Source organism: Streptomyces sp. UW30 (genome assembly GCF_008042075.1).
Lineage (GTDB): Bacteria > Actinomycetota > Actinomycetes > Streptomycetales > Streptomycetaceae > Streptomyces.
In genome coordinates this window covers 186,981-272,427 of sequence record NZ_RDBN01000005.1, presented here as the reverse complement: position 1 = coordinate 272,427, position 85,447 = coordinate 186,981, and the positions used below count along the sequence as shown (strand labels likewise).

Below are 85,447 nucleotides of genomic sequence, written 5' to 3'. Positions count from 1 at the left end.
CATCACGCTCCCCTCGGCACCCTTGTCGCCCGGCCCCCGGCGGATGGCGACCTTGGTGCCGTCGGGCAGGGTGGGCCCCTCGCCCTTGTTCGGCGTGGGTGTCTGCGCCGAGCGCCGCTGCTCTTCCTCGACGACGGCGTCTACGCCCCGCCGCCACACCCCGGCCGTGACCAGCTCTTTCAACTGGGTCATCCGTCAGGTCCTTCGTCCGATGCTCGCTGTGCTCACCGTGAACTCTCGGTGCCGCGGTGACATTCTTCCTCGCCCGTCGGAACCCGATGGTTTGCTGTGCCCGTGGACCAGGACGAGAAGCACTCCGAGGCGCGGGGACGACGACTGCGGCCGAGGCCGCGGGCCGTGGTGGTGGCCGGTGCCGTCGCCCCCGCATGCGTCGCGATGGGCGCGGCACTGCTCGGTACCTCGTCACTCGGGCCGAACCTCCGCTGTCCGGAGCCCAGTTGAAAGAGCTGGTCACGGCCGGGGTGTGGCGGCGGGGCGTAGACGCCGTCGTCGAGGAAGAGCAGCGGCGCTCGGCGCAGACACCCACGCCGAACAAGGGCGAGGGGCCCACCCTGCCCGACGGCACCAAGGTCGCCATCCGCCGGGGGCCGGGCGACAAGGGTGCCGAGGGGAGCGTGATGTGGACCGTCGACACCCTGCGGACGGACGGTCTCCGTGTGGTGATCAGCGCGTACAACCCCGGCAGCCGTGGCGTTCCGGCCCGCCCTACCCCGGATCTGACGATGGAGCAGCTACGGGAGATCGCGCTCAGCCCGAAGTGGGACCGGTTCCGCTGAGCGGCTTCACCGCGGCATCTAGAAGAACTCCGACCACGGCTGGTCCCAGACCTGCTTCAGGCACAGCACCAGGAACAACAGGCCGGCAATCGCGAGCATCACGTTGCTCACCGGCCCGTTGCGCCACTGACTCGGCGTGCGCGAGGAGTTGAGGAGCCAGATCAGGGTGCCGGCGAGGAACGGCAGGAAGGCCGCGCCCAGCACGCCGTAGATGATGATCAGGCGGAAGGGTTCGTCCTGGAAGAGCAGGACGATGGGCGGGAAGGTCAGCCACAGCAGGTACGCCCGGAACGGCCAGGAGCGTTCGCGTGCGCCGGAGGCGACCTCCTCGCCCTTCTGCTCGCCCTGTCCCCGGAAGCGGGCGACGAAGTCGGCGAACATCAGGCTCACGCCGTGCCAGACGCCGATGAGGGAGGTGAAGGAGGTGGCGAAGAAGCCGATCAGGAAGAACTTGGCCGTGGCGGTGCCGTACTCCTCCTCCAGGATGTCGCTGAGCTGGAGCAGCCCCTTGTCGCCGCTCGCGATGGCGACGTTCGCCGAGTGCAGCAGCTCCGCGCCGACGAAGAGCATCGCGACCACGAAGATGCCGGTCGTGATGTAAGCGACGCGGTTGTCGAGCCGCATCACCTTCATCCAGCCGGTGTTCGTCCAGCCCTTGGCGTTGACCCAGTAGCCGTACGCGGCAAGCGTGATGGTGCCGCCGACGCCGCCGATCAGGCCGAGGGTGTTGAGGATCGAGTCCTTCTCGTCGGGCAGGACGGGCAGCAGTCCGGCGAAGGCGTCGCCGAGGTTCGGCGTGACCCGGATCGCCAGATAGACCGTCACCACGAACATGACGCCCACCAGGACCGTCATGACCTTCTCGAAGACGGCGTACTTGTTGAACCAGACGAAGACCAGGCCGACCAGACCGCAGGCGATGGCCCACCACTCCAGGTCCATCACCTCCGGGAACAGCGCCTGCAGCGGCAGTGCGCTGGACGACATCGCGGCCGCGCCGTAGACGAAGCCCCAGATCACGACGTAGACGACGAAGAACCAGGTGGTCCAGCGGCCGAGGCTCGCCCAGCCGTCGAAGAGGGTGCGGCCGGTGGACAGATGCCAGCGTCCGGCCGCCTCGGCAAGGGAGATCTTGACCAGGCAGCCGATGATCGCGGCCCACAGCAGGGTGTAGCCGAAGTTGCTGCCCGCGATGAGGGTGGCGACCAGGTCACCGGCTCCGACGCCGGTCGCGGCGACGACGATGCCAGGGCCGATGTACCGCCAACGGGACCTGTCGGGTGGGGGGTTACTGCCGGTGGATGCCTCAGTGGACGTGGGGTTACCTGTGGTGTCCGCCATGCAGATCAAGAAACCGTAAAGAGGCCGAGCCGACAAGGGGGCGGGAGCGGACCGGCTAGCCGCAGAACGATCCGCCGACGACCAGGCCCGGCGCGCACCGGCAGGTGCCGAGCTCGAACCACACGGTCTTGCCCGCCCCGTCCCGCACCTCGCACCGCAGAATCCCGTGTGCGGCGGACAAGGTGAGCCGGAACCGTCTCGCCGCCCGCCGCACGGCGTTCGTGGCGAGGTCGCTCACCAGGCGCTCGGTCATGTCCACCAAGTCGTCGAGATCCGCGAGCCCCCATACCTCCAGCTGCCGGCGCACCTCGGCGCGGGCCTCGCCGACCGCGGAGGGACGGGGGTCGTACTCGACGCTCAGATGGCCTGCCCCCAGGGGCGGTTGGGGATACGAGCCGTACAGCATGGGTCCAGAGTGACGGGTACGGGAGTACGGCCACATGGGGAGAAATACCCGATTCCATACCTGCGTCGGGGACTGCCTACCCGTACTGCAGCCGTACGCTCGCCCTCTCCCCCTCGTCGCGGACATCGACGTACGCGCACACCTGGCGGGCGAACCACAGCCCCTGCCCGGGTTCCGGTTCCACTCTCGGCGGCGGTACGAAGCCGGCCAGCGGGTCGTCGACGCGGCGGGCGACGCGCAGTTCGCAGACGCAGGCCGGGGCGTCGCCCCACAGCAGCGTGTCGTCGAGCGGGCCGAGGGCGCCAGCCGCCTCGGTGACGGCCGTGGCGAACAGTTCCACGTCCGCGGCGGGCAGTCCCTGGACGGTGCCCCAGGTGCGTACGGCGTCGGCGCTGGGGGCCGGGCCGGGGAGCCGCTCGGCGTCGGCGGGCGGCGCGGGCAGCGGTACGGCGTCGAGTTCGGCGGCGAGCCGGACCGGGTCCACGTACACGCCGGTGTCGGGGTGGGCCCGGCGGGCGGCGGCGACGATGGCGTGGCCCGCGACGCGGGAGTCGTAGGCGCACAGGGCGGTCGTGGCGAGCGGGGCGAAGAGGAGGTTGGCGAGCGCCTCGTAGCGGATCCACTCGGCGGTCTCGCGCGGCGAGCGGCCGGCGCGTCCGCCCCAGACGGGTTCCATGAGGAGATGGACACGGCCGCCGGGGCCGGCGTTCTCGGTGAGGTAACCGGCGCCCCGGGCGATCGCGTTGGCGGCGGAGCCGGTGTACCACTCGGTGTGCGGGACGAGGCCGACGTGCTTGGCGTCGGTGCCGAGGGCGTCGCGCAGGAGGTCCAGGTTGGCGGGGGCGACGATGGCCACGGGCGGGGGTTCGCCGGTTGCCGCGAGGGCCTCGGTGAGGAAGGGCAGGGCGGCGGCGAGGAACTCCTCGCCGCTGCGGAAGACCGTCATGCGGTGGTCGAAGCGGTCCTGGGGCGGGGTGGGCGGGACGGGTCGGGTGGTCATGGGTGCGGACTCCCCTCGGGTGCGAGTCGATGGTGGTGGGTCGGACGGCGGGCCGGCCGGGGGTCTCAGCTCTGCGCCGCCACCCAGGCGGCGATCTGGCTGCGGTTGCTGAAGCCGAGCTTGCGCAGGACGCGTTCGACGTGGCCCTCGGCCGTGCGGCGGGCGATGACCAGGCGGTCGGCGATCTGCTGGTTGGCGAGCCCCTGGGCGACGAGTTCGGCGACCTCGCTCTCCCGGCGGGTGAGGCGGACGCCGGTCGTCGGCCGGTCGGATCTGTGGCGGCCGTTCCCCTTGCGGGTGGCCGTGGGCGGTCGGGGCCGGGCCGTGTCGCCGACGGCGTACTCGACGGTCCGGGTGAGGTCGAGTCCGGCGCCGCGTTCGTACGCCCGCTCGTAGCCGGGTGGGCCGAGGGCCTCGCGTGCCCGGGTCTCGCTCTCGCGGCGGGCGGACTTGAGGGTCGCCGATCCCCAGCGGTCGCGGTCGATGGCGGCCCAGGTGCGGTCGGCGGCACCGAGCAGGACGGCCGCGCGCTCGTGGGCGCCCTGCTCGGTGGCGGTGCGGGCCAGGAGGTCGAGGGTGAGGGCGATGCCGATGACGTCGTGCACGGCGAGCTTGAGGCGCAGGGCCTGGCGGGCGTGGTGTTCGGCCCGGGGCCAGTCGCGCTGCACGGTGCGGGCGAGGGCGAGCATCCGCAGGACGTAGGAGTGCACCCACTCCTCACCGTGCCGTTCGCACATCCGGCGGGCCCGCTCGCAGACCTCGACGGCGCGCTCGGCCTCGCCCAGGAAGCCCAGCGCGCAGGCGAGTTCGACCTGGTCGAGGCCGTGCAGGCTGAGGTGCTGGCCGGGGACGGGGCCGCGGGCGACGCTCGCCTCGAAGTGCCCGAGCGCGGTCGGCAGGTCGTCCATGAACAGGGTGATGACGCCGATGACGTACTCGGCGTGCGCCGCCTCCGCCGCGTCGCCGAGGTCCTGGGCCAGGGCGTGGGCGTCGCGGGCGAGGGCGAGGCCCGCGGTGAGGGCGTGGGTGGCGGCGGCGAGGAGTCCGGCGATCCACAGGCCGCGGGCCCTTTCCCGGGTGGGTTCCGGGTTGGCGGCGAGGGCGCGGTCGAGCCAGTGGCGGCCCTCGCGCGCGGCGCCGCAGGCGTGCCAGTGGAACCAGAGGGTGCCGGCCAGGCGCAGGCCCGTGAGGCGTTCGTCAGGCGTGGTGAGGCTGAAGTCGAGGGCGGTGCGGAGGTTGTCCTGGTCGGCTCGCAGCCGGGCGACGATCTCGCGCTGCCCGGGTCCGAACCAGGCCCGCTCGCAGGCGGTGGCGCGGCGCAGCATCCAGTCGCGCTGGCGTCTGCGCGCGGCGGGTTCCTCGCCGGGCAGGCGGCGCAGGCGGTCCAGGCCGTAGTGGCGGAGGGTGTCGAGGAGCCGGTAGCGGATGCCGTCGGGGCCGGGCTCCCGGGACAGTACGGACTTGTCGACGAGGCCGGTGACGGCGTCGAGGACGTCGTGGTCCTGAAGCGGCGCGGCCCCTTCGCCCGGGGTCACCCGGGGCTGCGACCCGGCGCACACCGCCTCCGCCGTCTCCAGGTCGAAGCTTCCCGCCAGCACCGACAGCCGGGCCCACGCCAACTGCTCGCGGTCGGTGCACAGTTCGTGGCTCCAGTCGACCGCCGCGCGCAGGGTCTGGTGGCGGGGCAGGGCCGCGGGGCTGCCGCCGGTGAGGAGGCGGTAGCGGTCGTCGAGGCGGTCGAGGAGCTGGTCGACGTCGAGGACGCGCATCCGGACGGCGGCGAGTTCGATGGCGAGGGGAAGGCCGTCGAGGCGGCGGCACAGCCGGGCGACGGCGGCCCGGTTGGCGGCGGTCAGGCGAAAGCCTGGTACCACGGCGGCGGCCCGGTCGGAGAACAGGGCGAGCGCCGGGCAGCCCTCGGGCGAGGACAGGTCGCCGTCCGGGTCGGGGACCGGCAGGGGCCGTACGTCCAGCAGGTGTTCCTCGGTCAGGCCCAGGCGGTGGCGGCTGGTGGCGAGGATCCGTACGCCGGTCGTGCCGTGCAGCAGGGCGGCGGCGAGTTCGGCGCAGGCCTGAAGCAGGTGCTCGCAGTTGTCGACCAGCAGGAGCAGCCGACGGTCCCGCAGGTGTTCCACCAGGGCCTGGAGCGGCGGCCGCGCGGAGTGGTCGTGCAGGTCGAGCGCGTCGGCGGCGGCGAGCGGGACGAGCGCGGGGTCGTCCAGGCCGGAGAGGGGCACGAAGCGCACGCCGTCCGGGAAGGTGCGCCGTACGCCGGCCGCGATGCGTGCGGCGAGGCGGGTCTTGCCGACGCCGCCGGGCCCGGTCAGGGTGACGAGGCGGGCCCTGGCCAACAGCTCGCGGCCGACGGCGAGTTCGTCGCGCCGGTCGACGAAGCTGGTCGTCTCGACCGGCAGCTGCTGATCCCGTCGTGGCGCTGATCCGCCCATGATCAGCCGTTCCTCCGGGTGAGGTCGCAGGGAGCCGGTAAGTCCACGGCCGGGGAGGCGGTGGGTGCGCCGGTCCCCGCCGGCCGGCGCTCCCACCGCTCCCCCCTTACGCGGATCACCACACTCCCCCCGGCCCGCACCGCCCCGCACGCCTGGATCACACCGCCGGGTGGACTTACCCCGGGACCGCTCCGCCCGCAGGCCGCGCGCGTACACTACGCGGCCGATTTTCGGATGGTTCGGGCCATCGGCGAACCGGTCACCCTTGACCTGTACATGCCGCCGCCGGACGATGAACGCCACACCCGCACCACGTACGTCGCACTGAACCCCACCCCCCACAAGGAGAATTCATGCGACTTCGCATACGCGGCTCAGGCGGCCGGAGCGGCAGACGCACCGCCGCCCTCGCCACCCTGCTCGCCCTCGCCCTCGCGGCGCCGATCTCGGCGAACGTGTCCGCGAGCGCCGACAGCGCCGCCAAGGCGGCCCCCTCGGCCGACGACATCCGCCAGTACGAGGTCCGTCTGCACTCAACCGCCAAGGACCGCACGGCACTTCAGCAAGCCGGCGTGACCGTGGACGCGAGCGACGACCACGGCGTCGTCGTCTCCGGCCGGGCGGACCAGATCAAGAAACTGAAGGCGCTCGGCTACGACGTCACCCCGCTCGGCACGGTCCCCGACCGGTCCGCCAGCGAGGACGACATCCGCCTCAACGACTTCCCGTCCGGCGACTCGCGCTATCACAACTACGCGGAGATGACGAGCGAGATCAACTCGATCATCTCGGCCAACCCCTCCATCGCGAGCCAGCGTGTGATCGGCACGTCGTACCAGGGCCGGAACATCACCGCCATCAAGATCAGCGACAACGTCGGCAGCGACGAGGCCGAGCCGGAGGTGCTGTTCACCCATCACCAGCACGCCCGTGAGCACCTCACCGTCGAGATGGCGCTGTATCTGCTGCGCGAGCTGACCTCCGACTACGGCAGCGACTCCCGCGTCACCAGCATGGTGAACAACCGGGAGATCTGGATCGTGCCCGACCTCAACCCGGACGGCGGCGAGTACGACATCGCCACCGGCTCCTACCGGTCGTGGCGCAAGAACCGCCAGCCCAACTCCGGTTCGTCGGCGGTCGGCACCGACCTCAACCGGAACTGGAACTATCGCTGGGGCTGCTGCGGCGGGTCGTCGGGGTCGACGTCCTCGGAGACCTACCGGGGCACGTCCGCCGAGTCGGCGCCCGAGGTGAAGGTCGTCGCGAACTTCGTACGCAGCCGGGTCGTCGGCGGGGTCCAGCAGATCAAGGCCGGCGTCGACTTCCACACGTACAGCGAGCTGGTGTTGTGGCCGTTCGGGTACACGTACTCCGACACCACGACCGGGATGACGGCCGACGACCGCAACGCGTTCGCCGCGGTCGGGCAGAAGATGGCGGCCAGCAACGGCTATACGCCGGAGCAGTCCAGCGACCTGTACATCACCGACGGGTCGATCGACGACTGGCTGTGGGGCAACCAGAAGATCTTCTCGTACACCTTCGAGATGTACCCGCGGTCCGGGGGTGGGGGGTTCTACCCGCCCGACGAGGTGATCGAGCGGGAGACTGCCCGGAACAGGGACGCGGTGCTGCAGTTGCTGGAGAACGCCGACTGCATGTACCGGTCGATCGGGAAGGAAGCCCAGTACTGCAGCTAGTGCGTCTCCTCGAAGTAGGTGTCCAGAACCGCGTCGAGTTCTGACTCCCACTCCTTGAAGCGGCTCCTGGCCGTCGCCTCGATCTCGATCGGGTACCAGCGGCGGTCAGGAGTGTGCACCGTGACGGTGAAACGCTTCCCGAACCGCGGGGCCTCGGTCTCGATCGCGCCGATCTCGTCCCAGCGGAACTCGCACTGCTGGTCGTCCAGGGTGAGCCGAACGCCCTTGTGGTCGGCGACGATACGGGCCCGGCGATCGGCGGCCTCGAAGACGGGCCCGTCGGCCGGGGCCTCGTCCTCATCGGCCTCGTCGTCGGCGTCGTCATCGGCCTCGTCATGGGCCTCGCCGTCATCGGCCTCGTCGTCCTCGGTGGTGTCTTCACCCACCTCGTCGAGGTCGCCGACCTCCGCCTCGGGTTCGTCGGCGGTCTCGGGGACCGACTCCTCGGAGTCTCTCTCCTCGCCCGCCGGCTCCTCCTTCTTCGCGCCCTTCGGCGCCACGGACGCGGGTGAGGTGAGCCCGGGGATGAAGGCCGGGTCGAACCCGGCGCCTTCCAGGGGCTGGCTGCCTGAACCTATGCGCTGCTCCACAGCCGAGCAGTATGGTCGACAACCCTGTGTCCCGCACAACCAGCCCCCGCATCGTTATACGAAGAGGCTCAACACCCCCGCCACCACGAAGCCGGCCACCGACAGGACACTCTCCAGCACGGTCCACGTCTTCAACGTGTCCCGCTCGGTGATGCCGAAGTACTTGGCGACGATCCAGAATCCGCCGTCATTCACGTGCGAGGCGAAGATCGAGCCCGCCGAGATCGCCATGATGACGAGGGCGATGAAGGCCTGGGAGTGGTCGCCCTCGGTGAGGAGCGGGGCGACGATGCCGGCCGTCGTGACGATCGCGACCGTCGCGGAGCCCTGGGCGACCCGCAGGACCAGCGAGATCAGGTACGACAGGACGATGACGGGCAGGCCCACGTCGTTGAAGGTGTCGGAGAGGGCCTGGGCCACCCCGCTGGCCTTGAGGATGGCGCCGAAGACACCGCCCGCGCCGACCACCAGAAGGATGTTGCCGACGGGCTTGAGCGACGAGGTCGACACCGTCTCCAGGGACTTGCGGGACCAGCCGCGGCGGATGCCCAGCAGGTAGTACGCGAGCAGCAGGGCGATCGTCAGGGCCACGAACGGGTTCCCGAAGAACTCGATCACCGAGCGGGCGGTGGAGGGGTCCAGGGCGATCGAGGAGAACGTTGCGGCCAGGATCAGCACCAGCGGCGTACCGATGATGCCGAGGACCGTGCCGAGCGGGACCGGCTTCTCCTGGGGCTCGACCCCGGCCTCCCGCTGCTCGTTGATGACCGCGAGCTTCGCCTCGGCCGCCGCCTCGACCATGTCCTGCGGCACGGCGACGAAGATGCGCTTGCCGATCCACGCCGAGTACACCCACGCGGCCAGCACCGCCGGGATGCCGCAGACGACGCCCATGAGGATGACCCAGCCCAGCTCGACGTGCAGGAGGCCGGCCGCCGCGACCGGACCGGGGTGCGGGGGCAGGAAGGCGTGGGTCATCGACAGACCCGCGAGCAGCGGCAGGCAGTAGAGCAGTACGGACTTGCCGGAGCGCTTGGCGGCGGCGTACACGATCGGCGCGAGGACGAAGATGCCGACGTCGAAGAAGACCGGGATGCCGAAGATCAGGCCGGTCAGGCCCATGGCGAGCGGGGCGCGCTTCTCGCCGAAGAGGTTCAGCAGCCGGGACGCCAACACCTCGGCGCCGCCGCTGACTTCGAGGATCGCGCCGAGCATGGTGCCCAGGCCGATGATGATCGCGACATGGCCGAGGATGCCGCCCATGCCGGACTCGATGGTGGACACGGCGTCGCTTCGCTGGACCGTGCCGAAGAGTTCGGTGACGGAGAGGCCGGCCATCAGGCCGACGACTATGGAGACGGCGAGGAGCGCCACGAAGGGCTGCAGACGCGTCTTGATGATCAGGAACAGCAGGAGTGCTATGCCGATGGCGGCGACGGCGTCCCGCACGTCCGCCAGCTTCACGCTGAGGGCGGCTCGACCGGCCGGGAAGGCGGTGGCGACGGAGGCGACCTTCACGCCGGACCCGGCGACGGCCTCCTTGGCGGGGACACGTTGAAGACGTGGACCGTGCTGGAGAGTGTCCTGTCGGTGGCCGGCTTCGTGGTGGCGGGGGTGTTGAGCCTCTTCGTATAACGATGCGGCGAGAGGGAAGGATATCGGGGACAATTGGGGGTCCTCTGCGTAAGTACATACTGCTTTCGGGCAGGGGGGATCGCGGCATGGCGTCCCAGGGGTGACGGACACCATGCCGTGTGCGGCGTGCGGGAGTTGCGTCGGGCGTCAGCCGAGTACGGCCAGCGCGTCGATCTCGATGAGCAGCCCCGCCGGCAGACCGACGTAGACGGTCGTGCGGGCGGCGGGCGGCTGGGTAAGCCCCTGCTCCTCGAAGTAGGTGTTGTAGATCTCGTTCATCTCGGCGAAGTGCGCGACGTCCGTCAGATAGACGCGGATCATCATCACGTCGTCCCAGGAGGCGCCGCCCTCCTCCAGGATCGCCTTGACGTTGGCGAGGGTCTGGAGGGTCTGCGCACGCAGGGTGGGGCCGGCGGGCGTCGGGGGCTTGCCCTCCTCGGCCGGCAGGAAGCCGACCTGACCGGCGACCTGGAGGATGTTCCCCTTCTTCACACCGTGCGAGAACTTCGCGGGCGGCGTGGTGTGGGTCTTCGGGGTGAGTGCGATCTTGTCGGTCATACGGTGCCCTTCGCTGAGGTTCTGCCGGAGTACTCTCCGCTGATGTCATCGGCCGTTCGGCGCACCAGCGGGAGCAGGGTGAGAAGTTCGTCGGCGGTGACGACGACGTTCGGCGCGGAGACCGACATCGCGGCGACGACCCGGCCGTCGGCACCGCGGATCGGTGCGGCCACGCAGTTGATGGACTCCTCGTGGCCACCGAGGTCGGTGGCCCAGCCCTGTTCGCGCACCTTGCCCAGTTCCCTGAGGAAGGCGTCCGGGTTCGGCGTCGAACGGGCCGTGTACATGGGGTAGTCGAGCTTCTCGGCGAGGACGCGGCGTTCGTGCTCGGGCTGATCGGCGAGCAGCAGCTTCGCCACGGCGGCGACGGTGATGGCCACGGGTTTGCCGATCCGCGAGTACATCCGCACCGGGTAGCGGCTCTCGACCTTGTCGATGTACAGCACCTCGTCCTCCTCGTAGACGGCGAGGTGGACGGTGTGCCCGCACTGCTCGTTCAGCCGTACGAGGTGGGGGTGGGCGATCTCGCGGATGTCGAGGTTCTCCATCGCCTCCTGGGCGAGGGCGATGAGGCGGGCGCCGAGGCGGTAGCGCTGGTCGGACTGGCGGTAGACCATGCCGTGCTCGTGCAGGGTGCGCAGCAGGCGCAGCGCGGTGGACTTGTGGACGCCGAGGCGGTCGGCGACCTGGCCCAGGTCGGCGGGGCCCTCGGCGAGCAGCGGCAGGATGCTGAGTGCGCGGTCGACGGTCTGGCTCATGGCGTACGTACCTCCTCGGCGGCCCGCTCAGTGGCTTGCGTCCAGCCGGGGCCGAGTCGAAGTTTCTCCCACCCGGCGTCGTCGAGGGCGGCCAGGCGGTCGGCGGTGTCGCGGGTTGGGGGTGCGGCCAGGTCGCCGGGGGCGGTGAGGGTGGCGGCGGCCCAGAGGTGGCCGTGGCGCAGCCGGTCACGCAGGGGCAGGTCGCGGAGGGTGGCGGAGAGGAATCCGGCGGCGAAGGCGTCGCCGGCACCGGTCGCTGCCGCGACCTTGACCGATGGGGCGGGGACGAAGACGGTCGGCTGCGAGGTGCCCGGTGTTGACGCCGGGCGGGAGTGGGTCGCGCGGCCCGGCGCCTGCGGGGTGCCGCCCTTCTGTGGGACGGGCGCCGCCCTGGGCGGCACGATGGCCCGCGGCTCGGCGGACGAGTGCGACCGCGTACCCGTGGCTGTGCCCTCGAAGAGCGTCGCCCCCCGTGCCCCGTCCTTCACCACCAACAACCCCGGCTCCGGCAGCAACACCCGGATCGCCTCCGCCCCACCGGACACGCCCCAGGCCGCCTCCGCCTCGTCGGTGCCGACGAATACCACGTCGCAGGCGCGGGCCAGTTCCAGGAGTACGGACGGGCCGTCGGCGTCCCGGCGCCACAACCCCGGGCGATGGTTCACGTCGAAGGAGACCAGCGGGCGCCCCTCCCCCGGAGCCGTCAGTTCGCGCATCAGCTCCAGGCAGCCCCGCGACAGCGCGGCCGTGATCCCCGACAGATGCAGCACCCGCCCCGAACGCACCGCCCCCAGGTCCACGTTGGCCGCGGACATCGCCGACGCCGCCGAACCCGCCCGGTAGTACGCCACCTCGTGCGCGTCCGTGGCCCGGTCGCCGGCGGTGCGGAAGTACACGCCCGTCTGGCGGGCCGGGTCCCGGCGTACCGCCGAGACGTCCACGCCGTACCCCCCGATCGCCTCGACCAGATGGTCGCCGAACCCGTCGACCCCGACCCGGCTCACCCACCGCACGGCGTGCCCCGCGGCGGCGAGCCCGCACACGACGTTGGACTCCGCGCCGCCGATCCCGCGCTCGAACGACGGCACGTCGGCGAGGCGTCCGGGGCGGGAGGGCAGGAACGTGACCATGGACTCGCCGAGCGCGACGACGTCCACGCCGTCGGGGGCATTGCAAGGTCCGGTGAGGGTCACGATCGTCGTAGCTCCAGACCTTGTGGTGGATGGATCGGCGGCTCCGTTGACCCCCGGTTGGCCGAGATGTTAGACAGCGGTAAGCGATATACGCAACGGATGTTGCAGATACTGCAACATCACAGATCAGGGAGGTTCCATGAGCAACGAGGCGCTGGCCCGTCTGGCCGAGGAACGCGTCGACCACCGCTTCAAGGGCCTCCCTCCGGACGCCGACGGCTTGTCCGTGGCCGAGTTGGCCGCTCAGCGCCGCAACCTCTTCACCGACGGCTTCGCCACCCCGGTGCTCGCGCTCTCCGCCGAGCGCCTGGAGCACAACCTCGACCTCATGGAGGCGTACGCCACCCGCCACGGCCTCGCCTTCGCCCCGCACGGCAAGACCTCCATGGCGCCCCAGCTCTTCCAGCGGCAGATCGAGCACGGGGCGTGGGGCATCACGCTCGCCGTGCCGCACCAGGTGCGGGTGGCGCGGGCGTACGGTATCGAGCGGATCTTCCTCGCCAACGAGCTGGTGGACGCGGCGGCCCTGCGCTGGATCGCCGCCGAGCTGGCCGCCGACCCGGACTTCCGGCTCATCTGTTACGTCGACTCCGTGCGCGGCGTGGAGCTGATGGACGAGGCGCTGCGCGACGCCGGGGCGACCCGTCCTGTGGACGTCGTCGTCGAGCTGGCGGCCGGCGACGGTGCCCGTACGGGCGTCCGTACGGAGGCGGAGTGCGCGGCGATCGCGGACGCGGTGGCCGCCGTACCGACGCTGCGGCTGGTCGGCGTCGCCGGGTACGAGGGCGAGGTGCCGAACGCGACCCCCGAGCGGGTGCACGCCTGGCTGCGGCGGCTGGTCGCCCTCGCCGCCGAATTCGACAAGGCGGGCCGTTTCGCGGGGCTGGACGAGATCGTCGTCAGCGCGGGCGGCAGCGCGTGGTTCGACGCGGTGGCGGACGAGTTCGCCGGGATCCCCGAACTCTCCCTGCCCGTGCTGAAGTTGCTGCGCTCGGGCGCGTACGTCTCGCACGACGACGGCCACTACCGCAAGCTGACCCCCTTCAACCGGGTCCCGCAGGAGGGCGCCCTCGAACCCGCCTTCCGGCTGTGGGCCCAGGTCGTCTCCCGCCCCGCCCCCGACCAGGCCTTCGTCAACGCGGGCAAGCGCGACGCGGCCTACGACCTCGACCTGCCGTTCGCCCAGGTGGTCCGCCGGGACGGCGCCGAGCGCCCGGCCACCGGCATCTCGGTGACGGCCCTGTCCGACCAGCACGCGTGGCTGGCGACGACCGGGGAGGCGGACCTGGAGGTCGGTGACTGGGTCGGGATGGGGCTGTCCCACCCGTGCACGTCGTTCGACAAGTGGCAGCTGATCCCGGTCGCCGAGGCGGACGGGACGGTCGTCGACTACATCCGCACGTTCTTCTAGGGGGTGGCGGTCGTGGAAGAGCTGGTCATCCGGGATGCGGAGGTCGTCGACGGCAGCGGCGGTCCCTCCTACCGCGCCGACGTGGTCGTGGACGGCGGCAGGATCGTGTCGATCGTGCAGGAGGCTGCCGCGGCCGGCTGCCAACGCCCCGAGGCGCGCCGGGAGCTGGACGCGGAGGGCCTGGTCCTGTCCCCCGGCTTCGTCGACATGCACGCCCACAGCGACCTCGCGCTGCTGCGGGACCCCGACCACAGCGCGAAGGCCGCGCAGGGCGTCACCCTGGAGGTCATCGGCCAGGACGGCCTGTCGTACGCGCCCGTGGACGACCGCACGCTCGCCGAGGTCCGCCGCGCGATCACCGGCTGGAACGGCCACGGCGACGACATCGACTTCGACTGGCGGACGGTCGGCGAGTACCTGGACCGTCTCGACGCCGGTTTTGAAGGCCGGGGCATCGCGGTCAACGCGGCGTATCTCATCCCCCAGGGCACGGTCCGCGCGCTCGCCGTCGGCTGGGAGGACCGGGAGGCGACTGCCGAGGAGCTCGACCGGATGCGGCAGTTGGTCGCGCAGGGCCTGGAACAGGGCGCGGTCGGCCTGTCGTCGGGGCTGACGTACACGCCCGGCATGTACGCCAAGGACGCCGAACTGACCGAGCTGTGCCGGGTGGTGGCGCAGTACGGCGGCTACTACTGCCCGCACCACCGCTCCTACGGGGCCGGGGCCCTGGAGGCGTACGAGGAGATGGTGGCCCTGACGAGGGAGGCGGGCTGCGCGCTCCACCTGGCCCACGCCACCATGAACTTCGGCGTGAACAAGGGCCGGGCGCCCGAGCTGCTGTCCCTGCTGGACAAGGCGCTCGCCGAAGGGGCCGACATCAGCCTCGACACGTACCCCTACACGCCCGGCTGCACGACCCTCGTCGCGATGCTGCCGAGCTGGGCGAGCGAGGGCGGCCCGGAGGCGATCCTGGCCCGCCTCGCGGACGACGACACGGCCGAGCGCATCCGCCACCACATGGAGGTCGTCGGCGCGGACGGCTGCCACGGGGTGCCCATCGAGTGGGACACGATCGAGATCTCGGGCGTGAGCGACCCGGCGCTCGGGGACCACGTCGGCCGTACGGTGCGGCAGTCGGCGGACGCGCGCGGCGAGGCCCCCTGGGTGACGGCCCGGCGGCTGCTCCTCCAGGACCGGCTGGGCTCGACGATCCTGCAGCACGTGGGCCACGAGGAGAACGTGCGCACGATCATGCGGCACGGCGTCCACACGGGCGGCTCGGACGGCATCCTGCAGGGCACGAAGCCGCATCCGAGGGCGTACGGCACGTTCCCGCACTACCTCGGCCACTATGTGCGGGAGTTGGGAGTGCTGTCCCTGGAGGAGTGCGTGGCCCATCTGACCTCGCGCCCGGCGGCGCGGCTGCGGCTGCCGGACCGGGGGCTGGTCCGCGAGGGCTACCGGGCGGACCTGGTGCTGTTCGACCCGCGGACGGTGGCGGCGGGTTCGACGTTCGAGGAACCGAGGAGGCTCCCGACGGGCATTCCGTACGTCCTCGTCGACGGCCGTTTCGTGATCGAGGACGGGCGCAGGACGGACGTACTGGCGGGGCGGGCGGTCCGCAGGACGACTCGGTGACTTCGAACCGCCCGCCGCGAGGTGTTACGGCTTGGGCAGCACGCACCCACTGGCGTTCAGGTCGAGCTTGTTGTCGACGCCGAAGCAGGCGGAGATCTGGTACGTCTCCTGGGCGTAGTTGATGCCCTGGTGGACGGTCACGTTGCCGCTCTCGTCGACCTCGCACGGGTTGTTGACCGTGCAGCGCTGGCCGTCCTCGTTGCCGGTGTTGTTGACGGCGACGACCTTGTTGGTGGCCTGGTCGATGACGGGGGAGCCGGAGGTGCCGCCGATGGTGTTGCAGGCGGAGGTGTAGCGGACCGAGTCCTTGAAGGTCCAGTCGCCTTCCTTGAGGCGGTAGGCGAACCCGTCGACGTTGCAGCTGTACAGGCGCTTCCAGTAACCGGAGGCCACGGTGATGGCGGTACCGGCGACGGGGTGCGTGTCCGCCATGGTGAGGGCGTTGATGCCGTACGAGCTCTTGATCTGCCCGTACGTGGTGGTGAGCTGATAGATCGACACGTCCGTGTCGGTCATCGTCCCGTACGCGATCTTGCTGGCGCGCAGCGTGGCGACCCGGCTGCCGGAGGCGTTGAGCAGGCTGAAGGTCCTGCTGGACGCCCGGTCGACGACGACCTCGCCGGGTCCCGGCATGCCGGTCTCCAGACAGTGGCCGTTGGACATGACCAGCGCGGGGTCGTTGTCCTCCGAGTCCGAGAACCGGACGACCGAGCCGGAGCAGTTGCTGAGCGCGACGGTACCCGCGAAGTTCACGGCCTTGGCCTTGGGGGTCAGGACCTGGCCGAGGGTCTCCGTTGTGGACGCTACGGCGTCATTGACCACGGACGTGACGGAAGACGTGTCCGTGCTCTTGCCGAAGGAGTCGGCCGAGTTCACGGGAGCCGCGACCGCGGGTGCGGCGCCGGCCCCGGCTATTGCCAGGGCGAGGAGGGCGGCGCCGAGAGATTTTCTCATGTGGGGGTCCCCTCATACGAGGAAGGTGACCGGAAGATCTCCGGCCACCCGCACTTTTGTCATGCGCATTCTCACGCAGGAGGGGGGTGTGGACAAGGAGTTGATTACCGGCGAGTTCAGGCCGTAGGGGTTTCCCTATCACGGGGTTGCGGGGCACCGGCCCGTCGGCGCAGGACGTTCACGAGAGGGGGATGGGATCACCACAGTCGGCGCCGTTTCGGCCTGCCCGGCTACTTGGGACCCTTCGTGTTCCCCTGCCCCCGCCCCGGGTTGCCGCCAGGGCCGCCGCCCGGTTCCGTGGCCGTCGCCGTCGCCGTGGCCGTCGCCGTGGCCGTCGGTGTGGACGGGGCCGCGCTCGTGGCGGAGGAGGTCGGTGACGGCCCGTCGCTCTTGCCGCCCTCGCCGGCGTCATCGGACGCGGAGGCACTCGCCGACCTGTCCGGGGCTTCCTTGCGCGAGGGGCCGGTGACGTCGGGCGCGGCGGACGTGGCCGGGCCGCCGCCCGCGGAGGCGGGGTCCCCTGCCGTCGGGTTGGTGCGGTCCGGGGTGCCCTGCGGGTCGGACGACGAGCCGGACAGCCCGAAGGCGGCGATCAGCGCCGCCGCCGACACCGCCCCCACCACACCGGCGGTCACCGCGACGCGCCGCGTGAGCCGGACGCGGGGCTGGTGCCGGCCTCGGTGGCTGCGACGGCCGCCGCGTCCCGCGTCATCGCCGTCGCCGTAGTCGTAGCCGTCCTCATAGACGTAGTCGTAGCCACCACTGGCACCGGAGGCCCCGCCGCCGGCACCGCGGGCCTCATGGGCACCATCCGCCCCATCGACCACCGGAGGCAGCTCGGTCGTCTCGTCGTACGCGTTCTGCCACCCGTGGGCGGCAGCGGGGTCGACGTACTCCTCGTACACCGGGGGCGGCTCGGCCTGCGGGTGGTACACGTTCGGCGACGCCTCGGGCACGTCGGTCGACTGGATCCCGCCATGGGTGTCGTACGCACCGGGCGCACCGTTTGCGGTATTCGCCCCGTGCGTTCCGTTCTCGTGCTCGGGCGGCCTGGACATGACCGCGCATTGTAGAGACGGGAGGGGCCCACGGGACAGCTACCGCCGATAACAGCCCAAACCCGCCCGTCTCACGTGTCGGGAAACACGGCCCAAGGGGCGTTACCGGGCCGTAAGCTCCTGGACATGCAGGTGATCCAGTCGACCAAGCTCGCCAACGTCTGTTACGAGATCCGGGGCCCGGTGCTCGAGGAGGCGATGCGGCTCGAGTCGGCGGGGCATCGGATCCTCAAGCTGAACACCGGCAATCCGGCCGCGTTCGGCTTCGAGTGTCCGCCCGAGATCCTGGAGGACATCCTCCGCAACGTGTCGTCGGCCCATGGGTACGGCGACGCGAAGGGCCTGCTGGCCGCACGCCGGGCCGTCGTCATGCACAACCAGACCCTGGGCGTCGAGACCGACGTCGAGCACGTCTTCATCGGCAACGGCGTCTCCGAGCTGATCGTCATGGCGATGCAGGGGCTGCTCGACGACGGGGACGAGGTCCTGGTCCCGGCTCCTGACTATCCGCTGTGGACCGCCGCCGTGTCGCTGTCCGGCGGCACCGCCGTCCACTACCGCTGCGACGAGCAGTCCGACTGGATGCCCGACCTCGCGGACATCGAGCGCAAGGTCACCGACCGCACCAAGGCCCTCGTCATCATCAACCCCAACAACCCGACGGGGGCCGTGTACGACGAGGCGATGCTGCGCGGGCTGACGGACATCGCCCGGCGGCACAACCTCCTCGTCTGCTCCGACGAGATCTACGACAAGATCCTGTACGACGACGCCACGCACACCCCGACCGCCGCCGTCGCCCCCGACCTGCTCACCCTCACCTTCAACGGCATGTCGAAGGCCTATCGGGTGGCCGGGTACCGGGTGGGCTGGATGTCGATCTCCGGCCCGCGCGCGCACGCCGACTCCTACATCGAGGGCCTCACCATCCTCGCGAACATGCGGCTGTGCGCGAACATGCCCGGTCAGCACGGGGTCGTGGCCGCGCTCAGCGGCCGGCAGACCATCAATGACCTGGTACTTCCGGGCGGGCGACTGAAGGAGCAGATGGATGTCGCCTACGAGCTGCTGACGCAGATCCCCGGCGTGACCTGCGTGCGGCCGAAGGGCGCGCTGTATCTCTTCCCGCGCCTCGACCCCAAGGTGTTCAAGATCAAGGACGACCGGCAGATGGTCCTGGACCTGCTGCGGCGCGAGAAGATCATGGTCGTCCAGGGCTCGGGCTTCAACTGGCCGGAGCCGGATCACTTCCGGGTGGTGACCCTGCCGACGGTCACGGACCTACGGGACGCGGTGGGGCGCATCGGGCGGTTCCTCGACGGATACGGCCAGCCCTGACGCTCACACTGCGTGTACGGACGGTCCTGTTTTGTGAACCGCTCAACTTTAGACAGAATCTAAGCTAGGATGGTTTCCTGTCAGCACAGGAGGCCATCCCATGTACGAACCGATCCGAACCAAGTCGGTCCACAGCACGATGGCCGGCAACCCCACCACCGACTTCCCTCACCGCTCGCGTGAGGAGGAGCTGGACATCCAGCTCGCCGGTCACCTCGCCGCACTGCTCGCCGTCACGGACGAACTGCGTGCGACGGCGCCGTCGGAGGACCTGGACCTCGCGGCCGAGCGGCTCGCCGGGCAGGTGGCCCGGCTGCGGGACGGTCGTAGGCCGGCCCGCGCGGTTGCCTCCGGCGGTCAGCAGAAGGTGGCGGCGCTGCATCAGCGTGCGCATGCCCTTGCCGGGCGGGCGCTGGTCGTCGCCGCGTCCCGGGCCGACACGGCGGCTGCGATTCTGGCCGCCGAGCGGATGGACGCGCATGCCGCCGCGCAGGCCGAGTCGCAGGAGTTGACCGGCGTCGTGTGACACCCCCTTGAACGGCCCCGGTCCGCGTGCACCCGCAGCGACGCGCGGACCGGGCGCCACAGCACTGCGTTGGCTCGGGCCGACTTGCGCCCTCGCCATGGGAGTTGCTGTTGTGTCGCGGCTGCCGGTCCGTCGTGGCTGGTCGCGCAGTTCCCCGCGCCCCTGGAGGGGTTGACTTACCCCGTGTTGTAACGGGACCGGGGTGACACCTCCCGTTCATCCCCGTTGACCGGGAACGTTGGATTCCGGGAGCACTCTCCCCGGCGTGAGACGAATCGCTGGAATCATCCTCGCGGTGGTGCTGATCGGTGGCGTGGTGGCCGCCGTCGTCGCGGGCCGCAGCAATGGGGACAACGGCACGGCAACGAAGACCGTGCAGGCGGTGATCGGATCGGAGAAGGCCGAGTTCTTCGCCGATCCCGACGTGGTGAAGGCCCTCGCCGCCAAGGGCTACACCATCAAGGCCGAGACCTCCGGGTCCTGGGCCATGGAAGGGCTGGACCTCAAGGGCTACGACCTCGCGTTGCCGTCGAGCCAGGCGCCCGCCCGTGAACTCGCCGCGAAGTACAAGGTGACGGGGACTCTCCCCCGCCCCTTCTACTCGCCCCTCGTCGTCGTGGCGCACAAGAACGCCGCCGAGGTGCTCGCGGCGAACGGGCTCGCCACGCTGGACGAGGCCCACCGCGGGACGCTGAAGATGGCGGCCTATCTGGACGCCGCCCGCGACGACCGCACCTGGCAGCAGCTCAAGGGCGCCAAGAAGTACGGGGAGTTGACGGGCACGCTCTACCTGTCCAGTACCGACCCCGAGACCTCCAACTCCGGCGCGCTCTATCTGGCCGCCGCCTCCTATGTCGAGAACGGCGGCAAGGTCGTCGCCTCCGACGCCGAGGTCGAGCGCACCGCACCGCTGCTGCACAAGCTGGTCAGCGTGCAGGGCGCCCAGCAGTCCGGCAGTGACGCCGTGTTCCGGGACTTCGTCAGCGGTGCCGGCAACCCGCTGGTCGTGGTCTACGAGTCCCAGGTCGCCTCGCTGCTGGCTCAGGGACAGCAGCCCGACGACCTGGTCGTCCTCTACCCGGACACCACGGTCAACAGCGACCACACCGTCGTACCGCTGACCGAGAACGGCAAGGCCGTCGCCGAACTCCTCTCCTCGGACCCGAAGTTGCGCGAGCTTCAGGCCCGGCACGGGTTCCGCCCGCAGGGCGAGGCCAGCGAGTTCACCTCGGACACCACCTACCTCAAGCAGGAACTGACCGGCGTCCACCAGGCGGCCGTGCCCACCTCCAAGGTGCTGCACGAGCTGGCTCGACGGGCGCGCGGATAAGGGGGGCCACCGCACATGAGCACCAACGACGACACCTTCGTCCTCACCCCGCCCGAGCCCGTGGCCGCCGTGCCGCGCGAGAAGGCCGGCGGGCTCGTCCCGGTCGACGAAAGCGTCCGTACCGACATGGCCGACAAGGCCTCCGCCTACGTCGACGGGCTCGCGACGCTCGACGCCCGCTCCCCCGAGTTCGCCGGCAAGGTCGGGGAGATCACCGCCCTGGGGGCCGGGGAGATGCGCACCGCTGCCGCGCAGTCCAACCGGATGCTGGAGCGGACCATCCGGAGCCTGCCCGACAAGGGCGGGGACGCCCAGTCGCAGGTCGCAGGCTCGCTGGTCGAGCTGCGGCGGGTGGTGGAGGACCTGGACCCGCGGGATCTGCCCGCCTCCAAGGGGCGCAAGTTCCTCTCCAGGCTGCCCGGCGGCAACAAACTGCGCGACCACGTCGCCAAGTACGCCTCCGCGCAAGGGACCCTGAACAAGATCGTGGGGTCGCTGCGGGGCGGGCAGGACGAGCTGCGGCGGGACAACGCCGCGCTGCAGACCGAGCGGGTGCGGCTGTGGGAGACCATGGGCAAGCTCCAGGAGTACGTCGTGCTGACTCAGGCCCTGGACACGGCCGTGGAGCGGCACATCACCGAGGTCCCGGACCCGCAGCAGGCCGACAGTCTGCGCGCCGACATCCTCTTCCCGGTCCGGCAGAAGCACCAGGACCTGCTCACCCAGCTCGCGGTGTGCGCGCAGGGATACCTCGCCATGGACGTCGTACGGCGTAACAACGAGGAGCTCATCAAGGGCGTCGACCGGGCCGCGACCACGACCGTGTCGGCGCTGCGCATCTCCGTGATGCTGGCCTCCGCGCTCGACAACCAGAAGAAGGTCATCGAGCAGGTCAACGCCCTGCGCGGGACCACCGAGGACCTCATTCGCGGCAACGCCGAGATGCTCGCCACGCAGAGCGGCGAGATCCAGCGCATCGCCGCCGACCCTGCGGTGGGAGCGGAGACGCTGCGCAACGCCTTCCAGCAGATCTACCGCACCCTCGACACCATCGACAGCTACAAGGTCCAGGCGACCGAGGCCATGGCGGCGACGGTGGAGAACCTGACGGCCGAACTGCAGCACGCGAGCGGCTACCTGGAGCGCAGCCGCTCGCAGGGCGCGCTGGAGGGTGGCCTCGGATGAGAGCACGCATGCTCGCGCCGGCACTCGCCGCCCTGGCGCTTGTGACCGCCTGCACCTCGCAGAAAGCGACCGACGAGCCCGACAACGCCCCGAGACCCGGATCCCTGCGCGTCCTCGCCTCCAGCGAGCYCAGCGACATGGCCCCGGTCCTCGACCGGATAACCGACGACACCGGCATCGAGGTCCGGCCCACCTACATGGGCACCCTCGACGCCGTGGAACTGCTGGCGAAGGGCAAGGCGGACGGGCAGTACGACGCGCTGTGGCTGTCCTCCAACGACTATCTGCGGCTGCGGCCCGAGGCGGCGAAGAAGGTCGTCTCGGAGACGCCGGTGATGTCCAGCCCGGTCGCCATCGGGGTCAGGTCGACGACGCTGGGCTCGCTGGGCTGGACGCCGGACGACGTGACCTGGTCGCAGGTCGAACAGGCCGTGCAGGACGGCAAGCTGACCTACGGCATGACCGACCCGGCCCGCTCCAACTCCGGCTTCGCCACCCTCGTCTCCGTCGCCTCGGCCCTGTCCGGCGCCCAGTCCGCCCTGACGGACGCGGACGTCGACAAGGCCGCACCCCGGCTGAAGGAGTTCTTCAAGGGGCAGAAGCTGACGTCCGGTTCGTCGGGCTGGCTGGCGACGGCGTACAAGCGGCGCGGGAACGTCGACGCGCTGCTCAACTACGAGTCCGTCCTCAAGGGCATCCCGGGCCTGACCGTGATCCGCCCCAAGGACGGCGTCGTCACCGCCGACTACCCGCTCTCCTCGCTGGCGTCGACGAACACCGCGACCCGCGACGACGTCCGCCGCCTCACCGAGGCCCTGCGCACCGAGGACGCCCAGCGGATGATCACCGAGCGCACCCACCGCCGCCCGGTCGTCGCCTCCGTCGAGCCCGCGTCCGGCCTCGACACCGGCCGGCGGCGCGAACTGCCCTTCCCCGGCACCCGTTCCGTCGCCGACGGACTGCTCGACGCGTACGAGAACGAACTGCGCCGCCCGTCCCGGACGGTCTACGTCCTCGACACCTCCGGCTCGATGGAGGGCGACCGTCTTGAGCAGCTGAAGAAGGCGCTCACCGACCTCACCGGCGACTTCCGCGAACGCGAGGAGGTCACGCTGATGCCGTTCGGGTCGACCGTGAAGACCGTGGCCACGCATGTCGTGGATCCGGCCGACCCGAAGGCCGGGCTCGCGGGCATCCGCGAGGAGACCGACGCGCTCACCGCCGAGGGCGACACCGCGATCTACACCTCGCTGGAGGCGGCGTACCAGCATCTGGGCTCCGGGCGCGACACCTTCACGTCGATCGTGCTCATGACGGACGGCGAGAACACCGCGGGCGACGACTCGGCCGACTTCCACGCCTTCTACGTCGGCCTTGACCGCGAGCGGCGGGCGACGCCCGTCTTCCCCATCCTCTTCGGCGACTCCAGCAAGTCCGAGCTGGAGAACATCGCCGAACTGACCGGCGGCCGTCTCTTCGACGCCCAGGAGGGCTCACTGGACGGCGCCTTCGAGGAGATCCGTGGCTACCAATAAGTCGGCCCCGGGCAAGGCGCTGGCATACCTGGAGTCCCGCAAGAACATCGCCGGGAGCGCGTGCGGGCTGCTCGGCCTGGTGCTGACCTTCACCGGGGTGGCGGGACCGTACTGGCCCGTCGTCGTGGCCGGCCTCTACGGCGCGGGCGCGCTGATCGCCCCGCCGGAGCGGCCCGCGCTGCCCGACTTCCCGGATCCGTCGGCCCAGCTGGACGAGCTGCGCGGCGACTTCGAGAAGCTGCGCGGCTATCTGACGGACGTCGAGCTGTCGGTCACGGCGGCCACCCGGCTGCGGGAACTGACCGAGCTGCTGACCGCGTTGCTCGACCGGGGCTGGGTCGCCGAGCTGCTCGCGCACGATCCGGAGGGCGTGCACGTGCTCTCCCGGATCGTGCGGCGCGATCTGCCCGAGGCCGTCGACAGCTTCGTACGGACGCGCTGGTGGACGCGGATGTCACCGGGCACCGAGTCGCCCGAGCTGCATCTGGAGCGGCAGCTCGGGCTGTTGAAGAAGGACGCCGAGAAGCTGGCGGCGGGCCTGCGCGAGGTGGAGGCCCGCCGCCAGGAGTCCCACACCCGGTATCTGGAGGACCGGGGCGGGACGGACGGAGTCAGCGCCTGACGTAGACCGTCGCCGAGGCCGTCGACGCCTGGTGCAGGTCGTCGCCGGGCCAGCCGACCGTGTAGGTCGCGTTGCCCCGGGTGCGCGGCAGGTCGTTGATCGTGAAGGTGCCGTCGGCGGCGACCGTCACCGACGACAGCGTGCCGGTGCCGAGCCGGTCCTTGCGGCTGACCTTGAGGACCGCGCGGTCGGGCAGCGCCTTGCCCTGCGCGGTGAACGTGCCGGTGATCTCGACGCCCGTGCTCAGGGAGCCCTCCTCGGGCGCGGTGAGTGCGATCGAGGTGGGTGCCTTGCCGACGGACACCGTGGTGGTGATGTCCTCGGCGGGGCGGTGGGTCAGATCGCCGAGGTAGGAGACCGTGTAGGTGGCGTCGCCGACGAGGTCGGGCTCGTCGAGGACGGTGAAGGTGCCGTCGTCCTTGACGGTGAAGGTGCCGAGCTCATGGGTGCCGCTCGCGTCGGTGCGGGTCGCCTTGACCTTCAGGGGCTCGGCGGGCGCCGGGCCGTCCTGCTCCAGCTTGCCGCGTACGGCGAGCGGTTCGCCGGCGGCGGCCTGGGCGGGGCTGTGGGTGAGGCCGCCGGTGAAGCGGGCGTCGTACTGGACGGCCGGGGGCTGGATGATGTGCAGCCAGTACTGGGAGCCGGCCGCGTTGGTGGTGACCGCGAACAGCCGGGAGCCGTCCGCCGCCCACTCCAGGCCGCGCGCCGCGACCCGGTCTCCGTCGAGGCTGCCCTCGAAGGCGAACTCCAGCGGGGCCGTGGCGTCGGCCGGGTCGGCGGGCTGCACCAGCAGGTCGGGCGTGGAGCCGGTGGCCGAGGCGCCGCGGGCGATGTACTTGCCGTCGCCGCCGAAGGCGACCGCGCTGGCCGAGGCTCCGTCGGGCAGCGCCTGGTAGCCGTCGGCCGCGTCGGACAGGTCGCCGGTGTTCAGCAGCCGCGTCCCGGCGCTCGCGTCGGCCACGGCGACCTTGCTGCCGTCGGCGGACAGCGCCATGTCCTTGAGGTCCAGGGCGCCCTTGCCGTCGGCGTCGGCGAATCGCCGGGCCGCGTTGCGTACGAGCGAGCCGCCGCCGGCGTCGTACACCGTCAGGAACGGGTTGGTCGCCGCGGAGTTGAGCGGCTGGCCCATCAGCATCCGGTCGCCGGGGCCGGCCTCCAGCTGGAGCTTGCCGTAGTCCTGCCAGTCGGTGCGCCCGGAGGTGTTGGTGGCCGGCGCGTAGGAGTCCAGGTAGGTCAGCGTCGTGTCGCACTGCGAGGTGTAGTACGAGTACGGCGTCGTGTAGTACACCTGCCCGCCCGAGAAGGCGAGGCTGCGGCCGCAGGTGTCGGTGGAGACGTACAGGCCGTTCGAGGCGTAGGTGCTGGTGTCGTAGCGCCAGATGACCTCGCGACCGCCGACGTAGAGCGTGGAGCCGTCGGCGTTCAGTGCGAGGCCGGAGATGTGCTGGGTGGTGCTGATCGTGGTGATCCGCTCGCCCTGGAAGTTGTAGACGGCGATCTGACCGGGGTTGCTGTAACTGCCCATGTTGCTGTCGGCGATGTAGACCCGCTGGTGCGCGGAGTCCACCGCGAGCGCCGAGTACGAGGTGATCGGCAGCTTGGCCACCGCCTCGGAGGCCGCCGCGTGGGCCGCGGGTGCGGCGGCGACGGTCAGGCCGGTCCCGGCGAGTGCGGCGGCGAGCAGTGTGGCCGCGAGACGTCTGGGACGGTGTGCTGTATTCAACTGTGCCCCCCACAGGCTGAATTGAGCGTCCACTGGGATCAGTGACGCTCCTGTGAGGCATATGAAACAGTCGTGAAGATCGTGCGTTCAAGGCGGCACGACCGCAAAAGGGGCCCGATACAGGCGAGGGCCTGCCGTCGCGTTGTTCCTCCCGTCGGGGCGGACGGGAGGGTGCGACGACAGGCCCAGAGCCCCGTACGCCGTTGTACGGAACCTCGCCGGTCTGTGGTGTTCGTGGTGCTGTCACCGCGGCCGGCCGTGACGATTTGCTGGTCAGGGCACGATCGGAGCCGGCCGCGGCGTTTTGGGGGGCTGTTCTCAGCCCAGGCGCTGCACCAGCGCGTTGTACTCGTCCCACAGCTCCTTCGGCGTGTGGTCGCCGAAGGTGTTGAGGTGGTCGGGGACGAGCGCGGCCTCCTCGCGCCAGATCTCCTTGTCGACGGTGAGGAGGAAGTCGAGGTCGGACTCGGCCAGTTCGAGGCCGTTGGTGTCCAGCGCGCCCTTGGCCGGCAGGACGCCGATCGGGGTCTCGACGCCTTCGGCCTTGCCGTCGAGGCGCTCGACGATCCACTTCAGGACGCGGCTGTTCTCGCCGAAGCCGGGCCAGACGAACTTGCCCTCGTCGTTCTTGCGGAACCAGTTGACGTAGTAGATCTTCGGCAGCTTGGACTGGTCCTTGTCCTTGGCCACGTCGACCCAGTGGGCCATGTAGTCGCCCATGTTGTAGCCGCAGAAGGGCAGCATCGCGAACGGGTCGCGGCGCAGCTCGCCGACCTTGCCCTCGGCGGCGGCGGTCTTCTCGCTGGCCACGTTGGCGCCGAGGAACACGCCGTGGTTCCAGTCGAAGGACTCCGTCACCAGGGGTACGGCGGTGGCGCGGCGGCCGCCGAACAGGATCGCCGAGATCGGCACGCCCTTGGGGTCCTCCCACTCGGGCGCGATGATCGGGCACTGCGAGGCGGGGACGGTGAAGCGGGCGTTGGGGTGGGCGGCCGGGACACCGGATTCGGGCGTCCAGTCGTTGCCCTTCCAGTCGGTGAGGTGGGCCGGAGTCTCCTCCGTCATGCCCTCCCACCAGATGTCGTTGTCGTCGGTGAGGGCGACGTTGGTGAAGACCGAGTTGCCCCAGAGCGTCTTCATCGCGTTGGCGTTGGTGTGCTCACCGGTGCCGGGCGCGACGCCGAAGAAGCCGGCCTCGGGGTTGATGGCGTACAGCCGGCCGTCCTCGCCGAAGCGCATCCAGGCGATGTCGTCGCCGATCGTCTCGACCGTCCAGCCGGAGATCGTGGGCTCCAGCATGGCGAGGTTGGTCTTGCCGCAGGCGCTCGGGAAGGCGGCGGCGACGTACTTCGACTCGCCCTGCGGCGGCGTCAGTTTCAGGATCAGCATGTGCTCGGCCAGCCAGCCCTCGTCGCGGGCCATCACCGACGCGATGCGCAGGGCGTAGCACTTCTTGCCGAGCAGGGCGTTGCCGCCGTAGCCGGAGCCGTAGGACCAGATCTCGCGGCTCTCCGGGAAGTGGGAGATGTACTTGGTGCTGTTGCACGGCCAGGGCACGTCCTGCTCGCCGGCCTCCAGCGGCGCTCCGAGCGTGTGCACGGCACGCACGAAGAAGCCGTCCTCGCCGAGTTCGTCCAGGACGGCCTGGCCCATGCGGGTCATGGTGCGCATGGACACGGCGACGTAGGCGGAGTCGGTGATCTCGACGCCGATCGCGGAGAGCTTCGAGCCGAGCGGGCCCATGCAGAACGGCACGACGTACATCGTCCGGCCGCGCATCGAGCCGCGGAAGACGCCCTTCTCGCCGGCGAAGACCTCACGCATCTCGGCGGGGTCCATCCAGTGGTTCGTCGGGCCCGCGTCCTCCTCCTTCTCGGAGCAGATGAAGGTCCGGTCCTCGACGCGCGCGACGTCGGTCGGGTCGGAGGCCGCGTAGTAGGAGTTGGGGCGCTTGATCGGGTCGAGCTTCTTGAAGGTGCCCTTCGCGACGAGTTCCTCGCTCAGACGCTCGTACTCGGCCTCGGATCCGTCACACCAGACCACGCTGTCCGGCTGCGTCAGTTCTGCGATCTCGTTCACCCACGAGACCAGTTCGCGGTGGTTGGTGGGAACGACGGGGGGAGCCGCGATGTCGCGCGCCACGGTTGCTCCTAAATGAGGGGTTTCTGTCCTGAATATGCCCTTGTATGCCCCGTGGGGGCCGCGACCCGGATGCTGCGCGGGCCGATCGGCTGTTCCGATCTTCCGCGCTCATCCGGTGCCGACCGCACTCATTTGATCATCCGACGCGTCTGCGCATATGTCCAGAGGGCGTCACAGGTGAGCGGCGTGAGCATCGCCACTCATCCAGATGTTTTCGATGCGTCACCACGGCTTCACCCCGGGTGCGCCCATTCCGGGTACCCCGTGAGACGATGGCCACTTACGAGCGCCCATCTGGCCGCCCTGACGCGTAACTTACGGTTCCGTAGGTACGATGCCCCGCATGACTGCGCCCGTCCCCGACGCGCCCATGGACACGCCGGCCGCCGGCCGCGGTTCAGGCACGCCCTCGCTGCCGCACCAGATCGCGCACCACGCCCAGCACCTCACGGGCGAGATCAAGCCCAGACTCCGGGGCTGGCTGCATCTGGGCATGTTTCCGGCCGCGCTGGTCGCGGGCCTGGTGCTCACCGCCCTCGCGGACTCACCCCGGGGGCGTATCGCCTGCGGGATCTATGCCCTCACCGCCTGCCTGCTGTTCGGCGTGAGCGCGCTGTACCACCGGGGCAACTGGAGCCCGCGCATGGACGGCATCCTGCGCCGGCTGGATCACGCCAACATCTTCCTGATCATCGCGGGCACGTACACGCCACTGACGATGCTGCTGCTCCCGGGAGCCAAGGGCCAGTGGCTGCTGTGGGGCATCTGGGGCGCGGCCGCGGCGGGCATCGTCTTCCGGGTCTTCTGGGTCGGCGCCCCGCGCTGGCTCTACACCCCCTGCTACATCGCGATGGGCTGGGCGGCCGTCTTCTTCCTGCCGGACTTCATGCGCTCCGGCGGCATCGCGGTGCTGGTCCTGGTGATCGTCGGCGGTCTCCTCTACAGCGCGGGCGGCGTGATCTACGGCATCAAGCGCCCGAACCCGTCACCTCGCTGGTTCGGCTTCCACGAGGTGTTCCACTCCTTCACGCTCGCCGCGTTCGTCGTGCACTACGTGGGGATCTCGCTGGTCGCGTACCAGCACGGATAACCGCTCCAGCACAGCAAGGGCCACGGCTTCCGAGCCGTGGCCCTTTTTCGTACCTCCATGAGATTGACAGTAACTCCCTTTTGATAGTTACTCTCATTTCATGGAAACTGTCACTCCAGATCCTCGCCGTTGGTGGGCCCTGGCCGCGCTCGTCGCCAGCATGCTGACCCTCGGCTTCGACATGACGATCCTCAACGTGGCGCTGCCGACGATGGCCGCCGACCTCGGCGCCGGCACCGGCCGGCAGCAGTGGATGGCGGACGCCTACGTCGTCGTCTTCGCGGCGCTGATGCTGCCCGCGGGCCTGCTCGGCGACCGCTTCGGGCGACGGCGGATGCTGATCACCGGGCTCGGGATCTTCCTCGCCGGGTCACTGGTCGGCGCACTGGCCGGCGACGTGGACGCGGTGATCGCCGCGCGTGCCGTGATGGGCGTCGGAGCGGCCCTGGTCACCCCGCTCGCGCTCTCCGTACTGCCCTCGCTCTTCGGCCCCGACGAGCGCACCAAGGCCGTCGGCATCATCTCCGCCGCCTCGGCGCTCGGCCTGCCGCTCGGCCCGATCACCGGCGGCTGGCTGCTGAACCACTTCTGGTGGGGCTCGGTCTTCCTGGTCAACGTCCCGATGGCCGCCATAGGCATCGCCGCCTGCGTCTTCCTGCTCCCGGAGACGAAGGACCCCGCCTCCCCGAAGGTCGACACCGTCTCCACCGCTCTCACCGCGACCGGCCTCGGCGCACTGATCTACGCGATCATCGAGGCGCCCACCCGTGGCTGGGGCGACCCCCTGGTCCTCGCCATGCTCGGAGCCTCGGTCGTCCTCATCGCCGCGCTGGTGCTGCGCGAACGCCGGGTCGAGCGGCCCATGCTCGACATGACGCTGCTCGCCCACCGCGGCTTCCTCTTCAACACCGTCGCCGCGACCATGGTGATGTTCGTCCTGACCGGCCTGCTGTTCGTGCTGCCGCCGTACCTCCAGACGGTCCTCGGCCACGACGCCCTCGGCACCGGTATCCGGCTGCTGCCGATGATGGGCGGCATCCTGGTCGCCTCGCGGACGGCCCCGCCGGTCGTCACCCGGTTCGGCGCGCGGGCCACGGTGAGCGCGGGCCTGGTCGTGCTGGCCTTCGCCGCGTTCCTCGGCAGCCGTACGACGGTCGACTCCGGCTACGGCTTCACCGCGCTGTGGCTCTCCCTCACCGGCCTCGGCTTCGGCTTCTCGCTCATGCCGGCCATGAGCAACGCCCTGGGCACGCTCCCCCGCGATCGCGCCGGCAGCGGCTCCGGGCTGCTGATGACCATGCGTCAGGTCGGCGGTGCGATCGGTATCGCGCTGCTCGGCAGCCTGCTCTCTGGTGCCTTCCAGGACCGGCTCGACGTCACCGGCCTGCCCGCGCAGGCCGCCGACACCGCCCGGGAGTCCGTGGTCGCGGCGCACATCGTCGCCGAGCGGACGGGCTCCGCCGAGCTCGCGGCCTCCGCGAACAGCGCCTACGTCCATGGCATGGGCGTCGCCCTGCTGGTGTGCGGCATCGCGGCGCTCGTCGCCGCGCTGCTGGCCGCCGCGTTCCTGCCGGGCACGCCCGATGCGGAGGCCCCAGGGACCCCGGACATGGCTGCGGAGCGGGCCGATGCCCGACAATGAGCCCCATGACCCCCGCACGCCGCTCTCCCCTGACCGACCGTCCCCAGCTGGGGCTTCGTGAACGGAAGAAGATCAAGACCCGGACGGCGATCCGCGACGCGACGTACGCACTGATCAAGGAGCAGGGCTACGACGCGACCACGATCGAGCAGATCGCCGAGCGCGCCGAGGTGTCGCCGTCCACGGTCTTCCGGTACTTCCCGACCAAGGAGGACATCGTCCTCACGGACGAGTACGACGCGATCCTGCTGGACGAGCTGCGCAAGCGGCCGGCGGACGAGCCGTGGATGCAGTCCCTGCGGTACGTCATGCGGCTGGCCATCACCGCCGCGACCGAGGAGGAACCCGAGGCCATCAAGCTGCGCTCACATCTGCTGGTCCAGGTCCCCGCGGTGCGCTCCCGGATGCTGGAGAGCATGTCGGTCACCGGCCGCATGCTCTCCGAGGCCGTCGCCGAGCGCACCGGCCTGGCCCAGGACAGCTTCGAGGCGCGGGTCTTCACGATGTCCCTCATCGGCGGCCTCGCGGAGATCTCCCTGTACTGGGCCGAGAACGACTTCCGGGACGACCTGGGCGACCTCCTCGACCGCGCCCTGGACGTCATCGAGCACGGCCTGCGCACGAAAAACACCTGAGGCGCGAGCGCCGGGCCGTGCCATCCTGACCGGGTGAACGGTCCCGCGATCCACGTCGAGTTCGCCCCCGAGCTGCGCCTGTTCCTCCCCAACGGACGGCGCGAGGCCGGTGCCGCCCAGGTCACCACCGACGGTGTCTCGACCCTCGGCCATGTCGTCGAGTCCCTCGGCGTCCCGCTGACCGAGGTCGGCACCCTCGTCGCCGACGGCCACGAGATGCCGGTGTCGCACATCCCGACGGCGGGCGCGACCGTGTCCGTACGGCCCGTGGCACGCCCCCAGCGGGTGCCCGGCGCTCCCCTGCGCTTCCTGCTCGACGTCCACCTCGGCACCCTCGCCCGCCGGATGCGCCTGCTCGGCGTGGACACGGCGTACGAGTCGACGGACATCGGCGACCCGGCGCTCGCGACACGCTCCGCCACGGAGAAGCGGGTCATGCTGAGCCGGGACCGGGGGCTGCTGCGGCGGCGCGAGCTGTGGGCCGGCGGCTATGTCTACAGCACCCGCCCCGAGGACCAACTCCGCGACATCCTCGACCGGTTCCGCCCCGAGCTGCGTCCCTGGACCCGCTGCACCGCCTGCAACGGCCTGCTCAAGGAGGCCACGAAGGAAGAGGTGGCGGACCAGCTTCAGGGCGGGACGCAGCGGTCGTACGACGTCTTCGCGCAGTGCACCCAGTGCGGGCGCGCGTACTGGAAGGGCGCGCACCACGAGCAGCTGGTGGCCATCGTGGAGCGCGCCCTCGCGGACTACGGGAACTAGCGCCGGGTCACATCACCCTTCCCGCAGGCGATTGCGTCCCTGTTCGTGTCCAGCCGCAGCGGGTCGTCCCTGCCGTTGACCTTCAGAGGGCCGTAGTCGTTCTTCTTCAGCCAGTCGCAGCGGGACTTCGTCGTCGGCTTCACCGTCGGCGGGAAGTCCGTCGGGACGCACACGTTGGCGGAGCCGTAGTGGCGGTCGCAGCCGGAGACGGTCGGGCTGACCTTCTGTGACGTGCGCTTCTTGCCGGGGCCCGTGACCTTGCCCTGGAGGTTGTCGGCGAAGTCGTGGACGTGCGCGGAGGAGTCCGTGGCGCTCAGGGCCGAAGGACCTTGCAGGTGGACCCACTTGGCGACCGACGGCACGCCGTTCGCGTCCACCGCGAAGAGCATGTACCAGCCGGGCGGGGCCAGGTTGGGGTTGCTCGTCACGTTCAGGTCGACGTTGTTGCCCTCGACGGACAGGGGAAGATCCACGAACCGCTGGTTGGGGTCCGACGAATGCGTCACCGCCGCCGGGCGGATCAGCTCGGCCTTGGCGATCGGCCGGTCGACGGTGATCCGCTGCGTGTCGCCGTACGTCCACTCGGAGTCGATGACCGAAGTGATCGTCGGGCGCTCGCCCTTGAGGAGATAGGGCGGGGTGTAGATCGACACGTCGTGGTTCCAGGACCCGTTGCCCGGGTTGTCGCCGGTCGCCATCACCCGGCCGTCGGGCAGCAGGAACGCCGAGGAGTGGTAGCCGCGCTCCTCCGGGTCCGCCGCCACCGGGTCGAAGGTGCCCGTCGCCGGGTCGTAGAGCGACGACTCGTACACCGGGTCGGCCCGGTTGTGCAGCGCGCCGCCGGTCTCCAGGACCTTGCCGTCGGGCAGGAGCACCGCGGAGACGTACATCTTGCCCTGGTTGCCGGTCTGCGGGACCTTGCCGCCTCCGAGGTCGACGGTGCCCTGCGGGAGCGGCGGTCCTGCGACGTAGGACGGGCTCGGCTGCTTGAGGTCGATGACGTCGGTGAGGCGGTTCGCGTCCGGGTTGGAGTCGATGTTGCCGCCGCCGATGGTGAGGACCTTCTGGTCCTGGGCCGGGGGCAGCAGCACGCTCGCGGACTGGTCACGCTCGTCCTTGTTCTGCAGACCCGGGATCTGGGTGACCGTGTTGGCGTCGTAGTCGTAGACCGCCGAACCCGTGCCGGGGATGTTGTTGCCGAAGACGTGGCTGCCGGAGTAGAAGAGGCGGCCGTCCTGCATCAGGATCATCGACGGGTACAGGCCCCAGTACGACCAGGTCTGGTTGACCTTCCAGAGCTCCAGCCACTTCTGCTCGGCGTCCGACCACAGCTCGGCGGTCACCGAACCGGTCGAGTCCTCCTTCAGGCCGCCGAAGGAGATGACGTCACCGTTGCCGAGGACAGTGGCCGACGGGTACCAGTGGCCGTCGTTCATGTCGTTGGTCTTGCTGTACGTCTCGGTGACCGGGTCGAAGATGTACGAGTCCTTGTACCCCTCGTAGCCGTGCCCGCCCGGCACCGGATACGCCTTGTTGCCGCTCATCACGAGCACCCGCCCGTCGTCGAGCTGGACGTGCCCGGCGCAGAACATGTCCTTGGGCGTGGGGATCTGCTTGTAGGTGCCGTTCTCGGGGTCGTAGACCGCGCTGGTGAACGTGCCCGCCTCGAACATCTCCTGGCTGTTGCCGGAGCCGGCGATCAGCAGCACCTTGCCGTTGTTGAGGACGACGGAGTGCATGGAGCGGACCGGGTTCTGGGTCGGCAGCACGTCCCAGCGGCCGTTCGCGCACTCCTCGGCGGTGCCCGTGCACACCGGGTCGGGGACGGGCTCGGCGACCTGGTCCATGGAGTAGTCGTCGGTGGTGACCGAACCGGTGCCGTAGACGGAGACGCCCCAGGCGATCCGGTCGGTGCCCGCGGGAACCTCGGGCGTGCGGACCGTGGCCTCGGTCCAACTGCCCGCCATCTCCAGCGTCTTGAGGTCGGTCCAGTACTGCCAGCCCGCCGTGGCGTCGTGCCGGAACAGCGTGACCGAGGTGTCGGGGGTGGTCGACTTGTACCAGAGCCCCAGGTCGTACTGCTTGCCCGGCGTGACGACCGGCGCGCACTCGGCGGACTCGGTGATGAGCGCCTTGCGGTCGCCGTCGACGCGGCGGGTGAGCGTGACCTTCATGGCCTTGCCGCCGGAGTGCGCGTCGGCCACCGTCTCGAAGGTGAAGTCGTTGTCGCCCCAGCCGGACTTCTTCCAGCAGTAGGGCATGTCGTCGGTGCCGGCGGTCTCGAAGCCGGGGTTCTTGATGAGGTTGGCGGCGGAGGCGGACTGGGGCGAGGTGAGCAGGAGACCGGCGGTCAGGGCGCCCACCCCGACCAGTGCGGTCCTTCTTCGGTGTCTGTTGACGAGGCGCTTGTTCATGCGGCTCTCCTATGCGGTGCGACTCCCGGGCCGCCGACCGATACGGCGGCTCGGCAGATAGACCAGCGCCTCGGTACCGGCGAAGCGCAGGACGAAGGTGATGACCAGGGCCAGTGCCGTGGCGGGCAGCACGGCCAGCCCGAACTGGCCGACGAGCAGCGCGATCAGCGGGATGCGCAGCACCAGGTCGGCGTTGGCGAGCAGCGCGAACCGTACGGTCCGGTCCGCCCAGTGACGGTGCTGCCGCCGGTCGCGGAACAGCAACTTCTCGATGAGCAGGAAGTTCCAGGCCACGCCGAACTGGTTGGCGACGATCTCCGCGGGCAGATAGTGCAGGCCCATCTGCGTCATCGCCCACAGCGCGCCCAGGTTCGGTACGAAGCCCGTCAGCCCGATCAGCCCGAACACCACCATCCGGGACAGCGGGTCGGCCGTCCGCAGCCCGGCGAGGTGCCGCAGGAAACGCCGCCCCTCGGCGGCCGTGGACTTGGACTCCCCCGCGAACCGCTCCTGGAACACGAACGGCACCTCGGTGACCGCGCGCGGGCGGCTGCGGACCGCCAGCTCCAGCAGGATCTTGTAGCCGAGCGGCTTCAGCGCCTCCGCGGTGATGTCGCTGCGCCGGATCGCGAAGAAGCCGCTCATCGGGTCGCTGATGCCGTGCAGCCGCCGCGGGAAGAGGGACTTCGTCAGCCAGGTCGCCGCCCGCGACACGGCCACCCGGTAGCTGCCCGCGAGCCCGGCCCGGCTGCCGCCCTTGATGTACCGGGAGGCGACGACGAGTCCGGCGTTCGCGCGCTCGCCGGTCGCCACCAACTCCGGCACCAGGGACGGCGGATGCTGGCAGTCGCCGTCCATGACGACGATCCAGTCCGAGCCGGCCGCCTTCATGCCCTCGACGACCGCGCCGCCGAGCCCGCCGACGGGTTCGTCCCGGTGGATGACGGTGACCGGGAACGGGCAATCCTGGGCCGCCTCCCTGATGACCTGCGGGGTGTCGTCGGTGGAGTCGTCCACGAAGACGACCTCGCAGGGCAGCCGGGACGGCACCGACTCGGTGATCTGGTGCAGCAACTGCCGTACGTTCGCCGACTCGTTGAAGGTCGGTACGACGATGGTGACGGCGCCCGGCTCGGCGACCTCGGCGGCCTGCACTGCCGGATCGCCGAGCTCCTCGGGGGCGGTGTACTCGTGAGTCATCGAACGCCTCCGGAGGCTGTCTGGATCTGGCGGATCTCGATGCGGTCCTCGCCGCTGCCGAAGACGGCGACCGGCTTCGAGTGCTCGATGGCCGCCTTGACGTTGGGTAGATCGACCGCGTCCCGCCGCACCGTCGGCGAGGCGACCACGTAGTCGAGGTCCTTCCAGCCGCGCGGCATCGTCTTCGTCACGGCCGGGTCGAGGTCGGCCTTGTAGAACCAGATGACGCCGAGCCCCGGCTTGTACCCGGCGTGCACCAGGTCCAGCCACAGCGCGTCGTCGACGAGGACGCGGGTGTCCTTCGGGTCCGCCACCTCGGTGGACAGCCACTTCGAGGCCGCCTGGTAGGGCGCGTTGGCGTCGGCGGTGACGGCGGTGCGGTCACCCTCGTACCAGCTCGGTACGACATAGGCGCCGGCGGCGATCGCGAGCACGGCCGCGAGGGCGTACCGTCCGCCGGTCAGGTACCGGTGCTCGGCCTCGGAGTGCCATCGCCGCAGTACGGCGTGGGCGACGGAGGCCGTGCCTCCGGCGAGGACGAGGGCGAGGAACGGCAGCGCCTGGATGACGTACATCGCGGGCAGGTAGCCGCCCGGGCGCATGGCCACCAGGGCGAGGATCACCACCGCGAACGACGGTCCGGCCAGCGCACGGGCGGTGACCGACCAGCGCCAGGTGACCAGGAGGAGCAGGCCGCCCGCGAGGCCGCCGACGATCAGGACACGGTCGTAGTAGAGCCACGACTGGAGCACGCCCCAGGAGCCGGAGCCCTGGTCGAGGATGAAGCCCGAACCGGGTCTGGTCATCTGGTACTTGATGCCGTCCCACAGCGAGACGTGCCCGCTGCCCGGCATCAGCTCGCCCTTCAGCAGGGCGAACAGGGGGTAGGAGAGGCCGATCAGGGCGCAGGCGGTGACGGCGCCGGTCAGGGCGAACTTGCGGGTGTCGCGGTGGCTGTGCCGCCACATGGTGATCAGGACCGCGGGGAGGACGAAGAGCATCGTCTCCTTGGTCAGCACGGCCGTGGCCGCCGCGATACCGGCGCCGAAGTGGTGCCAGAGGTGGCGGCTCGGGGAGGCGGCGAGCGCGAAGGCGACCAACGTCCACATCACCGCGAGGTTGTCGAGGAAGATCTCCCGCTGGAGCACGACCGACAGGGGCGACAGCCCGAACAGGACCATGCCGAGCCCGGCCGCCCAGCGCGGCAGTGACAGCCGCCGCCCGATCACATAGACGAGGACCGCGCTGGCGGCGCTGATGACCAGCATCGCGGCGCGCATGGAGCCGACGGTCATCGACTCGGGGCTGAGCGCGGCCGGTATCCAGGTCAGCAGGGCGAGCTGGATCCAGCCGAGCGGCGGGTGGTCGTACCAGTACGTGTAGTGGGCCAGGCCCCGGCCCTCCTGGACGGCCCAGGCCTGGGCGAGGTAGGTGCCCTCGTCGTCGCTGAGGGTCGGGTAGTCGGCGATGTTCCAGCCCTGCACGACGAGGATCGCGACGAGGAGTACACCGCACAGGATCAGGTCGGGCCGGGAGGAGCGGAGGCGGAGCGGCGGGGTCGTTCGACCGGTCGAACGCTCCATGGGGACAGGCCGGCGCTGCGCGGGGACCTTCGGAGTGGTCACCGCGGGAAGGGTGGAGGTCACGCAGGGACGTCCTCTCGGAGGTCGCGGGTCACTTCGGCATCGGTGACGTCGGTGAGATGCGCGCCGACGTGCGTGGTCAACTCCCAGTCGTTCTGGCCGCGCTGCTCACGCCATACGGCGCGGACGGCGGCCCCGGCGAGGAGGACCTGATAGAAGGGGCCGCCCACGACGAGCTTCAGGTAGTGGACGAAGCGGACGCGCAGCCCGTACTGCTTGCCGAAGTCGTGCAGTCCGACGATCTCGAAGACGAAGGTGACGAGCGCGGTGACGGCCGGCAGGAAGGTGATGAAGGCGACGCTCACGGACACGTCGAGGAAGACCGCGATCGCGATGTTGAGCGGGATGATGAGCCCGGTGAAGGCCTGCATGAACGGCGTCATGAGGGTGTACCGGGCGAGCAACCGCTGGCCGAAGGTGGGCAGTTGCTTCCAGTCCTTCTTCCGGTAGACCTGGAGGAAGCCCTGGTTCCAGCGGGTGCGCTGCTTCAGCAACGACATCAGGCTGCCCGGCGTCTCCTCCTTGGTCACCATGTCGGAGTCGTAGGCGACGACGACCTTCTTGCCGACGCTGGACAGCCGCACACCCAGATCGCAGTCCTCGGCAAGGCAGTTGGGATCCCAGCCGTCGGCCTCCCGCAGCACGTCGGTGCGTACGAAGACGGTGTTGCCGCCGAGCGGGATGAACCCCTTCTGCGCGTGCAGGTGCAGCCGGGAGCGGAACCAGAAGAAGTACTCCAGGCAGTTGCGCAGGCTGTACCAGCTGGAGTGGAAGTTGATGAGCTGGACGCCGCCCTGGACCACATCCGCCTTCGTCGTCCGGAACGCGTGGTCGACGTGGGCGAGGAGCTCCGGATGGACCTGGTCCTCGGCGTCGAAGACCCCGACGACATCGCCGCGGCAGTGCGGCAGCGCCGTGTTCATGGCCTTCGGCTTGTTCTTCTTCTCGTGGGTGTCGACGACGACACGGACGCGCGGATCACGCGCCGCGGCCTTCTCGGCCACCTCCGTGGTCTCCGGGTCGTCGTGCCCGACGATGACGATGATCTCGAAGTCGGTGTGTGTGGACTCCAGCAGCCGCTGGATGGTGTGGTCCAGCACGGCCTGTTCGTGGCGCGCCGGAAGCAGCAGCGAGAACGACAGATGCTCGCCGCCGTCCGGTCTGCTGAACCGGGTGGAGGCAAGCACCTCGGGCGTACGCCACGCGTGCATCTGCCACCACAGGGTGAAAGCCGCCATCCAGAACAGGGCCAGCGAGACGACAGTTATGAAGACAGACGTCAGCAACAGATCCCCCCAGATCCCCAATGCCCCCTGCCGCGACAGTGAGTCACATCTGTCGCGGAACTGTGTAGACATTAAGGGGGATCTGTGAAGTCCGCAGGCCGTTTCGATGAAGAGCGCGTTTCATCACAACGGGCCCCGAGAGTGAGCAATTCGAACACAGGCTGCGTAACTACCCGCTGCCGGCCTCCATTTCACCTGCTCAGAGCGGTCCGCAGCCGTTCCGGATCGGTGGTCGGGGCGTCGCAGGTGAAGTTACGGCAGACGTAGGCGGCAGGTTCGCCCTGCTGCAGGGGGCGGTCAACGAGGAGCGGGAATTCGCCACTCTCCGGAGTTCCCGCGGCCACGACCGCGCCCGGCGCGGTGCCGAGAAGCGCCGTGTGGTGCAGGGCCTTTGTGGCGGGGTCGTCCATCGTCGGCCCCACGACCGCGACCTCCCGCGGCCCGTCGAGGTTGGCCTCGGCGACCGCGAGCCCCCAGCCGATGAAGCGGGGCACACGCGGACCGAGGGCCTTCACGACGCCCAACGCCTTTTCGGCGGCGGTGCGATGCGGCTCGGCACCGGTCTGCGCGGCATAGCTCAGCAGGGCGCCGGCCGCCGCGGTCCAGCCGGAGGGGGCGGCGTTGTCGGTCGGGTCCTGGGGACGGCGGATCAACTGCTCGGCGTCGGCAGCCGTGTCGTAGAGGGCACCGGACTCCTCGTCGACGAAGCGGGCGAGCACGTGGTCGAGCAGGAACCCGGCGAAGTCCAGCCAGACGCCCTCGCCGGTGACGGACGCGAGCGCGAGGAAGCCCTCGGCGACATCGGCGTAGTCCTCCAGCACACCGGCGTTCGCGCCGACCCGGCCGTCCTTGCTGGTGCGGGCGATGCGGGCGTGGTCGTCGAGGTGCAGCCGGACGAGGAGGTCGGCGGCGCCGAGGGCCGCGTCCACGAGGTCGGGGCGGTCGAAGTAGGCGCCGGTCTCGGCGAGGGCGGCGATCGCGAGACCGTTCCAGGCGGCGACGATCTTGTCGTCCCGGCCGGGGGCGGGGCGCTCACCGCGCTTGTCCAGCAGCCGCTGCCGTACGGACGCGACCTTCTCGGCGTCGAACAGACCGTCCTGTTGCGGGAGCTGCAGGACGGAGGAGCCCTGCTCGAACGTGCCCTCCTCGGTCACACCGAAGTGGCGGGCGGCGAGTTCGGCGTCGTCGTCTCCCAGGACCTCGCGCAGCTGCTCCGGCGTCCAGACGTAATACACGCCCTCGACGTGCTTGCCGGTCCCGTCGTCACTGTCGGCGTCGAGCGCGGAGGCGAACCCGCCCTCGTTGGTGCGCAGTTCACGCACCATGAAGTCGGCGGTCTCCAGCGCGACACGGCGGGCGAGCTCGGAGCCGGTGGCGCGCCAGAGGTGGGCGTAGACGCGGCACAGCAGGGCGTTGTCGTACAGCATCTTCTCGAAGTGCGGCACGACCCAGTCCCGGTCGACGGAGTAGCGCGCGAACCCGCCGGCGAGCTGGTCGTAGATCCCGCCGCGCGCCATGCGCTCACAGGTGTCCTGCGCCATCTGCAGCGCGCCCTCGGCGCCGGTCCGCGCGTGGTGCCGCAGCAGGAACTCGATCACCATGGACGGCGGGAACTTGGGCGCGCCCCCGAACCCGCCGCGCTGCGGGTCGTACTCCCGGGTGAGCCCGAGCAGCGCCTGCGCCAGCTCCTGCTCGCCGGGGGCCTCGGGTCCGCCGTAGGAGATCTCCCGCCCGGCGAGATCCCGGACGATCTTCCCGGCCACCTCGGCGACCTCGTCCCGCCGGTCGACCCAGGCGCTGCGCACGCCCTCCAGCACCTGCCGGAAGGACGGCATGCCGGAGCGGGGGGTGGGCGGGAAGTAGGTGCCGAAGTAGAAGGGCTCGGCGTCCGGGGTGAGGAACACCGTCATGGGCCAGCCGCCCTGGCCGGTGGCCGCCTGGACGGCCTCCATGTAGACGGCGTCCACGTCGGGGCGTTCCTCGCGGTCGACCTTGATGTTGACGAAGTGGGCGTTGAGGTAGTCGGCGGTCTCCTGGTCCTCGAAGGACTCGTGGGCCATGACGTGGCACCAGTGACAGCTGCTGTACCCGACGCTGAGCAGGACCGGTTTGCCGCTCTTACGGGCCTCCTCGAAGGCCTCGGCCGCCCACGGCCACCAGTCGACGGGGTTGTCGGCGTGCTGGAGGAGGTACGGGGACGTCTCATGGGCCAGTCGGTTCGGCATACCTCCATCCTGCCCGACCGGGGTGCTCCGGCAGGGGTTCCACCCGCGAGTGATCCCAGGAAGCGGCACCCTTCACCCCGGGGCGGACGATGCAGCGGGTGACGACTGACGCGACGACCTTCCGCTTCTCCTCAAGCTCCATCTCCCCGGACCGCCAGCGGTCACGCACGAGCGGTGGCAGCTTCGCCAGCCCTTGCGCTTCAACGACCCCTTCGATCCGCTGTCCGCTGTCGGTGTGCCCGCGTGCCAGGTCAGCGACCAACTGGTCGAATCCGGGTCGCGCCACGCCCGTCTTGGATGCGCTGCGCCCGTTGTCGCTGTATGCCGCGACGACGACGCAGCCGTGTTCGTGCGCGGTCCGCTCATTGATCCTCAGCTGATAGCGCACACCATGCCCATCACGCTGCCGGACGTCCTCCGACGTACGTGCATAGGACGCAACCGGAATCAACCCGCTCGGCTCTCGCGCGGCATGGTGGTTCACAAGGCCCCCGATTCGACCGTTCACCCGACAATCAAATAAACGAGCGAGCCACTTCGAAGTCACGGAAGCCGGTTCGATGATCGCGGCCCTCTCGCGCTCAGGCCTCCCCCGAAGGACACTCATAGGCAGAGGAGTTGCCGCCGGAGGGGGACTTGACATGCGGGACAGCCATCGGACTGAGGCCGAGCGGCTGTTGGCTCGGGCCGTGGAGGAGGAGGTGCGGCGCTCGGGCGGACGTACCGAGGGGCAGGTGCTGCTGTCGCGGGCGCGCGGCGCGCTGGACGCCATGGCGCAGGCGGCGGCCGAGGAGTACGAGGCGTACACCAGGGCGCTGGACGAGGCGGAGGCCGGCCGGCTCACCTTCGGGCAGCGCTTCGCACGTGAGGGCGGTGCCACGCCGCTGATGGTGGCCGGCGTCGCCGCTCTCGCGGCCGTCGTGTCCGACCTGGCGCTGGGCACCGGCACGGGCACGGCCGTCGGCGCGGGTGTGACCGTCGGTGTCGTGGGCGCCGCGGCGACGGTCGTGAAGGTGGCCGGCACGCATCTGCCCGCCGCCCATCACCGCGCGGGCGCCGTCGGCCAGCCCGGCGGCCCGCAGCAGCTGCGCCTGCAGTGGCTGACGGCGCTGGAGGTACGCGGCATCCGCCCCTTCCTCGACCAGCAGCGGGTGCTGAGCGCGTCCACCGGCCCGAAGAAGACGGGGCCGCGGCTCAGGGGCACAGACAAGAGCGCCGCCGCGCGGGGCCGCAATGTGCTGGAGCAGTCTTTCGCCCAACTCCCCGAGCCGATGGGCCCGTTCGCGGGTCGCCGGCCGGAGATGGCCCGCATCGGGCAGTGGGTGCAGGCGGCACGCGCGAGTACGGAGACCAAGCCGACGGTCGTCGTCCTGCACGGCCCGCCCGGCAGCGGCCGTACGGCACTGGCGATCCGCGCGGCCCACGAGCTGAAGGACCAGTTCCGCGGCGCGTGCGTGGTGGACCTGCGCGGCGACACCGCGGAGGAGCCGCCGCTGTCGACGAGAGACGCGCTGCTGCACCTGCTGAACCGTTTGGGCGCCCCGCGCGAGCAACTCCTGTTCCGGGAGCGTTCGTCGGCGGACCAGCAGGTCAAGCGGCTCAGCGAGCTCTACCAACAGCACCTCGCCGGCCTCCCGGTCACCGTCGTACTGGACGACGCCTCGGACGCGGCGCAGGTCCGCACCCTCGTCCCCGAACGCTCCGACAGCCTGGTCCTGGTCACCTCCCGCGAGCCCCTCGACCTGCCCGCGGATCTCGCGGCCTGGGTGCACCAGCTTCCGGTCGAGGCGCTGGACGCGGCGGGCGCGGAGGAGCTGCTGACCGCAGCGGCGCAGGATTCCTCGGGCCCCTACGACGCCGAATCCGCCGACCTGATCGGGCAGTTGTGCGGCGGCCTGCCGCTGGCGTTGCGCATCGCGGGCTCGTCGCTGGGCCCGCGCTCCCCGCGCACGCTGGCGACGGATCTGGGCGCGTACGGCCCGGTGGAACCGATCGAGCGCGTGCTGTGGCTGCGCTACACCGACCAGTCGGACGTCGCGAGGAGCCTGCTGCGCAGGCTGGCGCTCGCGGGCCGGGCGTCGCTGGGTGCGGCAGCGGCGGCGGCGCTGCTGGCCACGGACGAGGCGGAGGCGACCCGTCATCTGGTGGCGCTCGCCCAGTCGGGCCTGATCGACCACGTCCGCGGCAACCGCTACCGCCTGCACGACCTGGTCCGCGCCTTCGCCCAGGCCCGCCTCCTCGACGAGGAGGAGCCGGCGGAGCGCACGGCGGCGCAGGAGCGGCTGATCGTGAACTACGCCGGTCTTGCCGAATCGGTCCTGCGGCTGGTCGACGGCAACATGTCGACCCGCTCGGACCGCTTCAGCCCGCACGGCTTCACCTCGCTGGACGACGCGCTGCGCTGGCTGGACGACGAGTCGAGCTTCATCACGGCGGCGCTCAGGCACGCGGAGGACGCCAACCAGGCGGCCGTACTGAACCTGCTGGGCGCACTGTGCGACTACTGCCTGCTGCGCGGCGACCTCTACCGCCTCGGCGAGATCAGCGAGCTCGCGCAGGCCGTGGACAAGGGCCTGCTGGTCCGCTCGGTGCAGTGGCGGACCGGCATCGCGGCCCGCCAGCTCGGCGAACTGGACAAGGCCCGCGCGACCCTGACCTCGGTGGTCGAGCTCTACATGGAGGCGCAGCACGACGCGGGCGCGGCCCGTGCCCTGTGCTCCCTCGGCATCACCCTCCACCATCAGGGCAACCTCACCGAGGCGGCGACGAAACTCCGCGAGGCCCTCGACCTCCAGTCGGCGCCCGAGCTGGCGACGGACCGCGCCTGGACGATGCACGCGCTGGCCGCGGTGGAACGCGACCGGGGCCGGATCGCCGAGTCCCTGGACCTGCTGACCGAGTCCCTGTCGCTGCACCGGGCCGGCGAGTCACTCCACGGCGAGGCGTGGGCCCACTTCCAGCTGGGCCAGCTGGGTCTGCGGATGGGCGACGTACCGCGGGCGGAGGAGGACCTGCGGGCGGCCCTGGATCTGTACGGCCGCACGCGCGACGCCCGCGGCGAGGCCTGGGCCCTGACCCAGCTGTCCCGGGCCCGGCTGGTCGCCGGTGACCCGTCCCCGGCGGTGGACGGACTGCGCCAGGCGGCCTCCCGTCACCGCGACAACGAGGACGCGCGCGGCGAGGCGTGGTCCCTGTACTACCTGGGCCAGGCCCTGGAGGAGACGGGCAACCTGGACCTCGCGGTACGGGAGCTGGAGCGGTCGCGGACGATGTTCTCGCGGATGCGTGACGTGTACGGGCTCGCGTGCGCCCGGCACCACTCGGCGCGGGTGACGCGCGACCAGCGGGCGGCCCAGACGGGCTCCCTGCGCAACAGCGGTTTCGCCCGCCAGCTGCTGGTGGACGGTCGGGCCGACTTCCAGCGCATCGGCGTCGCGCACGGCGAGGCGTGGACCTGCCTGGAGCTGGCGGTGGTGGACGCCGGGAACACCCGCACCCAGCAGGCGCTGGCGCTGTGCGACGACGCGGTGGGGCTGTTCGCGTCCTACGGCGACCGGCGCGGCGAGGACTGGGCCCGCTTCCTGCGCTGCACCCTGCTGCCGTACGCGGCCCCCGGCGGTGTGGACGTCGGCACGGCGGTGGCGCAGGAGGAGCTGGCCCAGCTGTCCCGCACCGGCCATCCGCTGCGGGACGCGAAGCTGGACGACTACGTCGAGGCGTACCAGCTCCTGCTCGAACGCGGCGTGAACCTGGAGGCGGGATGGCAGGCCTGGCGGCTCGGCATGGTGCCGAACCGCCACGCACGCGAGGTCATGGGGGTGGCGGCGGCCGCCCGGCACTGACGTGTGCCGGGCCCCCGGGGACCTTCGCCCTCAGCCCTGCTGCGGCTTCGCCGCGCCGGTCGCCTCGGCGGAGTCCCCGGAGTCTGCCTTCGGATCCGGGGCCTCCATGAACTCGACCCTGTTCATGTGGCGGTTCATGGACTTCATCAGGCCCCACACCGCCAGTGCCATCACCGCGAAGACGATGAAACCGAGGACGCCGGGGGTGACCTTGTCCTCGTCCACCTCCTTGGCGAGGGTGGCGAGCTGTGTCATTGCCAGGCTTGCGCTTGCGCTCATGTCAGGCATTGTCGCGGATGCCCGCAAAGAGGTCGTCCTCGGGGAGGGAGGTATCGACGAGGGACTTCGCGAGCTCGTACTCCTCGGTCGGCCAGACCTTCTTCTGCAGCTCCATCGGGACGCGGAACCAGCCCCCGTCCGGGTCGATCTGCGTGGCGTGGGCGATCAGGGCCTTGTCGCGGATCTCATAGAAGTCGGCGCACGGAACATGCGTGGTGATCGTGCGCGCGACGCGCTCGAACTCGTCCCAGCGCTTGAGCCAGTCCCCGTACGGCGACTCCAGGCCGCGGTCCAGCATCGCGTGGTGCAGCGCCTCGGTGCGGGGGCGGTTGAAGCCCTGGTTGTAGTAGAGCTTCTGCGACTGGTACGCGGGGCCGAACTCGGCCTCGGGGTACTTCTCGGTGTCCGCCGCGCCCTCGAAGGCCACCATCGAGATCTTGTGGGTCATGATGTGGTCGGGGTGCGGGTAGCCGCCGTTCTCGTCGTAGGTGGTGATCACCTGGGGACGGAAGCGACGGATCTGCTTCACCAGCTCACCGGCCGCCTTGTCGACGTCCTCCAGGGCGAAACAGCCCTCCGGCAGCGGCGGCAGCGGGTCGCCCTCGGGCAGGCCGGAGTCGACGAAGCCGAGCCACTCCTGCTTCACCCCGAGGATCTCGCGGGCCTCGTCCATCTCCTTCTTGCGTACCTCGTGGATGTGCTCCTCGATGTACTTGTCGCCCTGGAGCTTCGGATTGAGGATGGAGCCGCGCTCCCCGCCCGTGCAGGTCACGACCAGCACGTCCACCCCCTCGGACACGTACTTCGCCATGGTGGCCGCGCCCTTGCTCGACTCGTCGTCGGGGTGGGCGTGCACGGCCATCAGTCGCAGCTGGTCAGTCAAGACTCAATCCTCATAGTCGGCGCCCCGGTGTGCCCCGGTGCGATCGGCGGCTTCTATAGTGACCGAATCGAGGGGCGGATAATTCCGCGGTACGGCCCCCAGGCCCCTCTTTCGGGACATCGGTCCCGCCCGGCGGAGAGGACGATCATGAGCACGGCGAGCACGCGCCTGCCCGAGGGCCGCTACGGCCGCTCCTCGGACGCACGCGCCGACCGCACGCTCAAGGTCGTCGGCGCCGTCCTCGGGGCGCTACTGCTGGGACTGATCGGCTATTTCGCCTATCACTACGTCGGCCAGAACAAGATCAGCGCCGAGGTGATCGAGTTCGACGCCCAGAAGGACGCGGTGAAGGTGCATCTGGAGGTCCGCAAGGACGCCGGCGCCTCCGGCTACTGCACCCTGCGCTCCCAGGCGGAGAGCGGTGCCGAGGTGGGCCGGGCCGACTTCCGCTTCGACGGCGACGCCACCCGGATCGACAAGGTCGTCACGCTCCGCACGACGTCCCAGGGGACGACGGCCGAACTGCTCGGCTGCCACGCCGGCTGATCCGGTCGACCGGATACGACCGCACTTGACCGGCACCGACCGGGTTCACCCTGAATACGTAAGCGCTGACCTGCGTTGATGCGATTCTGATGGCTTATGTCCTCCCCCTTCGGCCTTTGAATTGTTAGGCTCGTGGTTTCGCCCTTCCATGAAGGAACATCCTTCTGGGTAGGGCGATGCTTTGTATTCCCAGTACCTACGAGGAGCACCTGTGACCCAGACCAGCGAGAACGTCACCTGGCTGACCCAGGAGGCGTACAACCAGCTCAAGGCCGAGCTGGAGTACCTGTCTGGTCCTGCGCGCACTGAGATCGCCGCCAAGATCGCGGCCGCGCGCGAGGAGGGCGACCTGCGCGAGAACGGCGGGTACCACGCGGCCAAGGAGGAGCAGGGCAAGCAGGAGCTCCGTGTGCGCCAGCTGACCCAGCTCCTGGAGAACGCCAAGGTCGGCGAGGCGCCGGCTTCGGCGGACGGTGCGGTGGCGCCCGGCATGGTCGTGACGATCGCCTTCGACGGTGACGAGGACGACACCACGACCTTCCTGCTCGCCTCGCGCGAGTACGCGAGCTCGGACATCGAGACGTACTCGCCGCAGTCCCCGCTGGGCTCCGGCGTGATCGGCCACAAGGTCGGCGAGGACGCGGACTACGAGCTGCCGAACGGCAAGACCGCCTCGGTGAGGATCCTGAAGGCCGAGCCCTACAACGGCTGACTCCGCCCTCAGGACCAGCAGGACCATTCCTTCCGCGAGCCCCCGGCCGCCTCCCGGCGCCGGGGGCTTCGTCATGCCGTCGCGGAGCGGTACTTCCGGACCGCCAGGGTGCGGAATATGGCGATGATCAGGAGCGAGTAGATCAGCGAGGCCCACACCGGGTGCTGCATGGGCCAGGCGTCCGAGTGTGAGACCCCCGGGTTGGCGAAGAGCTCACGACAGGCCTGGACCGTGGCACTGAAGGGGTTCCAGTCGGCGACGTGCCGCAGCCACGGGGTCATGTGGCTGGTGTCCACGAACGCGTTCGAGATGAACGTGACCGGGAACAGCCAGATCAGCCCGCTGGACGTGGCCGCCTCAGGGGTCTTCACGGACATCCCGATCAGCGCGCCGATCCAGGTGAACGCGTAGCCGAGCAGAAGCAGCAGACCGAAGGCACCGAGGACCCTGCCCGCGTTCGTGTCGCCGTTCGAGCCCACACGCCAGCCGACCAAGAGTGCGACCACGGCCAGCACGACCAGCGTCAGGGCCGTCTGTACGGAGTCGGCGAAGGTGCGCCCGGTCAGCACCGCGCCGCGTGCCATGGGCAGGGAGCGGAAGCGGTCGATGAGGCCCTTGTGCATGTCGTCGGCGATGCCCGCGCCGGAGCTGGCGGTGGCGAAGGTGACGGTCTGCGCGAAGATGCCCGCCATGAGGAAGTTCTTGTAGTCGGCGGCGCTGGTGCTGTTGCCGATCTGCATGGATCCGCCGAAGACGTACGTGAACAACACGACGAACATGATGGGCTGGATGAGCCCGTAGATGATCATCTCCGGGATCCGGGACATCCGGATCAGGTTGCGTTTCGCGACGACCATCGAGTCCCGGACGGACTGGCTGAACGGGTTTCCGGCCGGCGCGACCCGCACGGCGTCGGTGATGGCGCTCACTTCGCGGCCTCCTTTGCGTCGTTCTCCTCGGCCTTGGCCTCTGCCGCATGGCCCGTCAGGGACAGGAACACGTCGTCGAGGGTGGGGCGGCGCAGCCCGATGTCGTCGATCTCGATGCCACGGGTGTCGAGCTCACGGATGACCTCGGCGAGGAGCTTGGCGCCACCGGTCACGGGCACGGTGAGCTTGCGCATGTGGTCCTCGACCGTGGTGTCGCCCTTGCCGAAGCCGCTCAGTACCTGCGAGGCGGTCTGTATGTCGTCGCGCTCGTGCACCACGACCTCGACGCGCTCGCCGCCCGTGCGGGCCTTGAGCTGGTCGGAGGTGCCGGTGGCGATGACATGGCCGTGGTCGACGACGGCGATCTCGTGTGCCAGGTGGTCGGCCTCTTCGAGGTACTGGGTGGTCAGCAGCAGCGTCGTACCGCCCGAGACCAGTTGTTTGATGACCTCCCACAGCAGCTGGCGGTTGCGCGGGTCGAGGCCGGTGGTCGGCTCGTCCATGAACATCACGGGCGGTGAGACCACCAGGGCTGCCGCGAGGTCGAGGCGGCGGCGCATACCTCCGGAGTAGGTCTTCGTGGGCCGGTCCGCGGCGTCGGCGAGATCGAACTGCTCCAGCAGCTCGACCGCGCGGGCCTTCGCCGCCTTGGCCTTCATCTGGTAGAGCTGGCCGACCATCTGGAGGTTCTCGCGGCCGGTGAGGTACTCGTCGACGGCGGCGAACTGGCCGGACAGGCCGATGGAGCGGCGGACGGCGTCGGGATGTTTGAGGACGTCGACACCGGCGACGACCGCCGAGCCGCTGTCCGGCTGCAGCAGGGTCGTCAGACAGCGGACGGCCGTCGTCTTGCCCGCGCCATTCGGCCCGAGCAGACCCAGGACGGTGCCCTCGGGGACATCGAGGTCGACACCGTCCAGAGCCCTTACGTCACCGAAGGTCTTCACCAGGCCTTCGGCATAGATGGCGCCTGGCATATGAGTCTCCACGTCATCGGGGAAGCTTCGGAAAGCCTAGGTTTGCACTTTTCATTCATTGCAGTGGCGGATTCACGAGACACACCATAACGCGATGTATCGCGTCTCTCAATGGACTTACCCGAATGAGTGACAAAGAGCCTCCGACCTGGACTTTCGCCCGCCGCGCCGCCTCAGCCGATGACGGTGTAGCCCGCCTCGCGCAGGGCTTGGCCGACCTCGACGCAGTGCACGGGGCCCTTCGTCTCCAGGTGCAGCTCGACCTCCGCCTCCGTGAGCCCGAGCCGTGGGTCGGTCCGTACGTGGCTCACATCGAGGACGTTAGCGTCCACCACTGACAACACCCCCAGAAGTGTGGCGAGCGCGCCCGGCCGGTCCGTCAGCCGCAGGCGTACGGCCAGGTAGCGGCCCTGCGCGGCCATGCCGTGCCGCAGGACGCGCTGGAGCAGCACCGGGTCGACGTTGCCGCCGGAGAGCACCGCGACGACCGGGCCGTCGAACGCGCCCGGGTCGCTCAGCAGCGCCGCGACCGGACTCGCCCCGGCCGGTTCGACGACCAGCTTGGCCCGCTCCAGGCACAGCAGCAGGGCGGTGGCCAGCGCGTCCTCGGTGACCGTGCGGACCTCGTCCACGAGATCGCCGATGATCCGGAACGGCACGTCACCGGGCCGGCCGACCTTGATGCCGTCGGCCATCGTCACCGGGTTCTCCACCGCCACCGGCCGCCCTGCCGCCAGCGAGGGCGGGTACGCCGCCGCGCCCGCCGCCTGCACGCCCACGATGCGCACGTCGGGCCGCAGCGACTTCACCGCCGTCGCGATGCCCGCCGCGAGCCCTCCCCCGCCGATGCCGACGACGATCGTGCGCGCCTCCGGGCACTGCTCCAGGATCTCCAGGCCGACCGTGCCCTGACCTGCGATGACGTCCGGGTGGTCGAAGGGGTGGATGAACACCGCGCCCGTCTCGGCCGCGTACTCCTGCGCCGCCGCCAGCGTCTCGTCGACGACCTGCCCGTGCAGGCGCACCTCGGCGCCGTAGTCCTGCGTGGCGCTGATCTTCGGCAGCGGGGCGCCCTTCGGCATGAACACCGTCGAGCGCACGCCGAGCAGCGACGACGCCAGGGCGACGCCCTGCGCGTGATTGCCGGCGCTCGCCGCCACGACCCCCGCCGCGCGCTCCTCCGGGAGCAGCCCGGCGATGCGCACATAGGCGCCGCGCAGCTTGAACGATCCCGTCCGCTGGAGGTTCTCGCACTTGAAGTGCACCGGCGCGCCCACCAGCTGGGACAGGTGCCTGCTGCCCTCCATCGCCGTCACCCGCGCCACGCCCGTCAGCATCTTCTGCGCGCCGCGTACATCGTCGAGCGTGACGGGAGGCAAGGAGTCAGCCGTGCGGTAGCTCATGACACAAGTCTCGCAGTTCACAGGCGCAAGGCCCCGGTGTGACCAAGCACCGAGATGGGTTTCCGCAGCCCCGGTACACCCCGGGTCCGGGCCGCGTACCCTGTCCCCCAACCCAGCACCCCCTTCATGAAGTGAGCCCCCGGCCATGCCCACAACACCTGAAATGTCGATGGACATGACGACCGTCGTTGACAGCGGTCTCCTCGACACGCTGCAGCACGAGGTGGCGGTGTTCGCCCGCCGTGCCGAACAGACCCGGCTCGGTGGGGTCGGGCAGGTGCGCAACTCCATGGACCGCGCCGCATACCTGCTGCTCAACCGCCTCGACAAGGAAGGCCCCATGGGGGTCAAGGCGCTCGCCGCGAGCATGGGGATCGACTCGTCGACGGTCACCCGGCAGGTGGCGCCGCTCGTCGACACGGGGCTCGTCAAGCGGACCTCGCACCCGGAGGACGGGCGCGCGGTGGTGCTCCAGCTGTCGCCGCGCGGGCAGTCGCGACTGGAGGAAGTGCGCTCGTCCCGGCGACAGTTGATGGCCGAGCTGACGCACGACTGGGCGCCCGAGGAGCGCGAGTCGTTCTGTGCGCTGCTCACCCGCTTCAACACCGCGTTGTCCACCCGGATGGCGGCCCAGGGGATCTCGGGCGCGGAGCCGAACGCGGCGACCTGACCGTCCTGGGCGACCTGATCGTCCTGGGCGACCTGACCGTACTGAAGGGTTACCGCCCGCACGCATTCCGCGACGGGCACGCGCGTGGGCGCGCGTGATCCGCTCCCGGCTCTTGACCCGGGGCCGTCGCTGGCCTCATATGAAACCGGGTCCTCCTCGTACGCGGCCGGAATGTCACGTACGCAGCGGGGACGGGTTCCTCAGGACGCGGTCAGGCGGGAGGGGCGGTGGGACGACGCAAGGCGGTCCAGGACGCCCGCCGGGACCGGGAGTTCGAGGCGTTCGTCGCGGGCGCGGCCGGGCGGCTGCTGCATGCCGCCACGCTGCTCACCGCTGAGCCGAGGGACGACAACCCGCGCGCGCGGCGCCTGCTGACGCTGTCCCTCGCGCACACGTACGCGTGCTGGGACCGACTGCGCGGCGAGGACCCGTACGACCGGGCCCGCCAGTATCTGGCCACCCGCTTCTCGCGGGCCGCCTGGCACCAGTACGGCGGCCTGGGCGCCCTCGGCCGATCCCGCCCGCACGCGGACGGCCCGCTGGCGAGGCTCTCACCGCAGGAACGCCTGATCCTGGTCCTGCGGCTGTATGAGGGCGTCGCCGAGGAACAGGTGGCGGCTCTGCTGGGTCTGCCCAGGGAACGCGTGCACGCGATCTGCGACCGGGCGACGGCCACACTGCTGCATCCGCCGCGGGGTCCGGCGCCGAGCGTGCTGGGAGCGAAGGTGGTGTCGCCGTGAACCGTACCCAGCGGGAAGCGGCCGCCCGACGGATCATGGAGAGCACGCCGCCGCCCGTGCCGCCGGAGCTGTACGCGGAGGTCGTACGCCGAGGTGGCCGCCTGCTGCGCCGCAGGAGGGTCGTCGTACGGCTGACGTACCTGCTGCTGTTCGCGGCGATGGTGACGTTCGTGGTGTGGGCGCTGGTGGCCCGCCCGTGGGTGGAGCCGCCGTCGGAGACGACTCCACCCCTGACGGGCTGGTGAAACCTTTTCGCTGCGCCCGTGGCCCGTGCCCCGGCCCCTAGCCGAGCGCCTGCTGAAGGTCCTCCAGAAGGTCATCGACGTTCTCGATGCCCACGGAGAGGCGGACGAGGTCGGCGGGCACCTCCAGGGCCGAGCCGGTCACCGAGGCGTGGGTCATGCGTCCCGGGTGCTCGATGAGGGACTCGACGCCGCCCAGGGACTCGCCGAGCGTGAACACCTTGGCGCGGTTGCAGACCTCGACGGCGGCCTCCTCCCCACCCGTGACCTGGAAGGAGACCATGCCGCCGAACGTCTTCATCTGCTTGGCGGCGACCTCGTGACCGGGGTGCTCGGGCAGACCCGGGTACAGGACGCGCGTCACGCGCGCGTGCCGGGTCAGCATGTCGGCGATCTTCGCGGCGTTCTCGCTGTGCCGGTCCATGCGCACCGACAGCGTCTTGGTGCCGCGCAGCACCAGCCAGGAGTCGAAGGGCCCGGCGACGGCGCCCATGGCGTTCTGGTGGAAGGCCAGTTCGTCGCCCAGATCCGGGTCACTGACGATCAGCGCACCGCCGACGACGTCCGAGTGCCCGCCCATGTACTTGGTCAGGGAGTGCACCACCACATCCGCGCCGAGGGACAGCGGCTGCTGGAGATACGGCGTGGCGAAGGTGTTGTCGACGACGAGCTTCGCGCCCGCGTCCCGGGCGATCTGCGCGACGACGGCGATGTCGGTGATGCCGAGCAGCGGGTTGGAGGGGGTCTCCACCCAGACGACCTTGGTCTTCGGGGTGATGGCGGCCCGTACGGAGGCCGGGTCACTGGTGTCGGCGACCGACCACTCCACCCCCCACCGGGCAACGACCTTCGCGAACAGCCGGAACGTGCCGCCGTACGCGTCATTGGGGATGACCACGTGGTCGCCCGGGCTGAGCAGCGTACGCAACAGGCAGTCCTCGGCCGCCAGTCCGGACGCGAACGCAAGCCCTCGTCGGCCGCCCTCCAGGGCGGCGAGGTTCTCCTCCAGGGCAGTCCTGGTCGGATTGGCGCTACGGCTGTACTCGTAGCCCCCACGCAGGCCGCCGACGCCGTCCTGCTTGTAGGTCGAGACCTGGTAGATCGGCGGGACGACCGCGCCGGTGAGGGGATCGGCGGTGTTGCCGGCGTGGATCGCAAGGGTCTCGAAATGCTGACTGATGTGCCTGTCGCTCATGAGCACCGAGCGTAGTGCGCGAACGCTCCGGATGCCGGACGGTGGCTTTTCCCAACGGATACCGAAGCCACGGGGCCGGATCGCGTACCCGTACGGGCCGGCAGTCGCGTACGGCGGGAAGGGGACACGTCGGCCCGACCCACAAGACAACCGTGAGGCGCTACACGCACCCCCACCGGGCGGCAACGGACCGCCGCAGGCACCAAGGCGCACCCCCACCACCGCCACAGAACCCTTTCTCCACAGCCCCCTTTCCACAGGCTCCCGACCTCGTTGGCCATTTGTCGGCGGCGTCTGGAACGCTGGAGGCATGGAGATTCTCTGGGTCCTGGTCGCGCTACTCATGATCGGCTTCGTGCTGGTGCCGTTCATGCGGCGCAGGCGAGGCATGATCGAGCAGGTCCCGCCGGGTCACCCGGACGCCGCGGACCCGGCGAACTACGGCTTCGCACTGCAGGAGGAGCTGGACATCCGCATGCCCGGCCCCGACAAGGACCTGCTGGACGTCCTGGACCTGGTGCAGCGCACCCAGGACTACCGGGCGGCCTCGCAGCTCCTGGCCGGCACCGAGGCAGAGGGCGAGCGCCGCTGGCAGCGCGTGCAGGCCTTCGCGGGCGCCGCCGCGCTGGAGTTGCAGCAGCGTCCGGGCGGGGTCAGCGAGCCGCCGGGCGGGCAGTGGCTGCGCGTGTGGCGGACCGAGCAGCCCAAGGACGCCGGCGGAGCGGCCGTGCACGCGGAGTTCCTGGTGCAGCAGGCGTGGCGCACGGCGACGCCGGGCACGGACGAGTTCCGGATCATCATGGAGGAGGCGAGGTCGGCGTGCGGCGAGGCGGCCCTGCTGGCTCCCGGTGACCCGATCCCGTACATCATCGAGCTGTCGGTCGCGCGCGGACTCGCCTACCCCCGGCCGGAGTTCGAGCAGGTCTGGCTGAAGATCCTGGACCGCGCCCCGGCCCACATGGGCGCCCACCTGGCGGCCCTGCACTACTGGTGCGAGAAGTGGCACGGCTCGCGCCAGCTGGCCAACGAGTTCGCGGAGGCGGCGGCGGCCCGCGCGCCCCAGGGTTCCCTGCTGGCCGCGATGCCGCTGTTCGCGGTCTTCGAGCACCTGCCCGAGGTGAACCTGGTCAGCGGCTTCTACCAGAGCGAGGTAGTGACGAAGGCGATCCACGGCGCGCTGTTCGCGGTGCACGCGGCCCGCCCCGACGACCCGATGCTGGCGCACGTACGCCACCTGCTGGTCTTCTTCCTGGTCCGCGGTGAGCGCTGGGCGGAGGCCATGGACCAGCTGATACACGTCGGCGGCCATGTCGGCGCCCTCCCGTGGACGCTGTTCGCCGACCCCGCGGCGGAGTTCGCGGTCTACCGCGCCCTGGCGGTGGCGGGCTACGAGGCGAACGGCGGAAGCCCGGCGACGCTGCCGCACTGAGCAGACGTACCGGTCTCGCGGGCACGGGCCGGAATCCGAGGACCCGGCCGTACGTTGCAGGCGGGGGAGGCACCCCTGCCGATCGCGTCCCGTCTCGCATGGTCGTAGTCGTGATCGTGGTCCTGGTCGTGCTCCTGGCCCTGGTCCTGGTCGTGGCCGGTGCGAGGGGCCTGTTGCGCTCGTCGCTCAGCGCTCCCGCAGGGGACAATGGGAGTCCCTCGGGGCAGGTGAGGTGGTGACGATGCCCCCATGGCGTCTGCGCGACTATCACGATGACGATCTTGACCAGGCCATCCAGATCTGGGACCAGAGCCGCCAGGCCGACGAGGACCGGGTGTTTCCCGCCTCCGAGGTGATGGCCGCGGCCAAGGCCGGTCAGACGGCGGTGGTCGCGGTGGTCGGCGACGAACTGGTGGGCATGGCCGTAGCGCAGTCCTCCGGCAAGCGGGGGTGGATCCTCCTGGTGGCACTCGCCTCTCAGTGGCGCGAGCGCGGGATCGGCAGCGCTCTCCTCGCCGAGCTCGAACGGCGCCTGCGGGCAATGGGCGTGCGCCACATCAGTGCACTGCTGCCCGTCGGCGCCGCCGGCACGAAGGCTCTGGAGAACTCCGGCTACCGGTCCCGCGACGGCCTGACCTACTACGAAAAGCTCGAACCGGCAGGGGCCGCCAACGCCGAAGTCCTCGCGTCACTGGGCGGGCGCATGCTGCCCGAAGGGCTGTGGGACGCCGTGGCCGGCATGGAGCGGGAGAAGCAGGTCGTCGAACGCCGCGTTGTGCTCTCGCTGACGGAGCCTGCGCTGGCCGATCGTTACGGTGTCGTCCCTCCCAAGGCAATCATCCTGTTCGGTCCTCCCGGCACCGGGAAGACCAGCTTCGCCAAAGCGGTGGCCTCGCGGCTCGGCTGGCCGTTCGTCGAGCTCTTCCCATCACGGCTCGCTGCCGACACGAGCGAGGGGCTGGCCGCGGCGCTGCGGGAAGCCTTCGCGGACCTGGCGGAACTGGACTCGGTGCTGCTTTTCATCGACGAGGTCGAGGAGATCGCCGGCGTGCGGTCCGGGAAGGCGGTCGATCCGGGGCACGGCGTGACCAACGAGTTGCTCAAACTGATCCCCGTCTTCCGCGAGCACGACGCGCGGCTGCTGGCCTGTGCCACCAACTCCGTGCGCTCGCTCGACCCGGCCTTCCTCCGACCTGGCCGGTTCGACTACGTCATTCCCATCGGCCCACCGGACCCGACCGCCCGCGCCGCGATCTGGGCGCGCTATGTCAGAGCCTCCGCCGACTCAGTGGACTTCACCCAACTGGTCAACGCCAGCGCGTTGTTCACCCCGGCCGACATCGAATTCGCGGCACGCAAGGGGGCGCAGGCAGCATTCGAGCGCGAGGTCACACACCGAAGGGGTCGACCGGCCACCACCGAGGACTACCTGACCGCCATCGCCGACATCCGGCCGACGCTCACCGCGCAGGCCATCAAGGACTTCTCCGAGGACATCGAAAGATTCAGCCGCCTTTGACACACCGCGGGCGCCGCCCACTCGCGGGCTCAGCCGCATTCACCACCCCTACGACGGCTGCGCAGACGCCATCGCGACGAGCCCCGAAGAGCGGAATCGATTGCCTGACAGCCACCGTGACCGACCGCCTCGAAACCGGGCCGGCCCCCTATGAAAGGCTCGCGGCGCGCCTCATCGGTTCCCTGGGCACGGAGCCACTCCCGCCGTCGCCCTGGTGAGCCCTCAGGGCCGACGAAAGTGCGGCGGAGGTGCGGCGAAGGTGCGGCGGAGGTGCGGCGGAGGTGCGAAGTCGCCCGGTGGGCCTTTGACCTTGACACGGTGACAAGGCGTTCACTGCTTGCCGAGGAGGTGGTCTCGATGACCATGGCGCGACAGGACACGGATGCGATGCGAGCGCTCCAGGCGCTGGAGGACGACCGTTCGTCCGTGCGGCTGCGGGCGGCTCTGGCGGTCGGCACCACGCCGGATCCCCGCTTCGTCGACAAGCTCGTCGAGCGATGCGCGATCGAGCCCGAGTTCTTCGTCCGCGACATGCTGACCTGGGCGCTCACCCGCCACCCGACGTCCCTGACGCTCCCCGAGCTGCTCCGCGAAGTCCGCTCCGAGCGGGCGCAGGCGCGCAGCCAGTCGCTGCACACGCTGTCCAAGATCGGGGACCGGCAGGCGTGGCCGGCGATCACACGGGCGCTCCTGTCCGACGCCGACGACGAGGTGGCGCGCAGCGCCTGGCGGGCCGCTGTCGTGCTCGTGCCGGAGGGCGAGGCGGCCGGGTTGGCCACGGTGCTGGCGACGCAGCTCGGACGCGGTGAGCGGGAGACGCAGCTGAGCCTCAGCCGGGCGCTGGTCGCGCTGGGGGAGGTCGTTGTGCCTGCTCTGCGTGCTGCGGCGGCGGCCACTGACCGGCGTGTGCGCACGCACGCGCTCGCCACGGAACGGCTGCTGCGCGATCCGGATGCCGGATTCGAGTTCGCGATCGAGGAGGCGAAGCGCGTGGTGGCCCTCGGCGGGTCCGGCCAGGAGGGATGATCAGGAGGGACGATAGGAAGTGTTGATCGGTGAGGTGGCGCGACGGTCCGGCGTCAGTGCCCGCATGCTCAGGCATTACGAGTCGCTCGGCCTGTTGCGACCCTCGGGTCGTACGGGCTCCGGCTATCGGGAGTACTCCGGCGACGACATCCGGCGGATCTTCCACATCGAGAGCCTGAGGTCACTGGGGCTGTCGCTGCGTGAGATCGGACGCGCGCTCGACGATCCCGGCTTCACGCCCTCGGCGCTCGTCGACGACCTCATCCGTCAGAGACAGGAACTCATCGCGGCCGAGACCGAGCTGCTCACGCGGCTCCGCCGGATCGATGCCGCGGAACCCGCCGACTGGGAGGACGTCCTCCAGGTCGTCGCCTTCCTCCAGGCGCTGGGGTCGAAGAGCGCAGCCGCACGTCAGCGCGCAGCCCTCTCCTCGGCCGGCGTCATTCCGGTGCCGGTGGAGGCCCTGGTCGAGGCGGTACTGAGGGAGACGGAGCCGAACGTCGCCGGAGCCCTTCGATGGGCGCTGGCGCGATCGGGTGACGGCGGCACGGCCCTGCTGGCCGAGGGCCTCGGCTCACCGGTGGCCGCGGTGCGGGAACGTGCCGTTCAGTCCCTCGCCGAGATGCCCGGCGATGAGGCCGACGCCCGGCTGCGGGATGCCCTCGCGAGCCCCGATGTCGTGGTCCGCGGCCACGCGGCTCTGGCGCTCGGGACGCGTGGAGTGGCCGATGCGATCCCGGTGCTCATCGGCATGATCGTGGCGGGAAGGAACGACACCGATGCGGCAGATGCACTGAGCATGCTGGCGAGCGACACCGCGACGGCGGATCGGATCGCCACCGGGCTCGTCGACCGCCTCACCCACGACACCACTGAAGGGCCTGCACGCGTACGGCTGACCCAGGCGCTGGCGGACATCCCGGGGAGCACGGCTTCATGTGCCCTTGTGGAGCTGTCGCATGACGCGGACCGTGCTGTTGCGCTGACCGCGGCGTACCTGCTTCAGCTACGCGACGCACGGTGAGGGATGGATCCTCCTGGCGTGCCGCGGACGGCGGAGCCTGTGCCAGTCAGACTCCGCCGTCCGCCCGTCCGCCCGTCCGCCGGGCCGCCGGGCCGCCTCGCCGTCAGCCCTCGGCTCGGGCGGGCAGCCGCCATCCCGGGCGCGGGAAGTGGCAGGTGTAGCCGTTCGGGTAACGCTGCAGGTAGTCCTGGTGCTCGGGCTCGGCCTCCCAGAAGGGGCCCACCGGCTCCACCTCGGTGACCACCTTGCCCGGCCAGAGGCCGGAGGCGTCCACATCCGCGATCGTGTCCTCGGCGATCCGCTTCTGCTCGTCGTCCACGTAGTAGATCGCCGAGCGGTAGCTGAGGCCTATGTCGTTGCCCTGGCGGTTCTTCGTGCTCGGGTCGTGGATCTGGAAGAAGAACTCCAGGAGCGCGCGGAAGTCGGTCTTCGCGGGGTCGAAGAGGATCTCAATGGCCTCCGCGTGCGTGCCGTGGTTACGGTACGTCGCGTTCGGCACGTCACCCCCGGTGTATCCCACGCGGGTGCCCGTCACGCCCGGAAGTCGGCGGATCAGCTCCTCCATCCCCCAGAAACATCCGCCCGCCAGCACGGCCCTCTGCGTCTGCGCAGCCATTGCGGTCCTCCCATATCTTTCAGCTCGGTCACTCGGGCTGCTCTGCTCGCACACCGCCGGCATCCCATGCCCACCCTCCTCAACGCCCGAGGGGTCCAGGCGATTCCGAGCCCGTCCGACCGGCCCCGGGGGCGCCGCCCACCGACCACGGCGAGAGTCACACCAACGCGCCGGCGACCACGTAAGCCTGCGCCCCTACTTCTCTCCTGAGCAATACGGCATTCTTGCAAAATGAGCCGATCGCAGCGCCTGCAGTTGAGTCATCAAAGGAGGCGGACACGGCCACCCCAGTCTCCGCAGTCTCATCAGAACCAGCGGCGCCTTTTATGGGCAACAATAACTTCAACGACGCTGGCGGCGATCGTCACAGTATTCGCCACTGGTTTCGCAACGGCGATCGCTGATGCAGTGACCGGCTTTTTCCTGGAACCTACGGCTCCGCAACTCAAGTCGACCGAGGTGCGGTACTTGAAGCCCTTTGGGCTCGATGGCCAACCAAGTCCGGGCTTCTCCATTTCCACCCGGCACACGGGCGGACACTGCATTGAGAGCATGCAAAGCACGGACCCCGGAACTTTCCGCTGCTTTACCGCCAGCTACGTGTTCGACCCGTGCTGGCAGTTCGGCGGGGATGACGACGACGTGGGCTGTCTGGGCGATCCATGGAGTCGAAGGCTGACCACGATCCAATTATCCAAGCCGATCGAGCGGGCGGGGCATGATGTGCCCGGGACGGTTCCGCCCTGGGCTCTGGAAGTGCAGCACCCCGAGAAAATGAGTATGTTCATGCGCTGCACCAGGGAGGGGGGAACGGCTACTTGGTTCGGTGCGCTCCCCTTCATTTTCACGTGCCGCAACTCTGAAGGAGAGATTGTGGGCTGGGCCGGCGCCGACGTCGAAAGAAGAGAGGACCGCCCCTGGCGCGTGCTCTTCACTGAAAAGGGGTCCGACCAGATCGTGAGGGCCACAGTGAAGACCGCGTGGATGTGACAGCGCTAGCGCACCACGCGGTGGCGGAGGTAGACGACTTTTGAGCTGAAGGTGCGGGTCTCGACGAGTTCGAGATCCACCCGGCGCTCGTGCCGGGGAAAGAACGGAATGCCGCCGCCGACCAGCACCGGGTAGACCACGGTCCGGTACTCGTCGATCAGACCCGACGCCGCCGCCTCGGCGGCGAGCGTCGCGCCGCCGATCGCGATGTCGCCCTCCCCCGGCTCTGCTCGCAACCGCTCGATCTCCTCCGCCAGGCCGCCGGAGACGAGGCGGGCATTGCCCTCCACCGCCGACAGCGAGGTGGAGAACACGACCTTCGGGAGCGGGTTCCAGAGCGCGATCCACTCGAGCTGCGAGTCGTCGAGCGACGGATCCTGGTCGGCGGTCTCCCAGTACAGCATCGTCTCGTAGAGCCGTCGCCCCATCAGGTGGACGCCGACGTCACGGATCTCGTCGATCCAGAAGCGAAAGACCTCCTCGTCGGGCCCCGTCCAGTCGAAGTTGCCGTCCGGCCCGACGATGTAGCCGTCCAGTGAGACGTTCATTGAATAGGTCACGCTGCGCATCCGAAGGCCTCCTCGGTGAGGGGTTCGACWGTACGACCGTCGGACGCCGCAGAACTCATCGCGACACGGGGGCATGTCCCGGGTCCGAGTGGGGGGTGGCCGGGGCGGTTACTGGCGGGTTCACAGGGGTTTGTAAGATCCACTTCGACCAATGCAAGCCCAAACATGGGGGAACAACTCATGACCAAGCGCATTTCCGCTCTGGCCGTCTCCGCGGCCATCGTCGGCGGCCTCTTCATCACGTCGGCACCCGTCCACGCCGCCACCTCGGCCGGCCAGGGCGCGTTCTCCGCCAAGGCTGCCGTCACCTGCAACCCGAACCAGCTGGGCCAGCAGATCGCCAACCTCAAGCGCAAGGCCGCGCAGCTGAAGCAGCTCGGGGAGACCGCGGCGGCCAGGAAGGCGCTCAACGACGCGGCCGCCCTCCAGAAGAGGCTCGACGCGTGCGTCAAGGGTGACGAGGACGCGAGCAAGCCGTTCCCCGGATAGGTTTTTCAGTTCCGGTTCGCTGTGGCGCTGCCCGTCCCGTTCCACGGGAGGGGTGGCGCCACACGCTTGTGCGGCCGTGGCGGGAGTACGGACGTCAGCCGCCCGCCTCCGGGCCCCAGTGCTCGGGGTCCCCTCCGCGCCAGTCGATCCACGGCGCCCCCGCCACCTCCGCCGGGTCGATCTCCAGCCCGGCTCGGCGGAGGAACTCCGCGACGTCGGCCGCGTTGTGGGCCAGGCCGAGGATCTCGCCGTCCACGCGCACGCGCCGACCGCCCTTGGGCATCGGCGGATGCACGATCACGCGGACCTGACCGGATCCGGACAGGTCCGCGTCAGGATCATCCGGGACATGCGGGCCCTCATGTCGGCGCGTCATTGCTGGAGCCGCTCGCTCATGTCCCCGTCCGGCCGTCCCAGGTCACGCAGCTCCTGCCAGGCCGCGGGGCTTGGGCGTCGTTGCTGCCAGTAGGGATGGAAGAACAGCCGAGCCGACAGCCGGTACAGACGCCGGCGCAGCTCGGTACGGCCGGGCCGCTCGGCGAGCTGTCGGTAGGCGGCACTCCACTCCTGCTGTGCCTGGGCGAGGTCGTCGGGGAACGGTCGCATGACCTGATTCAAGCATGTGTTCGATTTTCAGGGCCAGCGAGAGAGGCGTGGATCATCCGGTCGCGCCAGGGTGTCACTCGGTCACGGATGGCGTCATCAGGCACCCCACCGCCCTCGCCCCCGCCAACCGGCTGACCTTCAGGGCGAGTCGCGGATCCGTCTTTCGGGGGGCTGGGACGATTCGCCCATGGCCGCGTCCAGGGCAGGCACTGCGCCGAGTTCGGCAACGGCGCGACTCGTCCTGTTGACGCTCGCGGCCGGCCAGTTCCTGATGGCACTCGACAGCTCCGTCATGAACGTCTCGATCGCGACCGTGGCCGACGACGTGGGCACCACGGTCGCGGGTATCCAGGGGGCCATCACGGCATACACCCTGGTGATGGCGATGTGCATGATCCCCGGCGGCAAGGTGGGGGCACTCATCGGCCGCAAACGGGCGTTCATGATCGGTTGCTGCATCTACGGCTGCGGCTCCCTCACCACGGCGCTCGCGCCGAGCCTGCCCGTGCTGCTGCTCGGCTGGTCGTTCCTCGAAGGGGTCGGGGCCGCGCTCATCCTCCCCGCGATCGTGGCGCTCGTGGCCGGCAACTTCGCCACCGAACGACGTCCCGCGGCCTACGGACTCGTAGCGGCGGCCGGCGCTGTGGCGATCGCGCTGGGGCCGCTCATCGGCGGTGTGGCGACGACGTACTTCTCGTGGCGGTGGGTCTTCGCCGGTGAGGTCCTGGTGGTGCTCGGCATCCTGGCCCTCGCCCGCCGCATCGCGGACGCGGTGAGCGCCGACCGCTCACGCATCGATCTCGTCGGCTCCCTGCTCTCCGCACTCGGGCTCGGGATCTTCGTCTACGGGGTGCTCCGCTCGGACGAGTGGGGTTGGTTCCGGCCGAAGCCCGACGCGCCTTCGTGGCTCGGGGTCTCCCTGGTCGTCTGGTTGATGCTGGCCGGGCTGCTGCTGGTCTGGCTGTTCCTGCGCTGGGAGAGACGACTTGTTCAGCGGCACAGGACGCCGCTCATCGACCCGGCCATGCTGGAGAACAAGCAGCTCACCGGCGGACTGACGATGTTCTTCTTCCAGTACCTCGTGCAGATGGGCGTGTTCTTCGTCGTACCGCTCTATCTGTCGGTGGCCCTGGGCCTGTCCGCGCTCAAAACTGGGGCCCGCATCTTGCCGCTCTCGGTCACGCTGCTGGCGGCCGCGGTACTGATCCCCCGATTCCTCCCCGACGTCTCACCGCGACGCGTGGTCCGGCTCGGGGTTCTCGCGTTGCTCGCGGGCGCGGTCGCGCTGATGGCCGCGCTCGATGCCGACGCGGGTGCGGAAATCGTCACGATCCCGCTCGCGTTGATCGGGCTCGGCATGGGGGCGCTGGCGTCCCAGCTCGGGTCGGTCACCGTGTCCGCGGTGCCCGAGCGGCAGAGCGCGGAGGTCGGCGGCGTCCAGAACGCCGTCACCAATCTCGGCGCCTCCGTCGGGACCGCGCTCGCCGGTTCGTTGATGATCGCCGCGCTCACGTCCTCGTTCCTGACCCAGGTCGACCAGGATCCGGCGGTGCCGGCCGACGTCGTGGACCGGGCGACCGTAGAACTCCAAAGCGGTGCGCCGTTCCTGTCGGATGCCCAGCTGCGGACCGCGCTCGAAGAGGCCGGCGTCAGTACGGAACTGACTCAGGCCACGCTCGACGCGAATGCCGAAGCCAGACTCGACGGCCTGCGCGCCGCACTCGCCGTCCTTTCGCTCACCGCTCTCCTCGCGCTGTTCTTCACCGACCGGATCCCGACGACCCAGCCGCAGTCGACGGCACCGTCCGGGAAACAGGCATAGGGGGTCCGCTCACCCGTCTCGACGCGCGCCACGTGGTGACGGTGCCTACGCTTGGATGGCAACCGCCGGGCCGGGCGGGGATCCGGGCTGGGGGATGGCGGTTCAACCGCATACGGCACCAGGAGGCGGCCCCACCATGGCTACTGCATCTGAGACTCCCGTACTCGACACGATCGCCGCGATGACGCTCGACTCCGTCGAGCGCTGCCACATGGACGACCGAACGCTCATCCTCGCCCGCCTCGCCGCACTCGTGGCGATGGACGCACCGGCGATCTCCTACCTGGCTCACATGAGCCCCGCGATCAAGGCGGATTTCACGGTTGAGCAATTGCAGGACCTTCTCGTCGCCATCGCGCCCGTGGTGGGGACGGCACGGGTCATGTCGGCGGCGGGGCACATCACCGAGGCGTTCGGTGTCACGCTCGCGCTGGCCGAGAGCGAAGCCGAGGCCATGGCCCAGGCCGAGGCGGACAGCCGTAAGGCTTCCTGAGGCGAAGCGATGGCGCGGCCGGCCGGCACAGCTCGTGCCGGCCGCGCCGGTCCGTACGAAGGCCAGGTCCGCGATCCGGCCCTGGTTTCAGGTTCCGTCAACTACGCGGCGTCCGCGGGAAGTTCCCGACCTCCGTCGATGCCCGGCGCCTACGACAGCGTGGCGTGACGCTCGACCGCGTGAGTGAGCCTGTCCTCGATGCGGTCCAGGACGCTGATCATCGCGTCCTGCTCATCCGCCCCGACGATGGAGGCGCCCGAGGTGCGCGACCTGGTCGTGCGGCTGCGCAAGGCATGGCCGGGCGCCTTCATCCTCAACCCGTTCACCGGTGCGGAGCCGACCGGACCCGACGCGCTCGCCCTGATCGAGGACGGCACCGCCGACCTGATCGCCTACGGCGGACTCTTCCTCGCCAACCCCGACCTGCCCGCCCGCCTGGCCGCCGGCGGCCCCTTCAACACCCCCGACCGCGCCACCTCCTTCGGCGGCGACCACCGCGGCTGCACCGACTACCCCGCCCTCGGCTGACCGAGGAGAACGGCCGTCCGGTCAGCCGTCCCGGCCCGTGTTGAGCCGGGCCGCCTGGCGGGTCAGGTAGTCGCGTTCGGCGAGGTTGGGGGCCTGGTGGGCGGCCTCGGTGTACAGCCGGGCCGCCCTCGTCAGGTCGCCGTCGCGCTCGTGGAGGTAGGCCGCCACCGCGGTGTGGCGGGGCAGGGAGTCGTCCAGTGCCGCAAGTGCCGCCAGGCCGGCGCGCGGTCCGTCCGCCTCGCCCACGGCGACCGCTCGGTTGAGCCGGACGACCGGGCTGTCGGTCAGGCGCAGGAGCTCGTCGTACCACTCGACGATCTGCACCCAGTCCGTCTCCTCGGCGGCGGGCGCGTCGGCGTGGAGTGCCGCGACGGCGGCCTGGGCCTGGAACTCGCCCAACCGGTCGCGGGCGAGGGCGGATTGGAGGATCACGACGCCCTCGGCGATCAGCTCGCGGTCCCATCGGCTGCGGTCCTGATCGGCGAGCGGGACGAGGCTGCCGTCGGGCGCGGTCCTGGAGGCGCGGCGGGCGTGGTGGAGCAGCATGAGGGCGAGCAGCCCCGCCACCTCGGGGTGGTCGATCGCGGCGGCGAGCTGCCGGGTGAGCCGGATGGCCTCGGCGGCGAGGTCGATGTCGCCGGAGTAGCCCTCGTTGAAGACCAGGTAGAGGACGCGCAGCACATTGGCGACGTCGCCGGGCTGGTCGAGGCGGACGCCGGAGACGGTGCGCTTGGCGCGGCTGATGCGCTGCGCCATGGTCGCCTCGGGCACCAGGTAGGACGCGGCGATCTGGCGGGTGGTGAGCCCGCCGACGGCGCGCAGGGTGAGCGCGACCGCGGACGACGGGGACAGCGACGGGTGGGCGCACAGGAAGTAGAGCTGGAGCGTGTCGTCCGCCGAGGACGCGGGGCCCGGCGGCGGTTCCTCGTCCACGCGGTCCTCACGCCGGCGGCGTGCGGTGTCCGCCCGGGTCGCGTCGAGGAACTTGCGCCAGGCCGCGGTGACCAGCCAGCCCTTCGCATCCCGCGGCGGGTCGGCGGGCCAGACGCGGACCGCCTCGACGAGTGCGTCCTGTACGGCGTCCTCGGCCGCCGCGAAATCTGCTCCGCGGCGGACGAGGATGCCGAGCACGCTCGGCGTGAGGCTTCTCAGCAGTGCCTCATCCATGCATGAGGCATTCCGTGACGGTGGGCGCCGAGCCCAGGAACGGGCGCACCTCCAACCACTCGTGGATCGGCTTGCCGCCCGCACCGGGGGCGGCCGACAGTTCCCCGGCCAGCTCGACGGCGCGCTCGTGGCTGTCGACGTCGATGACCATCCAGCCGGCGATGAGGTCCTTGGTCTCGGCGAACGGGCCGTCCGTGACCGGCGGACGCCCCTCGCCGTCGTACCTGACCCACGACCCCTCGGGGGCGAGCGCCTGGCCGTCGACGAACTCGCCGGTCTTCTCCAGCCGGGCCGCGAAGTCGTTCATGTACTGCACGTGCGCCGAGATCTCCTCCGGCGTCCACCGGTCCATGGGCACGTCGTTGACCGCAGCCGGAGCGCCTCGGTAGTGCTTGAGCAGCAGGTACTTGGCCATCGTTCTTCTCCTCGGTGCTGGTGCGACCCATTGTGGTCGTGTTCACCTCTGGGACGGAGCCGGACGCGGGTTCTCGACATCGCCGCCGGATTTTCTTTTCCGGGAGCCGGCGGGTGGTGGCGTTCGGTCGGGGGGCGGTTGTCAGTGGCGGCTGGTTTCATGGGGGCATGGCCAGGACGACCGTCGCCGTGGAGCGGCGTATAGCGGCGGGTCAGGGGACGGTGTGGGAGTCCCTGACCGATCTGAGGGGCATGGCGGACGTGCTCAGTGGTGTCACCCGCGTCGAAGTCCTCACGGACGGGGCCTTCGGTGTGGGCACGCGCTGGCGGGAGACACGGCGGATGTTCGGCAAGGAGGCCACCGAGGAGATGTGGGTGACGCTCTGCGAGCCGCCCCAGCGCTATGTGGTGGAGGCCAGATCGCACGGCACCCACTACATCTCGGAGTGGCTGGTGCGGGCGGACGGCCCGTCGGACACGACGGTCCGGATGACGTTCACCGGCGTGACCTCCGGCGCCGTCGCGGGCGTGCTCGCGAAGCTGCTCGGCAGCATCGGCACCCGGGCCGTGTCCAAGGCCATCGCGAAGGACCTGGAGGACATCGCCACGGCGGTCGAGAGCCGCGCCCGCTGACACCGACCCGCTGATACCGACCCGCGCAGGCGGACCCACGCCCCCGTACGGCGGTCAGGCCGGCGTGCCCGACCCCGCCTTCGTCGCGTCCGCACCCCAGCTCGCCAGCAGCCGCAGTGCCTCCGCCGACGGTGACCCCGGTTCCGGGTGGTACGTGATCAGGGTCTGTTCCGTGCCGTCGGTCAGGCGGAAGGACTCGAAGTTCAGGGTCAGCTCGCCCACCAGCGGATGCCGAAGGCGCTTGACGCCGTAGCTCTTCTCCTTGACGTCGTGGTTGGCCCACAGCCGCCGGAACTCCTCGCTCTTGACGGAGAGTTCACCGACGAGGGAGGACAGGCGCGGGTCGTCCGGATGGCAGCCGGCGTCCATGCGCAGGAAGGCGACCATGTCGGACGCCTTCTGGTCCCACTCCACGAACAGCTCGCGGTACTCCGGCCGCAGGAACACCAGCCGCGCCCAGTTCCGCTCCTGCGCCGGCAGCTCCGACCAGTCGCCGAAGACGGCCGCCGCCATCCGGTTCCAGGCGAGGATGTCCGACCGCCGGCCGGAGATGTACGCCGGGACGCCGTCGATCGAGTCGAGCAGTTGCCGCAGCACCGGCCGCACCTGTTGCGTGCGGGTCGCCGGCTTCTTCTTGTGCCGCTTCGGCTTCGCCAGGTGGCTGAGATGCGCCTGCTCGGCGTCGGTGAGGCGCAGCGCCCGCGCGATGGCGTCGAGGACCTCCGCCGAGACATTGCGTCCGTTGCCCTGCTCCAGGCGCGTGTAGTACGCCACGGACACCCCGGCCAGCTGCGCCAGCTCCTCCCGTCGCAGCCCCGGCACCCTGCGGTGCCGCCCGAAGTCGGGCAGTCCGACGTCCTCGGGCTTCAGCCGGGCCCGCCGGGTGCGCAGGAACTCGCTGAGCTCGGCACGCCGGTCCAGGCCGGCCCCGGGGTCGGCGGCGGTGTCCGTGAAGGGTCCTGTCATGGATCCGGGCCGTTCATCCATGCCTCAAGTATTCCCCGTCGTACGCACACGAGCCTGTCCCCGTCAGTAGTAGGACCAGCGGACGTACGTACGACCGAGGTCTGGGTGGACTGCCATCGCTTCGGCAGGCTGAAAAACGTGCCCGGACGTAGAGCAGAACCAGAAGGCAGCCGGGCGCGAAACCCCCGCTAGGAGAACCCCGGCATGACCACCGTTGCCGCATACGCAGCACCCGCCGCCAAGGCTCCGCTGGAGCGCACCACGATCGAGCGCCGTGAGGTCGGCGAGTTCGACGTCCTGATCGACATCAAGTTCGCCGGTATCTGCCACTCCGACATCCACCAGGCCCGTGAGGGCTGGGGCGAGGCGATCTTCCCGATGGTCCCCGGCCACGAGATCGCGGGCATCGTCTCCGAGGTCGGCTCCGGCGTGACGAAGTACCAGGTCGGCGACCGCGTGGGCGTCGGCTGCATGGTCGACTCCTGCCGTGAGTGCGAGAACTGCAAGGCCGGTCTGGAGCAGTACTGCCTCAAGGGCCAGACCGGCACGTACAACGCCGTCGACAAGAACGGCGAGCCGACCTACGGCGGCTACTCCGAGAAGATCGTCGTCGACGAGAGCTTCGTCCTCCGCATCCCCGACGGCCTGTCCCTGGACGTCGCCGCGCCGCTGCTGTGCGCCGGCATCACCACGTACTCCCCGCTCCGCCACTGGAACGCCGGCCCCGGCAAGAAGGTCGCGATCCTCGGCATGGGCGGCCTCGGCCACATGGGCGTGAAGCTCGCGCACGCGCTCGGCGCCGAGGTGACGGTGCTGTCGCAGTCCCTGCGCAAGAAGGACGACGGTCTGAAGCTGGGCGCCGACCACTACTACGCGACCAGCGACCCTCAGACCTTCAAGGACCTGTACGGCAGCTTCGACCTGATCCTGTCCACGGTCTCGGCGCCGCTGAACCTGGACCGGTTCCTGTCTCTGCTCAAGACGGACGGCGCCTTCGTGAACGTCGGCGCCCCCGAGGAGCCCGTCTCCCTCAACCTCTTCTCCGTGATCGCCGGTCGCAAGACCCTCGCCGGCTCCGGCATCGGCGGCATCCGGGAGACCCAGGAGATGCTGGACTTCTGCGCGGAGCACGGCATCGGCGCCGAGATCGAGCTGATCGACGCCGACGGGATCAACGACGCGTACGAGCGGGTGCTCGGCAGCGATGTGCGGTACCGGTTCGTGATCGACGCGGCGACCATCTGACCCAGGTCGCGAAGCTGCCGCCCCAGATCGAGGGCCCCGGAGCCGCACTGCTCCGGGGCCCTCAGCGCGTCCCCGTGCGGCGCCCCAGCAGCCACAGCAGATACGGCCCGCCGACCAGCGCGGTGAGCGCGCCGACCGGGATCTCCAGCGGGGGCAGGAGAGTGCGGGCCACGAGATCGGCGGCCACCAGGACGACCGCACCGGTCAACGCCGCGTTGAGCAGGGGCAGTTGGGGCGTGCGCGTCAGCCGGCGGGCGAGTTGCGGGGCGGTCAGCGCCACGAACCCGATCGGTCCCGCCGCGCCGGTGGCCGTGGCGGCGAGGACGACGCCGAGCACGGTGAGACCGAGGCGCGCCCGGTCGACCCGTACTCCCAGCCCGGCCGCCGTCTCCGGGTCGAGCCCGAGCGGCCGCAGCGCCCGGCTCGCCCACACCAGGCCCGGCAGGGAGGCCACCAGCACGACGGCCAGAGGTCCGGCCTGCGCCCAGCCCCGCCCGTTCAGACTCCCGGTCAGCCACAGTTTGACCTGCTCGGCGGCCTCCAGCTCGCTGTCCGTGAGATACAGCTGGACGACGGCGGACAGCGCGACCCCGATGCCGACGCCGGTCAGCACGAAACGGCTCGGCTGCATCCCGCGCCGCCAGGCCAGCGCGTAGACGAGGGCCGCGGCGACGAGTCCGCCGAGTACGGACACGCCGGGCATGGCGCTCGGCGAGCTCACGGCACCGGTCGCGAGCGCCAGCACGGTCGCGGCGGCGGCCCCGTGCCCGACGCCGATGACATCCGGGCTGGCCAGCGGATTGCGGGTAACGGTCTGCACGAGCGCCCCGGCCGCCCCGAGCGCGGCACCGACGAGGGCGCCGACGGCGATGCGGGGGACGCGCAGCTCGTTGACGACGAGGTCGTGCGGGCCGGCCCCGGTCCGCAGGGTGCGCCAGACCTCGCCGGGCGGGACGTAGGTCTGACCGACGCAGGCGGAGACGAGCATGACGCCGGCGAGCAGTCCGAGGAGGACGACGGCCACGGCGGCGGAACGGCGGTGGAGGAGAAGAGAGATACGGGGATGGGGACGCAGGAGGGTCAGACCGGCGGGCAGAGCGACCGGGCGCCGGGACGGCTCATCGACGACCGGAGCCGGAAGGCCGCCGTTCATGACATGGCCGCCCTTCACGACAGCGCCCCTCTCCTGCGCACCAGCACCACCAGCACCGGCACCCCCACCAACGCCGTCATCACCCCCGCCGGCACCTCGGCAGGGGCCCGTACGACCCGGCCTGCCACATCGGCGCCCAGCAGCAGCGCCGCCCCGAGCAGCGCCGACAAGGGCAGCACCGCCCCGTACCCGCCTCGCACCAGCCGCCGCGCGAGATGCGGCACGGCCAGCCCCACGAAGGCGATCGGGCCCGCCGCGGCCACCGCCGCGGCCGTGAGCAGCGTCGCCCCCAGCGCCGCGGCGCCCCGCACCAGAGCCACCCGATGCCCCAGCGCCCGAGCCGTCTCGTCCCCCAGGGCCAGGGCGTCCAGCCCGCGCGCACAGGCCAGCACCAGCGCCGCGCCGCCCAGCAGGAACGGCAGCATCCGTACGACCGTCCCCGCGTCCCGCCCGCTGAGCGCCCCCACCTGCCAGAACCGGAACTGGTCGAGCGTGGCGGAGCTGGAGGTCAGGACGACGGTGGTGGCGCCCGCCGTCATGGCCGACAGCGCGGTCCCCGCCAGCGCCAGCTTCACCGGCGACGCCCCGCCCCGCCCCCGCCCGGCGATGCCGTACACCAGGCACGCGGCGACGACGGCTCCGGCGAAGGCGTACCAGACGTAGCCGCCGAAGCCGTTCGCGAGGCCGAGGGCGATGGCGAGGACGACGCCGGCCGCGGCCCCCTGGCTCAGCCCGAGGATCCCCGGGTCGGCGAGCGGGTTGCGGGTGACCGCCTGGAGCGCGGCGCCCGCGACTCCCAGCGCGGCACCGGCCGTCAGTCCGACCTCCGTGCGCGGCAGCCGCAGCGACCGTACGACCAGGGCGTCCGCCGAACTCCCGCCGTGCAGCAGGGCGTCGAGCACGGCGGACGGCGGCACGGAACGGGTGCCGACGGCGAGGCTGAGCAGAGCCACGACCGCCGCCGTCAGGACGGCCGCGGGCCAGACGAGCCTCCGGCTCACGAGCCTCACACGATCCTCACTGGCCGAGATGCCCGGCGAGCTGCCGTACGACCAGACGCGCGGCGGTGGGACCGGCGTTGAGGTACCACGGGTCGTCGTCCACCTTCACCGCGTGCCCGGCCTCGACGGCCTTCATCGACTTCCACAGCGGCCCCGCGACGATGCTCGCGGCGTCCGTCCTGGCCGCGTCGCCCTGCACGGAGTAGAAGATCCAGTCGCCGTCGGCGGTGTCGACGCTCTCCGGGCCGATGTCCTCGGAAATGGCGTTGAACCGCTGCGCCTCGGGCCGCTTCAGCCCCATGTCCACGGCGAGGGACCCGGTGAACGACGAGACCCCGAACATCCGGGTGCGGTCCGGTGTGAACCGCACCATGGAGACGGCCGGATCCCCCTCGATCGCCTTGCCCTTCGTCGCGGCGTCGGCGGTGATGCCGTCCAGCAGGTCCTGCGCCGCCTGCCCCTTGCCGACGGCTTCGCCGACGAGCAGCAGGTCGCGCTTCCAGTTGATGCCGTTGCCGGCGGTGATCACGGTGGGCGCGATCTTGGACAGCTTGGGGTAGAGGTCGCCGAGGGAGTCGTTGGCGAGGATCAGGTCGGGCTTGGCGGTGGCCAGCGTTTCGAGGTTGGGCGCCTGCCGGGTGCCCACGTCGGTCATCGCGGCGAGCCGTGCCTTGTCCTGGGGGAAGGCGTCGGCGAGGTAGCCGGGCACGAGGCCGGCGTTGTCGGCGCGGGTGGTGGCCGTGGGCACGATGCCGAGGGAGAGCAGGTCGTCGAGCTGCCCGGTGCTGAGGACGGCGACCTTGCGCGGCTCGGCCTTGACGGTCGTACTGCCCTGGAAGTGCTTGACCGTGCGCGGGAATTCGCCGTCCTCGTCGGTGTCGGCGCCCATGCCGGCGGCGAGCGCGCCGGGCGCGGCGGAGGGCCCGTCGCCGTCGGCGGTGCCGATGACCTGGTTGCGCGAACCGTCCTCCTTCTTGGCGCCGTCACCGCTGTCGCCCGAGGACGAGCAGCCGGCGAGCACCCCTGCGACGACGACCGTGGCCAGGACGGCCCTCACTGAGACTGCGCGCACGACGACTCCCGCGATCGATCCAACGATCAAGTAGTTGATAAGGCAAGGCTTACCTTAACCGGTTGAATCACGTACGGAACTCGGGCCCGGGAGTCGCAGGACCCAAGGAGTAGCCCCGCACCCTCCTTGCGACCGATGTGCCGTACGGCCGCCCTGCCTAGCGTGAAGGCAATGGAGCCCGTCCGAACCGTGCACACGAGGAGGCAGCCCCGATGACCGTCCAGCTCAACCACACCATCGTCGCCGCGCGCGACAAGAAGGAGTCGGCCCGGTTCCTGGCCGACATCCTGGGCCTGGAGGTGAGCCCGCAGTACGGCCCCTTCATCCCGGTCGAGATCCCGAACGGTGTGACCCTGGACTACCTCGACTCACCCGGCGCGATCACACCGCAGCACTACGCGTTCCTGGTGTCGGAGGACGACTTCGACACGATCTTCGGCCGGATCAGGGAGGCCGGGCTGACGTACTGGGCCGACCCGTACCACCGCCGTCCCGGCGAGATCAACCGCAACGACGGCGGCCGGGGCACCTACTTCGACGACCCGAACGGCCACAACCTGGAGATCCTGACGAGGCCGTACGGCAGCGGCGGCTGACCGACCACCGCCGCCCGTCTGTCACATCACCGCTCCGCCCGGCGTCATATCGGCGCAGGCACCTCACAACGCGATGGAAGCGGAGCGGTCATGACATCAACGATCCTGGTCACGGGCGGTACGGGCACCCTCGGCGGCCATGTGGTCCCACTGCTGCGGGCGGCGGGCCACGAGGTGCGCGTCCTCAGCCGCCGGGAGCGCGCACCCGAGCCCGGCGTCGAGTACGTCACCGGCGACCTGATGAAGGACGAGGGCGTCGAGGCGTCGGTGGCGGGCGCCGCGACGATCCTGCATCTGGCGGGCGGCCCGAAGGGCGACGAGGTGGCGACCCGCAACCTGGTGCGCGCGGCGGCCCGCGCCGGCGTCGGCCACCTCGTGTACATCTCCGTCGTCGGCGCGGACCGGGTCCCGCTGGCCTGGCTGCGGATGAAGCTGGCGGCGGAGCGGACGGTGGCCGACTCCGGGATCCCCTTCACGACCCTGCGGGCGGCCCAGTTCCACGACCTGACACTGAAGATGGTGCGGCAGATGACGCGGCTGCCGGTCCTCCCGTCCCCCGGCGGGCTGCGCCTCCAGCCGGTCGACTCCGGCGAAGTGGCCGCCCGCCTGGCCGAGTTGACGCTCGGCACCCCGTGCGGCCCGGTCCCCGACATGACGGGCCCGAGGCTCTACGACCTCCAGGCCCTGGCCCGCCCCTACCTCCACCTCAGCGGCAGGCGCACCCGCCCGTCCCTGCCGGTCCGCATCCCGGGCAAGGCGGGTCGGGCGTATCGGGCGGGGGCGAACCTGACGCTGGAGGGGGCGGAGGTCGGGAAGCGGACGTGGGAGCAGTTCCTGGCGGAGCGGCTGGGGCGGGAGGACCTGCCGGAGTAAGCGCTCACTCCGTACCGTTTCTCACGAGGTCATGCCTCGCGCCGAGCGTCACCCCTGATACGGCGGCGCCGCCCCCCAGTTCCACCTCGGCACCGGCTGCTCCGCGGGCGGCGCCGCGTCCGGGCCCGAGAAGTACACCGCCAGGCGCGTCCCCCACTCCACGTACGCCAGGAACGCCGAGCGGAACTCGGCGTCCGTCGGCAGGCCCGCCTCGTCCGCCGCGTCCTGGATCAGGTTGACCCAGCGGCGGCGCTGGGGCTCGGTGATCCCGCGGCCCATGTGCTTGGCGACCATGTGGCCGTGGCCGCCCTGGGTCTCGGAGTAGGCGGGCGGGCCGCCGAAGACCTCGCCGAGCCAGAGCGCCACGTGTTCCGCGTGGTGCGGGTCCAGGCCCGCGAACAGCGGGGACAACAGGTCGTCCTTGAGCACCTTGTCGTAGAAGGCCGACGTCAGCCGGGCGAACGCCTCCGCCCCGCCCGCCCAGGCGTACAGCGTGGGCACGGAGGCGCCGGCGCCGCGGACCGTCGTCGGCTTGTAGTGGCGCATCTCCTCTATGTGCGTGATGTACGGGCGGATCTCGGCGAGGAAGTCGGGGAACAGCTCCGACTTGCGGAATCCCTCGATGTGGTCGTCCGTCGACGTCCAGGTGATGCGCAGGATGAAGTGCTCGAAGTCCTCCTCGCAGCGGGCGAGTTCGTAGTCGACGCAATGGGGCGAGGCGGCCAGCTGGACCGCGGCGCGGGTGTAGGCGGACAGGAACTCCGCCGACTTCTGCTCGGGGATGCGGTATCTGATGTATTCGACCGTGTGAGCCGTCATGGCCTCACCGAAACACGAAAATCGAGCGGACGCTCGTCCTCCGCCCCCTCAGGCTCTCCGGATCACCGCGATGTCGAGTTCCAGGGCCACTTTGTCCCCGATCACGAACCCGCCCCACCTGACGCCCCGGTCCGGTGTGGAGCCCCGAGAAGCTGCGGCCCCGGACGACGGCCTGACGCCCTCGGACACGCGAAAGCCCCGCCGGAAGCAGCACCTCCGGCGGGGCTTTCCCTGCTCAGGACCTGGTCAGGGCCTACTCGGCGTCGTACGGCTCACTTGCCGTAGTACGCGTTGTAGATCGAGACCGTCGCCTTGTTGCCCTTCTTGTCGGCGACCTTGGCGTGGAAGGAGATGCCCTTCCCCTTCGCCGGGTTCTTCACGGTGATCTTGCCGTCCTTGACTTCGAGCTTCTTCCAGGTCTGGCCGTAGTCGTACGACACGTACACGTGCAGCGACTTGAGGTTGGCGCCGGCGGCCGCGCCGACGACGCTGACCGGGAACGTCACCTTCTTGTCGGCCTCGACCCGGCTGTCCAGGCCGGTGCTCGCGTTGAAGCGGACGGTGGAGGCCGGGAGCGTGACGCGCTCGGCGGCGGACTTCTTGGAGCGGAAGGTCCAGCTCGCGTCGATCCGCGTGGAAGCGGCGGCGACCTTGACGCTGCGCTTGACCGAGGTCGTCAGCTTGTACTCCGCGTCCGCGGCCGGGACCCGGAACATCTCGCCGAACAGCGGGTCCTCGTTGCCGGCGAGCTTGGTGCCGTTGCGGTACAGGCTCGTGGTCACCGCGCTGAAGTCGGACGAGCCCGCGTGCTTGCTGCCGTCGGCGAACAGCGGCAGGAAGCCGTAGATGTCGTTGCCCTCACGGAACAGCCCGAAGTCCTTGTTGATGTGCGGGCCGAAGACCGCGGTGTTGAAGGTCTTCGAGTAGCTCTGGCCCGCCTTGAAGGTCTGCGGATCGCCCAGCGTGTAGTAGGCGTCGATGATCGGGAAGCCGTCGGCGTCCTGGCCGGCGCGCTGCTCGAAGTCGAACGTCCACTGGATCTTCTCCGACGTCGACAGGTACATCGTCCGCGTACCCGGCAGCTTCTGCTCGACCGGTGTGCCGAACACGACGTCGTCGGGGAAGAGGCCCAGCGGGAGCAGGGCGCCGGTCTTGTTGGACGCCGAGGCACCCAGGCGGTTCGTCACCTTGGCGAGCTCGCTCGCCTTGAAGTGGCGGACCTTGTCGCCCTGGATCTTCTTGACCTTGGCGGTGGTGGCGACGTCGTACTCGGCGCCGGCGCCCTTGGTCCACTGGGCGTTCCAGGTCTGGGTCAGACCGGTCGGAGCCTCCGGGCCGAGGTGCGCCATGCGCAGGTTGGCGTAGGAGTCGAGGCCGACGCCGAGGCCGATGCCCGCCGGGTCGTAGAAGTAGTTGCTGCTGGCGAGGACCTGCTTGGCCTGCGCGTCCGGCACGGTGATGTCGGCCGACTTCGTGGTGCGGGCGTCGATCGTCACGGAGGTGTTCTTGGTGACGTTCAGCTTCGGCTGGACCAGCCAGTCGAGGCCGCCCTCAAGGTTCACCCAGTCCTTGGCGATCCAGGCGTCCAGCAGGTACGAGCCCTTGGGCAGCCGCATCTTGGTGACGCCGGTCTCGGCGAGCGGAACCTGGTAGCCCCGGTTCGCCGCCAGGCCGGAGAAGCCGAGCAGGGCGGTGTTGTACTCGGGGGCCGGCTTGCCGTCCCTGCCGATGTGCTTGACGGTGACGTCGTACGACTCGACCTCACGCTGCACCGCGGCGCCGGTGCGGACGCTCTGGCCGTCGCCGGTGGCCGTGACGTACGCGGAGTACGCGCCGTCGACCGTGCCGCCCAGCTTGGTGTCGGCGGTGAAGCCGACGGAGGCCTTGCCGCCCGCCGGGACCGTCACCTTCGTCGCCCCGAGCTTGAAGAAGCCGGCCGGAGCCGCCTGACCCCTGGGGTTGGTGGCCGTCGCGGAGAGCTGGAGCGTGACGTCCTTCGTACCGAGGTTGCGGTACGTCAGCTGCTTGGTGACGGGCTTGTCGTCGGTGTGGGGCCACGCTTGCGTGCCGAAGCTCACCGACACCGGGTCGGCGATCACGGACTGCTTGATGGCCTTGTCGACCTGGATACGGCCCGAACCCTGCTGGAACGGCGTGTACTTGCCGCCCTTGGCGGAACCGGTCAGCGCGCCCTTCAGCTCGGCGTACGTCCAGTCCGGGTGCTGCTGCTTCAGGATCGCCGCGGCGCCCGCGACATGCGGGGTCGCCATGGACGTGCCCTCGATGGTCAGATAGCCCGGCGGATTCTCGCCGACCTCCTGCTCGATGAGGCTGCCCTTGGCGGACGCGGCCGTGATGGCGACGCCCGGCGCGGTCACGTCCGGCTTGATCGCGCCGTCGCCGACCCGCGGGCCGGTGCTGGACCAGGGCGCGAGCGCGTCCCTGTCGTCGACGGCGCCGACGGTGAGCGCGGCCTCGGCGCTGCCGGGCGAACCGACCGTCTCCGGGCCGGAGTTGCCGGCCGCGATGGCGAAGAGGATGCCCTTGTCGGCGGACAGCTTGTTGACCATCGCCTCCATCGGGTCGATCTCCGGCGTGTCCATGCCGCCGAGGCTGAGGTTGACGACCTGGGCGCCCTGCTCGGCGGCCCACTCCATGCCGGCGATGATGCCGGAGTCGTCGCCGGAGCCGGTGTCGTCGAGGACCTTGCCGCTCAGGATGTCGGCGCCGGGCGCGACACCCTTGTACTTGCCGCCGGACTTGGCGCCGGTGCCGGCCGCGATGGACGCGACGTGCGTACCGTGGCCGACCTTGTCCTCGGCGGTGGCGGCCGGCGTGAAGTTCTTGGCCGCGATCACCTGGTCCTTGAGGTCCGGGTGGGTCGCGTCGACGCCGGTGTCCAGGACGGCGATCTTGACGCCCTTGCCGTCGTAGCCGGCCTCCCATGCCTTGGGGGCGCCGATCTGCGGCACGGACTTGTCGAGGCTGGCCTTGCGGACGCCGTCCAGCCAGATGTGCGCGATGCCGGAGGCCGCCCTGTCGCCGTTGGTGAGCGCGTCCCACAGCTCGGGGGCGTCCTGGTGCGGGGTCTGCACCGCGTCCGCGTTCAGGGACTTCAGGGTCCGGCGCAGCTTGCCCGCGTCACGGACGTCGGCCTTGGCACCGGCCGCGGCGCCCTGGTAGCCGACGATGACCTTCAGGCCCTTGGCCTGGGAGGTGCGGGTCGCGGACTTGCCCAGCTCGGTGATGTCGAACAGCCGCTGGTCGAGCTTGCCGGTGGCGAGCAGGCGGGCGGCGTCGGCCGGGATCACGAGGGTGTGCCCGTAGGCCTGGCGTATCTGTACGGGTATGTGCTCGCGCCCCTTCGCCCGCTCCAGGCCGACCACGCGGCCCTTGGAGTCGACGGACACCCGGTCACCCGTGATCAGGGTGATGCGGTGGGGGGACGTGAGCGAGGGCGCGGCGCCGGACGGACGCTGCTCCGGTTCGGCCGACGCCGGGCTGGTCATGCCCGCGGCGAGGGCTACGGCGGCCGCCGTGGCGACAGAGGCCGCGCATGCTCTATTGACTTTGCTGCGCAAGTTTCCCCCTTGCAGAAGGTCCGGGCGAATTTCCCCGTTCGCCCGGCCGGGGGAGGTCTCCTACACATGCGCGCCGCCCCCCGGAATACGGAGTATGCCGAGGGGCGATCAGACACCTCAAGAGATGAGAAGAAGGTAAGAAGCACGCCGGTCGACTGTTACGCGACGGCGCGAACTCCGTTACGCAGTTGCCGGGTTACGCCCCCGCGTTCTCCTTGACACTGATGCGGCCCTTGCGAATGGTGGCCAGCCGCGGGGCCTTCTTCGCGATCGCCGAGTCGTGGGTGACCATGATGAAGGTCAGTCCCAGTTCCTTCCACATGCGTTCGAGTACGTCCATGATCTCGTCGCGCATCGACTCGTCGAGGTTTCCGGTGGGTTCGTCGGCGAGCAGCACCTTCGGTTCCTTGACGAGTGCGCGGGCGATGGCGACGCGCTGCTGCTGGCCGCCGGACATCTCGGACGGGAGGTGTCCGAGCCGCTCGCCCAGCCCGACGGACGTCAGCGCCTCGGCGGCCCGCTCGCGACGGTCCTTCGCCTTGATGCCGAGGGGAACAAGGGCGGTCTCGACGTTCTCCTGCGCCGTGAGGGTCGGGATCAGGTTGAAGGACTGGAAGACGAAGCCGATGTTCTCGCTGCGGACCTTTGTCAGCCGGGTCTCGGAGAGCTTGGCCAAGTCGGTGCCGTCGAGGACGACTTCACCGGAGGTCGGGCGGTCAAGACCGCCGAGCATCTGGAGGAGGGTGGACTTGCCACCGCCGGTGGGCCCCTGGATGACGAGACGGTCCCCGTCGGCGATGGTGAGGTCGACGCCCTCAAGGGCGTGCACGGTGTCCTTGCCTCGGGTGTAGAGCTTGGTGACGTTTCTGAGGTCGTACATGGTGGGTGGCTCCTGGGAGAGGTTCGGGGTGGTGCGAATCGTGTGTCGGCTGCGGGTGGATGGGGGCTGGTCGCGCCCACGCGGCGGAGCCGCATCTCGGCAGAGCCCCGCGCCCCTGGGGCGTTGCAGTCCCGTCGGCCGTCGCGGCTTGCGTGGCTGTGGGCCGCCGTAGCCCACCTGGCTGCGGGCAGTCGTGCCGCTGGGGCGGCACGGGTGGGCGCAGCGGCACCCCGTCGCGCCGGGCTGCGCAGCCACCCACCCCGGCCCCCCGCCGACGTCTGCTACTCGACGCGCCTCAGCGCATCCGCCGGCCGTAGCCTCGACGCGCGCCAGCCGCCGAACGCACCGGCGATCAGGCCGCCGGCAACCGCCAGCCCCACCGCCAGCGCAACCGTCGTAAGGCTCACCGGCGCCGTCAGCGCGACGTCCAGCGTCGAACCCGCTGACTGCCGCATGGGGCCGCCGCCACCGGGGCCGCCGCCCATACCGCCGCCGCCCCCGGAGCCACCGCCGAGCTGGGCCTGGAGCGTCGGGCTGATCGCCGTCACGACGTACGCGCCGGCCAGTCCGACCGCGATGCCCAGCGCGCCGCCGAGCAGGCCGTTGACGACCGCCTCGCCGACCACCTGCCGGGTCACCCGGCCCGACTTCCACCCCAGCGCCTTGAGCGTGCCGAACTCCCGCACCCGGCGCGAGACGGCGGAGGAGGTGAGCAGGCCGGCGACCAGGAACGCGGCCACGAGCACCGCGATCGAGAGCCACTTGCCGACACTCGTCGCGAGGGAGGACGCCGTCGACAGGGAGCCGGACACCGTGTCCGCGAGATCCGCCGAGGTCGTCACCGTCGTACCGGAAATGTTCTTCTGGATGGTCGACTTGACGGAGTCGATCCGCTGGGAGTCCGTCGCCTTGACGTAGATCGTGGTGACCTTGTCCTTCGCGTCGGCGAGCGTCTGCGCCTGCTTCAGCGGGATGTAGAGGTTGGCGGCCGCGTCCCCGCTGTCCGGCGTGGCGATGCCGATCACCTTGAACTTGGTGCCCTTGACGGTGACGGTGGACCCGACCTTGAGCTTCTTCTCCTTGGCGTAGGAGGTGTCGGCGACGACGACCTTGGCGTTGGTCTCCGTCGACTTGAACGTACGACCGCTGGTGATCTTCGACGAGGTCAGCGGTCCGAGCGCCGGCTTGGTGACGTCGGCGCCGTAGACGGAGTAGTTGTTGACGTCGAAGTCGGCGYCACCGCCGCGCACTTCGCCCTGCGGCTGGCTGCTGCCGCTCCCGCCCTGCCCGGGCCCACCGCCCTGCCCCCCGCTGCTGCTCTGGTCCTGCTGGAACTGGCCCCGCGTGAACTGCCCGCTGACCTTGACGACCTGGAGGCTCAGCCCGCCGACGACGTCGGACACGCCGCTCTGCGAGCCGACCTTGGTCACGGTCGAGGCCGACAGCGTCTGGAAGCCCTGGACCATGACGCGGTCGGTGGACTGCTCCTCGTCGGAGCCGTCCTCCTGCGCGTCGAACTGGAAGCGCGGGCGGTCGGAAGTGCTCGCCGCGGGCTCGGCGGCCTTGGTGACGGTCATGTCCGTGCCCAGGCCGTACAGGGACTGCAGGACCTTGTCCTGGGCCTTGCTCATGCCGGAGGACACGGAGGTGACGACGATGACCAGCGCGATACCCAGCGCGAGTCCGGAGGCGACGACGAGGGCCGCCTTTCTGCGGCGGCGCAGCTCGCGCCTCAGGTAGGTGAAGAACATGCGCCGCAAGCTAGGGACAACGCGTGATGAAGGGATAAGGCCGGAATAAGAGGAGGATGAGAAGCCTGGGACCGCCCCCGGAAACGCCGATGCCGCCCCTGGGGGCGGCATCGGTTGGCTGTGAGGCAGCTGTCAGACGGCCGAACCGGCCTTCCACTGCGCCCAGTCCATGTTCCAGCCGTTGAGGCCGTTGTCCGGCGCGATCGTCTTGTCGCCGGTGTTCTGGACGACCACGACGTCACCGACGATGGAGTTGTTGTAGAACCAGTAGCCCGCAACGCCCTTGTCGTTGGCGCCCTTCGTGTCCGACAGGCCCACGCAGCCGTGGCTGGTGTTCACGCTGCCGAAGATGGACTTGGCACCCCAGTAGTTGCCGTGGATGAAGGTGCCGGAGCTGCTGAGGCGGATGGCGTGCGGCACGTCCTTGATGTCGTACTCGCCCTTGCCGTCGTCGTCCGTGAAGCCCACGGTCGCGCCGTTCATGCGCGTCTCCTTGAACTTCTCGGACATCACCATGACGCCCTGGTAGGTCTTGTTCTCCGGCGAACCGGCCGAGATCGGGATGGTCTTGATCGTCTTGCCGTCCTGCGTGACCTTCATCTGCTTGGTCTTCGCGTCGACATAACTGACCTGGTTGCGGCCGATCTTGAAGGTGACCGTCTTCTCCTGGACACCGAAGACACCGTCGGCGCCCTCGACGCCGTCCAGGGCCATCTTCAGGGTGACGGTCGAGCCCTCCTGCCAGTACTCGTCGGGCCGGCAGTCCATGCGGGTGTCGTTGAACCAGTGGCAGACGACTTCCTGGCCGCTGGTGGTGGAGACGGTGACGCCCTTCTGGACTGCCGCCTTGTTGCTGATCGACTTGTCGAAGTTGATCGAGACCGGCATGCCCACGCCGACGGTGGAGCCGTCCTCCGGCGTGAAGTAACCGAGGAAGCTGTTGTCCGGGGAGACGGTGGTGAAGGAGGCGTTCTCGTGGGCCTCCAGGCCCTTGGCGTCCTTCGCGGTCACCGCGATCTTGTAGGTGGTCGAGCGCTCCAGCTGGGCGTTGGGCTTCCAGCTCGCCTTGTCGGCGGATATCGCGCCCTCGACCGCGGCGCCCTCGGCGGTCGTCATCTTCACCTCGGTGAGCGAGCCCTTGCTCACGGTGACGGCGGCGGAGCTGTTGATGGAGGCGTTGTCGGTGCCGTCCTCGGGCGTGATCTTGATCTGGGCCTCGGAGGTCTTCTTCGCGGCCGCCTCGTCGACCTTGGACTGCGAGGTGTCGCCGTCGCTCGCGGAGGCGTCGCCGCCGCCGGAGCAGGCCGAGAGCACCAGGACACCGCCGAGCAGTGCGGACGCGACCGTCAGGCCCTTGCGCCGCCTACTGTTCGTCATCACACGCTTCTCCATCTTTCCCGAATCCCCAAAACCCCGAGAGTCCCCGTAAGAATCTTCAACGCTACGACCGGTTCGTCCCGTTCCACATCCCTTGAATGTGTGGGGCACGCCACTTCCGCCGGGGCGCGTGGTGCGGATGTCGGTCAGTGCGCAGCATGAGACGACGAAACCCCGGGCGGCGGTTGCCACCCGGGGTCACGAATTCCCCAAGAAGCCTCAGCCGACCCTCGCGGCCCCCTCGCCGTCGAAGTCCTCTTCGCCATCATCCTCGTCGAGGTCCCAGTCCGGCGAATCCGGGTCGTACTCGATACGCTCGCTCGACCAGGACGCCTGGGCGAGCTCGACCCCCGGCACCTCGCTGACCAGGTCGAACGGATCAACCAGATACGCGAGGGCCTCCGCAGTGTCTTCCGTCACAGCGCTCTCGGCGTGAGCCCGCTCGTCGACCGGCACCGTGGTGTCGTCGGAGATGCGCCGCAGCGCGGCCTTGGTGACGGCGTCCGCGTCGTCCACTTCGAGGACGAGTTCCACGCGAAGCCGTACAAAACGTGATGTTTCTGGTGTACTCATGCCCGGAGCGTACGGCGCATTCCTCCCGTGACTTTCCCGTGACCCGCGATTTTCACTAACATCGCCCCACACGGCCAATTCGCCAGCGCCACAAGGGGATCGATATTCCGTGTCCGCCGCTCACCGATCGTCGTCCACCGCACGCCGATCGCTGCTGACCGCCACCGCCGCGGGGGCCCTGCTGGGCGCCCTGTGGTTCGTGCCCTCCGCGAACGCAACGGGCGGCGACCCGGCGAGAACTGAGCCCTCGGCGGCCCCTACGACCCAGGTCACCCAGCAGGCGCGGGCCACCTCCGAGGGCGCGGCCGACATCTCCGCGGACGACACCCGGCTCGCCGACACCGGTAGCTTCGACACCACGCCGTACGTCGTCGGCGGGACGCTGTTCCTCACCCTCGGCGCGGGCTTCATCGCCTACTCGGTCCGCCGCGAACGCCTGGGCTTTTAAATTGGCTTGACGCCCCGTTGACCTGGGCTTCATAGTCCGCCCATGAAGAGATCATCGGGCGTGCGTGCAGCCGCCACGGTTGTCGTGAGTGCGCTGACGCTCGCCCTTGCCACGGCTTGCGGTGGGGAGTCCGGCAGTTCGGACGCGAAGGCGCTCAGCGCCGCGGAGTTGAAGAAGGCGATCATCGCCCAGGGCGATGTCGAGGGTTACAAGGTGGACGCGACCGGCAAGCGGCTGCCGTCCAAGGACGAGATCAAGAGCAGCGACGAGCAGTGCCGGCCGCTCGCCTACACCATGGGCGGTCTGCCGCCGGGCGAGGCGGCCGTCTCGAACACCGCCGTCATCGCCACGCAGGACAGGAAGAAGCCCACCGACAAGCCCTCCAAGTCGCTCGACGACTTGAGCGAGGGCGAGATCGAGGACTCGCTCACCGACGCGATGAGCCTCGACATGACCGTCGTGGGACTGTCCTCGTACGACGGTTCCGGCGCCGAGGACACCTTCAAGTCCGTGTCGGACGCCGTGAAGAACTGCTCCAAGGGCTTCCCCGCCGTCATGCAGGGCGAGGAGCAGAAGACCACCGAGGTCACCGAGGAGAAGGCGTCCGGGGCCGGTGACGAGTCGATCGCGTTCGTCATGAAGAGCGACCTGGAGGACGGCGACGTCGGCACCACGCACTTCGAGGTCGTCCGCCACGGCAGCACCATCGCCACGTACTACACGATGAACCTCGGTCTGATGATGACGGACAAGGCGTACGACGTCCCGGCCACGATCATCGACGCGCAGGCGACGAAGCTGAAGTAACGCGCAGGGGCCCTGCCGTTGTCCGTCCTCGGTGCTCAGACGGACACGACAGGGCCCCCTTCCATGTCACTGCAGCGGGCCGGTGACCTTCTCGGCCGCCGTGACCAGCTCCCCGGCCCGCACGAACGCGTCGGCCGCGGCGAGGTCGGGCGCCAGGAACCGGTCCGGTCCCGCACCCTGCACACCGGCGGCCCGTACGGCGTCGATGACCGCCTGTGAGGCCGGGGCCGGGGCGAGCCCCTCCCTCAGCTCTATGGCGCGGGTGGCGGCGTAGAGCTCGATCGCGAGGACGCGCGTGAGGTTGTCCACGGCCGTGCGCAGCTTGCGGGCCGCGGACCAGCCCATGGAGACGTGGTCCTCCTGCATGGCGGACGACGGGATCGAGTCCGCGGAGGCGGGCACGGCCAGCCGCTTCAGCTCGCTGACCAGGGCGGCCTGGGTGTACTGGGCGATCATCAGCCCCGAGTCGACACCCGGGTCGTCGGCGAGGAAGGGCGGCAGCCCGTGGCTGCGGTTCTTGTCGAGCAGCCGGTCGGTACGGCGCTCGGCGATGGACGCCAGATCGGCGACGGCGATGGCGAGGAAGTCGAGGACGTAGGCGACGGGTGCCCCGTGGAAGTTGCCGTTGGACTCGACGCGCCCGTCAGGCAGCACCACGGGATTGTCGACGGCCGAGGCGAGCTCCCGCTCGGCGACGAGCCGCGCGTGCGCCATGGTGTCGCGGCCGGCGCCGGCGACCTGCGGCGCACAGCGCACCGAGTACGCGTCCTGCACGCGGGGCGCGTCGTCCTGGTGATGCCCGGTCAGCGCCGAACCCTGCAGCACGGCCAGCATGTTGGCGGCGGAGGCGCCCTGACCCGGGTGCGGCCGGATGGCGTGCAGCTCGGGTGCGAGGACCTTGTCGGTCCCGAGCAGCGCTTCGAGGCTCAGTGCGGCGGTGACGTCGGCGGACTTGTAGAGCGTGTCCAGATCGGCGAGGGCCATGACGAGCATGCCGAGCATGCCGTCGGTGCCGTTGAGGAGGGCGAGGCCCTCCTTCTCGCGCAGCTCGACCGGCGCGATGCCGTGCGCGGCGAGCAGCTCACCGGCGGGCCGCACGACGCCGTCCGGGCCCTCGGCGTCCCCTTCCCCCATCAGCGTCAGCGCGCAGTGCGACAGCGGAGCGAGGTCACCGGAGCACCCGAGGGACCCGTACTCGTGAACGACGGGCGTGATACCGGCGTTGAGAACATCGGCCATGGTCTGCGCGACCTCGGGACGCACACCCGTGTGCCCCGAGCAGACGGTCTTGAGCCGCAGGAACATCAGGCCCCGTACGACCTCGCGCTCCACGCGCGGCCCCATGCCCGCGGCGTGCGAACGGACGATGTTGCGCTGCAGCTGGGCCCGCAGCTCCTGGCTGATGTGCCGGCTCGCCAGGGCACCGAAGCCGGTGGAGACGCCGTAGACCGGGTCGGGCTTGGCCGCCAGCGCGTCCACGATCCCGCGGGCCGCGGTGAGCGCCGCGAGCGCCTCGGCCGACAGCTCGACGAGGGCCCCGCCCCGCGCCACGGCAAGAACGTCGGACGCGGTGACCCCGGACGTCCCCACCACCACAGTGTGCATATCCATATTCAGGAGCGTACGCACTGAAGACGAAGATGTCACTAGTGGATGAGCGGTACACCCCTTACAACGCGGGGGCGCGTGCGCTCTGACGCCGGCCTGCACGCTTCAGCCCGTCCGGCGTTCAAGGCAGCCGCCCCCGGAACCGCCGCCGCTCCACGGCCCCCTCC

76 protein-coding genes and 2 pseudogenes are annotated in these 85,447 nt (G+C 70.3%); 35 read left to right on the top strand and 43 right to left on the bottom strand.

The features are described from left to right. Positions 1-192, bottom strand: a pseudogene (locus EAO75_RS45550) (hypothetical protein); the annotation flags it as partial. Positions 193-458: 266 nt separating this feature from the next. Here EAO75_RS45550 and EAO75_RS02855 point away from each other — a divergent pair. After that, positions 459-797: a hypothetical protein gene (locus tag EAO75_RS02855; RefSeq protein WP_187284279.1), complete on the top strand. Its 339-nt coding sequence runs from the start codon at positions 459-461 to the stop codon at positions 795-797. A gap of 18 nt (positions 798-815) precedes the next feature. Here the strand turns inward: EAO75_RS02855 and EAO75_RS02850 are convergent, their stop codons facing one another. The 4 genes from EAO75_RS02850 to EAO75_RS02835 form a co-directional block, all read right to left on the bottom strand. Continuing rightward, the gene (locus EAO75_RS02850; RefSeq protein WP_147993422.1) at positions 816-2,138 is read right to left on the bottom strand and encodes an Nramp family divalent metal transporter; all 1,323 of its coding nucleotides are present in this window, start codon (positions 2,136-2,138) and stop codon (positions 816-818) included. Between the two features lie 55 nt (positions 2,139-2,193). Beyond that, positions 2,194-2,544 (bottom strand): hypothetical protein, encoded by a 351-nt coding sequence (locus tag EAO75_RS02845; protein ID WP_147993421.1) that lies wholly within the window; start codon positions 2,542-2,544, stop codon positions 2,194-2,196. Positions 2,545-2,620: 76 nt separating this feature from the next. Further along, the gene (locus tag EAO75_RS02840) at positions 2,621-3,544 is read right to left on the bottom strand and encodes an MEDS domain-containing protein (protein WP_147993420.1); all 924 of its coding nucleotides are present in this window, start codon (positions 3,542-3,544) and stop codon (positions 2,621-2,623) included. A gap of 65 nt (positions 3,545-3,609) precedes the next feature. Beyond that, positions 3,610-5,991 (bottom strand): ATP-binding protein, encoded by a 2,382-nt coding sequence (locus EAO75_RS02835; protein WP_147993419.1) that lies wholly within the window; start codon positions 5,989-5,991, stop codon positions 3,610-3,612. Between the two features lie 353 nt (positions 5,992-6,344). On the opposite strand from EAO75_RS02835, the gene EAO75_RS02830 reads away from it, so the two are divergent. Continuing rightward, on the top strand, positions 6,345-7,694 hold the full coding sequence (locus tag EAO75_RS02830; RefSeq protein WP_147993418.1) for a M14 family metallopeptidase: 1,350 nt from the start codon (positions 6,345-6,347) through the stop codon (positions 7,692-7,694). Here EAO75_RS02830 and EAO75_RS02825 read toward each other — a convergent pair. From EAO75_RS02825 to EAO75_RS02805, 5 genes are all read right to left on the bottom strand, one after another. Further along, positions 7,691-8,284, bottom strand: a complete 594-nt coding sequence (locus EAO75_RS02825) for a hypothetical protein (RefSeq protein ID WP_147993417.1) — start codon at positions 8,282-8,284, stop codon at positions 7,691-7,693. The two genes, EAO75_RS02830 and EAO75_RS02825, sit on opposite strands and share 4 nt — an antisense overlap. A gap of 54 nt (positions 8,285-8,338) precedes the next feature. Continuing rightward, positions 8,339-9,748 (bottom strand): GntP family permease, encoded by a 1,410-nt coding sequence (locus tag EAO75_RS02820; RefSeq protein ID WP_261989177.1) that lies wholly within the window; start codon positions 9,746-9,748, stop codon positions 8,339-8,341. Between the two features lie 318 nt (positions 9,749-10,066). Beyond that, entirely contained in the window at positions 10,067-10,477 is a 411-nt protein-coding gene (locus EAO75_RS02815) for a RidA family protein (RefSeq protein ID WP_147993415.1), read from the bottom strand. Next, complete coding sequence (locus EAO75_RS02810) at positions 10,474-11,235, bottom strand: IclR family transcriptional regulator (RefSeq protein WP_147993414.1); 762 nt, start codon at positions 11,233-11,235, stop codon at positions 10,474-10,476. The genes EAO75_RS02815 and EAO75_RS02810 overlap by 4 nt, the downstream gene beginning before the upstream one ends. Further along, on the bottom strand, positions 11,232-12,428 hold the full coding sequence (locus EAO75_RS02805) for a sugar kinase (protein WP_147993413.1): 1,197 nt from the start codon (positions 12,426-12,428) through the stop codon (positions 11,232-11,234). The genes EAO75_RS02810 and EAO75_RS02805 overlap by 4 nt, the downstream gene beginning before the upstream one ends. A 139-nt stretch (positions 12,429-12,567) precedes the next feature. Between EAO75_RS02805 and EAO75_RS02800 the strand changes: the two genes are divergently transcribed. After that, the gene (locus EAO75_RS02800) at positions 12,568-13,839 is read left to right on the top strand and encodes an amino acid deaminase (RefSeq protein WP_147993412.1); all 1,272 of its coding nucleotides are present in this window, start codon (positions 12,568-12,570) and stop codon (positions 13,837-13,839) included. 12 nt (positions 13,840-13,851) lie between these two features. Then, positions 13,852-15,477 (top strand): N-acyl-D-amino-acid deacylase family protein, encoded by a 1,626-nt coding sequence (locus tag EAO75_RS02795; protein ID WP_147993411.1) that lies wholly within the window; start codon positions 13,852-13,854, stop codon positions 15,475-15,477. A gap of 24 nt (positions 15,478-15,501) precedes the next feature. On the opposite strand, the gene EAO75_RS02790 is transcribed toward EAO75_RS02795, so the two are convergent. Both EAO75_RS02790 and EAO75_RS02785 read right to left on the bottom strand, forming a co-directional pair. Next, complete coding sequence (locus EAO75_RS02790) at positions 15,502-16,431, bottom strand: serine protease (protein ID WP_147993410.1); 930 nt, start codon at positions 16,429-16,431, stop codon at positions 15,502-15,504. A gap of 230 nt (positions 16,432-16,661) precedes the next feature. Beyond that, a complete protein-coding gene (locus EAO75_RS02785) occupies positions 16,662-17,489 on the bottom strand; it encodes a hypothetical protein (protein WP_147993409.1) in 828 nt (275 codons plus the stop codon). A 126-nt stretch (positions 17,490-17,615) separates the two neighbouring features. Between EAO75_RS02785 and EAO75_RS02780 the strand changes: the two genes are divergently transcribed. The 6 genes from EAO75_RS02780 (at position 17,616) to EAO75_RS02755 (ending at position 24,025) form a co-directional block, all read left to right on the top strand. Further along, positions 17,616-18,827: a pyridoxal phosphate-dependent aminotransferase gene (locus EAO75_RS02780; protein WP_147993408.1), complete on the top strand. Its 1,212-nt coding sequence runs from the start codon at positions 17,616-17,618 to the stop codon at positions 18,825-18,827. A gap of 100 nt (positions 18,828-18,927) precedes the next feature. Next, positions 18,928-19,353, top strand: a complete 426-nt coding sequence (locus EAO75_RS02775) for a hypothetical protein (protein ID WP_147993407.1) — start codon at positions 18,928-18,930, stop codon at positions 19,351-19,353. Positions 19,354-19,618: 265 nt separating this feature from the next. Then, a complete protein-coding gene (locus EAO75_RS02770; RefSeq protein ID WP_147993406.1) occupies positions 19,619-20,683 on the top strand; it encodes a substrate-binding domain-containing protein in 1,065 nt (354 codons plus the stop codon). A 15-nt stretch (positions 20,684-20,698) separates the two neighbouring features. After that, positions 20,699-21,868, top strand: a complete 1,170-nt coding sequence (locus EAO75_RS02765) for a toxic anion resistance protein (RefSeq protein ID WP_147993405.1) — start codon at positions 20,699-20,701, stop codon at positions 21,866-21,868. Then, positions 21,865-23,403, top strand: coding sequence for a substrate-binding and vWA domain-containing protein (locus EAO75_RS02760; protein ID WP_147993404.1), 1,539 nt, complete (start codon positions 21,865-21,867; stop codon positions 23,401-23,403). The genes EAO75_RS02765 and EAO75_RS02760 overlap by 4 nt, the downstream gene beginning before the upstream one ends. Before the next feature lie 19 nt (positions 23,404-23,422). Then, positions 23,423-24,025: a hypothetical protein gene (locus EAO75_RS02755; protein ID WP_147994255.1), complete on the top strand. Its 603-nt coding sequence runs from the start codon at positions 23,423-23,425 to the stop codon at positions 24,023-24,025. On the opposite strand, the gene EAO75_RS02750 is transcribed toward EAO75_RS02755, so the two are convergent. Together EAO75_RS02750 and EAO75_RS02745 are read right to left on the bottom strand one after the other, a co-directional pair. Continuing rightward, positions 24,015-25,748 (bottom strand): Ig-like domain repeat protein, encoded by a 1,734-nt coding sequence (locus EAO75_RS02750; protein ID WP_187284278.1) that lies wholly within the window; start codon positions 25,746-25,748, stop codon positions 24,015-24,017. The two genes, EAO75_RS02755 and EAO75_RS02750, sit on opposite strands and share 11 nt — an antisense overlap. 318 nt (positions 25,749-26,066) lie before the next feature. Next, on the bottom strand, positions 26,067-27,890 hold the full coding sequence (locus EAO75_RS02745; RefSeq protein WP_147993403.1) for a phosphoenolpyruvate carboxykinase (GTP): 1,824 nt from the start codon (positions 27,888-27,890) through the stop codon (positions 26,067-26,069). Between the two features lie 343 nt (positions 27,891-28,233). Between EAO75_RS02745 and trhA the strand changes: the two genes are divergently transcribed. The 4 genes from trhA to EAO75_RS02725 all read left to right on the top strand — a co-directional run bounded on the left by trhA (position 28,234) and on the right by EAO75_RS02725 (position 32,019). Further along, the gene (gene trhA, locus EAO75_RS02740) at positions 28,234-28,980 is read left to right on the top strand and encodes a PAQR family membrane homeostasis protein TrhA (protein ID WP_147993402.1); all 747 of its coding nucleotides are present in this window, start codon (positions 28,234-28,236) and stop codon (positions 28,978-28,980) included. Positions 28,981-29,080: 100 nt separating this feature from the next. After that, positions 29,081-30,622 (top strand): DHA2 family efflux MFS transporter permease subunit, encoded by a 1,542-nt coding sequence (locus tag EAO75_RS02735; protein WP_147993401.1) that lies wholly within the window; start codon positions 29,081-29,083, stop codon positions 30,620-30,622. Positions 30,623-30,627: 5 nt separating this feature from the next. Next, on the top strand, positions 30,628-31,257 hold the full coding sequence (locus EAO75_RS02730) for a TetR/AcrR family transcriptional regulator (RefSeq protein WP_410092190.1): 630 nt from the start codon (positions 30,628-30,630) through the stop codon (positions 31,255-31,257). Between the two features lie 33 nt (positions 31,258-31,290). Next, on the top strand, positions 31,291-32,019 hold the full coding sequence (locus EAO75_RS02725; protein ID WP_147993399.1) for a Mut7-C RNAse domain-containing protein: 729 nt from the start codon (positions 31,291-31,293) through the stop codon (positions 32,017-32,019). On the opposite strand, the gene EAO75_RS02720 is transcribed toward EAO75_RS02725, so the two are convergent. The 6 genes from EAO75_RS02720 to EAO75_RS02695 form a co-directional block, all read right to left on the bottom strand. Continuing rightward, positions 32,016-34,433, bottom strand: a complete 2,418-nt coding sequence (locus tag EAO75_RS02720; RefSeq protein ID WP_147993398.1) for a galactose oxidase-like domain-containing protein — start codon at positions 34,431-34,433, stop codon at positions 32,016-32,018. The two genes, EAO75_RS02725 and EAO75_RS02720, sit on opposite strands and share 4 nt — an antisense overlap. A gap of 9 nt (positions 34,434-34,442) precedes the next feature. Next, positions 34,443-35,633, bottom strand: a complete 1,191-nt coding sequence (locus EAO75_RS02715; RefSeq protein WP_147993397.1) for a glycosyltransferase — start codon at positions 35,631-35,633, stop codon at positions 34,443-34,445. Beyond that, a complete protein-coding gene (locus EAO75_RS02710) occupies positions 35,630-37,279 on the bottom strand; it encodes an ArnT family glycosyltransferase (protein WP_147993396.1) in 1,650 nt (549 codons plus the stop codon). The genes EAO75_RS02715 and EAO75_RS02710 overlap by 4 nt, the downstream gene beginning before the upstream one ends. Next, positions 37,276-38,562 carry a glycosyltransferase gene (locus EAO75_RS02705; RefSeq protein ID WP_147993395.1) on the bottom strand — a complete coding sequence of 429 codons (1,287 nt, stop codon included), beginning with the start codon at positions 38,560-38,562 and terminating at the stop codon, positions 37,276-37,278. The genes EAO75_RS02710 and EAO75_RS02705 overlap by 4 nt, the downstream gene beginning before the upstream one ends. 191 nt (positions 38,563-38,753) lie before the next feature. Then, positions 38,754-40,787: a thioredoxin domain-containing protein gene (locus EAO75_RS02700; RefSeq protein WP_147993394.1), complete on the bottom strand. Its 2,034-nt coding sequence runs from the start codon at positions 40,785-40,787 to the stop codon at positions 38,754-38,756. After that, the gene (locus EAO75_RS02695; protein ID WP_187284277.1) at positions 40,765-41,295 is read right to left on the bottom strand and encodes a recombinase family protein; all 531 of its coding nucleotides are present in this window, start codon (positions 41,293-41,295) and stop codon (positions 40,765-40,767) included. The genes EAO75_RS02700 and EAO75_RS02695 overlap by 23 nt, the downstream gene beginning before the upstream one ends. Before the next feature lie 133 nt (positions 41,296-41,428). Here EAO75_RS02695 and EAO75_RS02690 point away from each other — a divergent pair, with 133 nt between their 5' ends. Next, on the top strand, positions 41,429-44,629 hold the full coding sequence (locus EAO75_RS02690) for a tetratricopeptide repeat protein (RefSeq protein ID WP_147993392.1): 3,201 nt from the start codon (positions 41,429-41,431) through the stop codon (positions 44,627-44,629). Between the two features lie 30 nt (positions 44,630-44,659). On the opposite strand, the gene EAO75_RS02685 is transcribed toward EAO75_RS02690, so the two are convergent. Both EAO75_RS02685 and mca read right to left on the bottom strand, forming a co-directional pair. Beyond that, positions 44,660-44,917 carry a hypothetical protein gene (locus EAO75_RS02685; RefSeq protein WP_187284276.1) on the bottom strand — a complete coding sequence of 86 codons (258 nt, stop codon included), beginning with the start codon at positions 44,915-44,917 and terminating at the stop codon, positions 44,660-44,662. Next, complete coding sequence (mca, locus tag EAO75_RS02680; RefSeq protein WP_147993390.1) at positions 44,910-45,791, bottom strand: mycothiol conjugate amidase Mca; 882 nt, start codon at positions 45,789-45,791, stop codon at positions 44,910-44,912. Before mca ends, EAO75_RS02685 begins: the two co-directional genes overlap by 8 nt. Before the next feature lie 147 nt (positions 45,792-45,938). Between mca and EAO75_RS02675 the strand changes: the two genes are divergently transcribed. Beyond that, the gene (locus tag EAO75_RS02675) at positions 45,939-46,337 is read left to right on the top strand and encodes a DUF4307 domain-containing protein (protein ID WP_147993389.1); all 399 of its coding nucleotides are present in this window, start codon (positions 45,939-45,941) and stop codon (positions 46,335-46,337) included. A 211-nt stretch (positions 46,338-46,548) separates the two neighbouring features. Next, complete coding sequence (gene greA, locus EAO75_RS02670) at positions 46,549-47,049, top strand: transcription elongation factor GreA (protein WP_147993388.1); 501 nt, start codon at positions 46,549-46,551, stop codon at positions 47,047-47,049. Positions 47,050-47,120: 71 nt separating this feature from the next. Here the strand turns inward: greA and EAO75_RS02665 are convergent, their stop codons facing one another. The 3 genes from EAO75_RS02665 to ilvA form a co-directional block, all read right to left on the bottom strand. Next, complete coding sequence (locus EAO75_RS02665) at positions 47,121-47,978, bottom strand: ABC transporter permease (RefSeq protein ID WP_147993387.1); 858 nt, start codon at positions 47,976-47,978, stop codon at positions 47,121-47,123. Then, a complete protein-coding gene (locus tag EAO75_RS02660) occupies positions 47,975-48,955 on the bottom strand; it encodes an ATP-binding cassette domain-containing protein (RefSeq protein WP_147993386.1) in 981 nt (326 codons plus the stop codon). The genes EAO75_RS02665 and EAO75_RS02660 overlap by 4 nt, the downstream gene beginning before the upstream one ends. Positions 48,956-49,128: 173 nt before the next feature. Further along, a complete protein-coding gene (ilvA, locus tag EAO75_RS02655) occupies positions 49,129-50,358 on the bottom strand; it encodes a threonine ammonia-lyase (protein ID WP_147993385.1) in 1,230 nt (409 codons plus the stop codon). Positions 50,359-50,521: 163 nt separating this feature from the next. Here ilvA and EAO75_RS02650 point away from each other — a divergent pair, with 163 nt between their 5' ends. The 3 genes from EAO75_RS02650 to EAO75_RS02640 all read left to right on the top strand — a co-directional run bounded on the left by EAO75_RS02650 (position 50,522) and on the right by EAO75_RS02640 (position 52,013). Then, positions 50,522-51,028, top strand: coding sequence for a MarR family winged helix-turn-helix transcriptional regulator (locus tag EAO75_RS02650; RefSeq protein WP_147993384.1), 507 nt, complete (start codon positions 50,522-50,524; stop codon positions 51,026-51,028). Positions 51,029-51,255: 227 nt separating this feature from the next. Next, positions 51,256-51,768, top strand: a complete 513-nt coding sequence (locus EAO75_RS02645) for a sigma factor-like helix-turn-helix DNA-binding protein (RefSeq protein ID WP_187284275.1) — start codon at positions 51,256-51,258, stop codon at positions 51,766-51,768. Beyond that, positions 51,765-52,013 (top strand): hypothetical protein, encoded by a 249-nt coding sequence (locus EAO75_RS02640; RefSeq protein ID WP_147993383.1) that lies wholly within the window; start codon positions 51,765-51,767, stop codon positions 52,011-52,013. Before EAO75_RS02645 ends, EAO75_RS02640 begins: the two co-directional genes overlap by 4 nt. Before the next feature lie 37 nt (positions 52,014-52,050). Here the strand turns inward: EAO75_RS02640 and EAO75_RS02635 are convergent, their stop codons facing one another. After that, the gene (locus EAO75_RS02635; RefSeq protein ID WP_147993382.1) at positions 52,051-53,205 is read right to left on the bottom strand and encodes a cystathionine gamma-synthase; all 1,155 of its coding nucleotides are present in this window, start codon (positions 53,203-53,205) and stop codon (positions 52,051-52,053) included. Between the two features lie 310 nt (positions 53,206-53,515). Between EAO75_RS02635 and EAO75_RS02630 the strand changes: the two genes are divergently transcribed. The 4 genes from EAO75_RS02630 (at position 53,516) to EAO75_RS02615 (ending at position 58,203) form a co-directional block, all read left to right on the top strand. Next, complete coding sequence (locus EAO75_RS02630; protein WP_147993381.1) at positions 53,516-54,634, top strand: hypothetical protein; 1,119 nt, start codon at positions 53,516-53,518, stop codon at positions 54,632-54,634. A 232-nt stretch (positions 54,635-54,866) separates the two neighbouring features. Next, positions 54,867-56,153, top strand: a complete 1,287-nt coding sequence (locus EAO75_RS02625) for an ATP-binding protein (protein WP_261989122.1) — start codon at positions 54,867-54,869, stop codon at positions 56,151-56,153. 357 nt (positions 56,154-56,510) lie between these two features. Continuing rightward, positions 56,511-57,179, top strand: a complete 669-nt coding sequence (locus EAO75_RS02620; protein ID WP_147993380.1) for a HEAT repeat domain-containing protein — start codon at positions 56,511-56,513, stop codon at positions 57,177-57,179. Between the two features lie 19 nt (positions 57,180-57,198). Continuing rightward, complete coding sequence (locus tag EAO75_RS02615) at positions 57,199-58,203, top strand: MerR family transcriptional regulator (protein WP_147993379.1); 1,005 nt, start codon at positions 57,199-57,201, stop codon at positions 58,201-58,203. A gap of 103 nt (positions 58,204-58,306) precedes the next feature. Here EAO75_RS02615 and msrA read toward each other — a convergent pair whose 3' ends face one another. Next, entirely contained in the window at positions 58,307-58,819 is a 513-nt protein-coding gene (msrA, locus tag EAO75_RS02610) for a peptide-methionine (S)-S-oxide reductase MsrA (RefSeq protein WP_147993378.1), read from the bottom strand. Between the two features lie 231 nt (positions 58,820-59,050). On the opposite strand from msrA, the gene EAO75_RS02605 reads away from it, so the two are divergent. Then, on the top strand, positions 59,051-59,809 hold the full coding sequence (locus EAO75_RS02605) for a hypothetical protein (RefSeq protein WP_147993377.1): 759 nt from the start codon (positions 59,051-59,053) through the stop codon (positions 59,807-59,809). Between the two features lie 5 nt (positions 59,810-59,814). Here EAO75_RS02605 and EAO75_RS02600 read toward each other — a convergent pair whose 3' ends face one another. Next, on the bottom strand, positions 59,815-60,378 hold the full coding sequence (locus EAO75_RS02600) for a dihydrofolate reductase family protein (RefSeq protein WP_147993376.1): 564 nt from the start codon (positions 60,376-60,378) through the stop codon (positions 59,815-59,817). Between the two features lie 180 nt (positions 60,379-60,558). On the opposite strand from EAO75_RS02600, the gene EAO75_RS02595 reads away from it, so the two are divergent. Beyond that, positions 60,559-60,867, top strand: coding sequence for a hypothetical protein (locus tag EAO75_RS02595; RefSeq protein WP_147993375.1), 309 nt, complete (start codon positions 60,559-60,561; stop codon positions 60,865-60,867). A gap of 94 nt (positions 60,868-60,961) precedes the next feature. Here the strand turns inward: EAO75_RS02595 and EAO75_RS02590 are convergent, their stop codons facing one another. Next, positions 60,962-61,150 (bottom strand): hypothetical protein, encoded by a 189-nt coding sequence (locus EAO75_RS02590; protein ID WP_147994252.1) that lies wholly within the window; start codon positions 61,148-61,150, stop codon positions 60,962-60,964. Between the two features lie 89 nt (positions 61,151-61,239). Further along, positions 61,240-61,473 (bottom strand): glycoside hydrolase family 68 protein, encoded by a 234-nt coding sequence (locus EAO75_RS02585; RefSeq protein ID WP_147993374.1) that lies wholly within the window; start codon positions 61,471-61,473, stop codon positions 61,240-61,242. Positions 61,474-61,660: 187 nt separating this feature from the next. Here EAO75_RS02585 and EAO75_RS02580 point away from each other — a divergent pair, with 187 nt between their 5' ends. From EAO75_RS02580 to EAO75_RS02570, 3 genes and pseudogenes are all read left to right on the top strand, one after another. Beyond that, entirely contained in the window at positions 61,661-63,295 is a 1,635-nt protein-coding gene (locus tag EAO75_RS02580; RefSeq protein ID WP_147993373.1) for an MFS transporter, read from the top strand. A gap of 136 nt (positions 63,296-63,431) precedes the next feature. After that, entirely contained in the window at positions 63,432-63,788 is a 357-nt protein-coding gene (locus EAO75_RS02575) for a carboxymuconolactone decarboxylase family protein (RefSeq protein WP_147993372.1), read from the top strand. A gap of 246 nt (positions 63,789-64,034) precedes the next feature. Next, positions 64,035-64,316 (top strand): annotated as a pseudogene (locus tag EAO75_RS02570) (alkene reductase); the annotation flags it as partial. A 21-nt stretch (positions 64,317-64,337) separates the two neighbouring features. Here the strand turns inward: EAO75_RS02570 and EAO75_RS02565 are convergent. Further along, entirely contained in the window at positions 64,338-65,483 is a 1,146-nt protein-coding gene (locus EAO75_RS02565; protein ID WP_147993371.1) for an RNA polymerase sigma factor, read from the bottom strand. Next, complete coding sequence (locus tag EAO75_RS02560) at positions 65,476-65,898, bottom strand: YciI family protein (protein WP_147993370.1); 423 nt, start codon at positions 65,896-65,898, stop codon at positions 65,476-65,478. The genes EAO75_RS02565 and EAO75_RS02560 overlap by 8 nt, the downstream gene beginning before the upstream one ends. Before the next feature lie 167 nt (positions 65,899-66,065). Between EAO75_RS02560 and EAO75_RS02555 the strand changes: the two genes are divergently transcribed. Next, a complete protein-coding gene (locus tag EAO75_RS02555) occupies positions 66,066-66,530 on the top strand; it encodes an SRPBCC family protein (protein WP_147993369.1) in 465 nt (154 codons plus the stop codon). A gap of 54 nt (positions 66,531-66,584) precedes the next feature. Here the strand turns inward: EAO75_RS02555 and EAO75_RS02550 are convergent, their stop codons facing one another. Continuing rightward, a complete protein-coding gene (locus EAO75_RS02550; protein WP_147993368.1) occupies positions 66,585-67,517 on the bottom strand; it encodes a helix-turn-helix domain-containing protein in 933 nt (310 codons plus the stop codon). 183 nt (positions 67,518-67,700) lie between these two features. Between EAO75_RS02550 and EAO75_RS02545 the strand changes: the two genes are divergently transcribed. Further along, positions 67,701-68,741, top strand: coding sequence for an NAD(P)-dependent alcohol dehydrogenase (locus EAO75_RS02545; protein ID WP_147993367.1), 1,041 nt, complete (start codon positions 67,701-67,703; stop codon positions 68,739-68,741). Positions 68,742-68,802: 61 nt separating this feature from the next. On the opposite strand, the gene EAO75_RS02540 is transcribed toward EAO75_RS02545, so the two are convergent. The 3 genes from EAO75_RS02540 to EAO75_RS02530 are packed head-to-tail and all read right to left on the bottom strand — an operon-like array spanning position 68,803 to position 71,967. Further along, positions 68,803-69,894 (bottom strand): FecCD family ABC transporter permease, encoded by a 1,092-nt coding sequence (locus tag EAO75_RS02540; RefSeq protein ID WP_147994251.1) that lies wholly within the window; start codon positions 69,892-69,894, stop codon positions 68,803-68,805. A gap of 14 nt (positions 69,895-69,908) precedes the next feature. Then, on the bottom strand, positions 69,909-70,895 hold the full coding sequence (locus tag EAO75_RS02535; RefSeq protein WP_147993366.1) for a FecCD family ABC transporter permease: 987 nt from the start codon (positions 70,893-70,895) through the stop codon (positions 69,909-69,911). Between the two features lie 16 nt (positions 70,896-70,911). Beyond that, complete coding sequence (locus EAO75_RS02530; RefSeq protein WP_147993365.1) at positions 70,912-71,967, bottom strand: iron-siderophore ABC transporter substrate-binding protein; 1,056 nt, start codon at positions 71,965-71,967, stop codon at positions 70,912-70,914. Between the two features lie 212 nt (positions 71,968-72,179). Between EAO75_RS02530 and EAO75_RS02525 the strand changes: the two genes are divergently transcribed. Together EAO75_RS02525 and EAO75_RS02520 are read left to right on the top strand one after the other, a co-directional pair. Then, a complete protein-coding gene (locus EAO75_RS02525; protein ID WP_147993364.1) occupies positions 72,180-72,563 on the top strand; it encodes a VOC family protein in 384 nt (127 codons plus the stop codon). A 90-nt stretch (positions 72,564-72,653) separates the two neighbouring features. Next, on the top strand, positions 72,654-73,436 hold the full coding sequence (locus EAO75_RS02520) for an SDR family oxidoreductase (RefSeq protein WP_147993363.1): 783 nt from the start codon (positions 72,654-72,656) through the stop codon (positions 73,434-73,436). A gap of 48 nt (positions 73,437-73,484) precedes the next feature. Here EAO75_RS02520 and EAO75_RS02515 read toward each other — a convergent pair whose 3' ends face one another. The 6 genes from EAO75_RS02515 to EAO75_RS02490 form a co-directional block, all read right to left on the bottom strand. Further along, the gene (locus tag EAO75_RS02515; protein ID WP_147993362.1) at positions 73,485-74,255 is read right to left on the bottom strand and encodes a group II truncated hemoglobin; all 771 of its coding nucleotides are present in this window, start codon (positions 74,253-74,255) and stop codon (positions 73,485-73,487) included. A gap of 272 nt (positions 74,256-74,527) precedes the next feature. Next, a complete protein-coding gene (locus tag EAO75_RS02510; RefSeq protein WP_147993361.1) occupies positions 74,528-77,764 on the bottom strand; it encodes a S8 family peptidase in 3,237 nt (1,078 codons plus the stop codon). A gap of 268 nt (positions 77,765-78,032) precedes the next feature. Next, complete coding sequence (locus EAO75_RS02505) at positions 78,033-78,716, bottom strand: ABC transporter ATP-binding protein (protein WP_147993360.1); 684 nt, start codon at positions 78,714-78,716, stop codon at positions 78,033-78,035. A gap of 281 nt (positions 78,717-78,997) precedes the next feature. Then, positions 78,998-80,467 carry an ABC transporter permease gene (locus EAO75_RS02500; RefSeq protein WP_147993359.1) on the bottom strand — a complete coding sequence of 490 codons (1,470 nt, stop codon included), beginning with the start codon at positions 80,465-80,467 and terminating at the stop codon, positions 78,998-79,000. Positions 80,468-80,599: 132 nt separating this feature from the next. Further along, positions 80,600-81,844, bottom strand: a complete 1,245-nt coding sequence (locus EAO75_RS02495; RefSeq protein ID WP_147993358.1) for an Ig-like domain-containing protein — start codon at positions 81,842-81,844, stop codon at positions 80,600-80,602. Between the two features lie 219 nt (positions 81,845-82,063). Continuing rightward, complete coding sequence (locus tag EAO75_RS02490) at positions 82,064-82,417, bottom strand: hypothetical protein (protein ID WP_147993357.1); 354 nt, start codon at positions 82,415-82,417, stop codon at positions 82,064-82,066. Between the two features lie 151 nt (positions 82,418-82,568). On the opposite strand from EAO75_RS02490, the gene EAO75_RS02485 reads away from it, so the two are divergent. Together EAO75_RS02485 and EAO75_RS02480 are read left to right on the top strand one after the other, a co-directional pair. Then, a complete protein-coding gene (locus EAO75_RS02485; protein WP_147994250.1) occupies positions 82,569-82,865 on the top strand; it encodes a hypothetical protein in 297 nt (98 codons plus the stop codon). Between the two features lie 42 nt (positions 82,866-82,907). After that, complete coding sequence (locus EAO75_RS02480; RefSeq protein WP_187284274.1) at positions 82,908-83,672, top strand: hypothetical protein; 765 nt, start codon at positions 82,908-82,910, stop codon at positions 83,670-83,672. 66 nt (positions 83,673-83,738) lie between these two features. Here the strand turns inward: EAO75_RS02480 and hutH are convergent, their stop codons facing one another. After that, positions 83,739-85,277, bottom strand: coding sequence for a histidine ammonia-lyase (gene hutH, locus EAO75_RS02475; protein WP_147994248.1), 1,539 nt, complete (start codon positions 85,275-85,277; stop codon positions 83,739-83,741). Between the last annotated feature and the right edge of the window lie 170 nt (positions 85,278-85,447).

Coding starts and splice junctions, on each gene's coding strand:
- EAO75_RS02850 (WP_147993422.1), bottom strand. CDS start 2,138: ATGGCGGACACCACAGGTAACCCCACGTCCACTGAGGCATCCACCGGC.
- EAO75_RS02845 (WP_147993421.1), bottom strand. CDS start 2,544: ATGCTGTACGGCTCGTATCCCCAACCGCCCCTGGGGGCAGGCCATCTG.
- EAO75_RS02840 (WP_147993420.1), bottom strand. CDS start 3,544: ATGACCACCCGACCCGTCCCGCCCACCCCGCCCCAGGACCGCTTCGAC.
- EAO75_RS02835 (WP_147993419.1), bottom strand. CDS start 5,991: ATGGGCGGATCAGCGCCACGACGGGATCAGCAGCTGCCGGTCGAGACG.
- EAO75_RS02830 (WP_147993418.1), top strand. CDS start 6,345: ATGCGACTTCGCATACGCGGCTCAGGCGGCCGGAGCGGCAGACGCACC.
- EAO75_RS02815 (WP_147993415.1), bottom strand. CDS start 10,477: ATGACCGACAAGATCGCACTCACCCCGAAGACCCACACCACGCCGCCC.
- EAO75_RS02810 (WP_147993414.1), bottom strand. CDS start 11,235: ATGAGCCAGACCGTCGACCGCGCACTCAGCATCCTGCCGCTGCTCGCC.
- EAO75_RS02800 (WP_147993412.1), top strand. CDS start 12,568: ATGAGCAACGAGGCGCTGGCCCGTCTGGCCGAGGAACGCGTCGACCAC.
- EAO75_RS02790 (WP_147993410.1), bottom strand. CDS start 16,431: ATGAGAAAATCTCTCGGCGCCGCCCTCCTCGCCCTGGCAATAGCCGGG.
- EAO75_RS02785 (WP_147993409.1), bottom strand. CDS start 17,489: ATGTCCAGGCCGCCCGAGCACGAGAACGGAACGCACGGGGCGAATACC.
- EAO75_RS02780 (WP_147993408.1), top strand. CDS start 17,616: ATGCAGGTGATCCAGTCGACCAAGCTCGCCAACGTCTGTTACGAGATC.
- EAO75_RS02775 (WP_147993407.1), top strand. CDS start 18,928: ATGTACGAACCGATCCGAACCAAGTCGGTCCACAGCACGATGGCCGGC.
- EAO75_RS02765 (WP_147993405.1), top strand. CDS start 20,699: ATGAGCACCAACGACGACACCTTCGTCCTCACCCCGCCCGAGCCCGTG.
- trhA (WP_147993402.1), top strand. CDS start 28,234: ATGACTGCGCCCGTCCCCGACGCGCCCATGGACACGCCGGCCGCCGGC.
- EAO75_RS02735 (WP_147993401.1), top strand. CDS start 29,081: ATGGAAACTGTCACTCCAGATCCTCGCCGTTGGTGGGCCCTGGCCGCG.
- EAO75_RS02730 (WP_410092190.1), top strand. CDS start 30,628: ATGACCCCCGCACGCCGCTCTCCCCTGACCGACCGTCCCCAGCTGGGG.
- EAO75_RS02720 (WP_147993398.1), bottom strand. CDS start 34,433: ATGAACAAGCGCCTCGTCAACAGACACCGAAGAAGGACCGCACTGGTC.
- EAO75_RS02715 (WP_147993397.1), bottom strand. CDS start 35,633: ATGACTCACGAGTACACCGCCCCCGAGGAGCTCGGCGATCCGGCAGTG.
- EAO75_RS02700 (WP_147993394.1), bottom strand. CDS start 40,787: ATGCCGAACCGACTGGCCCATGAGACGTCCCCGTACCTCCTCCAGCAC.
- EAO75_RS02690 (WP_147993392.1), top strand. CDS start 41,429: ATGCGGGACAGCCATCGGACTGAGGCCGAGCGGCTGTTGGCTCGGGCC.
- EAO75_RS02685 (WP_187284276.1), bottom strand. CDS start 44,917: ATGCCTGACATGAGCGCAAGCGCAAGCCTGGCAATGACACAGCTCGCC.
- EAO75_RS02675 (WP_147993389.1), top strand. CDS start 45,939: ATGAGCACGGCGAGCACGCGCCTGCCCGAGGGCCGCTACGGCCGCTCC.
- EAO75_RS02660 (WP_147993386.1), bottom strand. CDS start 48,955: ATGCCAGGCGCCATCTATGCCGAAGGCCTGGTGAAGACCTTCGGTGAC.
- ilvA (WP_147993385.1), bottom strand. CDS start 50,358: ATGAGCTACCGCACGGCTGACTCCTTGCCTCCCGTCACGCTCGACGAT.
- EAO75_RS02650 (WP_147993384.1), top strand. CDS start 50,522: ATGTCGATGGACATGACGACCGTCGTTGACAGCGGTCTCCTCGACACG.
- EAO75_RS02635 (WP_147993382.1), bottom strand. CDS start 53,205: ATGAGCGACAGGCACATCAGTCAGCATTTCGAGACCCTTGCGATCCAC.
- EAO75_RS02630 (WP_147993381.1), top strand. CDS start 53,516: ATGGAGATTCTCTGGGTCCTGGTCGCGCTACTCATGATCGGCTTCGTG.
- EAO75_RS02620 (WP_147993380.1), top strand. CDS start 56,511: ATGACCATGGCGCGACAGGACACGGATGCGATGCGAGCGCTCCAGGCG.
- msrA (WP_147993378.1), bottom strand. CDS start 58,819: ATGGCTGCGCAGACGCAGAGGGCCGTGCTGGCGGGCGGATGTTTCTGG.
- EAO75_RS02605 (WP_147993377.1), top strand. CDS start 59,051: ATGAGCCGATCGCAGCGCCTGCAGTTGAGTCATCAAAGGAGGCGGACA.
- EAO75_RS02600 (WP_147993376.1), bottom strand. CDS start 60,378: ATGCGCAGCGTGACCTATTCAATGAACGTCTCACTGGACGGCTACATC.
- EAO75_RS02595 (WP_147993375.1), top strand. CDS start 60,559: ATGACCAAGCGCATTTCCGCTCTGGCCGTCTCCGCGGCCATCGTCGGC.
- EAO75_RS02590 (WP_147994252.1), bottom strand. CDS start 61,150: ATGCCCAAGGGCGGTCGGCGCGTGCGCGTGGACGGCGAGATCCTCGGC.
- EAO75_RS02585 (WP_147993374.1), bottom strand. CDS start 61,473: ATGCGACCGTTCCCCGACGACCTCGCCCAGGCACAGCAGGAGTGGAGT.
- EAO75_RS02580 (WP_147993373.1), top strand. CDS start 61,661: ATGGCCGCGTCCAGGGCAGGCACTGCGCCGAGTTCGGCAACGGCGCGA.
- EAO75_RS02575 (WP_147993372.1), top strand. CDS start 63,432: ATGGCTACTGCATCTGAGACTCCCGTACTCGACACGATCGCCGCGATG.
- EAO75_RS02565 (WP_147993371.1), bottom strand. CDS start 65,483: ATGGATGAGGCACTGCTGAGAAGCCTCACGCCGAGCGTGCTCGGCATC.
- EAO75_RS02560 (WP_147993370.1), bottom strand. CDS start 65,898: ATGGCCAAGTACCTGCTGCTCAAGCACTACCGAGGCGCTCCGGCTGCG.
- EAO75_RS02555 (WP_147993369.1), top strand. CDS start 66,066: ATGGCCAGGACGACCGTCGCCGTGGAGCGGCGTATAGCGGCGGGTCAG.
- EAO75_RS02550 (WP_147993368.1), bottom strand. CDS start 67,517: ATGGATGAACGGCCCGGATCCATGACAGGACCCTTCACGGACACCGCC.
- EAO75_RS02545 (WP_147993367.1), top strand. CDS start 67,701: ATGACCACCGTTGCCGCATACGCAGCACCCGCCGCCAAGGCTCCGCTG.
- EAO75_RS02540 (WP_147994251.1), bottom strand. CDS start 69,894: ATGAACGGCGGCCTTCCGGCTCCGGTCGTCGATGAGCCGTCCCGGCGC.
- EAO75_RS02525 (WP_147993364.1), top strand. CDS start 72,180: ATGACCGTCCAGCTCAACCACACCATCGTCGCCGCGCGCGACAAGAAG.
- EAO75_RS02520 (WP_147993363.1), top strand. CDS start 72,654: ATGACATCAACGATCCTGGTCACGGGCGGTACGGGCACCCTCGGCGGC.
- EAO75_RS02515 (WP_147993362.1), bottom strand. CDS start 74,255: ATGACGGCTCACACGGTCGAATACATCAGATACCGCATCCCCGAGCAG.
- EAO75_RS02510 (WP_147993361.1), bottom strand. CDS start 77,764: ATGACCAGCCCGGCGTCGGCCGAACCGGAGCAGCGTCCGTCCGGCGCC.
- EAO75_RS02505 (WP_147993360.1), bottom strand. CDS start 78,716: ATGTACGACCTCAGAAACGTCACCAAGCTCTACACCCGAGGCAAGGAC.
- EAO75_RS02495 (WP_147993358.1), bottom strand. CDS start 81,844: ATGACGAACAGTAGGCGGCGCAAGGGCCTGACGGTCGCGTCCGCACTG.
- EAO75_RS02490 (WP_147993357.1), bottom strand. CDS start 82,417: ATGAGTACACCAGAAACATCACGTTTTGTACGGCTTCGCGTGGAACTC.
- EAO75_RS02480 (WP_187284274.1), top strand. CDS start 82,908: ATGAAGAGATCATCGGGCGTGCGTGCAGCCGCCACGGTTGTCGTGAGT.
- hutH (WP_147994248.1), bottom strand. CDS start 85,277: ATGCACACTGTGGTGGTGGGGACGTCCGGGGTCACCGCGTCCGACGTT.